Source organism: Geotalea toluenoxydans JCM 15764, assembly GCF_001311985.1.
Classification (GTDB): Bacteria; Desulfobacterota; Desulfuromonadia; order Geobacterales; family Geobacteraceae; genus Geotalea; species Geotalea toluenoxydans.
This window is the reverse complement of sequence record NZ_BBCJ01000015.1, coordinates 1-115,343: the sequence shown is the minus strand read 5'-3', so window position 1 is coordinate 115,343 and position 115,343 is coordinate 1. Positions and strand designations below refer to the sequence as shown.

The window sequence follows — 115,343 nt, the reverse complement described above, 5'->3', positions numbered from 1 at the left end:
ATTACCAGGTCAACGTGGAATATATGTACGCCCTGGCCGGTACCGGCCCTTCATCGGGCAAAGCGGTAATGATCTTCCGTTTCAGCGACAACGACCGGGCAATTGAGCTGATGCTGGACAACGGCATCAAGATCCTCGATTGGGAAGCATTCGGCATGGTGGAAAGTCCCCGCCCGGTCTAGCTTCCGCTTTATTCATCCAAGGAGTCACGCCATGAAGGATAACAATTCATATTCGCCAAAAAGATTCGCCGTCATCGGCGCCGGCCCCGTTGGGGCTATCGTTGCCGCTTTTCTGGCCAAGGGTGGATACGAGGTCACACTGTGTGACGTTGTGCCGAGCCTCCTGGAGCCGGCCTTGAACCCCGGTATTATCCTGGAAGGGGTTGATTCCCTGCAGGCCAGGGTTGCCAAGGTTACCACCAGCGTCGACGACATCGTCAACGACCCTCCCGATGTCATCTTCGTCACGGTCAAGGCCACGGCCATTCCCCTGATTGCCTCTGCTCTGGAAAATTTTGTCGCCGAAGGGCGCTACGTGGTCAGCTGGCAGAACGGGATCGACACCGAGCTGGATCTGGCCAAGCACCTTGGCAGACAATCGGTGATGCGGGCGGTGGTCAATTACGGCTGCGTACCTTTGAGCCCGGCCCATGTGCGGATAGCCTTCCATCACCGTCCCCATTTTCTCCAGGAGCTTGACCCCCAGTCCAGGGACGCGGCCATCGGTATCTGCAATGCCCTGACCGACTGCGGCCTAACCACCCATCACACCGACCGCATCACCGATATGGTCTGGCGCAAATCGGTCATGAACTCGTGCATGAATGCCATCTGCGCCGTTACCGGCAAAACCATGATCGAGATCATCATCGACCCGATCCTCTTCAACCTGGTCGACTCCCTGATCAAGGAGGGGGTTGCCGTGGCCAGAGCCAACGAATTCGTTCTAGGTTCAGACTTCTATCCTTACTGCATCAACTACATCAAGAACGCCGGCAACCATAAACCATCCATGCTTCAAGACATTGAGGCGGGGCGCAGGACCGAAGTCGACTACATCAATGGCAAGATTGTGGAATACGGCGCCCAGGCCGGCATGGCTACCCCCTACAACACCATGATCCGCGGACTGGTAAAGGCACTCGAATCAAGATAATTGAAAATGCCGACGAACCGCCTGGATAGGCAGTCGTGGCATCGGGAGAGAGCGACGAGCTACAGCGGCGAGCGGACACCCGCCGCATGTGGAACAGAGAGGCAACCGGCAATTCAAGCATGGTGCTCCTTTATACGGACGGCACCGCAAGGTCCGCAGCTGTAGCGACAGAGCAAACGGACGATGCCGCGACTGCCGTTCGTTGACAAATTCCCGGATGAACCTGACAGATCTACGAAGAAGGAGGTGTTGTGCTTTTAGAACCCAGGGGACAATCGGACGCAATTTTAACAGCGGGATGCAGGTAACAACAAGGAGGATGACGTGACGGAAATGAAAATCAATTGGGCAGCAGTAGCCAACCACCCGAAATTCGTGGAATTGCACCGGGCTAAGATGCGGTTTCTAGTGGGCTTGTGGCTGGTGGGCGCAGCCTCGTATTTCCTTGTTCTGATCGGTGCGATATCTGCACCCGGACTCTTCAACACCAGGATCATCGGCAGACTCAATTTCGGTTATCTGTTTTGCCTCTTTCAGTTCGTACTGGCTTGGGGCATCGCCATTTATTACACCCGCAAATCCAACAATGAATTTGACCCCCTTACCAAAGAGCTGGTGGATCTGATCACCAAGGAGGAAGGCCAATGAGAAATGTATTTCTTTCTGTTGTCTTCGCCCTCGCTTTCGGTTCACTGGCCCTTGCTGCAGAGTCCCCGGCAAGGTCCGGCGCTGGAACCGGAGCTGCGGTCTCTACCCAGGCTGCGCCGAGTGCTCTTGCGCCAGCCGCCCCCCTTGCCAATCCTGCTACTACGGCCTCCAAAGCCCCGGCCGCCATGCCGAAAAAGATGCAGACCAACCGTGGGTTCACCATCAGCATGTTCCTGCTGATTATCGCGGCTACGGCAGGGATTGTCGTCTGGGCTTCTAAAAGCACCAGTACTGCAGCCGATTACTATGCTGCCGGCGGAGGAATATCCGGCATGCAGAATGGCTGGGCCATTGCCGGAGACTTCCTCTCGGCGGCCACCTTCCTGGGGATTACCGGGCTCATGTCCCTCTTCGGCCCCGATGGCTTCATGTACTCGGTGGGGATCATCATCAGCTTCCTCACCATCCTGCTCATCATTGCCGAACCGTGCCGCAATGCCGGCAAGTATACCTTGGGAGACATCCTTGCCTTCCGCTCCTCATCGAAAACAGTTCGTGCCGTCGCGTCCCTCTCTGCCGTCGTCGTCTCCGTCTTCTATCTGCTGGGACAGATGGTCGGCGCCGGTAAACTGATGCAACTGCTGCTCGGCATCCCCTACAAGGCTTCCATTATCGGCGTCGGCGCCTGATCATTGTTTATGTGGCTCTGGGAGGAATGAAGGCCACCACCTGGGTACAGATCATAAAAGCCGCACTCCTCATGTTCACCGGTACCATCCTGAGCGGCGCCATACTCTGGAAATCCGGCTTTAACCTGCTGACATTCTTCGACAGCGTCGCCGCAAGCCAGGCCATTCAGGACCACGTGCGTGGGGTAATGAAGCATGCCACCGCCGAGCCCGGTTTCGATTATGGCCAGCGGTTCCTGGAGCTGGGACTGTTCTTCAAAAATCCTTTGGACCAGATATCCCTTGGCCTGGCCTGGATATTGGGCGCCGCCGGACTGCCCCATGTGATGATGCGCTTTTTTACCGTCCCCAACGCCAAGGAAGCACGGAAGAGCGTTGTCGTCTCCATGTTCCTCATCGGCGCATTCCTGATCATGGTTTCGTTCCTGGGGTTCGGCGCCGCTCTCTATGTGACACCCCAGCAGATAACCGCCCTGGACAAGGGGGGGAATATGGCGGGGCTGATGATCGCCCAGTATGTGGGTGGCGGCGCCGGAACCGTCGTCGGAGACCTGCTGCTGGCCTTTGTCTGTGCAGTGGCCTTCGCCACCATCCTGCAGTAGTCTCGGGGCTGGTTCTGGCCTCATCGGCGGCCATCGCCCATGACCTCTATGTGAATGTCATCAAAAGCGGCAAGGCAGACCAGCGGACGCAGATCAAGGTTGCCAGGTTCGCCTCCTTTTTTGTCGGCGCCATCGCCATCGTCCTCGGCATTGCCTGTGAAAATCTGAACATCGCCCAGCTGGTGGGCCTGGCCCTGGCCGTTGTCGCCTCTGCCAACTTTCCGGTCCTGCTCTTCGCCCTGTTCTGGAAACGTTTCAATTCCGCCGGCATTATCGCCGGTCTGGTGGTCGGCACTGTCGTCACTATCGCGGTATTGATGGTGTCGCCCAACATGACCTATCCGAAAAAGATCGCCGCCGATGCCCAGAAGATCGTTGTCACCCTGGAGAAAAAGCAGGCCGAGGGGGCAGTGCTGTCGGATAAGGATCTGAAAACGTTGGAAAAGGCGAAGGCAGATTACGAAAAGAACAAGGACGGCACGTCACTGGTGGGACTTGATGCACCGCTCTTCCCGCTGAAGAATCCGGGCATCGTTTCGGTGCCGATCGGCTTCCTGGTCACTATTGCTGCCACCCTGCTCTTCCGCAACAAGCGTGAGGAGGAGATGTTCGAAGAGCTCTTTGTCCGCCAGACGACCGGCTATGGGGTTGCAAAAGCAGCTAAGCACTGACCAGGTAGTGCTGACCTTAAAAAGGGCAGGATCGATTTAAGATCCTGCCCTATCCTTTTGCCAACCGCTTTAAACAACATATGACTATGAAACCTCTCTTCTTCCTGCCCCAATCATAGAGACGGTTTACAGAAAACGAACTCTTTTTAGTACATGAAGCCGAACAACCACAACGGCAGCTTATTCTTGAACCCAACCTCAATATCATCTGCCACCACGAAACTATCAATAACGCCGCCAATCTGCTTGAAGCCTTTTCCCTTACCACCGATTTCGAATGTGTACAGCCCCTTAACGACAAAGTCGCCTTGGCCGGACAACTCAACGGTGCTTTCGATTAATTGCGGATGAATGGTGCTGGAATTACGGACTTGATTGACAAAGAATAGTTCCCGTAACGTCCCGGCATTTACCTCGTTCGCAATGGCATACATCAGGTTGCTATTCTCCAGCAGGATCTTTTCCGGCTTCGTCAGAACTGCATAGCCTCTTCCCTGAGATCTCACCAGATTCAGCAACCGGGCATCCTGCAACTTCTCCAGGTACTCGTACAGGCGAGGGCGGGAGATCTCTGTGGCCTCAGCCAGCTTGGCAATATTGGGAACAAAGGGTACACCCGTTGTCAGAAGATACAGTAGTTTTTTAATCTTCGATACCTGCCGGGGTTCTATCCGGTTGACTAAAGGGAGATCAACCTCAAGGATATGGTTTATTACCTCACGGACCTTGAGCTTATAGAAAGATTCACCTTCCAGGAAGAACGGATAGTAGCCCCCCTGGAGATAGTTCCTGAATTCCCGAAGAGGCTTGATGTCTTTGCAGATAGTGCCGGCAATTTCCTGATGATTGAAAAGAATCTCCTCCAACGAATAAGCCGGGTAGTCTTTGCCGTGGACAAAGTTAGTATATTCCCGCAACGAGAGGCCATGCAGGTTGAAAATAATCGCACGGCGGGAGAGGTCAGCTTTCTGATTGGTAATCTGTAAAAGGCTTGATCCTGAGAAAACAACTCTCAGGTCCGGAAGAGAATCATAGATAGCCTTTACATGCCCAGACCAGTCGGGATACTTGTGGATCTCATCAACCAGCAGCACTTCTCCGCCAAGCTGATGGAACTCGCGAGCGAACTCGAATAGGTCATGGGCCTGGAAGAACGGACTATCAACGGAGATGTAGAGGCTCTGTCACTCGTACCATACCGCTCCCTGACATACTGGAGCATCAGGGTCGTCTTGCCGGTGCCCCGTGCTCCCAGGATGCCGATACAGCGTTCATTCCAGTCAATCCGGTCGTAGATATACCGTTTGGTCTGGCTTACCGACTCGATGAGCCTCTGCTGTTCACGGAAAAGGTTTTCCATACTGTTTCCTTGATTTTTGTAAATCCTATTTTACATAAATCCATTGAAAATGCAATGTATCTACTTTTATGGGTGCTATATGATGCCTTGCTGAGAAATGCTCCGTTCGGTCGTTGTCGTCGTCCTTTCACCCATCCACCCGGAACAATTCCTGATGCAAAACTTGCTCTAATGAACTTCTTGACACTATCGCTTCAGGGGGTGTATGAATGTGAGCAATTTTTATAAAACAAAGGGCGATGAACAGAGGTCCGGGCCGGAACCGCTGGAATAGAAATTAGCCGCGGCAAAATATCGTTGATTCTTCTAGAGGAGACCACATGTCAATTCTGTTCCGATGCATTATAAGATTTGTTCTCTTAACAGGTGTGATCACAGCCGCAGGTTGTTCTTGGCCTGGCATAAAAATAGGAGATGACAAATATCTCCTTTCGCCAACGCCGACCAGTGAGACAATCAAAAGCACCTCAAATCCAGGAGACATCCAGCGGAGATGAAATAAGAGTGAGGAGTTGGACAACCCTAGGAGTCTGTCTGACTTAGGGAATCGTAGCGAGAGGATAGCAGGTCGAGGACAGATTTACGGAAATTTGAAGACGAATAGTGGACCTATTGGTCGAAAATTTCCGGGAATATGGACCGTTCTGCTATTCTTGCAGCAGATTCATTCCTAAGTCCGACAGAGGTCTGACCCTTTTATCTCTTCCTGACCCTTTTATCTCTTCTAAACCATTAAATAATTGGAGTAGTACTCGTATGACAAAAAATCCTGATACCGTTTGTACCGAAGTTTACAATATCGCTAAAATAAATTTTAATTGTTCTATCGGCTGCAAAATAGCCGTTTACCTAGTCGGCATTGCGGGAGTCTTTTTTGCTGATTCCATCCCTGCGTTTTCTCCGCTGATAGCACCGATTTTGGTATTTCTACTAGTTGTCGGTTCCGAAGTATTTCAGTTCATCTCAGATAATTACAAGTCATCGGCTGAGGCATTGCGTCGAAAGCTAGATTTGTCGGATTCGTTTGGTTGGCAGGTATCAAAAAAGAGGTAGCTGAAATTCTCACTGGGGTACCGGAACGGCTTCAAAATAAATGGCAACTTAGAGATGATACCTATTTTTCCGATAACAGTGAATTTGGTGCTCAAAAAGCTATGAAAAACCTTGAAGAATCCTCGTGGTGGAGTAAACATCTCTCAAAAACTATGTTCACCATTTACTTCGTGATGATAATTGCCGTCAGTCTTTTGTCCCTTATGGCCTTGTTCGTCTCTTTGAATTCGAAAATAGATGCTGCATATATCCCGAAGGTATCAAAAATAGTTATGTCGTCAATAATGGTTTTGTTTTCAATTGGTTCACTCAAACTTATGATGGGATATTTAAAATTTCATCGGAAGGCTGAAACAATAGAAACAGCGGCAAAATTAAAACAGAAACATACTGACTTGTCTGAAATTGAAGCACTCAGGCTGTGGAACGAATACCACATTTCAAGGGCTTTCGTGCCACTCATCCCCGATAAAATATGGAAATTGAGGCAAAAACGTTTGAACGAACTATGGGATGCTGGTGCTGAATAGGGAGGGTAATTGTGGCAACAACGGTCGATTCTGCATTCAATTATTTCATGACAAATTTCGTAAACTTAGATAGAGACGAATCGACTTTGGCTAGGGCAAGTCATGATTGGCTGATTAACCAAATCCATGGCTTCGGTGGAAAGATTACCGATTTTCCAAAGCTTTATTCTGACATGGATATTGATTTTGGTTCTTTTGCGAGAAAAACTAAGATTCGTGAACTTGATGACATCGATTTGATAATTGTGTTAAGTGCTGAAGGAAGTTTATACGAAGAGACCTACTTTTCTGGCATTAAGATGAATGTGCCTTATACCGCTTCTACCTTGTTAAAATATTGCCACGATGGAACTAACACAATAAATTCCAAAAAGATTATTAACAAATTTGTCTCATCTCTGAGTACAGTTCCCAATTATGCTAAAGCCGAGGTCCACAGAAAACAAGAAGCAGCAACACTCGACCTGAAATCTTATGCATGGACTTTTGATATTGTCCCTGCCTTCTTCACAAAGCCTGATTATTTCAATAAAACTTATTATCTAATACCAGATGGTCTAGGTAATTGGAAGAAAACTGACCCTCGTATAGACAAAGACCGAGTGACACAAATAAATCAATTCCATGATGGAAACATTCTAAATGTTATTAGGGCAATAAAGTACTGGAACAAAAGACCTACTATGCCGTCGATGCCATCTTATCTACTAGAAAACATGATTCTTAACTACTACAATTCGAATATAAGTCCAAAAGCAAGTAAATATGTTGATTTAGAAATAGTTAATATTTTAAATCATATACACACCGCAGTATTTTTTGCTGTGAATGACCCGAAAGGTATCCAGGGAGACTTAAACACTATATCGGGAGATGATAAGCTTAAAATATCAACAAGAGCTTATCTTGATTTTACCAAAGCAATTGAAGCAAGAGAGTTCGAGCATAACAGCAATCATGAAGCTGCAATTAAGAAGTGGGGAGAAGTTTTCGGGCCGTTTTTCCCTTCCTTTGGCTAAAATATCTCTGAATGCTTCTTGGGGGCAGAAAAGGGGACGTTGTTTGCTGGGGGAAATTGGGGGGGAAATTGGGGACGGGGAAATTGCATCTGTCTATGGGGTCAAGTCTTGAAAAATCACTTTTTTCCGCAAAACTAAAATTTCAAGACTTAACCCCGGAAGGGAATTTTTAGCGTTGGGATGCTGCAACGACAAAGAAGACATAGGGAAATCACTGAAATGGACGTTTCTAAGAAAGTTAAAGAATACTTTGGTTCCGCACTCGCCGTCTACCTGATCATGTTCGCTCTGTACTACTTCACAGTTAAGAAGTACTTTTCTGGGCCATCGGAGAATATGGCTAAGTGCGGAGTCTTCGGGGATATGTTCGGAGGATTTAACGCGCTTTTCTCAGGGTTTGGATTCATCGCAGTCGCCGTTACAATTTATCTTCAGATTGAACAACATAAACGTGACAAAGAAGAGTCGCATCGTTACCAAGTGGAGAACACATTTTTCAATATGTTGAGCACCCTCAGAGAGATAGTACGCGACTCTTATTATGAACGCGAAGGGAGTGATGCAGCTGGTGATGAAATCAACGGGCCAGTGTACTTAAGGTTGGCAATCAAAATACTTAAAGGAAAGTACAAAATTGAGCTTTATAACAGACAAAAGGAATTACACGAGGCGGATAAGACTCTAAAAGCTCAGTATCAATTTGTAGATAAAATACCTTTGGCACCAGAAGTCAAGAGGGATGCCATTGTAAAAGTATATGAAGATTTTTACATAAAGCATGAACATAATTTAGGACACTATTTTCGGTACCTCTATAACATCTTCAAATACATAATAACTAGCTTTGAGGGGAGGCGTGATATAGCAGGTCAATACATTGGCTTAATTCAGGCTCAAATGTCCAATGATGAGCTTGGCCTGACCTTCTATAATGCAATATCTAAGCACAGCAAAAACTTACAACAACAAGATGTTTTCCGGCAGTGGCTGGATGATTTTGACTTCTTCGAAAATATAGATGAACGTTGCATCTTTGATGGCGCTTTCCTGGCGTTCTTCCCAAAAACTCACTTCAAGTACAAACTTCGCAAGGACGCAGAAGCCGGTGAAGCTGTCTAAACCTCCGAGAACGGCGGTTCTTCCTAACTCTTGGAGGGGGAAAAGGGAACAGGCTACTTTACCATCAGTTACATTAAAAACCAGACTGTCACCTTTTTGCCTTAGTATAACGGCCTGTCGTTGGATTGTACTGGATGCGAGAGTGGATTTATAGGGGGAATGATTTGAAATATAAGGGCAAGATACCTAGAGGACGGATCACTATATATGAGTCTATAACAATGATAATTTCAATTATAGCACTTGCTGTCTCCGGGATATCCGCCTACCTCCAGGCTCGTAAAACTGACAATATTGTTTTCCGTATTATTCCAGCTAAGTATGATGGTACTCAACAAGAGTTTCCTTTTGCTGCGGTGAATTTAGGCAATACGGCAGGAATGGTAACTTTGGAATCAATGATATTCCTTTACCCAGGATCAGACACGAAAGGCGATATTATTTTCCCGGTAAACAAAACAATAATCGTCAAACCTGGCGAAATGGAAAATTTTTCCGTTCTAAGTGAAGACCTTTTTAGGTATATACCCTCTGATAATCAAAAGAGGAAAATTCTAGTTAATTTAAGTCACCTAGATTCACATGGCATCTCCAGAAGCGGGAACTTCATTACTGGCTTTATTTCCATGTCTGGAGCTAAAAGGACCCTTTTTACCAAAAATGGCTACATGCCTATGAATGAACTGCGGAGGGATAAGGGTGGACATTATGTAATAATGGATGAAAATGCTATCTCTACCGGTAATCCAGAGATGGGTTTCGATAAAGTCTACCATAAGTCTGTTCAAAAAAAGGCGATAGAACCTCCTGTTATTGAACATTAGAATGGACAGAAAAGGGGACAGATTTATTTTCGGTTATCAATCTCAGCGTTGGTCAGGTATGGGTCAGGTATGGGGTCAGGATTGCAAACTTGCAAAGTTGAGGCAAGGGGTCATACCAATGGTGTCACATACCAATGGTGTCAAGCTTGCAATTATGCAATTAGCGTGATCCACGCCACCATCCTCTTACAACCGGGGAAAACTCGGGACACTCCCCGTATTCTGCCTAAAAATTGGGGGGGATATGGGGTCAGGATTGCAAACTTGAGGCAATGTTGTCCCATGGGGCGAACATAGAGCAAGGAAAAGGGGTCAGATTCATTTTTTGTTGTCAAAATGGAGGTTAATGAATCACGCCGCACACTTGTGTAGTGGGATCAGGGTCAAATGGGATTCCAGGTCAAGGCTTTGCATTTGGTGATTTGCAGGAACCTGGACCTAGGAACAAAAGAAGAAAAACAAGAAAGGTCCAGCTGGGTGTGAATTGATTATGCCAACATCTCTTCCCTTAAGAGCCTTTTCCCATGGATAATCGAAAGAAGAAGGGTCGCGTCTCCAAATTCCAAATTTGTGGTTTGGAGACGCGACCCCTAATAATTCCCTAATAATTCCCCGACCCCTAATAATTCCCCTTCAGCCATACCTATTCAGGACCGGCATAGCCAGTCCACATTACCACTCCCTTAGTGCGTGGGTTTCTACTTCACACTAAACTCATGGCTGTCAGCTTGGCATCTAACTATTCCTCTACCACAGTGTAATAAGCTTCAACTTTGAAACATTATCTGGATTTGTCGGATCATTCTCATAGATGATGCGGCGAATTTTCTGGTTATGTATCTTTGCATTGAGCAGCAGTTGGTAGGCGGCTTTCCCACCCTCTGTTGTCAAATCAACATAAACGACATTGTATGTAGTTGGTGTTTTAAATCCCTCTACCACGCCAAAATAGCCAATGTTCCCATTAGAATGGGTTCCGAGATCTCCCACTGTCTTGACAATATCGGATTCTTCGGTTGTCGTTGCGAAGGCCGCAGACACCGACGCGATCAAGGCAAAAAAGACTACTAACATTATTTTTTTCATTGCACCCTCCCTTTAATGGTATAGCTGACAACCATGAGTTATTGCATCGTCATAATTAATAGGCTTTATATTTATCAAAACGTAATCTGGATTACAACCTAAAAATGGCTCGTCAGCAAAAACTTGTGGGTAGTGTAAAGAATTTTTTCGCTTTTATCTTTGCAGAAGAAGAAAACAAGAAAAGGGGACAGATTTATTTTTTGTTGTCAAAATGGAGGGTTAAAGAATCACACCACACGTGTAGTGGGATCTGGGTCAAATGGGATTCCGGGTCAAGGCTTTGTATTAGGTGATTTGCAGGAACCTGGACCCAAAAGAAGAAAACAAGGAAGGACCAGTTGGGTGTGAATTGATTATGCCAATATCTCTTCCCTTAAGAGCCTTTTCCCATGGATAACAGCGATGATGAAAATTCCTGATTCTGCGGTGCGGTAGACGACCCGGTAAGGGTCGACGATGACTTCACGGAGATGAGAAGCGGGAAATTCAGGGAGAGGTCGCCCCGAGGTCGGAAAGGCATGTAGGCGGTCCACAGAGGCTATGATTTTCTCGACCTGATGCTGCGCATAAAAAGGAGAGTCGATCGCGATGTAATCGAAGATTTCTTCCAAGTCTGAAACCGATTTTTCAGACCAGATTACTGTCGCCATTTGCGCGTTAGCCTCTGTACAGCCTCTTCATGAGAGAGCACGCGACCTTCAGCAATGTCGGCCTCACCAGCCTCAATTTTTTCAAGGAGGTATAGTCGATACATAACTTCTTCCGTATCGACCTGCTCTGGAAGGTCTTCGAGAAAGGTTTCCAGTTTCGCTTTGGTGATGTTCATCGTGCCACCTCCGACAGTATAGCGTTTCTATTGGTATACCGTAATCTGTTACCTTAGTCACGCCGAAACTTGCACACAAGTACAAGAACAGCCGTGCGTAAAATGCCATTTTCAAGGTTAGGAAAAAAATAGGGACGGTGTTGCTGGTTTGTTAGCACCCAACGGCGAACCGGCAAACCACCGTTACGGCATCGCCAAAGCAGCGAAACATTAACAACTTTTCCGCAAAAAACAGGGGCAGGAATTTACCTTCAGTTCCTGCCCCGATCCTGTTGCTCTTTACTACTCTTGTTCACTTACGTTGCTGCAATTTCCAGTTTGAATTCCTTGACGAAACTTTCCAGCTTTAAGGAAAGGCTATTCAGCTCCACAGCCGATTGGGTGACCTGTTCCGCCGAAGTGGACGATTCCTTGGTCACTGAGGCTACCTGTTCCATATTTCTTGAGATCTCATCGGTGGTGGAGTTCATCTCTTCTATGGCTGCGGCAATTTGCTGAACCATGAGTTGGAGCTCGGAGGAGCTCCCCACAATATCGCTCAGAGCCGATCCTGCCTCGTTGGAAAGCCCCACCCCCGTTTGCACCTTTTCACTGGCCTCGCCCATGGATTCGACCGCTCTGTCAACCCCAGATTTTATTGAGGTGATCATGTCGCTGATCTCATTGGTGGCGTGACCGGTTCTCTCGGCCAGCTTTTTCACCTCATCGGCCACCACGGCAAAACCTCTGCCCGCCTCGCCCGCCCGGGCAGCCTCAATGGCGGCATTGAGTGCCAGCAGGTTGGTCTGATCGGCGATGTCGTTGATGACATTGATTATCTCCCCGATTTTTTCCGACTGGGAGCCCAGCTCTTTCAACAGATCGGCAGATCTCTGTACGGTCTTGGCAATTTCTTTCACTTCCACCACCGATTTATTGACAATGGCACTGCCTTTCTCCGCCGTTGCCACCATGGCCTTTGCCGATTCGGCAATGTTGTTGGTGTTTTTCGCTATATCCAGCGAAGCCTGGGACATCTCCTCCGAGGCGGTAGATACCTGGATGGTCTTTTCCACCTGGTCAGATGCGCCTCTGGACATCTGTTCGGCACTGGCGCTCAGATTGTGGCTGGCTGAGGCCACACTGGCCGCCGAATTCTTTACTTCCGAAAGCAGCTTTTTCCATTTATCCACCATTATCCGGAAAGCGGTCAGCTCCTCGCCGAATTCATCCTTCCGGTCTACTTCCACCTGAACGGTCAAATCCCCCTCTGCCAGAGTCTGGGCGATATCGATATTCCTCTTGATGGAGATGGTAATACTCCTGGTGAGGATCAGGGCTATGAGTATGCAGAGGACAATTGAGACTGCGCCGATGACGATGAACATGAAGCTCATATTTCTGTTGTTATGCAGGATATCGTCATATTTGGCCTGCACACCGGCTTCGTGATAGGTGATGAGCCCCTCGATCGCCTCCACCACTTTTATTGTGGCCTGAGTAACAGGGCCTTTATAGACCTCCAGCGCCTCATCGAACCGGTTCTCTTCAATTGCCTTGGCCACCCTCCCGCTGCCGCCTTTGCCCATTACTGTAGCCGCCTTCAGCTTGGCTATAAGGGCTTTTCCCTCCTTCTCCGTTTCCAGTTTTTCAAGCTTTCCCAGGGCGACCAGATAGTGCTTTCTCTGTTCCCCAACTTTTGCCATGCGGGATGGATTCTTCTCGGCTATGGCAAGCGTCTGTTCTTTATTCAGCGCCATTACGTCGGTCAGTATGGATTTTGCCAACATCGCCTTTCTGAAATTGATATTGGTAATTTCGTTCGCCATGGCACCAACGTGCTGCATATTCATATAACTGATCGTGCAGATTACCAATATGATGATGGTAAATATGGCATAGCCACAGGCCAGCCTTTTCCCGATTTTCACATTCTTGAGCTGCATACTCCCCCCTGTAGATGGTAGTGGCCAGCCTTACCCTAAATCAAGGCCGTTACGACGACTGCAAAAACATCTTATTTCCCTGGCCCAAAGGGTCCTTTTCACCATGACGCAACCGGTAATAATCCTCCGGTGTATTGATATTGGCGAAGGAGCAGAATTCGGGATCGAACCGAGCCACTTCCACCGCCGCCACCTCCCGCACCCTGACCTTGGGGAGCAGCGAGATAACCCGCTGCTCCCCCTTCTGCAAGAGCTCTTCCAGTGCCGGCAGGCAACCTCTGCCATAAATGGCGTGGAGGGGTTCATAGCCGCCCGCGCTCTTGGGCATGACCAGGTCCACACCCCGGTACTGCCGGGCCAGGTGCCGGATCAGTTCCGGGTTCAGATGGGGCATATCACAGGCAACTGTAAAGACCGCGTCGCCACTGCATTGGCTGAGTGCCCCATGAATGCCTGCCAGTACCCCTTTGCCGGGATAAAGATCAGGCACCTTCCGGCAGGGGAGGAATGAATACACCTGCGGCGTGTTGGTGACGACGATCACCTCCTCGAAGAGTCCGGCCAGGGTGCGGTAGATCCCTTCGATCATCCGCCCTCCACGGTGAAGGAGGAACGCCTTGTTGTTGTAGCCCATGCGGCTTGACTTCCCTCCCGCCAGGATGACCCCGGTTATGCCCGTAATCTTCCCTCGGGCAAGCCGGCCTGCTGTACTTATCTTGTGATGTCTGTGGGCATGCATGGCTCCTCCTCCAATGGAGATACTGATCAGGCTGCAGCTGAAAGCTTGCGCACCGAACACATCAGCGACTTGACGTCGGGATAACCGAGGATCTTTTCCCGGCAATCGGTGTCGGTGAGCAGATTGGCATTGGCCTCCCCCGACCAGCCATGGGGAACAAAGATGCAGCCTTCCGCCACCCGCTCGTCCAGGGCCACCTTCATCTTGATAGAGCCGCGGTTGGTCTCGATGAGGATATCGTCGCCGCTGGCCAGACCGTAGGTGGAGCCGGTCTTCAACCCCATTTCGGCTACGGGGTGAGGAGCCTCAGCCTTGAGCTCGTCTATGCTGCGGAATTGGCTGTGCACGTAGTAGTAGTTGCGGTGGCCGGTGGAAAGGATCAACGGATATTTTTTCAGGTACTTGGCATCGCTGTTCTTGGGGCTGCGCTCAGGCTCGATGTACTCCGGCAGTGGGTTGGCTCCCACCTGGGCCAGGGCATCGCTGTAGATCTCGATCTTGCCTGAGGGGGTGGCAAATATCCCGTCCTTTACCACGTACTTTTTCTCGCCGTAGTAAAGCCCTTCCGGCTGGTCGTTGAGCATCTGCTCGAAGGTAATGCCGGTCGGTCCCAGTTCGAACTGGATCAGTTCTTCTTCACTCTGCCAGGGGAACTTGTCGCCGATGCCGAGCCTCTTGGCCAACTCGGTGAAGACCTTCCATTCCGACCAGCTTTCGCCGATGGGTTCGATGCACTTCTTGCGCAGCATCAGATAGGGCAGACAGTGGCAAACGTTGTAAGTATAGGCCAGACCCCACTTTTCCAGGTGTGAACAAGCAGGCAGCACATAGTGGGCTTCCTGGGCAGTCTCGGTCATGAACATGTCATGGACCACCAGGAGATCCAGGCGGCGGAAGGCCTCGCGGAAGGCATTGGAATCGGCCATGGAAACCAACGGGTTACCGCCGACCACATAGAAAGCCTTCAGCTTGTCCGGGATCGCCTCCGGCACCATGGTGATGACGCCGTAGGGGCTCTTTCTCCCCCAGACCTCGATGAAGAGCGGGTACTCGTCCATACCCAGGGGGTCCCCCTCCACGTTGAGCCCCACATTGCCGAAGTGGGGGCGGGGGCTGATCACCCAGCCGCCGGGGACGTTGATATTGCCGGTGATGATCTGTAGCACGGAAAAGGCGCGGCTGTTCTGGGTGCCGCCGGCGGTCTGGTCCTGGGTGCAGGTCCCCTGGAAGATGGAAGCCCCCTTGGTGGTGGCGAAAAGCCGCGCCAGCTCTCGTATTTTGTCTGCTGGAACCCAGGTGATCTCCTCTGCCCATTCCGGGGTAAAGGGCTCCACATGGGGTACCAGCTTGTCGAAGCCGATGGTGAATTTGTCGACAAACTCATGGTCGACCAGGTCTTCCTTGACGATCACATGGAGCATGGCCATGGCCATGGCGCCATCGGTGCCGGGACGGATCTTCAGGTACATGTCCGCCTGATCCGCCAGTGGCGTTCGCCGGGGGTCGATGACCACCAGTTTTGAACCCTTGGCAAGATTCCGCTCCAGGGCCAGCTTCAGCGGGAAGTCGCTGGCATCGGGGTTATGTCCCCAGAGGATATAGAGCTTGGAATCCAGCTCTTCAGTGGGATACTTGCCGAAGGTGATCTGCCGGGTACGGATGCGCATGCGGTAGCAGATGCTTTCCACGGAGAAGAAATTGGGGGAGCCGAAAGCAGCCTTGAAGCGCTGGGTGAGCTGGGCCATCTCCAGGTTTTCGACGCCGATGGAACCGCTGAACACGCCAAGGACGCTGGGGCCGAACTCCTCTTTCAGCTTGAGCAGCTTGGCGGAGATCTCGTCCAGTGCCTGGTCCCATGATATTTCCACGAACTGCCCATCCACCTTTTTCAGAGGGGTCTTGATGCGGTTGGGGGAATAGACATGAGTCAGCGCCGCCTCACCCTTGGGGCAGAGCTGGTCGGAGTTGATCGGGTGCCCTGGCAGCCCTTCTACCTTTACCGCCTTGCCGTCTTCAATGGTAACGGTGGTGCCGCAGCTGTGATAACAGAGTGTACAGTCGGTTAATACCTGCTTTGATGAAGTCATAGGTGCTCCTTCTCTGGATAGTGTCGGCATCGGCAAGGGGTTCAGCTTGAGGTGATGCTTACCGGAGTAAGAGCAACGGTTATGCCAAATGATGTTTTATTTAACCAAAAGGTAAAGACACGGCAAAGTTAGTTGAATTTGCGGTGGTTTTCGGGGAAGACATGGGGGCAGGATCAAACGATGGTGCGTTCTTTGTCTTGGCAATTGTCCGGAATCCGGACACCTGTCTGTTTTCCGGACAAGACAGTTGGACAACTACTGGCCGTTGCCGAGCTTTTCGTAGAGCTTGGAGCGACTGATACCCAAGAGCCGCGCCGCTTTGGACTTGTTACCTCCGGCCTCCGCCAGGGCGGCCTGGATCGTCTCCATTTCCATGATTGCCAAGGTCTGGGTAGCCTTTGCCGTCATGCCGCCTGGGCGGCCAACGATCTCTTCGGGAAGGTCCTGCAGTTCGATCAGACCGCTTTCCCGATAATTCAACATCCGTTCGATAATGTTTTCCAGCTCTCTGATATTGCCGGGCCAACCGTAGCCGGTCAGCGCCTCCAGGGCGTCCTCGGCGATTCCCTCCACGCGCCGGGTCAGGAACTTGTTGTATTTTCTGATAAAGGTATCGGCAAGGAGCGGGATGTCGCTGCGCCGCTCCCGCAGGGGGGGAATCTTCAGCTCGACGACGTTGATGCGGAAATAGAGGTCCTCCCGGAATATCCCTTCCGCCACCATCCGCTTCAGGTCCCGGTTGGTGGCAGCGATGATACGCACATCCACCTTGCGGCCCTTGACGCCGCCGACCCGCTCGATCTCCTTGTCCTGGATAACCCGCAAAAGCTTGCTTTGCAGGGCCTGGGGCATGTCGCCGATTTCGTCCAGGAAGATCGTCCCCCCGTCGGCCAGCTCGAACTTCCCCGGCTTCCCCTGCCGGCGGGCACCGGTGAAGGCCCCGTCCTCGTAACCGAATAGCTCCGCTTCGGCAAGCTCGGCGGGGATGGCTGAGCAGTTGACCTTGATGAAGGGTTCCTTGCGGCGGTTGGAGGCATTGTGGATGGAATGGGCAAAGAGCTCCTTGCCGGTGCCGCTTTCGCCGGTGATGAGCACGGTGGAATTGCTCCTGCCCACCTGCAGCACCTGGGATTTCAGGGTGGCAATGCGTTCGTCCCGGCAGACGATGCTCCCCACGGTGTAGCTGGTGCCGTTCACCTTGTAGAGCTCGTCCTTGTAATAGTTGAGCTGCATGTTGATCCGGTTGATCTGCTGGACGATATCGGCCAGATTATCAAGATCCTCATATATCTTGACCACGACACCCTTGGTGTTACCCTCCTTTGTAATCGGCAGGGTGGACACCACACAGGGCTTGGCATTTATTTCCAGCACACTGAGCGGCATCTGGTTGTCGGACAGGGGAATGAACCTGTTGATATTCTCTCCGATAATATTGTCTTTCGCCTTGCCGATCTTGTTGCAGAAGCGGGCATTGACCAAGGTGATCATCCCCGCCTCATCCAGGACCGCCACCCCTTCGTAGGCGACCTCAAGGACCGTCTCCAGGGTCACTTTCAGCTCCTTGACCGTCTCCAGCTCATGGGCCACCCCCTCCACATCGGTCATATCCTGAACGACGAAGATGATCCCCTTGTTCTTCGTATGCTGGTATATGGGGACGGCGGTGGCAATGAGTTTCAGGGCGTTGTGCTCGATCTTGCGGGGAAGCATCCAGTTGCCGCTGGTGACGGGCGAAAAATCCCTTTCCAGCTCTTGCAGGTAGTCACCGATGTAGCGCCCGGTCTGCACCCCCCCGAGGATATTCTTGGCGTACTGGTTAGCCATGGTAACCATGCCCGTGTCGCTGGTGGCCAGGATGCCGGCCGGCACGTTCTCGATGACCCCGGACAGCTCCCGGAAAAGATAGTCGGTCCGATCCAGCAGCTCCAGGACGGTCCCCGCCTGGGTCGCGACGCCGATCGGCTCGTTGTCCCGGTTGACGACGATGGTCTGCCCCACCCGGCATGATTGCAGCCATTGGGAGAGCGCCTCAAGACTGTCATAGGTGGTGTCCTCGCAGGCGCTTACCACCTCCCGTATATAGTGTTTTTCAATGGTGGAATCGATATCGACGCTCTGCAAGAGGCAATCGTAGAGATGGGATTTGGAGAAATAGCCGATCAGCTTCCCCTGGTCGTCGACCACCGGTACCCCGTTCAGCCGGGATGCCTGGAGCAGCTCCACAGCTCTGCGTATGGTATCGCCGGGGCGAATCTGCACCCTTGTTGCCAGCATGATTTCACTGACCCGCATAAATCATTTCTCCTTCTCTGTGTTCGCGTCGATCGTCGCAGAACATAGTTATACCATGTATTCGTCAAGAAGATAAGGATTTACAAGCGGTTACTGTGCCGGATACCAAGATCGCCATAGATGTATATAAAGCTTTCAGGCATTTCCTGGGAAGCAGTCGTGGCATCGGGAGTGAGTGACGAGCCACAGCGGCGAGCGGACACCCGCCGCATGTTGAACGGAGGTGATCCGCCACTTCTGGCGTTCTGCCCCATTATATGGGCGGCACCGCAAGGTCCGCAGCTGTGGCGACAGAGCGAACGGACGATGTCGCGACTGCCGTTTATCTCCACTGAGCTTCCGAATGAAGCGTAAAAAAAGGCGGAACACTGTCGTGTCCCGCCACCACACCACAACAATGATGGAGCAACTCAGGAAATATAGGCCGCCAAAGCAATGGTCAGCAGCATGGTGTCCGCCGAATCGGAGCGGGAAGTGAGGACAATGGGCGCCTTCGCCCCCATGACCGCTGTGGCGATCCGCTGCTGGGTGTAGTAGACCAGGCATTTGCGCAAGGGGTTCGCCGAGAGCAGGTTCGGCATCATGATGATGTCCGCCTGACCGGCCACCTCCCCCTTGATCTTCTTGTATTTGGCCGACTCCACCGAAATGGCGTTGTCGAAGGCCAGAGGGCCCTCGATGAGGCATCCTTCTATCTGCCCCCGCTCGGCCATCTTGCTCAGGGCCGCCGCCTCTATGGTATCGGGCATGGCGGGATTGACCACCTCCACCGCCGAGATGACCGCCACCTTGGGCAGTTCGTTGCCCAACTTGTGGGCCAGACCGACGGCGTTTTCAATGATCTGCTTTTTCTCGTCCAGGGTCGGCGACACGTTGATGGCACAGTCGGTAATGAAACGGAAGCCCCCTCCCGGTGCATCGACGATCTTCTCGTAGATGGTGATCTCGCTGATGACCTTGTTGTCGTTCAAGCCCTTCTGCTTGTCGAGAATGGCCCGCATGAAGGTGGCGGTGGGGAGATTTCCCTTCATGATGGCGTTGGCGCTTCCCACCACCACCAGCCGCACCGCTTCCTCGGCCGCTTCCTTCTGGTCGGTAATGTTGATGATATTGATGAGGTTGGCATCGAAGCCAGCCTCCGCAGACATGGTCTTTATTTTTTCTTCATCTCCCACCAGGATAAAATCGGCGAGTTTTGCCTCAAGGGCCTGCTTTACCAGTTTCATCACCGTCGACCCCTCGGGACTGACGATGGCGATCTTCTTCCTCGGTTTTTCCTGTACGGCGGTAATGAGTTCGTCAAATGATTTCAGCATCTTTCCTCTCCTCTCAGTAAATTGAAAGCTGTTCGGTGCCCTTGAAATAGCGCATCGCGCCTGCAGCCAGGGCTGCCATTTCATTTTCCCCGGGATCCAGCCGGACTTGGGCGATGAAGGAAACCTTCCGTTTCAGGCTTTCTACCAATCGCTCCGAGTAGGCCAGGCTTCCGGTGAGGGCGATTGCATCCACCTGTCCTTCAAGAACAGCGGCGCAGGCGCCGATTTCCTTCGCCACCTGGTAGGCCATGGCCTCGAATACCTCGGCGGCAACGGCATCTCCCTCGGTTATGCGCTTTTCGATCTCCAGGCCGCTGGTGGTCCCCAGATAGGCCATAAGGCCCCCTCCCCCCTGAACGAGCCGCAAAACTTGCTCCAGGGAATATTCACCGCTGTAACAAAGCTTGACCAGATCCCCCGCCGGCAGTGTTCCGGCCCGCTCCGGCGAAAAAGGTCCGTCGCCGTCCAGGGCGTTGTTCACATCCACCACCTTGCCCCGGCGATGGGCGCCTACGGATATTCCCCCTCCCAGATGGGCAACGATCAGGTTCACATCTTCATATTTCCTTCCCAGCTGCGCAGCTATCTTTCTTGCCGTCGCCTTCTGGTTCAATGCATGAAAGCTGCTTTGCCTCCTGATCAGCGGGATTCCGGAATAGGTTGCAGAGACGCACAATTCATCCACCGTCGGCGGATCGACGGTGAGCGCCGGAATATTCAGCTTCTTCCCCAGCTGGTGGGCCACAATACCGCCGCACATATTGGGATGCTGGCCATATTTGCCGCTTTTCATGTCATCGATCATGGCCGGGCAGATTTCATAGATGCCGCCGGGAATCGGCTTCATGTTGCCCCCCCGGCTGGCGATGCCGTCCAGCTGCTCCAGCGCCACCTTTTTTTCGGCCAGCACGTCAAGAACCGTCCGTTCCCGCAATTCGTACTGGTCAATGATCCGTGGGTACTTTTTCAGCTCTTCTGCTGTATGGGGGACCGACTCGGTAAACAGCATATCTTCCGATTTGCTCACTGCTATCTTGGTCGACGTCGAACCCAGATTGATAACCAGTAAAGTTTTTTCCATCTTGAAGCCTCCGCATCACATCGGTTGATAAAGCCGGCATCAGAAGTACAGTGGTCAGCCGGCTGATTTACAAAATAATGTTTTGCAAAATATGATCCAGCCACTTCAACATGATGTTAAATGTTATCTTTTTGTTTTAAATTCAGCATGTTGTATTTATAAAACTATTCGTTTGACTATATTGTCATTTTATCATTTGGATAAAAAAAGATACGCACATGTAAAATTATGATCGATAAGGTAAAAAATTGAACGGGCTGCGGAGGCGAGATAAAACTAAGGCAATGGGTAAGGCAAAGCTAAAAGGCTTTATAACAGCTGTCATGACGGGTAAACGGGGAAAGCATGGAAAAAGGATAACTTCGTTTTATTATAATTTCAGCTATCCACAGGTGCAATCACGGTTTATCTTCCTCCTCAAGTCCGTATTCCTTGATACGGCGATCAAGGGTAGGCCGGGAAATACCGAGGATCTCCGCGGCACGCTTCTTTTCGTTGCGCACATAACAGAGCACGTTCTGGATATGTTCCCGCTCCACCTCGTGGAGGGGTTTCAGCAGCAGGGGAAAGCGTTCCTGGCTCTCGCAGCCCTCTTCCAGGTGCAGCGTTTCGGGCAAGAGCATGTTGCCATGGGAAAGGATGACGGCACGCCGCAGGGTATTTTCCAGCTCCCGCACGTTACCGGGCCAGGAGTGTTCCAGAATTTTGTTCATGGTTTCCTGGGGAATGATCTCCACCCCCTTGCCGGTCTCATGGTGCAGCTTTTCCAGAAGGAACTTGACCAGAATGGGAATATCCTCTTTCCGCTCCCTCAGGGGAGGGAGGTCTATGGAAACTACCTTGAGCCGGTAATAGAGATCATTACGGAACATGCCGCTTGCCACCAGAGTCGACAGATTCTTATTGGTAGCGGCAACTATGCGCACATCCGCCTTGATCGTCTCGATGCCGCCGACCCGCTCGAATTCCCTTTCCTGTATGAAACGGAGAAGCTTCACCTGTATTTCCGGACTGATTTCCGATATCTCGTCAAGAAACAGGGTCCCCCCCTGGGCCAGTTCGAACTTGCCGGGCTTGGTACGGATAGCACCGGTAAAAGCGCCTTTTTCGTGGCCGAACAGTTCGCTTTCCAGAATAGTCGGGGACAGGGCTGAACAGGCAACGGCGATAAACGGCCGATTGCGGAACTGGCTGTTGAAATGGATGGCGCGGGCAACCATCTCCTTGCCGGTGCCGCTCTCCCCCTGGATAAGAACTGTCGCCCTGGAGTCAGCCACGGCGCCGATGGTCTTATAGACCTCTTTCATGGCCCGGGTACGACCAACCATGATGTTCTGCTCGAAATGGGGGTCGAAGGAATCGCTGAAGGTGACACCGGTGCGGGACAGGGCGCTCATTTCGAAGATCTTGTCGATGACCTCGTCCAGGTGGTCCAGATCCACCGGTTTGCCCAGGTGATCGATGGCTCCCAGGCGAATGGCCTTGATGGCCGTCTGCATTTCATCGTAGGCGGTGATCATGATGATCGGCAGGAAGGGCTTCTTTTCCTTGACCAGGGTCAGCACCTCGAAACCGTCCATTCCGGTCAGGCGCAGGTCCAGCAGCATCAGATCGATGTTGTGCCCGATGGCGGTGTCCGCCAGGGCCAAGTCAACCGCATCGGCACCGTTGGCGGCCGTGACCACCCTGTAGCCAACCTCCGTAAGATGCAGCTCCAGTGTGCGGCGGATGGCTTTATCGTCATCGGCGATCAGAATCGTTTTCATTGGCTCATATCTCCTGTTCCTGCAGGTCCTTTCAGGGGCAGGGCCACGGTAAATGTGGCGCCCTGACCCGGCTGGCTCTCCACCGCTACCGACCCGCCGTGACGCAGAACGATGGTCTGTACTATGGAAAGGCCCAGTCCACCGCCGGAAGCTCTGGTGGTATAAAATGGATCGAAAAGCTGTTCCAGCTTGCCCTGGGGGATACCTCCCCCGGTGTCACTTACCGTGACCAAGGCCATTCCGTCTGCACTGCGGGCGAAGATGGTGAGATGCCTTTCTCCTGGCATTTCGTTCATAGCTTCCATGGCATTGAGAATCAGGTTCAGTAGTACCTGATGGATCTGCTCCGGATCACAAACAAGTTGAATGGGAGACTCGGTGCGGACCGTTGTCCTGATCAGCTGTTCCTCCAGGCGCTGGGACAACAGCTGCATCAGTCTGCTGATGATTTCCTTGAGCTCGGTATTTTGCAGGTTCAGGGATCTGGGACGGGCAAAGTCCATGACGTCCTTGAGCAGTCGGTTAAGCCGCTGGATCTCCCCATCGACGATGGCAAAATTCTCCCGCAAGGTACCAGCCAGGTCAATTTTTTTCCTGATCATCTGCATGTTCATCTGAATGGCCGACAGTGGGTTGCGGATCTCATGGGACAGACCAAGGGCAAGCTGCCCCACCGCCGCAACCTTCTTTGCCACCAGCAGTTCATCAAAAGTGGACTCCAGCCTGGTGTGTGCCTCACTGAGAGCGCGGGTGTGGTTTTGAACCTGAGCCGACAACACACGGTTCCAGTTGATGAGGAACCCCAGAAGCAAAGTCGCCACCCCCAAGACCGTGACCAGCAGTGTGTTGGCAAAAAGTTCCTGACGGTGAAGGAAAGTGGACAGCAGCTCTTCCACCTCGTGCTCGGGAGTGGATATGCCCAGTGCCCAGAGGCGGTTCTCTATACGGATGGGATGGTAGCTGCCGATCTTCCGTACCTGATGCTGGTAGGTGCCGGGATCCAGATAGTCATACCAGTCGCTTCCCGGCTGGCCATTTTCCATGGAAAGCAGAAGCTGATATAGCCGCGGCCAGCGCGGGAGGAAGGCTTCTTCAAAACTGAGACCAACCAAGCGTCCGCTGGGGCCGACGAGCATGGTCCTGTTGCTGATGTCAGCCAGCCATGCGTGGCCCTCTTTACCAATATGGATGGGCAGGATATGTTTTTTTGCCAGGACTTCAAAATCTATGGCGCAGATAACGACACCGAGGAATTTTTCGCCCGGGCCGTAAATCCCTTCCGCTACAATCAATGCTTTCTTCCCGCGCTGCATTCCCCCTTGCAGGCGGGCATAAGGAGACAGGTACATCTGTCCCGGCCGGCCCATTTCCCTGGCCCAGTGATAATAATCGCGCCAGGCGTAACTGCGCCCTATGGTATACGTGTCATAGGGTTCTATGGTGATTGCTATCCCCTTGCTGTCGAAGATCACCATCTCGATGACCGGAGTGTTGGCCAGGGAACTGTAGATTTTTTTCAGACTGCCCTTGACCTCCTCCACGCGGTGCCTGGTAACTGCTTTCCCTTCAAACAGATTGACCACCAGGTCAAGGTTGCGATGGTAGGTGGCGAACAGCTCTTCCAGGGTGTGGGAAGCCAGTTCGGCCATCAGGGATTGCTGGCGGTTGTACTGCTCGATGAAACGGACGCGCGCCTCGGCACGCACGTCCCGGTTCGCATGCTGAATCAGGAGCAGAGCGGCGACCGCCCCGATTGAGATTAAAAACAGGGCAACCGGCAGCTTATGTCTGCGAAGAATGCAATTCATATATTCTATAAATAGTCTTCCCGGGAGATTTACCCCATCGACCTCAAACAAGCCCGGTTGCTTGTTCGGAGGATTCCATTCAGCCGGCTGTTTCGGACTGCTTTACCCGCTGTTCGCGGGGAAGAGGGATTGCCGGCTCAGTAGGTTCATTTTCGCGGAGATTTCCCAATCTGTATGCAAGCTGGCGCCTGGTCAAACCAAGTTTTCTGGCAGCCGAAGCAAGGTTGCCACTGCTTTTAGCCACTGCGGTTTCAATGAGCATCGCCTCCACCTGGTCCAGTGTCATGACACCATTAAAAACCGCCTCACAAAGATCTTTGCCGTAATCCCAACCATTGGCCCCAAGGGAGCCGTTGTTATCAAGACCGATCTCCAGGCCTTGTTCTTCGCCGCTTGCCGAAAACATCTGTTCCAACTCGATGCGGGTGCCGCTTGGGGCGAGAATAACGCCACGTTCGATCATGTTCTGCATTTCACGGATGTTTCCCGGCCAGTGGTAGGCAAGAAGCGCCCGCTTGGCCTTATCGGTGAAGCCCCGCAGTTTTTTGCCGTGGATCGCCGAATACTTCTCCAGAAACCGTTTGGCCAGCAGCGGGATGTCCTCCTTACGCTCCCTGAGCGGAGGGATGTTGATCTGGAAAGCATTGAGGCGGTAATACAAATCGGAACGGAATCTGCCTTCCTTGACCAGCTGTCTCAGGTCCACGTTGGTAGCCGCCACCAGCCTCACATCGACCTTGCGGGTTTTGTGATCGCCAATCCGTTCGATTTCCCCTTCCTGCAGCACGCGCAAGAGCTTGGCCTGCGCCGAAAAAGGCAGGTCGCCGATTTCATCGAGAAACAGTGTGCCGCCGTTTGCCCGCTCGAAGCGGCCGGCACGGGCAGTCATGGCGCCGGTATAGGCACCCTTTTCCACTCCGAACAGCTCCGATTCCACCAGGTCGTGGGGAATGGCCGCACAGTTGATGGCAATGAAAGATTCTTTGCAGCGGGCACCGCTATTGTGCAAACTGCGAGCGAATACTTCCTTGCCGACACCGGTTTCTCCAAGGAGCAGCACCGTGATCTGGCTCTTGGCCGCCTGCTGGAGCAACTCATATGCGGTGCAAAAGATTTCTGAATTGCCGACGATGTCTGAGGGAAGCTTTTCCTTTTTGTTTATGGCCGAACGGAGTTGCACCACCTGGGTTTGCAGGTCCATCAACTGTTCGGCAATGGACTCCCGGTTGAAAAGACGCATGTAGTCGGTCGCATCTTCCCATTCATCAATCGGCTTGCCGATAATGCGGCAATTATTCTTTCCCATGCCGACACATTCAACTTCCTTATACAAGATCGGCCGCCCCATGAAGGCTGTGGAATAGCCGCAGGCATAACCGATCTGACTCCAGCAGACAGGCTCTCCATTGGTGCCGAAATGACGTTTGTGCCATTGGCCTTCCCACGAGTTTTCCCAAAGAAACTCGCCATAGAAGCTTCCCGCGGCACGATCGAATTCGACCTTTACCGGTGTCACTTTTACTTCCCCTTCCAGCATATGCAGCTTCGGGCCGGTCATGAACAGTTCCATGTCGCTTGCACCCTCGAAGCGGGTCCGGGCAAGTTCTGCATCGTGCATACCCGCCGCATAACCCATGCGGGTAAGCAATCCCTGTACGCGCTCCATACCCAGCGTTTCGATCAACTCCCTGCGGAGCGTAGCCTGCGCCTCGGCATGGACCAGGAGCATGCGATGTTCGTGGAGCCAGATGTGGCCGGACTCCATGCAGAAATGGACTCGTGCACGCAGGTCTCCGTCCTTTGACTTGCAGTCGGACTTGCCGGTACGCCGCTGCTTGGTCATAATTGTCACCTCTCCATCTGCCGGTAGCCGCCAGATACCATTCTTTTCAACATTATTTATAACATTGTCATACCAGCAACGTTTGGCAAAAGGTGCATGAAAACAGCATGCAGCCCGATATCACCCTGGACTGCAGATTCAATTCTCAACGGCAATAGGAGTTATATCTGCTAATTCGTAAAACATAGTTATAGTAACATTCGCTTTATTTTCATGCAAGGGACAAAACAATTGCTGCCGGCAAAATCGGATCCCTGTAGTTTATTGTTTATACAGTCCGGCCCAAAACTGACTCCCCTCTGATGCCACTGTTTATCGACCATTACCCACTTTTTTCCTTAATCTCCCCCAACTTTGTCACCGTCAGTGAAGTCGACAAAAATGTCCAACACCCCTGCTCGCCACCGGGAAAATTTACAAAATGGTCAACTGTCAACGGAAGGCCAAACAAGCAGGACCATTCACAAAAATGCCTCTGCAGATTAATTTATCGGCCTTATGAATCGTCCAATATCCTTATTAAACAAACAATTAGCCCAGGCAGCTCGTACAGCAGGACGATGCTTTCATTGTGACAAAACACTGTTTGGCATATTCGGTGCTCTTTTAACTGAAAATGCCTACCGGTACTCAGAGCTCATGAGGCAACACCTGATTTATAGAACGTTGGTTTGTGCATTATCAAATTTGTCGTTCCGAACCACTAAACTACACGACAACGGGGGGAGACACGCGATGAAGTTTCCAAAGCCACACGATGTGAAAGACATTCCCGGGACAGAAGGTTGGGAAAGGATGTATCCGTACCAGTACAAGTTCGTCACTGACGACCCGGAACGGAAAGCTTACGAAGAGCAGGCGTTCTGGTTCTATGACGGACTCCACTATCCGGAAGCGATCTATCCTTTCGACACCATCTGGGATGAGGCTTGGTACCTGGGGCTGTCCCAGTACAACAACCGCATCTTTCAGGTGCCGCCGGTGCGCGGCGTCGACCATCGGATCATCAACGGCTACGTCTATATTTCGCCGGTGCCGGTCATGGACCCGGAGGAAATCGGCAAGCGTGTCCCGAACTTCATGGAGCGCGCCGGCTACTACTACAAGAATTGGGCTGAGCTGGAAGCCAAGTGGGAAGTAAAGATGAAGGCGATTATCAAGGAAATCGAGGAACTGCCGATCCCCCGCCTCCCTGATCTGGAGGATCTCAGCGTGGTAACCGACGGGGTCGGCGAATCCAAGGGCTTTCACCTGCTCAAGGCCTATGACGAGCTGATCAATCTCGGTATCCAGTGCTGGCAGTACCACTTTGAGTTCCTCAACCTGGCTATGCCGCTTATGTCTTCTTCCTGGATTTCGTGCAGAAGCTTTTCCCGAGCATTCCGTTGCAACGGGTCACCCAGATGATTGCCGGTGTCGACGTGCTCATGTACCGGTCCGATGATGAATTGAAGAAGCTGGCGAAGAAAGCCGTCCAGCTGGGGATTGACCAGATCCTGACTTCGCGCACGGAGTGGACGGATGCCGAGGCGGAGCTGAAGAAAAACCCGAAGGGAAAGGAATGGCTCGCGGCCCTGGAAGAAGCCCGTTATCCATGGTTCCACGTCTCCACCGGCACCGGCTGGTCGCACAGTGACAAATCATGGAACGACGACCTGAATATTCCCCTGTCCGGGATCGCCACCTACATTAGTCAGCTCAGGCAGGGCCTGGACATCGAACGGCCGGTGGAAAAGGTGCGTGCCGAGCGGGACCGGATCACCGCCGAGTACCGCGACCTCATCACCTCCGACGAGGACCGCAAGACCTTCGATGACCTGCTAGGCACGGCCAAGACCGTCTTCCCCTATGTGGAGAACCACCTCTTCTACGTGGAGCACTGGTTCCATACCGTCTTCTGGAAAAAGATGCGGGAAGTGGCCGCTATCATGAAGGACCACGGCATGATCGAGGATGTGGAAGATGTGTGGTATATGCGCCGCGACGAGATCAAGCAGGGACTATGGGACATGGTCACCGCCTGGGCAACCGGAGTCAAGCCACGCGGCACCGCGGTGTGGCCGAAGGAAATTGCCTGGCGGAAGGGGGTAATGCAGAAATTCCAGGAGTGGAGTCCACCGCCGGCCATCGGCACAGCTCCGGAAGTGATAAAGGAGCCTTTCACCATCGTACTGTGGGGGGTGACCAACTCGTCTATCAGCGATTGGTCCGAGGTGCAGGACGCCACCGATCCTGACAGCATCACCGCCTTGAAAGGATTCGCCGGCAGCCCCGGCATTGTGGAAGGCAAGGCCCGTGTCTGTCGCAATGCGGATGATATTCGCCTGTTGCAGGAGGGGGAAATCCTGGTTGCTCCAACCACTTCGCCTTCCTGGGCGCCGGCCTTTGCCAAAATCAAGGCCGCGGTTACCGATGTGGGGGGTGTCATGAGCCACGCGGCAATAGTCTGTCGTGAATACGGCTTGCCGGCGGTGGTCGGTACCGGGCTCGGGACGAAAATCATCAAGACCGGCATGATGCTCCGGGTCGATGGTTCCACCGGCCTCGTCACTATCGATCGCTGAGTTATTTCGAGGAAAGGAGATTTGATGATGACTAACACGGCGAAAGTAAATATGGGGAAGTCTGGGAATACGACAAACAAGGACCTGCCCATGGTCTGCTGGTTGGAGGAATGCAAGAAGGATTCGGTACCGCTGGTCGGCGGCAAATGCTCTTCCCTCGGCGAGCTGATCAATGCCGGAGTGCGTGTGCCTCCCGGCTTTGCACTCACCACCGAGGGCTATCGCCGCTTCATGGCCGATGCAGGCATAGATCAGGAGGTGCAATCCCGGTTGGCCGGTATCGACTCCCAGGACATGGATGCACTGGAGAATGCCAGCGCCGGGATTCGCGAAATGATCGAGGCCCAGCCGTTCTCCACGGAAATTGAAGATCTGGTGGCGGAGAAATACCGCAAGCTGGCAGTACGCAGCTGCTTGCCCGCGGTACCGGTGGCAGTACGCTCCAGCGCCACAGCCGAAGACCTGCCGGGGGCCAGTTTCGCCGGCCAGCAGGATACCTATCTCTGGGTGCGCGGGGCGGACGAGGTTCTGCACAACATGCGCCGCTGCATATCCAGCCTCTATACGGGGCGGGCCATTGCCTACCGGATCAACCAAGGGTACGCGGACGAGCAGGTGGCCATTAGCGTCGGCGTGCAGAAAATGGCCAACTCTTTTACCGCAGGGGTGATGTTCACCCTGCACCCGGGCAACGGCGACCGTTCTGTGATTGTCATCGACTCCAACTACGGCTTCGGCGAATCGGTTGTTTCAGGGGAAGTGACCCCCGACAACTTCGTCGTCAACAAGATCACCCTGGATATCCTGGAGCGGACCATCTCCCAGAAGGACATCTATTACACCGTCGACCAGAAGACCCAGGTATCCCGAGCCATAGAGGTGCCCTTCGAACGGCAGAAGGTCCAGTCGCTCATGGACGACGAAATCACCGAGCTGGCCCGGATGGGCAAGCTGATCGAAAAGCATTATGGCCGCCCCATGGACATCGAATGGGCAGTGGACAAGGACCTGCCCTTCGGCGGCAACATCTTCATTCTGCAGGCGCGACCGGAAACGGTCTGGAGCCAGAAACAGCAACCACCAGGCGCCGTCAAGGGAGGCGCTTCGGCCATGGATTACATATTGGCCAGCATGCTCGAAGGAAAACGCCTGACCTGAGAAAACACTATGGGAAGCCATTAGCTTTCAAAAACCAAGAACAGGAGGAAGTATGAGCACAAATCCAAAGGTAAAACCCATCAATGACATCCGCAGTTACATCGCAGCCCTGGAAGCCCACGGGGTCATGCATCGCGTCAAGGCCGAAGTGGACTGGAAATTCGAACTCGCCCACGTATCCAAGGTGAACGAAGAGCAAAAGGGTCCGGCATTGCTCTATGAGAATGTCAAAGGGCACACTATCCCGGTCTTCACCAGTGCCTTCACCACCCCCGAACGCATCGCCATCTGTCTGGAGCAGGACCCGTCCCTTACCATGTGTCAGCTTTCCCGGAAATGGATGGAGCTGACCACCAAGCAGATGATCAAGCCTACCTTCGTTAAAAATCCGCCGGTAATGGAAAACATCATTCCGGAAGATGCGGTCGATCTGGAAAATTTCCCCGCGCCCTGGTTCTATCCCGATGACGGCGGCCGTTTCTTCGGCACCTCCGGTTACCTGGTGACCCAGGACCCTGATACCGGCTGGACTAACCTTGGCACCTATCGTTCGCAGATTTTGGGCAAGAACATCCTTGGCTCACAGATCATCAGCGGCAAGCACGGCGATTTCCACATGAAGAAGTACCAGGAACGGGGCGAGAAGATGCCCGTCGCTTACGTGGTGGGGGGCGATCCGATACTGTTCCTGGCCAGCTCAACCCTGGTCAGCGCCCAGACGGATGAGTATGACGTGGGGGGCGCGCTGCGCGGCCGCCCGATCGAAGTTTTCAAATCGGATCTTACCGGACTGACCCTGCCGGCCAACGCCGAGATCATCGTCGAAGGGTGGATGGACCCGGAGGAACTGATGGAGGAAGGGCCGTTCGGCGAATACACCGGCTATTACTCGGGCAACAAGATGAAGGATTATCCGAAACCGGTGATCCGCGTGAAACGGATCATCCATCGCACCAAGCCGATCTTCTGGTCAACCACGGTCGGCAAGCCGATCAATGACACCCACATGGTCCAATCCATCAACCGCACGGCTACGCTGTGGCACGATCTGGAAACCATGAAGGTGCCGGGAATCCAGAGCGTCTACTTTCCGGCTGCGGCCACCGGTCGTTTCTGGGTCATCGCCTCCGTAAAGCAGATGTATCCGGGGCACTCCAACCACGTGGCCGATGCCATCAACGGCAGCACCACCGGCCATTACGGCGTCAAGGGGATCATCATCGTCGACCATGATATCGCCGCCGACGACATGGACCGTGTCTGGTGGGCGCTGGCCACCCGCTTTGATCCGAAGCGCTCAGTTCAGGTCATCACTCGCGGCCGCTCGACCCCGCTCGATCCGGGCCTGCCCATCGAGGCGCGCGATGTGGTCAGCCGCATCATCATGGATGCCACCACCCCCTACGAGTGGAAAAACAAGCCGAACGAGATCTTCATGGACCGGGCGGTGCTGCAGAAGGTTTCCGACCGCTGGAACGAGTATGGCTTCAGCGGGGTGAGCCCAGTGGCCGAAATGATCCCGCGTCTCACCCGGCCCGAAGTGAAGAAAAAGTAACCATGCAGCGGCAGGCGGCTCCGAGGGGGCTGCTTGCCCATGATTCCCACACCCCCCTCAATCCCCCCTATTTCATAGGGGGGAAGCGTTGAAACTGGCTGCCAGTCTCATACCAAGGAGGTTCATCAACATGGCCCAGAAAAAGGGTATCGTCATCATCTGTAACCTTGATACTCGGGGTGAGGATATTATCTTCGTCAAACACCTGATCGAGCAGCGGGGGCATAAGGCCTATTTCCTCGACTTCAGCATGGAAGAACCACCGCCGTTCAAAGGGGACATCACCTGCGAGGAGGTCGCCCAACGCGGCGGCATGACCATTGAAGCGGTGCGGGAATGCTATCGCTCCGATCGGGACCGTGCCATGGAAAACCAGATCAGGGGCGCCAGCGCCATCGTTGGTGACATGCTTAAGGCAGGAAAAGTCCAGGGAGTTTTTGGCGTTGGCGGAGGAACCTCTTCCCTGGTCGGTACCAGTGTCATGAAAGGTGTGCCCTTTGGCATTCCCAAGCTTATGGCATCCCCCATGGCGGCGCATCCGGTCTACGTTGGCAAATACGTTGGTACCCACGACATAACCATGCACCACACGGTGCTGGACATCGTCAAAATGAACCCGCTGCTCAAGGCCCAGATCACCAACGCCGTCGGCGCCATCTGCGGCATGGTGGAGATGACCCAGGGGACCGACATCCAGTTCGACAAGCCCTGCGTTGCCATTTCCTCGTTCGGCTTCGGTGAAATGGCAGTACAGGCCTCATTGGACATGCTGAACGAGGCCGGTTTTACCCCTATCGTCTGCCACGCCCAGGGCAAGGGGGACAAAGCCATGGAGGATATGATCCGCGCCGGCGCCTTCCACGGGGTACTGGACATCTGCACCGGCGGCATCGTCGAAAACCTCTTCAAGGGCAACCGGGACCCCGGCCCCGACCGGCTGATGGCCGCCGTGGAAACCGGAATTCCCATGGTGCTCGCCCCATGCGGCCTGGACATTCTGTCCTATGGCGGCCGTGCCGATATGCTTGAGAAGACGAAGAACCGGCCCCAGTATGTGCAGGACTCACTGAGGGTTCAGGTGCGTACAACCGCCGAGGAACTGCGCCAGGCCGCCGACGTCATTGCCGATCGCCTCAACCAGGCCCGGGGCGAGTGGACTTTCCTCATTCCACTGAAAGGCTGGTCATCCCAGGACATGGAAGGCCGCATCATCTTCGACCCCATCGCCGACGCCGTCTTTGTCGCCCGACTGAAGGAGAAAGTCGCCGAACCCCACCGGATCAAAGAGGTGGATCTGCACCTTTATACATCCGAATTTGCCCGAGCTGCCGTCGATGAATTCGTACGACTGTATGAAGGATCGCCGGCAAGGGCAGTGGCCCAGTGAGCAAACCCTGCTCAAAAGGAGAGTGTGCAATGATAGTGCGCAATTGGATGCAAAACGATCCCTTGACGATTCCCAGCGACATGCTGGCGTCGGAAGCAAAGCGGGTGCTTATCGACAATAACCTGAATTCGCTGCTGGTGGTGGATAATGGACAGCTGCGCGGCCTCGTGACACGCCACAACATGATGCGCATGGGGCACTATGTGACGCGTACCCAGAATCCGGATGAAGTCAGCTTTTTCATCAACCGGCTCAGGGTCAGGGACATCATGGTCCGCAATCCGGCAACGGTCAATGCGGACGACACCATGGAGCATTGCCTGGATTATGGCAAGAAGCTGCGGGTAGCCCAGTTTCCGGTTATCGAAAATGGCGTGGTGGTGGGGATCATCTCCGCCACCGAAATCTTCCAGCTGGCCGCCCATCTGTGCCGCAGCCTGGAAGCAGGAACCCTCGGAAAAGCACCGCGGCGCCAGGTTTCAGTCCAGGCGTCGCAATAGGAATTGCCGGATTGCCAGACCCAGCCGGTAATTCATGCAAAAAGGAGCAATATCATGAGCCTTCCATTGGTAGTGGCAATCACCGGCGCAACAGGCGTGATCTACGGGGTGGAGATGCTGAGCGTGCTGAAAGGCCTGGGGCAGGAAACCCATCTCATCGTCAGTGACGCGGCGGCCAAGAATCTGGAGATCGAAACCTCGTACACACTTGAGGATGTCAAATCGCTGGCCGACGTGGTCTACGACAACAACGACATCGGCGCCTCGGTAGCCAGCGGTTCCTTCCGCACCCGGGGCATGATCGTCGCCCCCTGCACGGTAAAAACCCTTTCTTCCATCGCCAACTCCTTCACCTATAACCTGGTAGTGCGGGCCGCCGACGTCACCCTCAAGGAGCGGCGACCGCTGGTGCTGATGGTGCGTGAAACTCCATTGCACAAGGGACACCTGGATCTCATGTCGCGGGCTGCCGATTGCGGGGCAATACTACTGCCGCCGATGCCGGCATTCTACCACAAGCCCGAGTCGATCATGGACATCATCCACCAGAGCATCGGCAAGGCCCTGGACCAGGTGGGCATCGAGCATGACCTTTTCAAGCGCTGGAGCGGGCATGACCGAAAGGAACAACTGAGGGAAACACTGCGGATCGCCACGTGAGACCGCTCTGCAGATACCCGTGACGCAATATTTAACAGGCGCAATATCAATCAAGAGGACTACAATGATGGCATCAGCATATAAACACGTCTTCCACATGCTCAGATTTCTTGCCCTATTTTCCCTGCTGTACGCCGGCCCGTGCTGGGCAGGAGGTGGACAGCACTACCCCAATGGAGTCGAAGACTTTGCCGTGGGGGCACTTCCTCCCCCCGGTGTATATCTGGTCAACTACCTGATCCTGGCCCAGAAAAGCAGCCTCAGGGACAATTCGGGGAACGGCCTGCCCGCCAATTTCAAGGCCGACGTGGTGGCCGAGGTACCACGCCTCATCTACGTAAGCCTTATAAAGTGTTGGGAGCCAGTTGGGGTGCCCAGGCCTTCATTCCCTTTTACAGTGCCGACATCAAGAGTGACTCGGCAGCCATCCCCCCACTCAATTTTGATTCCAGGGACAAGGGGATTGGCGATATCATCTTCAGCCCCCTGGTCCTCGGCTGGCACTTCAGTCCGGAGCTCCACGCGGTTTTTGCCCTGGATATGTGGGCGCCCACCGGCAATTATGATAAGGATCGGCCTGCCACCACCCTCCTCTCCAAAAACATCTGGACTTTCGAACCGGTTCTGGCCGTCTCTTACCTGAAGGAGGGTTTGGACATCTCTGCCAAGCTCATGTACGACTTCAACACCAGAAACAGCGACACGAGCACTGATCCTGGACAGGAGTTCCACATGGATTGGGCATTGGGCTATGGCCTGAAGAACGGCCTGACTGGCGGCCTGGTCGGTTACAACTACTGGCAGACCACCGAAGATGAAGTGAACGGTGTCTCGAAAACCAGCGATAAAAGCCGGGTCGGAGGGATAGCGTCGGGATCAAATATTGGCCCAAACAGGGGCCATTCACCATGACCCTCAAGCAGTACTGGGAGTATGGCGCCCGCAACATTGCCACCGGCAATCAGACCCAATTCAAGATTTCCTATGCCTTTTAGGCAACTGCCTTTGGGAAAGGATCCGTCAGACCGGTTTGAACCACTTTCCCCCTCAAAAATCCATTTGAGGGGGAACCCTTACTCAGCAGCCGTTGTCGCCATTACAGATCACGGGTGAGTGCATGGTAAAACTACCGATCTACGAAAAAATCTACGCCTTGGCCAAGCCGTATCTGAATACCCGCAAGAACGACATCCACGTGGAGATTTCCCATGGTTTTGCCTGGCGGTTGCTTGAGGATGAACCAGGTGACCCTGAGGTTGTCATACCGGCTATCCTCTGTCATGACCTGGGGTGGATAAAGCTCACGGAAGAGCTGCAACTAAAGGCGTTCGGCCCCGGTTTCGATCCGGATCTGCGAAGGATTCACGAAGTGGAAGGGGTAAAACTGGCGAGGGGTATCTTAAACCGCCTGGACTATAATCCGCAAAAGACCATGGAGATTCTCCATATTATCGACGGTCATGATTCCCGCCTGCAGGCGATTTCAGACAGCGACAAGATCGTGAAGGATGCAGACAAGCTTTTCCGCTGCACGGCAACCGGCCTGGCAATAGACATGGAACGGTTCCGCCAGGAGAAGGGTCCATATACGCAATGGATCACGGCGCAGATTGACAGCTGGTTTTTCACCGAAACAGGCGCCCGCCTGGCTTGGGCAGAGTTGAGACTGGCCGGGTTTTCTCCCTGAACCGGGACGGGCTGCATTGCACGTGGAAGCTCCTGTGGTCCATTTTGGTCGAAACTGTCAAGAAGGGCACCTATTTCTTCCCCTGGCTTTTTCTCGTCTAAACAATTTTGAAGATGATCATGGTGACGTCGTCAGTACGCTTGAAAAGCATCAACTCCTGCAGCACCGCCCCCATAATCTCTTTTGGATGCAGGCCGCAATGGCTCTCGATAACGCGGCAGAGCCGATCAGTGCCGAATTGTTCACCCTTTGCGTTCTCCGCCTCGATGACGCCGTCGGTATAAAGAACGAGAATATCCCCCGGCTCCAGCACCGTCTCCTTTTCATCGAAACAGACGTTCTTTTTAACCCCCATGACCAGACCATCGGCATCAAGATCGATAAATGCCCGCTGTCCGCAGCGATAGATAAAGGGATGATTGTGTCCGGCATTGGCGTAGGCCAGGGTGGATCTCTGGGTGTCTATCCGCACATAGAACATGCTGATGAGCAACTCTGTCCGCGAAAGGTCGTCGTAGAGCAGCTCATTTACCGCCGTGAGAAGGTCCCGTGGAGACCGGCTGAGATTCACCTTGGCGTGAAGCACGCTGCGCGTGACGCTCATCAACAGCGAAGACCCGATACTGTGCCCTGTGACATCGGCGATAACGGCATCGACAATGTCCTCATCAAGGGCAAAAAAATCATAGTAATCGCCCCCCACCTGCGCTGCAGGAATACAGCAGCAGGTCATGAGCATACCCGGAAGTGACGACGGCACTCGGGGAGGAAGGATTGCTGGATCTGTTTCGCTATGTCCAGCTCCCTGTTTATCATGGCGTTTTCCATCATGGCGGCCGCGGCCTTCTTCTGTTCGGTGATGTCCCGGCCGATGGTCGATACGGCTATCACCTTGCCCTGGGCATCCCTGACCGGCGAATAGGTAACGGACATGTTGATCATTGCCCCATCTTTCCTTCTGCTGACGATCTCGAAATGTTCTATATGCTCCCCCTGCCTGACCCGGTCATGGACATGGAGAAGCTGGGCTGCATTTTCGGGAGGGACAAGCATGGTAACCGGTTGGCCGCGAACTTCGCTCTCGGAATAACCAAAGATCTTTGCGGCGCCCTTGTTCCAACTGGTGATGATGCCATCCACCGTTTTGCCGATCACGGCATCGTCGGAAGCTTCGACGATGCCTGCCAGCCGCTCGTTCTTTTCCTCGGCAAGCCTGCGGTTCGTAATGTCGGAAAAGCTGCCGCGCACCCCCAGGTATTCTTCATTGTCGGCGAAAACCGGGAGACAGATATGATGGACCCAGCGAATATCTCCGTCCGGGCGTACCATGCGGAGCTCCACATCGCTCAAAGCCTTGGTTTTTGCAATGTCGTGACGATGATTGAGCCACATTTGGCGGTCATCCGGATGTAAAATCCTGATCAACAAATCGGCATCGGCGATGAATTCCTCGGCACGATGACCGCTGATGCGCAGGCAGGAAGGAGATGTGTAGAGAAACCGACCGTCGGGAGCCAGCCAGAACTCCCAGTTGTAGGTATTGTCGGCAACGATCCGGTACTTCATCGCAACATCCCGCAAGGCCTGCTCCGCCCGCCTCCGCTCAGAGATATCCCGCCCCTCGGGAACGAGCAGCACCACGTTCCCCTTGTGGTCCTTGACCGGTTTCAGGGAAAAATCCACAAAAATCATTTGACCATCGCCGGTCATATGGGTCGTTTCGAAGCGGACGAACTCACCGCGAGCCGCATCCCCGACGGCCTTGCGCAAACGTTCCTGCTCAATGGAAGAATGGGCCCACCAAGGGGTTTCCCAGAAGAGCTTGCCGATCACCTCCGATTCATGGCCAGTGATGGAACGGTGTGCAGTCTTGTTGATCTTGATCAACGTTCCGTCCGGCTTCAGAAGCCCCATCAGCTGGAAAGCCTCGTCGAAAACGACCTGCAGCAGGGCAAAGCTCTGCTGTGACGTCTCATCTTCAAGGCGGTGTTTGCTTCCGATCCTTTTCAAAAAATCGTCGAGGATTTTCCTTCCCATTGGCCAGCATCCTTATTTCCCACGGAGGGTGGTAAAGTCTTTATATCTCTTTTCCCGGTCCTCCTAGCATGGGACAAGAGTATACCGCTTTTTATTAGAAGTCGCTAGAGAATCTGAGTCTTTCTCCTTTCCCTCCTCAACCAATCCTGATCCATTCGACCTTCCATTGATGTCATTTGCCGACACACCGTCGCTGGCAACATAAATTTAAAAAATATTGACACCGATTCACAGAAATGATAGCAATGCCGGAAATTATTCGAAAGATAGACGATAATACTTAACCATTTGCAAGAATGGGGCGGAAAGCCTATAGGGTCTCACTGAGACAGCCGGGTTGCCGAAATATCACAGGATATTCGGTCCCGGCTTTTTTTGTAGTCCAAACATTTGTTGAAAGGTGTCTCATTTAGCCCATGTGCCGAACATTTGACCTGTCATTCTCATCCAATTTCCCGCTTCGCCTGATGGCCCTCTGCCTGGTCATCCTATCCCTCAATGGATGCGTTGCCATGCAAAGGGCACCGGATGAGCCATTGCCTTACTACCCGGACCAATCTTCCGTCCCGGCAAAGGAGATTGAAAAGACCAGGTTTCGCGTTGCACGGGGCGACGAAGTCATTGGCCGGCTAGGTATCGTGAAGCTCGAAAAGGGGGATACCCTGCCGGATGTGGCACGGCACTTCAGCCTGGGAGTCACGGCAATCAGCGCCGCCAATCCGGGGGTGGACATATGGGTGCCCAAGGAAGGGGAGCAGGTAATTCTGCCGCTGCGTTTCACCCTGCCCGATGCCTCCCGCAAAGGCATCGTCGTCAACCTGGCCACCATGAGGCTCTTCACTATAAGGGGGATAACAACGCACTGGTGGTGACAACCTACCCGGTTGGGATCGGGACCAAGGAGCGGCCCACTCCCATGGGTCAGATGTTCGTGCAGCGCAAGGTAAGCCGGCCGACCTGGTATGTGCCTGCTTCAATAGCAGAGGATCATCGCAAAAAAGGGGATCCTCTGCCCGCCGGGTTCCGCCCGGCCCCCTCAACCCCCTGGGAGAATGCGCGCTCTATTTGAGTAAACCCAGTTACCTGATTCACGGCACCAATAAACCGGCCAGCATCGGTCTTAATGCATCCAATGGCTGCCTGAGACTCTATCCGGAAAACGTGAAGATGCTCTACGATGACACCCCGCTAAAGACACCGGTTGTCATTGTCAACCAGCCCTACCTCATCGGTCAGGATAATGGCGTCCTTTACCTGGAAGCCCATAAGCCCCAGGAAGGCTCGGGCGCCCTTGAATTGGAAAGGATCTATGCGAAACTGAAAGCCATGGAAAAGAAAGGGGCACGCACCCTTGACTGGAAAAAAATCAAGAATGTACAGGTCGAGGCCCGGGGGATCCCCATTCCCATCGAGATGAGTCAAGGGGATGGAGAGGAGGCTGAGAAGCCGATAGAGGTTGAACATCCGGTAAAATTGTATGGCAAGCCGGAAGTCCCTGAACTGAAATCGGACGCGTGGTATGTCCTGGCTGCTAAAATGCGGGATGAAATCGAAGCTCTGCGAATTGCCGCCATTATCAATCACCAGGGTCCGCCAATCCCGGCACGGGTGTTATCGAAGAGCGATGGCCACCGGGTAATCGCCGGCCCTTTTGACGATATCAATGCCGCCAAAGATGCGGTCAAACGCTTGAAAATAGATTTGGAGATCGACGGCATATTGATCGAACCTGAGAAGAAGATATAGTCGCCCCTTTCCGGGGTGGGGAGATATGGGAGCTTTACGCGTTCCCTCTTTTTGCAGAGGGAAATTCAAAAAAAAAGGAGGAGTTAGCAATGAAGAAAAGTCTTTTGGTTATCGTAATAGGGCTTGCTTTTGCCGCGTTGACGGGATGTGCAACAACCGGTGAACTGGAGAAAGTGCAGGCCCAGGAACAGTTGACCGGGGCAAAAGCTGATCAGCCATTCGAGATGCACAAGCTGCCAAGGCGGCAGCCGATGCCGCCAAGCTGCAGGCCGATGCTGCTGCAGCCCGCGTCGAAAATGCATTAAAATTGGCAGAGGAAAGGGAAAAGGCAGCTGCGGAGAGAGAAAAGGCCGCAGATGAAAAGGCGGCGAAAGCTGAAGCTATTTTCCAGAAATCCATGAGGAAGTAAGGTCTACGGATAATGCAATTGGCAGGGTCGCAAAGCCCTGCCAATTCTTTATCTACAATTTTAGAGGTCTGGCCAGTGCAAATGGGTGAGAGTGTCAAATCAAAGAGGGGCCGCAGACTATGTCATTTCTGTATCTGCATGGTAATTGCCCTTATCTGCGGATGCAGTCATTTCAGTGAAGAATATAAAGCCAGGCCGACCTTCGAAGAAGCGAACAAACTATTCAGCCAGGGCAGTTACCACTCCGCCCTCTCCAAGTACAAGCAGATCAAGGAACAACATCCCACCATGGGGGACAGGGTTCTGTTCGAGATGGGCGTTATTCATGGGCATCCGCAGAATGAGCAGAAAGATTATGAAAAAGCCCTGGAATGCTTTAAGAAACTCGTAAGGGATTATCCTGGCAGTGGCTACCGGCAGGACAGTGAGATGATGATATTTTATATCAACAATGTCACACTCAAGGACGGGGCGATTGCGGCACAGCAGCAACAGAACGAGACACTCCGGCACGAGGCTGCAACGCTCCGGCACGAGGTGAAAGGCAAGGAGTCCGAGATTGCCCTGCTGCAGAAAAAGATCGAAGGGCTGGAACAGAAAATCTCCGCCCTGACGATTCAGAAGGTGACTGCAGACAGGATTCTGATAGAAAAAAAACAGCGGCGTTTGACCTTGTTCTCCAAGGGCGAGGTGCTCAAAACCTACCGGATAGCCCTGGGGGGAAATCCAGACGGCCCGAAAGAAAGGCAGGGAGATAACAGGACCCCGGAAGGAACCTACTTCATCGATTCAAGAAACAGGGACAGCCGCTATCACTTTGCTCTCCATATTTCCTATCCAAATGAGCGGGACAAAAGGCGGGCAAAAGAACTGGGTGTTGCTCCGGGAGGAAACATCATGATCCACGGCCTCAAGAATGGTTTCTCCTATGTTGGCGATCTGCACACCAAGGCCGATTGGACCAAGGGATGTATTGCCGTAACCGACGAAGAAATAGCGGAAATTGCCAAGCAGTGCCAAACGGTACAGTTGTGGAAATACGGCCATAGACGGTCTTTTTCAGGCATCAACACTTTTCCTCATCCTTGGCCGAACCTGCGGGCCGACCCTTCAAAAGGACCACCGTCCAAGCCTTCGAAGGCAAACGGATTCAATACTTGATTTCGCCATAAAAGATTGCGATCTACCGGGCTCAAAGCTGCCTCATCGCAGACCTTTGACCAATTTCCCTCAATGCAATCAATCTGCCGTTCCACAATTTCGAGAGCCTCTTCTTCGTTAAGCAGGAAATGGGGAGCGGCCTCCAGGCAAGTGATTATACGGCTTGAGCTGTTATTACCCACTATCTGCATGGCTTGTGAGGCGATTCGCCCGTGTCTGGGCTGCGGACAGATGTCATATGCCGGGGTAAGCTTCAGCATGCGGCCGTCCCAAAAGGCAGCGTGGTTACGGGCGTGATCGTCGGTGTTGCCCATAAGGATGTTGAAGACAATGCGGGAGAAAAGTTCTCGAAGTGTTCCCGGTGCGTCTGTAAATTTTTCCCGCACCAGATTCGCCAAATCATGATAGCTGGCATACCTCGCCATCATCTCGTCCAGCTGCAGCATTGTAAGTGCAGAAACAATCCCCTTTCGCTGCCACTCAGCACCTTTTGGGATGCGATCGAAGCGGGCAACCATCAGCACATCTTTTCCGGCGGCCTTTGAAAGCGAAACAGGGGCTACTTTCAAACCTGCTATGGCAGCTAATCTCATGGCAATGAACTCGGCCTTAACGACCGAGTACACATCAGTGGAAGTCGAAAATTTGGCGATATATTTATGAGAATTGCTTTCAACCAGGGCTTTGGGCCGAGCACCGCCGATAGAGGTGCCGTGCTGCAGAGCCTGAGCGAGCTCCTGCGTCAGAGGTATTCCTCTTTCTATCAGCTCCGCGGCTTCGACTAGCTCCTCAAGAAGCGCGCCAGTGGCCTGCCTCGGTTCATAGTGCGTTGGAGAAAGCTGGAAATCCAGCGCACCGATCCGCTCTGATCCCGATTCGATCAGGTAAGTCAATTCATCAATGGTGCCGGGATCCATATGCGCGGCTTTTGTCCCGAACCTCCTGTTCAGAATTACTCTTCGCCCCCAAGCATCAGGGCTGCATCTCTCAAACAGCCCGGTATGCTGAGACCAGGGAGCAGGGGGATCAGTCCTTGGCGGAGCGGTAATTCTGTATCATAAATAGGGATAGCATTATCTCGGCTGAGGTAGCTGCGACCATAGTTAAAGATGTAGGTCGTTCCATGGGCCGTCAGTTTTCCTGCAACGACGGGTTTGGTCTCACCAGGAAGCCAGATCCACACATACAGCTCTTTGGGGCTTTGGTCAGAAGTCATCATCTACTGCCCTCGTTGAAGAGCGGACCCGGCTAGGTAGAACCGCGAGTTTGTCGTTAACCCGGCCAAGGTGCAGAGCGAGAGTAGCACGATCGTCCATATCGAACAATTTCACCCCCACAAGGACAGCCAACTCAAAAAAAAGACCGATAGCGCACCGTGGGTCTCCCCGTTCGATCCTTTGCAAGGTCCGTCTACTAATACCCGCACGTCCCGCCAGATCGTCCTCTGACATTTTGCGCTCTCTTCTGTTCAGCTTGATTAACTTGCCGAGAAGTTCCGTTGCATCTTGAGTTGCAGGGAGAAAAGTTCTGTTCTGTGGAGAAGGCATCATCTCACCATTGGATACTATAGTAATCATTAAGTGCTTTATGAATACTATAGTAATCATTTTTATAAAGCTGTCAAGAAGGTACTTTTTTGACGGAAAAGGCTTGCCCGATGGCCTTCGAAACTAAACTAGCCGCTTAACTTCGTGTCTCTTTGAGAATCAAACATATCTATTACGTTAGGAACAGCGTACAGTGAACCTTGACCCACCTTCCGAAAGCGTTTCTCTTAGTCATTTCGAAGCCTCTCCATTCCGGTCCTCACCAGCCACTTCTCAGTCTTTCCTCTGGAACAATCCGTACAGTTCCTTTCCGAGCTTACCGTTCAGTGAATCCTTCATTGGCCGAATGCTTGGACTGCAGGTGCAAAGGAACATATTGTGGATGCTGGCGTTATCATTTGTTATTTCGCAAAACAGGACGAATCCAGGAACGCTCTCCGGCAATTAGGACGACAGGGTTTCCGCCGTACCGCCCTCATACATAAAGGGAAAGATGGGGACATTCGCCTGACGGACCCCTTCGTCTGGCGCCGTGCCGTCGGGGCGATACTGGTGAGCCTTCTGTTCGGCGTTACCGGAGGTGTCGGCTCTTTCCTCCTGCACTGGTTGCAGTTGATTCCCGCCGGTAATATTTCTACCCCCCTGACCATCATCCTGACGAGTGCCTCCATCGGTGCAGTGGCCGGACTGGTTTGGTTACGGCGCTCCCGCTACGGCATAGATCATAAAATCATAAGCGATCATGCCCGCTGGCTCGTCCCGGGAGAGTCGGTGCTGATTCTCCAGGCACCAGTCGATTCTTTACAGCATCCCGTGGCTATGCTGCGGAAAACAAGTGAAATACCACCGGCCCTGTTCGCCATGCACCCAAAGAGGGAGCGACGGGGCGAGGCGCGGCGCCCTGCGGCAAAGCTGTCTCCGACACAGATTCAGGAACATGCCCGGCGTCATGCCGGTGAGCAGCAAGTGGACCCGAGCCCGCAGCACACTACCGAGCTGCTCAAGCGTATCAAGCAGTCCCGTCAATGGGTCCGTCAGGTTTGCAAGGATCTCACCGCAGCGAGCCGCCTGGAGCAGAAAGCAACTCCGGCCGCCGATTGGATCTTGGATAACGAGTACATACTCGAAGGAAACGCCCGCGATGTTCTGCTGAACCTGCCCCGCAGCTTTTATCAGCTGCTGCCTACGCTGTCGTCAGATCCGTATCGTGGCTTGCCCTGCATATACGGCCTTGCCAAGGATCTCGTTTCCCATACGGAGCAGCGTCTGGACCGGGAAAATATCCAGGCATTCATTGAGGCCCATCAATCGGTACGCACGCTGACCATCGGCGAACTCTGGGCAATTCCGCAGATGCTGCGCATCGCCTTGATCGAAAGCATCCAGAGCCTTGCAGTCACCGCCCTGGCAGACTTGCACGAACGTCAGCTTGCGGACTTCTGGGCCAATCGGTTGATCGCCGCCAATCGTCGCGACACTAACCAACTCTTCGCGCTCCTGGCGGAACTTGCTGCTACCGTGCCACACCCGACCCCCTATTTCGGTGCCCAACTGGTTGGCCTGCTCTATGACGAAGCGGCAGCCTTGGCGCCGGTGCAGAGCTGGCTGGAGCGCACGCTGAAAACGTCCCTGCAGGACCTCCATCAGCGTGAGCAGAACCGGCAAACCAGTGAGCAGTTGTCCTGCGGCAACGCCTTCACCAGTCTGCGCCAGCTTGCCCTTTTGGACTGGCGGGAGATCTTTGAGAAGCTGAGTAAAGTTGAGTCGATACTGCGCCGCGATCCTGCCGGGATTTACGCGGGGATGGATTTCATGACACGTGACCGCTGCCGGCGCACGGTCGAAGAGCTGGCCCGTCGCGCAGCCATGAGCGAGGAAGAGGTTGCGGAACGGGTCGTTAAGCTGGCGACAGTGGCTCCGCATGAAGGGGCGACCGATGATCGGCTCCACCACGTGGGCACCTGGTTGACGGGTGCGGGACGGGCTGAGCTGGCCCGGCTGCTCCCCTGCCGAGAAGCACTTCACTATCGCACCCTGGAATGGGTCTATCGCCACCATGCTGCCGTCTACGCCCTGGGCATCGTTGGTTTCTCCACTCTGTTTCTCTCACCGATCGCCGTCTTTGGCCTGACCGGCGTATCAACCGTCATCAGCCTGGGGCTGGTGCTGCTCCTTTTGATCCCGGTCAGCCAACTGGCCATCGAGGTCGTCAACTACCTGGTCACACGACTTCTCCCTCCCCGGACCCTGCCCAAGATGGATTTTGCGGATTCGGGGATTCCCGACGCTTTCCGCACCCTGGTGGTCGTGCCGATGATGCTGACCAACGGTGAGACGGTACGCGCCGAGGTGGAGAAGCTGGAGATCCGTTATCTGGCCAACAAGGAAGCAAACCTGCTCTTCAGCCTCTTCACGGACTACACCGATTCAGTGACGCTTTCCCATGAAGACGACAGGGAGCTCCTGCAGACGGCCAGGACCTGCCTGGAAGCTCTCAACCAGCGTCATGGGGGCAATCGTTTTTTCCTCTTTCATCGGGAACGGACCTGGACTGAGTCAGAACAAAAATTCATCGGCTGGGAGCGCAAACGGGGGAAGCTGGAGGAACTGAACCGCCTGATCGACGGTACGCGGCCGGATGGCGCTCTGCCTCTGGTCTATGTTGGCGATGCGGATCATCTCACCGACGTGCGCTTCATCATTACCCTGGACAGCGACACGCAGCTGCCGCACGCAGCGGCCCGCCGGATGGTGGAAACGCTGGCTCACCCCCTCAATCAGCCGCGATTCGATGCCGCGGGAAACATCGTGGCCGGCTACACGATCATCCAGCCGCGGGTGAGCCCGTCCCTGCCAAGCACCAGTGTCTCCACCTTCAGCCGGCTCTTTGCCGATGCAGTGGGTATCGACCCTTACACCCAGGCGGTTTCCGATGTCTATCAGGACCTGAGCGGGGAAGGGTCATACCATGGCAAGGGGATCTACGACGTGCGCGCCTTCAGCCGGTTGCTGTCGGGGCGGTTTCCCGAAGAGTGGGTCCTAAGCCATGACCTGATCGAAGGTGCCCATGTGCGGGTTGGATTGGCCAGCGATATCGAGCTGTTCGACGAGTTCCCCCAAGGCTACCAGAGCTACAGCAGTCGGGCCCATCGCTGGATTCGTGGTGACTGGCAGATCGCCGGCTGGATTTTCCCCCGTGTGCCCCAGGCCAAGGGCGGACGGGGGGCAAACCCCCTTTCTCTGCTGAATCGCTGGAAGATTCTCGACAACCTGCGCCGAAGCCTTTTGCCGGCCTTGAGCCTCTGCTTGTTGAATGCCTCCTGGCTAGCTTCCCCGAGAATAGGCGCCATCGCCACCCTGGTTGTGGGCATGCAGCTTCTCTTTCACCCGCTGGCACAGCCCTTTACCATGGCCACCACCCGCAAGGGGTTAAAGTACTTTGACCTGTCAAAGGTGATGCACGATTTACTACGGGCGACCGCCGATGCTGCGCTACTGCCCCACCAGGCAGCCGTGGCCCTGGATGCCATTGCCCGGGTCTGGTACCGCCGCCTGATCTCCCGGCGCGGGCTGCTGGAATGGACAGCCCAGGCTACCCACTGGAAGGCCTCCCGCCGCCAGCCGGTTTTCATTGCCAGTCTGACCTTGGGCAGCCTCTTCAGTGGCGCTGCTGGATGGGCGATCTGGCAGGCCATGCCCGAGAGCCTGCCCCTGGCACTCCCCTGGCTTGGGCTATGGTTTTTCTCGCCGCTGCTTGGCTGGCTCCTGAACCTTCGCCCGGCTGAGCGCCAGGAAGACTGTCCCCTGCCGGAAAAGGATCGCCATTTCCTCAGGCAGGTCGCCCGCCGAACCTGGCGTTATTTCTCAACATTTGTCAGCGAGGAAACATCATGGCTGCCCCCCGACAACTACCAGGTCTCCCATCTCAATCACCTGGCCATGCGTACCAGCCCCACCAACATCGGCCTGTGGATGACCAGCGCCTTGGGCGCCCATGATTGCGGCTACCTCACCATCAACCAGGTTATCGAGTCACTGACCCGCACCATGAAAACCATTGGCCGTCTGGAACTCCATCAGGGTCACCTCCTGAACTGGTACGATATCCAGACTTTGGCCCCCCTCGAACCGCGCTACGTTTCAGGCGTCGACAGCGGCAACCTGCTTGGTGCCCTGGTGGCTCTGGAACAAGGGCTTGACGAGCTGGTGAATGGACCGGTTCTGGATGGCAAGGCCTTTGCCGGCTTTTACGATACCGGCAGCATCCTCAAGCAGGTGGCAGGCACGGAGCGGCTTGGTGGCTTCGATATCCGGATCCTCGACACGCTCTTGAGCCAGTGGCAATCTCCATCCGATCACCTGGGTGAAGCACTGGGCCTGCTGCGGGAAATGGAGGCCAGTTTCAGGGTCTCTCCGGTGCCAAAAGGTGCGGCCTCCTGGGCCGGTGAGATGGAGGAACAGGTGGCAGCGTGGCTGACGATCGCCAATCGCTATCTTAACTGGGCGGAAATTCTTGCCGAGAAGACGGAACTGGAACTGGCCCCGCTGGGCCAGCCGGCTCTTCTCGCCATCCGTCAGGACTTGTCCAAAGCGCCGCCCCTCTTTGACCTTGCCCACGGCCTGGTGGATTCAATCCGGATTCTGAAAGCCGTTCAGGCAGAGTCCCCCCAAGCTGCAGAGCACCTCGCTCCCTGGATCAACCGGATCATCGAGGCATTTGCTACCTCCCAGTGGCTGGCGGGGGAAACACTGGCAGTGGCTGAGCAGCTGCGCACAGACGTCCGCAAACTGTCTGCCGGCATGGACATGGGATTCCTCTATGACCCGAAGCGAAAACTGTTCGCCATCGGCTATAACGTCTCTTCAAACCGTCTCGACGTCTCCAGCTACGACCTCCTGGCCAGTGAGGCCCGGCTTGGCAGTTTCGTCGCTATCACCCGGGAGGATGTTCCACTGGAACATTGGTTCTCCATGAGCCGCCCCTACGGCGCCATCGGTCGGCAACGGGTGCTGCTCAGCTGGACCGGGACCATGTTTGAATATCTGATGCCGCTCCTGTTCCAGCACTCCTACGGCAACTCCCTTCTTGACAAGGCTGCCAAAGAAGCGGTTTCCGTTCAGATTGCCTATGGCCGCACCCATGGTGTGCCGTGGGGCATCTCCGAGTCTGGCTTTGCCGATCTGGACCTGAACAAGAACTATCAGTACAAGGCATTCGGTGTTCCGTCTCTTGGCTTAAAGCGGGGACTCGAGGACAAGCTGGTCGTCGCTCCCTATGCCACGCTGCTGGCGCTGAATGTAGCCCCGGACGAGACGGTGAAAAATCTGCATAAACTGACCGGGTTAGGCATGCTCGGGGAGTACGGCTACTACGAAGCATGGATTTCAGCCGGCAACCCCAGCGGGACGCCGGCAGCCAGACCCTAAAGCGAGGGGTGATCATCGAAGCTATATGGCCCACCACCAGGGGATGGCGTTCCTGGCTTTGACCAACTTCCTCCATGGCAATCCGTTCCCGCGCCGCTTTCATAGCGAGCCCCGTGTGCGTGCCTTCGAGGCCCTTCTTCAAGAGCGCATCCCTATCTTGCCGCCATTGCACCTGATCTCGACGCGGCCAAATGAGCCGGAGCTTTTGGGTGAAGATCTGATCGCGCCGGCAGGCAGCACCTTTACCACGCCCCATACGAACACGCCGAAGAGTCTTCTACTCTCCAACGGTCGCTACGGTCTGATGATTACCAACAGCGGTGGCGGCTACAGTCAGTGGGGAAACCAGGAACTCACCCGCTGGCGGTCGGATCAGACCCGTGATGGGTTCGGTACCTTTTGCTACATCCATGAGGCCGACCAGGATCGCCTCTGGTCTACGGCCTGGCATCCGGTGGGAAGCAAGCCGGATGGCTATACCGTGGACTTTTCACTGGACCGGGCCATATTCCGGCGCACCGATTACGGAATCCATACGGAAACAGAAGTCGTCGTCTCACCGGAAGACGATGTGGAAATCCGTCGGATCACCCTGGTAAACCGCTCTGCCCGCGCCCGCCACCTGAACCTGACCAGCTATATCGAACTCTCCATGGCACCCCACAACGCAGACCGGCAGCACCCGGCCTTCAACAAGCTCTTCATCCAGACCGAAGCAGTGCCTGGCCATCAAGCGCTCCTGGCCTACCGGCGATCGCGGAGCGAGAACGACCCCCCCCTTTATGTGGCCCACCGCTTGACCTTCGAGCAGGCCGGAGATGACTCCTTCACGGAAAACAAGTGGCAGTTCGAAACCGACCGGAGACGGTTCATCGGCCGCGGCCGAACCCTGGCCAATCCCATGGGGGCCGTGCAGGAGCTCGGCAAAAGCCAGGGGTTTGTGCTCGATCCGGTTCTCAGCTTGCAACAGAGTCTTACCCTGGAACCGGGGGGGCGTGCCCGTATTTTACTGGTGCTCGCTGCCGGGGCAACCCGCGACCAGGTGCTGCTGCAGATGGACAAATACAGCGACCCCCACGCCACCCAACGGGCCATGGATTTTGCCTGGAATTCGGCGCAGCAGGAGTTGCAGATGCTTCGCCTTCAGCCTGACGAAGCGCGCCGTTTCCAGCAACTGGCAAGTCACCTGCTCTTTACCAATTCCCTGCTGCGGGCTCCAGCCGAACGCCTGGAGGAAAACCGCAAAGGGCAATCGGGATTGTGGCCCTACGCCATCTCGGGTGACCTGCCCATGACTCTGATTACCATTGGCGAGGTGCGGGAGATCAGCCTGATCCGCCAGATGCTCCAGGCCCACACCTATTGGCGGATGCACGGCTTGTCCACCGACCTGGTGATTCTCAATGAGGAGGCCGGGAGTTACGAACGGCCACTCCATGAACGACTGGAACAGCTGATCCAGGCACACAGCCTCTCCGCAGCCTCTGATCGGCCGGGCAGCATCTTTTTGAAGAACGCCGCACAGATCCCGGAGGAAGACCTGAAACTGCTGAAGGCGGCAGCCAGTGTGGTGCTGGTGGCTGCCCGTGGCACGCTGCCCCAGCAATTGGGGGTTCAGGTCGAAATCCCTGAACTTGTGGAACAACTGATTCGCAGAGCCTCTCCCCGTGACCCTTCGGCGCCGCTCCCGTTCATGGAGTTGCATTACTTCAACAGCCTGGGCGGGTTTACCCAGGACGGCCGCGAGTACGTGATCTATCTCGGCCCCGACACCAATACACCCGCTCCATGGGTGAACATCATCGCCAATCCTGCCTTCGGCACCATGGTCAGCGAAACGGGGTCCGGCTTCACCTGGTGTGGCAACAGTCAGCGCAACCGTCTTACCGGTTGGTCCAACGACCCGGTGCTGGACCCCACAACAGAGGCCCTATATCTGCGCGACGAAGAGAGCGGCATCTTCTGGTCACCGACCGCCGCACCCGTCCGTGAGGAAAGTGCTTACCGGGCTCGGCATGGCGCCGGCTACACCGTCTTCGAACATAACAGTAACGGGATTGAGCAGGAGCTGACGGTTTTCGTCCCGGTGGATGAGGCCGGGGGAGAGCCGGTAAAACTGCAGCGACTGGTGCTCACCAATGCCTCCGACCGCAGGCGCAGGCTTTCGGTCACCTACTATGTGGAGCTAACCCTGGGCGAAAACAGGGAAAACCCGCAAATGCATGTGATGACCAACTGGGACGATGAGGCCAAGGCCCTGCTGGCGCGTAACCACTATCATCCCGAATACGGGGAGCGAGTCACCTTCGTGGCAATCACTCCCCAGCCAGAGTCCTATGGCGGCGATCGTAGTGCCTTCATCGGACGCAATCGATCATTGATGGATCCGGCTGCCATGGGACAGGCCCGGTTGTCGCAACGGACCGGAGCCGGCCTCGATCCGTGCGCCGCACTCCAGGTGACACTGGAATTGGCGCCTGGAGAGCGACGTGAGGTCAGCTGCATGATGGGCCAAGCCGAATCGGTTGCCCAGGCCCGGACTCTGGTGCTCCGCTTTCGGCAGGATGGGGCACTGGAGGAGGCGCTCGATCAGGCGAAGGCCTGGTGGGATCGCCTGCTCGGCACCATCGAAGTGCATACACCCGAGCTTGCCGCAGACCTCCTGATCAACCGCTGGCTCCAGTACCAGTCCTTAAGCTGCCGCATCTGGGGACGCTCAGCCTTTTACCAGTCAGGGGGGGCTTTCGGCTTTCGTGACCAGTTGCAGGACGTCATGGCCTTCCTCCATGCCCGCCCCGAACTGGCACGGGATCAGATCCTTCTGGCGGCGACCCGTCAGTTCAAGGAGGGGGATGTCCAGCATTGGTGGCATGAACCTGCCGGCGCCGGCATTCGCTCGCGTATTTCCGACGACCTCCTCTGGCTTCCCTATGTGGTCGCCCACTACGTTCGTACCACCGGCGATACGGAGATCCTTCTGGCTGAGGTGCCTTTCCTCAATGCCCCAACGCTGGCAGACGATCTGCACGAGGTATTCTCCACACCCGAGGTCACTTCTGAACGGGCAACACTCTTCGAACACTGCCGGCGAGCGGTCGCCCGGGGGCTGACGGTAGGCCCGCACGGGCTGCCCCTGATGGGGACCGGAGACTGGAACGACGGCATGAATCTGGTTGGGGCCGAGGGTAAAGGTGAGAGCGTCTGGCTCGCCTGGTTCCTTTGTGACTGTCTGCAGGGGATGGCCGAACTGTCCACACTCCTGCACGAGCCGGAGCTGAGCCGGACCTATGAAAATGACCGGTACGCCCTTATCCAATGGGTCGAGCAGGCTGGTTGGGACGGTGAGTGGTATCTGCGAGGAACCTTCGACGACGGCACCCCTCTCGGGTCCGCGGCCAATAGGGAGGCACGGATCGATTCTCTGCCCCAGTCGTGGGCGTGGCTGTCTGGCGCCGCTGATCCAAAGCGTGCGGAGCAGGCCCTGGAATCGGCCTGGCACCATCTTGTCCTCAGGGATGAGAGGCTGGTGCTGCTCTTCCAGCCCCCATTCGACAGATCGGAACCATCGCCGGGCTACATCAAGGGCTATCCACCAGGGGTGCGGGAAAACGGCGGTCAGTATACCCATGCCGCTCTCTGGATGGCCATGGCCATGGCCCGCAAAGGGGACGGGGAGCGGGCGGTGCAGCTTTTGCGCATGCTCAATCCCATCGAGCACGCCCGGGATGCCGAAGCGGTCTGGCGCTACGGGGTTGAACCTTACGTAGTTGCCGCCGACGTCTACCGGCTGCCTGGACGGGTGGGGCAAGGTGGCTGGTCCTGGTATACCGGTTCGGCAGCCTGGATGTATCGGGCCTGGATTGAAGAGGTCCTGGGTTTACAGGTGAAGAACGGGCAGATGCGGGTTAATCCGGTCATCCCGCTAACGTGGGAAGCTTCAGCCTTCGCTATCGCCACGGCGAAACGGTCTATGCCATCCATGTCGAGAATCCGGACGGCTGCCAGCAAGGTGTAGCCTGGGTTGAAATGGATGGTCAGCGCGTTCCCGATGGCGTGATCACTTTGGAGCGGGGGCTGGTGAAACATCAGGTTGTTGTCCGGATGGGGGCGCCAGAGGGATTGTCGTCGACGCCGAAAGATGCATGCTTAACACGGTAATTAAAAAAGAATCACCGACTTCACTACTAACTCTCTGGTGAGAGTTTTGGTGAAAGGCGGGGGTGGAACTAACGGCTACCCTCTCCCCTTTGTGCACGCCCTTGAGCGCTTCCATGGGAGTAATCCGACTGACGCAACGTCACTGGCAGCATGAAAATATCGCCGGCTATCCCTGATGTAGGGGCAGCCGGCGACCATTGGTTGCTCCCGATAGGCAGAAGGGGTTCAGGCAGATTCGACTATGGTGGACAGCTGTAAATGGGAGGAAATCAGGCGGTCCGGGTAGTGGGACGACAAGGTGGCGCTGTCGCCGGCCCCGGTGAGCACACCTACTGCATAGACACCGGCGGCGCGGCTGGCCATGATGTCGATGGGCGCATCACCAACGTACAGAGCGTCAGCAGGTGGGACGTTGAGCATCCCGAGGCATTTCAGAATCCCCTCAGGGTCAGGCTTTCTCGTGGGCACATCGGGGCCGAGCACGACGGCGTCGAACCTGTCCAAGAGGCCATCCGGCCGCAGCAGTTCCAGCACCTCCTGCCGTGCACCGCTGACGATGCCGAGCTTGATGCCGAGAGCCTTCAGGGCATCGAGAGTCTGCATGACCCCGTCAAAGAGTTTCCCCTGCTCCCGCAGGATTTGTGGCCACTCCTGGTAAGCCTTGGCGGCTATGGCTTTGACTACCGCATCCACATCACTGCGGTCCTTGGGCACGGCGCCTCGCCAGAAACTGGTACCGTTGGCAAGCGCCGTTCGCACTTGCTCCTCCGTCACCTGAAGGCCGAAGGGTGCGGCCGCGACCTGCGCCACCTGGATATATGCCTCGACCGAATCGACCAGTGTGCCGTCCAGGTCGAATAATACCGCTTTGACGGCAAGGGGGCGGCACAACTCCACACTGAGCTGCGCTGCCGGAGCCAGGGCAAGATGCCTGCGGATCGGCAGCGCTGCGACCAGTTCCACCTTGTTGTGTGGATAGTCAGCAACTTCGGGCAACAGCACCGCGGCCGGGATACGCCCCATCACCTGCACCGGATAGCAGCGCGCCCGGCAGAAGCCGGTATCGGGCGCTCCAGGGAATGGCCAGGCATGTCCTGCCACTGTCGCCAGCGAGCCAGATTACTGTCATCATCAAGGGTCAGGTTGAGAGTGCCGGGAAAGGGATCGATGCCGACGGTATCCATGAGCCGGCAACGCACCCAGTCAAGCCGGGTAAAAGCCGCACCCCGCCCCAGCCCGTCGGCCAGGCGTCCTTCAAGCACCATCATTGCCTCCGGATTTCCCCCCGCTATCCGGCAGGCCTAAGGCAAGTTCGTCCCGGTGGCCCAGCCCAAGGGAATTGTCGATAAAATAAAGGCGGTGGGGCACCACCTTGTACCAGCTCACTTTGGCCATGGCTTGGACAATGGCTGCCGGAGCCTTTGCCAGCAAGCCGACCAGGGGAAATTTCTCTCCGTAGAGGCTGCGGGCTTTTTCTTCTTCCGCACCGGAAATCTTGCCGGCTATGCCCTGGATCTGCACCCCTTTGATTGCCAGCCAATCCACCTGGTTCTCCTGGATAGTCACGGCAACGCGCGGATTGTCCGTCAGGTCGAGACAGTGCCGGCTGGTGGGCGAAGACAGAAAGTAAAGGGTGTAGCCGTCGTTAGCATAGAAGACCGCCGCCCCCCAAGGGCCGTCATGGCCGCAGGTGGCCAGGTTTGCAACGTGATGATCCCGCAGGTACCGCTCTACCCGTGTTCCCAGAACATCTTTCACTGCTGACCACCTGCCGCCATTTCTGCGGTTTGCGGCACAGCCACACCTGCACCACTCATGTCGTTTTCCTGCAGGCGCTTCAACCGGTAAGCCAGCTGCGGCCTGGTCACACCAAGCGTCCTGGCTGCCGCGGAAAGGTTGCCGTTGGCCTTCTTCACCGCTGCTCGATAAGGGCTGCCTCAGCCTGATCCAATGTCATGCTGCCGCTCAATACCTCTTCCTGGAGATTCTTTTCGTTTGCAGTATGGTCGATACCGATACTGCCGTTGCTGTTAAGTGCGAACTCAAGCCCCAACGCTTCCTCGCTGCTCCCGGAGAACATCTGTTCCAGTTCGATTCGGCTGCCGTTAGGGGCCAGGATCACCCCCCGCTCGACCATATTCATAAGTTCCCGGATATTGCCCGGCCATGGATAGGCCAACAGCGCCCGCATGGCCTTGTCGGTGAAGCCGTTGATCTTCTTCCCATGAACGGCTGAATATTTTTCCAGGTAGCGGTTGGCAATGAGGGGGATATCCTCCTTTCGTTTGCGCAACGGCGGGATTTCTATCTGGAAGGCATTGAGCCGGTAGTAGAGGTCGGAGCGGAATTTCCCTTCCTTGACCATCTGTTTCAGGTCAACATTGGTAGCCGCCACCAGCCGCACGTCGATCTTCCGCACCTTGTCGTCACCCAGCCGCTCGATTTCCCCTTCCTGCAGGACACGCAGGAGTTTTGCCTGTGCCGAGAGGGGCAGATCGCCGATTTCGTCGAGGAAGAGCGTCCCCTCATGGGCCCGCTCAAAACGGCCGGGACGGGCCGTCAGTGCGCCGGTGTAGGCACCCTTCTCTACGCCGAACAATTCCGACTCCACCAGGTCCTGAGGAATCGCAGCGCAGTTGATGGCAATGAAAGACTCGTTGCGGCGGGCTCCCCGGTTGTGCAGGGCGCGGGCGAACACTTCTTTTCCCGACCCTGTCTCCCCCAGGAGCAGCACGGTAATCTGCGTAGCGGCGGCCTGTTGGCACAAATCATAGGCAGCTCGGAAGGCGGGAGAGTTGCCGATGATATCCGAGGGGATTTTCTCTTTTTCCCCTATTGCCGAGCGCAGCTGCACCACCTGGGTCTGCAAATCGATGAGCTGTTCGGCGATGGATTCCTTGTTGAAGAAACGGCTGTAATCGGCGGAATCTTCCCATTCTTCAAGCGGTTTGCCGATGATGCGGCAATGGCTCTCCCCCATACCGGAACACTCCACCTCCTTGTAAAGGATCGGACGCCCCATGAAGGCGGAAGCATAGGCACAGGCATAGCCGACCTGGCTCCAGCAGACCGGCTCGGAGTAGTTTCCATAGTAGTGTCTGTGCCATTCACTTTCCCAGGAATATTCCCAGATGATGTCGGCATAAAAACTCCCGGCATTGCGGTCGTATTCCAGCGAGATGATGGTGGAGCGGGCGATTCCCTCCAGCATGTGCAGTTCCGGACCAGCCATGAATGCTTCCACATCGCCGTCGCTCCCGGGACGGGTACGGGCCAGTTCAAAGTCACGCATCCCTGCCGCATAGCCCATGCGGGTCAAAAGCCCCCGCGCCCGGTCCATGCCGAGTGTATCGATCAATTCCCGTCGCAGCGAGGCCTGGGCTTCAGCATGAACGAGAAGCATGCGATGTTCATGCAGCCAAATCTGGCCGGTTTCGGCACAAAAACGCAAACGCGCACGCAGGTCACCGGTATTGGCGTCGCTGACAGTTCTGGTTTTGCCGCTTTGCTTGTACATAGCTCATCCTATAACTATGTTTTTGAAATATCAGAAAACGCTCTGGCAGGGGGCCTATAGTACCGCAGGCCGGTACATTAACCTGATTTTTTGTCAAGTACGGCTGTTATATTTAAAGTAACATTGTTATATTACATTGCCAACCAGCTGCTTGCAAGGGAGAAAAATTTACGAGGCCAAGGCAACGGTTTACCACGGGAACCAGCCTGGTTTTACCAATTGGTAAATAAACATTGCCCCTTCATCAGCATAATTCACCAAATGATCAAAAATTTTTTCATCCATCCCCCATTTGCCAGAGACCATCTGCCGCCCCTTTCCCCTCTTTTAGATAAGTAAGCCTAATATTTTCAGCTCGTTATCGCATTATCAAAAATAATACAACACTGTTTTGGCATATGCCGTGCTTTTATAACAATAAACTCGCAAAGGTTTGATCAAATCGACAAAATTACAAGAACGATGTTTTAATAAATTAAATGGAACTTTGCAAAACAATCAATAGAACGAGGTGAAGCATGGGAATTGTCGAAAAGCATTCCAGTTACAGATGGCTTGTGTTGTTGGCGGGATGCCTGGCCATCTGCACGATTTACATGGACATGATTGCCTACGCCCCAATACTGGGAGAGATAGCAAAAAAACTCAATATTGAAATGGGCGCCGCCACCAATCTCATGATGGGTTTTGTCTTATCCGTGGCCTGCGTTCTCATTTGGGGCGGGGTTGTCTGCGACAAATTCGGCATCACTACAGCCCTTGTCCTTGGTCTTTTGTGCTCAACCCTGCCGACGGCAATCATTCCATGGATAGGCGGCAATTATGTTGCGGTGATGATGGCCCGGCTTGTTCAAGGGGCATCGGTTGGATTTGTCTTCGCCACCATCGGGCCGATTCTTGCCCTCTGGTTTCATCCCAGGGAACATGGAATGGCCAGCGGTCTGCTGATCGGCTCAATCTCCCTGGGCTGTGCAATCGGTGTTTTTGCATCACCAGCGGTACTCGGGATGACAGGAAGCTGGGAAAAAACCATCTTCACCCTGGGAATTCCCGGTTGGGCGGCAATCCTTCTCGCTATCATTGCCACCCGGAAAAATCCTCCACAGATCAGCGCTGAAGAGGCCATCGCCTCCTCCGACAAAACCCCCGCCTCAATGAGTTTTATGGGTGCCCTTGCCTGCCCCATTACCTGGCTCGGCTCCTTGATCGTTTTCTGCAACGCCTGGGCGATGTATGGCCTTTACAACCTGGTTCCCCCTTACCTGGCGGCCGATGCCCCGATGGGACTCGGACTCGGGGCTGCCATGTCCGGCAAGCTCTCCATTGCCGTCACCATCATCGGGCTGTTCGCCACCATTTTCGGCGGTCTTTTTTTCGACAAGGTGGCCAAGGGAAATTCGCGACTGGCTGCGATCATCGGTTTTCTCATCTCCGCCTGCGTCATCGTCATTCTCCTGCCGGCGGTCTCCAAAAGCATCACAGTCCTGGCACTCTGCCTTCTCGTTGTCGGCTGGGGCATTCCCTTCATGGGACCATCGATCAGCGCATTCATCGCCATGAACTATCCCCCCAGCATTGTCGGCAGGATGATCGGCTGGTGGTTCGGCTTCGGCACCTTCGGCGGCGCGGCGGGCCTCTACCTGGGTGGCATGAGCATCAGCAAATCAGGCAATTTCTATCTGGCGATCGGCATGATCTCCATAGCGTCCATGATCGGCGTTTTGCTGTCCCTGTTTTTGAAAAGAACCCTGAAACCGACAGCCGCGTAGCTCCAGGTAAGAGTAGAGGAGGAGAAGAACATGGGAAACCTCAACGGCAAGTATCAGGTAAAGATTCTGGGGATCGAGGATTATCAGGCCTTGACGGCATGTCAAAGCGCCTGCCCCTTGGGAACCGATACCAAAAGGTACGTCAGAGCCATTACCGAAGGTGATTACGAGAAGGCCTTCCTCATTGCCCGGCAGACCAACCCCCTGGTCTCTGTCTGCAGCAGGGTCTGCACTGCTCCATGCGAAAAGAACTGTCGGAAACGAGCAGAGGGAAGCCCGGTGGATATCCGGGCATTGAAGCGTTTTGCCTGCGACCAGCATGGCGTGGCAGCACCCGGTGCAGTCGCCGAACGGCTCGACGAGTTCTCCCGGCGGGATGAATGGATGAGCGACCGAACCGGCAACAACATCCTAACCATGTCAAGGTGGCTGCAGAAGGCCAAGGAGAAAATGGGGGACACGAAGCTTTCTCCGCGGGTGGCCATCGTCGGCTCCGGTCCGGCAGGCCTGTCGGCTGCCCATGACCTGGCCCTGCTCGGCTACCGGGTGACGATTTTCGAGGCCGCCCCGCAACCCGGCGGCCAGTTGATGACCGGCATCCCCGGTTTCCGCCTGCCCAAGGAGATCGTCATGGAGGAGATCGAGGCGATCCTGAAGCTTGGGGTGGAGCTGAGGCTGAACAGCCCCATCGGCAGGGGCGTATCCCTGGCCGACCTCCGGCAACAGGGCTTTGATTCGATCTTCATCACCATCGGCCTCCAGGACCCCCTGAAGCTTGCCCTTGAAGGCTCTGAATTAAAGGGTGTCTATACCGGTATCGATTATGTGCGTGACCATGAGCATATGGCCGTGGGGAAGAACTGCGTGGTCATCGGCGGCGGCGGGGTGGCCATCGACTGTGCCCAGCATGCATTGCGCCAGGGGGCGGCACAAGTGGCCATCGCCTGCCTGGAATCATGGGAAACAATGCCTGCCAGCCTTTCGGACAAGGAAGATGCCCAGGAAGAGGGAATCAGCTTTTATCCGTCCCTGGGACCGCAACGGGTGGTGGGACAAGAGGGGCGCGCGGCCGGGGTGGAGTTTCTAAAGGTAAGCTCGGTATTCGATGCCGAAGGCAAGTTCAATCCCACCTTTGTTCCGGACAGCACGACCATCCTTCTGGCCGACACGGTAATCCTGGCGGTGGGACAGTCCTCCACCCTTCCCTCCCTCTCCGGCATGGAGGGTCTGGAGCTGACGCCAAACGGCCTGATCCGGGCCAATGACGACCTGTCGACCAATCTGCCCGGGGTCTTTGCCGGGGGAGATGACCGCTGGCGTTTCGGCAGGAATGCCACCGATGCCATTGCCGACGGCCAGAAGGCGGCTCGCGCCATCCACGGTTACCTGAGCGGCAAAGATCTGCAGGTAAGAAAGAAAGCATACATGCGGGCGGTGGCGCCGGATTTTCAGAATACCCGCTGCGAGACCATCGCCCAGGTCAAGGTGCCGAAACGGGAAGCGGGCGAACGGATCAGGTCCCAGGAAGAGATCACCCTCGGCTTTGCCGAAGAGCAGGCACGACAGCAGGCTGCCCGATGCCGGCAGTGCAATATCCAGACGGTCTTTGACCGCTCCCGCTGCCTCCGTTGCGGGACCTGTGTCGATACCTGTGTCAATGGGGCGTTGAGGCTGGTCCGGCTGGCGGATATTCAGGGGGACGGCAATCTGGAGAAGCTGACCGACGCCTGGAGAAGTCATCCGGCAAGAAGGGGATGACGGCCATCATCAAGGACGACAGCCGCTGTGCCAGCTGCGGCATGTGCGCCCGCCGCTGTCCCGGAGGGGCGATAACCATGGCCGAGTTTTACTGTCAAGAGGAATGGGAATAAACGGTTTCATACAACTCCCCCCATGGGGATTTTAGCGGGAGAAGATCATGAGCGAATCGACCTATAGCATTATGGACTCTATCAAGCACCTGCCGAAAAACATCAAGGAATCCTTCGTCCGGCGTGAAGCGGGAACCCCGGAGCAGGAACAGGCCGCCAACGTATTCGGCAACGTCTTCCTCCATCTTCATCCGGTAAGGGTGCATGTGAACGCCCTGCGCCCCGGTTATACCCTTGGGCTCGGTTGATCTCCTTTTACCTTTTTCTCATTCTGGTCCTTTCCGGAATCCTGGTGATGTTCTATTACACCCCGTCCACTGAGCTCGCCTACCAGAACATGAAGGACCTGGAATACGTGGTCTCCTTCGGCGTGATATTGCGAAATGTGCACCGCTGGTCCGCCCATGCCATGGTCGCCCTGGCCTTCCTGCACATGTGCCGGGTCTTTTACACCGGCGCCTACAAGGCTCCCCGTGAGTTCAACTGGGTGATCGGCGTCTGCCTGCTGATCGTGACGCTCTTCCTGAGTTTCACCGGCTACCTGCTTCCCTGGGACCAACTGGCCTTCTGGCTGTTACCGTCGGCTCGAACATCGCCTCCTACATGCCCTGGATCGGCGACAAGGTTCGCTTCCTCATGCTGGGTGGCAATGAGGTCGGACAGATGGCGCTCTTGCGATTTTACGTACTTCATGTTGCGGTGCTGCCCCTGATTGCGGCGGTGCTGGTGGGGGTTCATTTCTGGAGGATTCGCAAGGATGGAGGGTTGTCCCGTCCACCGAGCCAGCTTGAAGACTAGCGAAAGAACTGAGGAGGCAAACCATGCAAGCAGTTAAAAAAGAAGAGATTTTCCCAAAAGATACCAATAAGACCTATTCCCTGATGGCAATTGTGGAAGGAGAGTCCTTCCACGTGGAAAGAGGCCCCGAAGATACGGTGCAGACCTGGCCCCACCTGATGGTGCGCGAGCTTCTGCTCTTCCTGGTGGTGTTGGTCGTCATTCTCGGCGTCTCGCTGCTCTTCAACGCCCCCCTTGAAGAAGCGGCCAATCCGCTGCACTCGACCAACCCGGCCAAGGCGCCCTGGTATTTCGTCGGTATCCAGGAATTGGTCAGCTATTCGGCCTTTCTCGGCGGGATTGTGGTGCCCATCGGCATTGTCTTGGGGCTGTTGCTGCTGCCCTATCTGGACAGGAATCCCAAGGGTACCGGTGTCTGGTTCTCCCGGGATCGCAAACTGGCCAACCTTTTATTTACCGTTTTTGTCGTTGCCATGGTCGTTCTGATCATCATCGGCCAGTACGTCCGGGGACCGAACTGGGTTATGCACTGGCCCTGGTCGTAATGGCAGGTTGAAACTACCATCCCCTTTAAAGGAGAACTGATATGGAATTGGGAAACAGCTCAAATGTTACGATTCTACCCCTTAAAGCCTCGGACGAGGCGGTTGACGAGAATCGCAGGGGCTTTGTCAAAAAACTTACCTTAACAACGCTGGTGCTGGGGATCGGTGGATCTGTTCTCCAGCTGGGCCGCTTCTTCAAGCCCAATGTGCTGTATGAACCATCGAGAACCTTCAAGGTCGGCGAGTTGAACAAGTTTCCCTTCGGCAGCCGAACGGTCATCGAGGGACGAGGCATTGAGATAGTCAGGGAAAAGGATGGCGTCCACGCCGTTTCCCTGGTCTGCACCCATCTGGGATGCCTGTTGAAACCTGTATTGAACGATTCGGAGGTGGGCTATGCCTGCCCCTGTCACGGCTCCACCTTTGCTCTCAAGGGGGAGGTCCTAGGGGGACCCGCACCCAAGGATCTTCCCTGGTACGAAGTGTATATGGATAACACAGGAACTCTCGTGGTGGATACGTCCAAGGTGAACCAGAAACGGACCAAACTCGTAGTCTGAGGACGGAGGATAGAATGGAAAAGGCAGTCTTACGCAAACTCACCTTACTCTGTGTCATCTGCGGATTTGCAGCAATTGCCCTCTTGGGGGTAACTGCCTTCCGCGATGGAAAGAGGGAATGGAAGGATTATCAGGCTGAATACAAGGAACTGCTCCTGAAAAAGATGAACCGGGAGCGCAACCCCTCTTTCTATGACCGGATTGCCGGCATGGAGCCGGAGGTCAAGCAGGTCGTTATCGACGAGTGGAAGACGACCGACCGGTGCATGAGCTGCCACATGGGCATCGACGATCCCCTCTTTGCCGATGCGGCTCTCCCCCTCAGGACCCACCCTTATCCGGAGCTGCTCAAGAACCATCCGGTGGAAAAGTACGGCTGCACCATCTGTCATGGCGGGCAGGGGCTGGCGACAACCTATGATGGCGCCTCCCACAGAACCATTGCCAATTGGCCGTTCCCCATGGTGCCCAAGGAGCTGATGCAGTCACGCTGCGGCTACTGTCACAAGGATTTCGAGGCCATCGGCGCAGACAAGCTGATCAAGGGACGGGAACTCTACAAGGAAATGCATTGCGCCGGTTGTCACCAGATCGACGGACAGGGGGGCGCCATAGGCCCCGACCTGAGCAACTTTGCCGACAAGGACCCCAGCAACTTCTCCTTCGAGAACCTTGAAGGGAAGCACTCGAAACAGATCTGGGTCATCGAGCACTTCAAAGACCCGCAGAAGGTCAGCCCCGGTTCCCCCATGCGCACCTATGCCATGAACAACCAGCAGATAGAGTGGCTGTCCAGCTATGTACTCAGCCTCAACCAGCGAAATCTGCAGCGACAGTACACCCCCGAGGTGAAGGCGGACTTTGTTGCCCCCAAGGTGGACATCACCCTCCCCGAAGCCGAGTTATCCGGTTCTTCGGAGAATGAAGAGAGCAGCGAGTAGCTCTGCCGATCCTTGGCACTGGGAAGACCTTACAAAGAGGAGTGAGCGAAATGAACGGAAAAAATTTGGCCCTGATAAACAGGTTAAGCGCATTGACGAAATCTTTTGCTGCGCAAAAAACGCAGAAAACAATTTCTAATTTACTAATCATCATAGTGGCGATGTTGGTCGGCATGTTGCCGGGAAAAGCCGCCCAGGCACAGGAGCCGCCGAAAATGCCCTACGTCTTTGGCATGTACTGCTTCATGTGCCACAAGGAAGGGGTGCAGATCGGCCCGATGGGGATGTTCGATATGCTGTCCAAAACCGGCAACCCACTGCACGAGCAATTCATCCGGAACAATGTGCGGTTCGGCATTAAGGCCATGCCGGCCTTCCGACTGTCGGAAGTGAGTCCAAAGGAGCTTGACGGCATCGTTAAGTACCTGAAAGAGCTGGCAGCTTATCGCAAGAGCCATCCCAACTATAAGCCGCACCGGTACAGGAAGGAGGGTCAAAGAAATGATCAACCAGAGCAGAAGAGGATTTTTCAAGACCGTTTTCACCGCCGGGGCGGCCCTGGCAGCCTCCACCATGGGTAGTCAGACCCATGTCGCCGAAGCCGTAAACACAGGTCAAATCAAAGGTATCTGCCTTTACGTCCCCAGCCTGGGCAAAGCGAGCGAATTCGTGGAAGAGATGAACAGAAATGCCCCCGGCGAATGGACGGCCCGCCCGCTACCGGGAGAAATGATGGACTGCTATCTGGAAACGAAGAACATTTATGAAGAGGCCAGGGGCAATGCCAATACCTTTGTCGGGGTGGTTGACCCGGCGACCTTCGCCATTGTCCACGAGGCGATCGCCGACAGCGGCGGCAGCTTCCACTACGTTAAATACGAAGAACGGAATCGGGTGACCTTTTCCGCACAGATGTAATCCGATTTGCGAGGAGGTAGAAGATGAGTCGTTTCGTTGCGCTTCCCCAGGGAGTGTCAGAAGCAACATTCGCTAAAGCAATCCAGGAATATCGCGCACTATTGGGCGAGGGAAGGGTCCGCACCGACCCGGCTTCCCTGCAGTCCTATATGAAGATCATGATTCCGGAAACTGAAGAACTGCATAAACCTTCTGCGGCCATGTACCCGAAAACGGTCAAAGAGATTCAGGCCATTGTCGCCATCGCCAACAAGTACAAGACACCCCTTTGGACCGTCAGCACCGGTAAGAACATGGGCTATGGATCTTCTGCACCGGCGACCCGGGGCCAGATCGTACTCGACCTGAAAACCATGAAGAAGATCATTCATGTGGATGAAGAGTTGGGATACTGCCTGGTGGAGCCGGGGGTGACCTACTACGACCTGCAGCAGCACTTCAAGAAACACAAGATGAATCTGTGGGTCGATGTTCCGGCCCCCTCGGCCATGGCCAGCCCCATGGGCAACACGGCCGACCGCGGGGTGGGCTACACCCCCTACGGCGAACACTTCCTCTTCTCCTGCGGCATGGAGGTAGTCCTGGCCAATGGCGATGTCATCCGCACCGGCACCGGCGGGGTCCCCAACTCCACCAGCTGGCAGGCCAACAAGTGGGGCTATGGCCCCTATGTGGACGGCATCTTTACCCAGTCCAACTACGGCATCCTCACCAAGCTCGGGGTGTGCTGATGAAAGGTCCTCCTCCAGGGGGCTATTTCCCATTCCTCATGAAGTTCCCCAAGGTGGAGATGCTGGCCGACATCATCAAGACCCTGATGCCGCTCCGCCTGGCCCAGATCATCCCCAATGCCTGCATCGTCGTCAATGCCGGCTGGGAAGCGGCTGGTTACTTCACCTATGACAAAAACGGCAAGGGAACCAACCGGGAAACGTTCTACAAGGGGAAAGACAGCCTGCCCCCCAAAGTGTTCCAGCAGATCATGGACAAGTATGACGTGGGGGCCTGGAACTTCTATGCCGCCGTCTACGGATCGCCGGAGCAGGTCGCCCTTAATTGGAAGTATGTTTCCGGGGCCTTCAAGGCCAAGTTTGGCAACCAGGTCAGGATTATTACCGAGAAGGAAGCCAAGGACGACCCGATCTTCGAATACCGCCGGCAGCTGATGATGGGGGGAAGCACCCTTCAGGAGTTCGGTCTCTATAACTGGCGAGGGGGTGGTGGTTCCATGTGGTTCGCCCCGGTGGCGGCAGCCAGGCCATCGGAATGCGACAGGCAGATGAGGCTGGCCACCGAAGTTCTGAACAAGTACGGCTTCGACTATGTCTCGGAGTTCATCGTCGGCTGGCGCGACATGCACCATATTATCGACCTTCTCTATGATCGTACCGACAGAGAAGAAATGGACAAGGCCTACAGGTGCTTCGATGAGCTCCTGACCGTCTTCACCAATAACGGCTGGGGCACCTACCGAACCAATACCGCCTTCATGGACAAGGTTTCCCATTCCTACGGGCCGGGGATGCGCGACATTCATTACCGGTTGAAAAGGGCGCTTGATCCCAACAATATTCTGGCGCCAGGCAAATCGGGAATAGATCTTAACCCCCACAATCCCGGCTATTCCTTCAACGAGGGAGTTAACTGGGGCAGACCACTTGATGTCCCGTAACCGGGAATCGGGAGCAATGACAGAGGCCGAAATCGGCCACTGTCGGCAAAGCCCAGCCGGCGCCCTTGCCGGAGAAACAGACGCTTAAAGTCGAGGAGGCATCCACATGAGCAGCTTTATTGCACTTCCCCAGGGATTGAAAGAAGAAACATTCGCCAGAGCCATCAGGGAGTATCGCTCTCTTCTGGGGGAAAACAAGGTCCGGACCGATCAGGCTTCCCTGCAGCCCTATATGAGGACCACCATCGCCGAAAACGGGACGTCCCGTAAACCTTCCGCGGTGATTTACCCATCTGCGCCAGACGATATTCAGCGAATCGTCAAGATTGCCAACAAGTTCAAAACGCCGCTCTGGACCTATTACGGCGGCGAGAACGAAGGCTATGGCGGCGCAACCCCGGCAACGAACGGCCAGATCGTTCTCGATCTCAAGAACATGAAAAAGGTAATCGAGGTCGACAAGGAACTGGGCTACTGCCTGGTGGAACCGGGGGTAACCTACGGGGAGCTGCAGCAGTACCTGAAGAATAACAAAATCGACCTCTGGCTCGATGCCCCGGCCTCTGCCGCGGGGATGAGCGTCGTCGGCAACATTCTGGAGCGCGGCGCCGGCTACACTCCCTATAGTGAAGATTTCCTCTTCTCCTGTGGAATGGAAGTGGTGCTTGCCGATGGCAACCTGTTCCGGACCGGCATGGGAGGGATTCCCAAATCGACCAGCTGGCAGGTGTTCAAATGGGGATTTGGTCCCTATGTTGATGGGCTCTTCTCCCAGGGGAATAACGGCATCGTCACCAAGCTCGGCACCTGGCTGATGGGGGCGCCTCCTCCCGGAGGGTACATGCCATTCTGCATCAAATTCCCAAAGGTGGAGATGATCAGCGAGATCATCAAACCCCTCATGTTTCTGCGTGAAACCCAGATCGTGCCCAATGCCGCTGCACTGGTCAATGCCGGCTGGGAAGCGGCAACCGTCTTCAGTACCAATGGGAAAAGTAACGGCAGCTTCGTGAGAAACGGCGGAGGCCCGGTTCCCACTAAAAAGCTCATGGACAGCTACAAGGTCGGTGCCTGGAACCTTTACGGCGCCGTCTACGGCTCTCCCGAGCAGGTGGCGCTGAACTGGATGTATGTATCCGGCACCTTCAAGCAGGCCTTCGGCAACAAGATTCAGATCATTACCGAAAAGGAGGCCAAGGGGGACCCGGTCTTCAAATATCGGAAACAGCTGATGATGGGTGGCGTTACTCAGCAGAACCCCCTTGACAAATGGCGCGCCGGCGGCGGTTCAATGCTCTTCTGCCCCACTGCAGCGGCCCGCCCGGCCGAATGCGCACAGCAGGTCAAGGTGGCCACCGAAATCATCAACCGGCACGGCTTCGATTATCTCAGCGAGTTCAGCTTCTTCTGGCGCGATGCACGCCACGTCATGGACTTACGTTTCAACAACGCCGATCCGGCTGAATCAAAGCGTGCCTATAAGTGCTATGACGAGTTGGTGGGATCCTTCATCAAGCATGGCTGGGCGATTAACCGCACCAACACCGCTTTCATGAACAAGGTTTCCGATTCCTACGGTCCGGCCATAGCCAGGCTCAACCGCACCATCAAAAAGGCACTGGATCCGAACAACATCCTGGCACCGGGCAAATCCGGCATCACTTTAGGCTGATTTCTTTCAATAGCAGTTACAGGAGGCTCACATGAAGCTGGTAAAAGGTTTGGTTTTTGTTTGCTTGGCAACGCTCGTTCTGGTCCAGCCGGCCTGGGCATTCAATTCAAGTTCTTTCAACGGTACGGCTGACTTCTACGCTGGCGCCGCCCCCCCTCCGGGGCTGCACCTCATCGACTACAACGTCTATATGGACATAAGAAAAGTGGAAAACAAGGGACAGGGATTAACGGACGGAGCCGGAACGCTTACCGCCATCGCCTTCCGACCGATCTACGTGATGGAAAAGGGACTTCTCGGCGGCAACCTTCTGTTCCACTCCATCATTCCCCTGCTGTCAATGGAGGCTAACGTAACCGCACAGACACCGGGCGGCCCGATCACCGTACAAGGGCATGACGGCGGCCTGGGAGATATCTACTTCGGTATAGGCAATGCCTGGCACACTCCGGTCTGGCACTGGCTGACGGTACTGGACGTCATTACCCCCACCGGACATTTCGATCCTAACAAGCCCATGAATGTCGGCAATAATGCCTTCGTCATCGAACCGGTGGTAGCCGTAACCGGTCTCTTTGCCAACGGTTTCGAAACCAGCGCCAAGCTCATGTACTCCATTCCCACCAAGAACAGCGACTACATAGAACCTGGAACCGGCCTGAAGGGGTATCAGACGGGGCAGGCAATACATATGGACTACAACGTCAACTACGCCCTGACCAAGGATTTTAAACTAGGCGTCACCGGCTGGATCTGGCAGGGGCTGGAAAGCGACGAGATCGGCGGCGTTAAACGCCATGACACCAAGGACTTCGAGTTCTCCATGGGCCCGGCCATGCGCTACCAGAACGGCAAGTTCGGCCTCGTGGGCAAATACGTGGTGCCGATTTCCGCCGAAAACCGCATCGAAGCGAACCAGCTCTGGATCGACCTGATTTACTCCTTCTGAGAATACAGAACCGGGCGCCCAATTTTACAAACGCAATCAAGCGAGGGAGAACATGACAACGGACAAGAAAATACTGATTGTTAATCCTGGTTCCACTTCAACCAAAATCGGCGTTTTCACCCAGGGGAAAATGGTCATCAACCAATCGGTGAAACATGACGATGCCGAGTTGCGAAAATTTCCCACCATCTGGGACCAGTATGATTTCCGCCGGGACGCCATCTTCAAGGTTCTGCAGGACAACGATCTATCCATGGGGGAAATGGACGCCATCGCCTGTCGGGGTGGCAATGTGAGACCCCTTCCCGGCGGCATCTACCGGATCTGTCCTAAAATGATCGAGGACATGAAGAGCGGCATCTACGGCGGTCACCCCATCAATGTCGGGGGGCTGGTCGCCTTCGACCTGGGAAACCAGTTCAACATTCCGGTGCTCACTGCCGACCCCCCCATGACCGATGAGCTCTGTACCTCGGCCAGGTACAGCGGCATTCCCCAGATCAGCAGGCAGAGCAGCTTCCATGCCCTGAACCAGAAGGCAACCGCCCGGAAAATTGCCGCCGAGCTGGGTAAAAAATATGAGGAGACCAACCTCGTCGTCGCCCATCTGGGTGGTGGCATTTCGGTGGGCGCCCATCGCCGGGGGAAGATCATCGATGTCAACAATGCCCTCGACGGTGACGGCCCGTTTTCGCCGGAGCGGGCAGGATCGCTCCCCGCCGGCGATTTGGTCAAGCTCTGCTTCAGCGGCGAGTACAGCAAAAAAGAAGTGCTGAAACTGCTCACCGGGGGCGGGGGCCTCTTCGCCTATCTGGGGACCACCGATGCCCAGGAGATCGAGCGGCGGATTGCCGCGGGAGATCAGAAGGCAGCCCAGGTCTACGAGGCAATGATCTACCAGGTGGCCAAGGAGATCGGCGCCTGCGCCGCGGTACTTGAAGGGGAAGTAGACGCCATCGCCCTGACCGGAAGCTTGGTGTATTCAAAGATGCTGCTGAACAGCCTGCAGAAAAAAATCTCATTCATTGCTCCCGTTCTTCTCAATCCGGGCGAAAACGAGATGGAAGCCCTGGCCGATGCAGCCATGAGGTACTTCAACAACGAAGAGGCACTGTCCATCTATAAGCAGGACCGGGCGGCGTAACTGGTTTACGCCCTCCCCCAGCCCCTCCTTTAGGGAGGGGTGATCCAGTTCCCTCTCCCCTTGTGGACCCACAGGGCCTGAAGGAGAGGGTTAGGGAGAGGGGGAAATGAATGACCAATAACTTGTAGACACAAATTTTATAAAGGAGAAATCATCATGGGAAGATTAACAGGAAAAGTCGCCATCATCACCGGTGGTGCACAGGGAATCGGCGCTGCATATGCGGTAGGCCTGGCCAAGGAAGGGGCCAAGATCGTCATTGCCGATGTCCTTGATGGGGCAAAGGCAGTAGAGGCCGTCAAAAAGGCAGGCAGCGACGCCATTTACGTCAAAACCGATGTCAGCAACCAGGAGCAATGCGACGCCATGGCCAAGGCGGCCGTGGATAAGTTCGGCTCCCTGGACATCCTCCTCAACAACGCCGCCATCTTCGGCAGCATCGTCCTCAAGCCCTTCACCGAATGTACCGCCCAGGAATTCATGAAGGTCCTGGAAATCAACGTTCTCGGCCAGTTCAACTGCATGAAGGCGGTATTCCCCCACATGAAGGCCAAGGGGGGCAAGATCATCAACATCGGCTCTTCATCCATCAATGAAGGTGTGCCAGGCATGCCCCATTACGTGGCATCCAAGGGAGCCATCATGGCCCTGACCCGCTCAATGGCCCGTGAAATGGGTGATTACAAGATCAACGTCAATACCATTGCCCCCGGTTTCACCCATTCCGATGGCGGCAATAACTTCGACAAGAACAAGAAGCTGGATCTGCCGCCACTGGAAGAGCTGCAACTCCAGGCCCGCTGCCTGAAGCGGGAAGCGGTGCCCGAGGACCTGGTCGGCCTGGCGCTATTCCTCGCCAGCGACGACAGCGCCTTCATCACCGGCCAGATGATCGTCCACGACGGCGGCTTGTCATTCCACTAGGAGTCTGTCGGTAAAGGGAGAAGAACCATGAACAAAATCCTCCGTGTAGATATGAGTAATCTCAGTACCAGCATAGAAGCCGTTCCACCGGAATGGGCCGGTCTCGGCGGCCGTGCCCTGACATCCACCATTGTTGCCAAGGAGGTCATCCCCACCTGTCACGCACTGGGGGCAAACAACAAGCTGGTCTTTGCCCCCGGACTGTTGAGCGGCACCACTGCCGCTAACAGCGGGCGCTTTTCCGCAGGCGCCAAAAGCCCCCTCACCGGCACCATCAAGGAAAGCAATGCCGGAGGGTTGGCAGCCCAGATGTTCGCCCGCCTGGGGATCAAGGCGCTGATCATTGAAGGTCTGCCCAAAGGGAACAACTGGCACAGCCTGCATGTCAACAAGGATGGAGTATCCATCGGCGAAGAGACGGAGCTGATCGGCAAGGGGAATTTTGCCGTCGTCGAAACCCTGGAAAAGAGGCTCGGCAAGAAAACAGGGGTCATCACCATCGGCCCGGCCGGCGAGATGAAGATGCTGGCCGCCAATATCTCGGTGAAGGACTCGGACAGCAAGCTGCGCAGCCACGGCCGCGGCGGCCTTGGAGCGGTAATGGGCTCGAAGAGGATCAAGTTCATCTCCATCGACGACAGCGGTGCCCCCGGCATAAAACTGGCCAATCAGGAAAAATTCACCGCCGCTGCCAGGGTCTTTGCCAAGGCCATCCTCGAACACCCAGGGACCGGCCAGGGGCTGCCCACCTTCGGCACCGCGGAAATGGTCAACATCGTCAACGAGGCAGGGGGGCTCCCGACCCGCAACTTTACCTATGGTCGTTACGAGGGAAACGAAAAGATCTCCGGCGAGACTTTGCGTGAAACCATCATCGAGCGTGGCGGCAAACCGAAGCATGGCTGCCAGCCTGGCTGCATCATCCAATGCTCCCAGGTCTACAACGATAAGCAGGGCAATTACGTCACCTCCGGCTTCGAGTATGAGACCATTGAAACCCTGGGAGCCAACGCCGGTCTTGGCGATCTTGACCAGATTGCGACTGCCGACAGTATCATGGACGACATCGGCGTTGATTCCATCGAGACCTCTATCGCCTTCGGCGTAGCCATGGAGCAGGAGTGCTCCCTTTCGGCGACGGTGAAGGGGTACTCCGCATCCTGAAGGAAGATATCGGTAAAGGGACACCCCTCGGCCGGATCATTGGCAGCGGCGCCGGTCATGTGGGCAAGGTATACGGCGTCACCCGGGTACCGGTGGTGAAAAACCAGGCCATTCCTGCCTATGACCCCCGATCCATCAAAGGCATCGGCATCACCTATGCTACCAGCACCATGGGTGCAGACCACACGATGGCTATGCAGTCGCCACCAATCTGATGGGTGTCGGTGGAGGCATTGTCGATCCCTTGAAGAAGGATGGTCAAGTTGAGTTGTCCCGTCACCTGCAGATCGTCACCGTCATGCTCGACTCCATCGGCCTCTGCCTGTTCATAGGTTTTCCCGCAGCAGATATTCCCACCTGCGTCCCGGCTTTGATCGACATGCTCAATGCCCGCTTCGGCCTGGAGCTTACCCCCGACTGGATTGGCGGCCTGGGGGTCAATACCTTGAAGACCGAGCGTGCCTTCAATCTGGCGGCCGGTTTCACCAATAAGGATGATCGGCTGCCGGAGTTCTTCAGGGAACCGCTTCCACCCCACAATGCCGTGTGGGATTTCACCGATGAGGAAATCGACGCGTTCTGGAATTTCTAGGAGACTGTCGGACTTAGGGATCGAAGCGAGAGAATGGAAAATCGAGGACGGATATTTGGAAATTTGAGAGCGAATAGTGGACCTATTTGTCGAAAATTTACGGAGATCCGGACCGATTTGCCATTTTCGCAGCCGATTCATTCTAAGTCCGACAGACTCCTAAATCGGGATGGAAAGGGGCTGCCCAATGAACATAACCGTAAAATTGTTCGCCACATTCCGCTTCGGACGTTTTGCCGCAGCAACAAGGCAATACCCACCAAGCACGCAGATCAGCGAGATTATCGATGAACTGCAGATACCGGTTTCTGAAATCAGCATGATCATGCTCAACGGCAGACATGCCGATCCCGATCAACGGCTGAGGGATGGTGACAGTCTTGCCCTCTTTCCTTTGGTGGCAGGAGGCTGACATGGACGAGTTGCGCCAATTCCTAGCAGAGCGGGCGGAAAATGGTCTTATCTCCTGGGCCAGCCAGGTTGCCGCTGCCGAACGCTTCCATACCACCCTTGCCCAGGTGGAAGAAACGGCATTGCTCCAGGAGATTCTTCCCGCCCGCTACCAGCGCAATCGTCAGGCGATCAACATTGCCCAGCAACTGACACTTTTCCAAGGGGTGGTGGCAGTGGCTGGCTGTGGAGGGCTTGGCGGCTATATCATCGAGGAGCTGGCGCGGCTCGGGGTTGGCACTATAGTCGCCATCGATCCGGATGTGTTCGAAGAACACAATCTGAACCGCCAACTGCTCTCCAGCCCAGCCAGGCTGGGAGAGGCAAAGGTTGAGTCAGCTGCAGCGCGGGTGGCCGAAATCAACCCGGCGGTGGCATTGGTCCCGGTACAGATTGCTTATGCACCAAAAAATGCCGCCCAGCTTTTCCAGGGTGTCCAGGTGGTGGTGGATGCACTGGATTCGGTTTCGACCAGGCTGGCTTTGTCCGACAGCTGTGACAGCTTGGGGCTTCCACTGGTGCATGGCGCCATCGGCGGCTGGTTCGGCCAAGTCGTCACCCAGTTTCCCGGAGACGGAACAATCCGGCAGCTGTACAGCCGCTGGGTGGAAGGCAAGGGCCTTGAGCAGCGGCTGGGTAATCCATCCTTTACCCCGGCGCTGGTGGCCAGCATAGAGGTAGCGGAAGTCTGCAAGATTCTCCTTGGCGCCGGCAACACCCTGCGTAACAGGAAACTCAGCATCAATCTTTTGGACATGGAATTCGAAGAGATCAGGCTTGACGGTCAGGACAAGGCAGTAGGCCAGTAAAAGTTCCATAGCGACCTACTCATGACGTTTTTCAACAACCTGCTAAAGGAGCGCAAATTATGTTCGGATTCGGCATGCCGGAACTCATCATCATCCTGGTCATCATGCTGGTCGCCTTCGGACCGGCAAAACTCCCCCAACTGGTTCGGCACTGGTGGAGCAATCAGGAATTTCAAGAAGGGCTCTGAAGAGCCGGTTGCATTGTCTGGCAATGGTAAACCTGAGAATGAGAAAGAGCTTCATCCCTCTAGCAAGGGCAAAAAACATATAATCCGGGAAACACTGTTTTATTTCCCATTGACAAAAAACCACACCGGAGATATCTTGTATGCAAGAGGAATTAACCAGGATGATCTCCTACCGGGACAACATAGTTTTTCTATTTGCCAAAGCCCATCAGCGCGCCCAGGGAACCCTGAAGGGACGACTGCAGACATTTGCCCTCACTCCCATGCAGTGCCTTTTCATGGAGGCACTCTGGGAGGAGGACGGACTTTCCGTCGGCGAGATCGGTCGGCGCATCTCCCTTGATACCGCCACCCTGGCCGGCATCCTTGACCGGCTGGTGACGTCGGGCTGGGTGAGAAGAGAGGCCGATGCACAGGATGGGCGGGTGGCAAGGGTTTACCTGACTGAAAAGGGAACTGCCGCCATCGGCCAACTGGCGGCAGCCATGGAACAGACCAACGACGAACTGCTGAAGGGCTTTTCACCGGAGGAAAGGCTTCTCCTGAAGCGGTTTCTCAAGGATTTCAGGGAATGACCACCGTCCATTTTTTTTGAAGAAATAGCTTGTATGCAAGATAACAATGACAAGGGTCCGACAAAAGTTGTGGAAGACCCGACAGCCTGAGGAGATGAACCATGTACATGCCCGATTTTGCATATCATGCCCCCCAAAACCTTGATGAGGCCTGCACGCTCCTGGCAGAGCTTGGCAGCAAAGCCATCGTTCTGGCGGGAGGAACCGATGTCCTGCACAAGATGAAGGTTGGAAAACTGGCTCCGGAGAACCTGGTCTCCCTCAAACACCTTGACGACCTGCGTACCATTCGCCATGAACCGGGCCGCGGCATCGTCATAGGGGCACTGACCAGCCACAATGCCATCTACACCTCGAAGCTTCTCCAGGAACGTTTTCTGTCGCTTCCCATGGCTGCCCACACCATGGCCTCCAACCAGATCTGCAACATGGGGACAGTGGGGGGCAACATCGTCAATGGCGTCCCTTCTGCCGACCTGCCGCCAATCCTCATTGCTCTTAATGCTTCTATCCGCTTGGTTTCCGTCAAAGGGGAACGAACCATGCCCCTGGAGGATTTCTTCCATGGTGCGGCCGAGACAGTGATTGCGCCGGGAGAACTCCTTGCCGACATCACTATCCCGGACCAGCCCACCACCGGCAGCACCTACATGAAGTTCGCTTGCGCCGCTCCGGCGCTTGGCCGTTGTGGGGGTTGCCGTCTCGGTCAGGGTTGCAGGAGACACCCTGGAGGACGCACGGGTCGTCCTGGCCTCTGCAGCTCCTACCGTCATGCGGGCCAAGGGAGCGGAAGACTTCCTGCGGGGCAAAAAAATAAACGACGACCTGTTGGCTGAAGCCGGGGAAAAGGCTGCGGCAGAAAGCCGCCCACGGGACAGCATCCGCGGCTCTGCCGAATACCGGCGTAACCTGGTTGGCGTACTGACGAAACGGGCACTGCGCAAGGCTATTGACGAAGGCCACGTGTGAGGAGGAATGATATGCAGCAAGTGATAACGGACAAAGACGGGGTGCAGCGCTACCTGATCACCCTGAACGTAAATGGAGACGCCAAGACCGTGCTGGTAAAGGGCAACGCCATCCTGACCAATGTGCTGCGCGACCAGCTGGACCTGACCGGCACCAAGAAGGGGTGCGAACTGGGAGACTGCGGCTCCTGCACGGTCCTTCTTGACGGCAAGCCGGTTGATTCCTGCCTGATGCTGGCAGTGGAGGTGGACGGCCGGGAGATCACCACCATCGAAGGTGTCGCCGCCAATGGCAAACTGGACGCCATCCAGGAATCGATGATCAATCATGCTGCCGTGCAGTGCGGTTACTGCACCCCCGGCATGGTCCTGTCGGCCAAGGCGCTCTTGACCCGTAACCCGCACCCTACGGAAACTGAGGTAAGGGAGGCCATCGCCGGCAATCTCTGCCGCTGCACCGGCTACGTCCATATCGTGGAAGCGGTTCTGGCCGCCTCCCAGGGGCGGACAGCGCCGGGAGACCACTGACTAAAAGTCCCCCTTTAACAAAGGGGGATTCAGGGGGATTTGTCTTTAGTTGCGACAGGAAATCCCCCCCAGCCCCCCTTTTCTAAAGGGGGGAGCTCTTGCGGAAGGTCGATCAACAGATTAAGGAGACTCCAGATGAACGACAACCATAAAGTAATCGGCCGCAGCGTGCCGCGCATCGACGGCCCCGATAAGGTTACCGGTGGCGCCAAGTACACCGGCGATCTGAAATTCCCCAACATGCTTTACGGCAAAATCCTCACCAGCCCCTACGCCCACGCCCGGATCGTCTCCATCGACACCTCGGCTGCCGAGGCGCTGCCGGGGGTCAAGGCGGTCATCACCCATAAGGACGTGCCGGAGCTGAAGTACGGCCTGAGCCCGGCCCGCTGGGACGAGAACATCTTCTGCATCGACAAGGTCCGTTTCGTCGGCGATAAGGTGGCGGCAGTAGCCTGCGTGGACGAAGAGACCTGCTACAAGGCCATGAAGCTCATCAAGGTTGAATACGAGGAGCTGCCGGCAGTGCTGGATTTCCGCCATGCCATGGATGAGGGGCAGCCCCTGGTCCACGAAGAGTACGAACGGAACATCAATACCGAGATCCACCAGGAGTTCGGCGACGTGGAAAAAGCCCTGGCAGAGGCCCACCATGTGCGGACCGACACCTTTGTCGGCCAGCGCACCTACCAGACACCCATCGAGCCCCACTCATCCATTTCCATGTGGGAGGGGGAAAAGCTGACCATCTATGCCAGTACCCAGTCTCCCCACTACTTCCAGTACTACATCGCCCGGGAATTCGGCATGCCCATGGGTGATGTAAGGATCATCAAGCCCTACCTGGGGGGAGGGTTCGGCGGTAAGCTGGAGCCGACCGGCCTGGAGTTCGCCGGGGCAGTGCTTGCCAAACGGACCGGCCGGCCGGTGCGGACCTTCTATGACCGGGCCGAGATGTTCGCCCACAACCGGGGGCGGCACGCACAGTACATGGAGATCACCACCGGGGTGGACAAGGACGGCAAGATCCTTGCCGCCAAGGCCAACTTCATCATGGACGGGGGCGCCTATACCAGCCTGGGCATCGCCAGCGCCTACTACGCCGGAGCATTGCTCCCCATGACCTATGAGTTCGACAATTACCAGTTCGATATGTTCCGGGTCTATACCAACCTCCCTGCCTGCGGCGCCCAGCGAGGCCACGGGGCTCCCCAGCCCAAGTATGCCTTCGAAAGTCATTTGGATAATGTGGCCGCCGACCTGGGAATAGATCCCATGGATATCCGCATCCGCAATGCCCGGCGTGCCGACACGGTTACCCCCAACGATTTCCAGGTCAACTCCTGCAAAATGCGCGAGTGCCTGGAGCGGGCCAGGGAAATCTCCGGCTGGGATGAGAAAAAGAAAACCCTTCCCCACGGCCGCGGCATCGGCGTCGCCACCGGCAGTTTCGTCACCGGCGCCGGCTATCCCATCTACCGCACCGACCTCCCCCACGCCGCCGCTTTCATCAAGGTCCATGAAGACGGCACGGCAGCGACGCTCTACACCGGCTCCGTTGACATCGGTCAGGGGTCCGATACCATTCTCTGTCAGATGGCTGCCGAAGCCATGGGTTATCGCTACGAGCAGATGAAGATCGTCGCCGCCGATACGGAGATCACGCCACTGGATTTCGGCGCCTATGCCAGCCGCCAGACTTACATGTCCGGCGCCGCCGTCAAGCAGGCCGGGGAAGAGGTCAAAAAACAGCTCTTGGAGATGGCTTCGACCATGCTTTCGCTCCCCGCCGATGACCTGGAATGCGAGGAAGGAGTTATCTTCTCAAAATCCCGCCCTGGGAAAACCGTTACCTTCGAGGAGACGGCCCGCAGACACTTCGTCCTCAAGGGACCGCTTTTGGGCCGGGGCGCCTACACGCCTCCCAAGCTGGGGGGCAGCTTCAAGGGGGCTGCGGTGGGCACCTCCCCAGCCTACAGCTTCGGCGCCCAGGTGGGCGAGGTTTCCATCGACAAGGAAACGGGAGAAATCAGCGTCGTCGGCATCTGGGACGTGCATGATTGCGGCAAGGTCATCAATCCGCGCCTGCTCCACGGCCAGGTCCATGGCGCCCTCTACATGGGAATGGGGGAATCGGTCTGGGAGGAGGTCCTCTTTGACGACAAGGGACGGATCAAGAATGCCGAGCTGGCCAACTACCGGCTTTTGACCGCCATGGACATGCCCCCCATCCAGTCGGAGGTTGTCGACAGCATCGAACCGACCGGGCCGTGGGGGGTGAAGGAAATCGGCGAAGGCTCGACAAACCCGACCCTTGGAATGTTCTCCAATGCCATCTTCGACGCCATGGGGGTACGGGTCAACAGCCTTCCCCTCACCTACGAGAAGGTATGGCGTGCGCTGAAGGAAAAAAGGGAACGGGAAGAGGCAAAGGCATAATGATCAAACGCCCTCCCCCCTGCCCCCTCCCATAAAGGAGGGGGAGAAGAGTTTTACAAGGAGTCAGCCATGTGGGACTGGATCGGCAAACTGGATGAACTGCGGCGCAGCAATCAACTTGCGGTGCTGGTGACGGTGACCAAGAGCAGCGGCTCGACGCCGCGCAAGGGAGGGGCGAAGATGATCGTTCTTCCCGACGGCACCTTTTACGGCACCGTGGGAGGCGGCACCCCCGAGTACTACGCCCTTGAGGACGCTCGCAAGTGCTTTGACAGCATGCAGGGGGGCAACAGCAGCGTTCCACTGAAAGCGAGAGGCGAGTTTCCCGCCTGCGGCGGCACCATGGAGTACCATATGGAACTGATCAATGACAATCCGGTCCTTTACGTCTTCGGCGCCGGCCACATCGGCCAATCACTCGCCCATGTCCTTGAGGGAACCCCCTTCCGCGTCCACCTCATCGATGAGCGGGACGAATGGATCAACTCCCCGACCCTCCCCGGCAGTGTCATCCGCCATCAGTGCCACTACAGCGATTTTATCGCCAAAGCCAACTGGTGCGACAAACGCTCTTTCGTCACTATCATGACCTATAGCGGCACCATGGACCAGCAGGTGCTGGAAGAGGTGCTGCCCCATCCGACACGGTATGCGGGGATGGTGGGAAGCAAATCAAAATGGGCCGGCATCAAGAAAAACCTGGAGGCTAAGGGGCTGGATCTCTCAGCAGTTCGCTGCCCCATCGGCCACGACAACGGCGGCAACTCCCCCCGGGAGATCGCCATCAGCATCGCCAGTCAGCTCCTTGCCACCTATTACGGCCGGGAGTAAGGTCATGAAAGCGCTGAAGGAACGGATGATCATCATGAAGGGGGCCGGGGAAATGGCCAGCGGCATTGCCTGCCGTCTTCACCGCTCAGGATTCCGCCGCCTGCTCATGCTGGAAACTTCTTTTCCCCTGGCGGTACGCCGGGAGGTCTCTTTCTGCGAAGCTGTCCACGACGGGCAGAAGGCGGTGGAAGGGATTGAAGCGGTACAGATTGAAGACGGCGCAGGGCTTGCTCAGACCTGGGAACAGGGAATGATCGCCGTCATGGTCGATCCGAAAGGAGACACGGTGCGTCGCCTGCAGCCCGACATCCTCATCGACGCACCATTGCCAAGCGCAATCTGGCACAGCCATTACCGATGCTCCGCTGGTGATCGCCCTCGGTCCCGGCTTTACCGCCGGCACCGATTGCCATGTGGTGGTGGAAACCAACCGGGGGCATAACCTTGGACGATTGATTGCAGCGGGCCAGGCGGAGGCCAATACCGGCATACCTGGCAATATCGGCGGTTTTACCAGCGAGCGGGTGCTCCGTGCCAAGCTGATGGCCCCTTCACCACCGATAGGAAGATCGGCGACCAGGTAGCCAAAGGTGACGTCATCGGCCAGGTCGGCACCGAGGCAGTTACTACCTCCATCGACGGCATCCTGCGCGGCCTGATCCGCCCCGGCTCCCAGGTTACCACCGGCCTCAAGATCGGCGATATCGATCCTCGGGGCGATGCGGCCTATTGCCATACGGTTTCCGAGAAAGCCAGGGCGCTGGGGGGATCGGTCCTGGAGGCGATCCTCGCCGTTTACAACAGGTAAGCCTATGAAATCCTTTGCCGAAATAGTGGGGATCGGACCGAACGGCGTAGTGAGCATCGTCGGCGCCGGAGGCAAAACGAGCCTGATGTTTCACCTGGCCAGGCAGCTGGCCTACTCCGGCAAACGGGTTCTGACTACGACCACCACCAAGATTCTCATTCCTTCCACCGAGCAGTCGGAAACGCTCCTCATCGACCAGGACCCGCAGGTCATCCTCCGCCAGGCCAAAGCCCATCAGGCTGCGGGAATGCACGTTTCGGCGGCAGCCGCCTATCTCCCCCAGACCGATAAGCTGAAGGGATTCCCACCCGAGGCGATCCACACTTTTGAAGATTCAGGACTGTTCGACTGGGTGGTTGTGGAAGCGGACGGCGCCGCCCGTAAGGCGCTCAAGGCGCCGGCGGTCCATGAACCGGTAATCCCGGAAAACACCTCCATCGTCGTGGCTTTGGCCGGGTTGGAGGTCCTCGGCAGGCCCCTGGGAGAAGAAATGGTCTTTCGCTCGGAACTGGCAGGGAAGCTGATGCAGCTTTCGCCAGGTGAAACAATCACCGTTCCCGCCCTGGCCCGACTTCTCGCCCATCCTTCCGGTGCCTTCAAGGGGGCTCCGCCCCAGGCACGGCGCTTCATCTTCCTCAACAAGGCTGATACCCCCGAACTGGAGGAGAAAGGAGCTGCCGTCGCTCTCCATCTCAATGGAGCTTCACCCTCCGTCGCCGAGGCGGTCATGGTCGGTCAGCTTCAGGAAGGCATCAATGTGCACCGTGTCTACGTTGGAGGAAGCCAATGACAAGATATGCCAGGCTGATCAACAAGTCCCAGGTGCAAGGCGCCCTAGACCAGAGGAGTGAGGCGCACCTATGAGTACGCCGCAACGACGAATGGTAAGGGCAACGCGGCAGATTGGGCTTTTTCATCAGCCTGAGCCCAAGGTGGCCGGCATCGTTCTCGCCGCCGGCAGCAGCCGCCGCATGGGTCAACCGAAACAGCTTCTCCCCTTCCGGGGCCGGACCGTCATCGAACGGGTGGTGGAAAATGCCCTGACTTCAAGCCTGCAGAGGGTGATCGTCGTGCTCGGCCATGAAGCCGAGCGCATCAAACCGCTTCTGGAAGAAAGTAATGTCACCACCGTTATCAATAGTGCCTACGAGACGGGACAGAGTTCGTCACTGAAAGCAGGACTGAATGCGATTCCGGCGAGTTTCGACGCCGCCCTCTTTCTCCTTGGCGATCAACCCCTCGTCACCGCCGAGACCATCGACCTGATCCTCGCCTCCTTTGCCGAATCCCGCCCCCCCATAGTCATTCCCACCTTTGACGGCCAGCGGGGCAACCCGGTTCTTTTCAGCCGGGAAACCTTTCCCCTTATGGACACATTGATCGGCGACTGCGGCGCCAGGACACTCTTTCAGGAATATGCCGGAAGAATCCGCAGCATCGAAGTCCAAACGCCGGCCATTCTCATGGATCTGGATACGGAAGAGGACTATCGCCGCCTGCTGGCAAGGCTTTAATGGGTTACCGGTGTTAATGCAAAAATTTGCCAGGTTGCCGTGGTTTCGGGAGAGAGTGACCGAGCCGCAGCGGCGAGCGGACACCCGCCTGACGGAGAACGAAGCCGATGGTCATGCAAAAGCCTGTTTAGAGAGTTAGAGCAAAAGAAGGCGCAAGGTCCGCAGCTGGGGCGACAGAACGAACGGACGAAGCCACGGCAACCTCACCCAACTGCCCACCAATTCACCTTATAATCCCAGAATTCTCGCCGCATTACCCCCCAGAATATTGGCCGCCCCTTCGCAGGAGATGGGGAGTTCTCCAATAGCCTTCATATTGCCGCTCAGGGAGGGTACCGCCGGCCAGTCGCTGCCGAAGATGATCTTGTCCGTGTTGCGGGCGAATTCGGGAAAGTAGGTGGTCAGTTTAGCCGGAGGGAGACCCGATATTTCCATGTAGAGATTAGCGTGGAGCTTGGAGAGGAAAAAAGCCCGGTCGTACCAGAAGCCGCGCCCGGCATGGGCCATGACCAGGTTCAACGACGGGAAATCCCCGGCCACGTCGTCCAGGTGGAGAGGATCGCCGTACTTCATGCGCGAGCCCGCGAACACCGATGAGCCGGTATGGATGAGCACCGGAATGCCCAGATCCTCGGCCGCCCGGTAGAGGGGATACATTCTGGTGTCGTTGAGATAGTAATGCTGATAGGTGGGATAGAGCTTGATGCCTCGAAAGCCCTCTGTTTCCACTTTGCGGTGCAGCTCCGCCCCTAGATCGGTATAGAGGTGGGGATTGAGGTCGCAGAAGGGAATCAGGCGTTTTCTTCCGGCGCAGAACTCCCGCACCTGCTTGTTGGTGCAGACGCCGGTAGTGACGTAGCTCAACTCGGCAAGGATGCAGGCATAATCGATCCCTTCCGCCGAGAGCAGTTCCTCGAACGCCCCCGGGTCGCTGTAGCGACGGATGAATGCCTCGTAACCTTCGGGATGCTGGCGGCTCATCCATTCCGTCACCCACGGCTTGTGGTAGGTGTACAGGGAAAGATGAACATGGAAATCGATGCGTTTTCGTGTCTTCTCTGACATAGCACCCCCTAAAAACAAGGTTCTTCAGACATTTCCGGGGAAGACAGTCGTGGCATCGGGAGAGAGCGACGAGCTACAGGAGCGGACACCCGCCGCATGTGAACGGAGGCAACCCACCAATTCACGCATCGTGTATCATTATGCGGGCGGCATTGCAAGGTCCGCAGCTGTGGCGACAGAGCGAACGGACGATGTCGCGACTGTCTTTTATTTCACAGAATTCCCGGCTGTAGCATAAACAAGGGGCGTGATATTCCACGCCCCTATGGTTCAAAAGTCAGTTCAACATAGGATCTTACACCCGCTCGAACACCGTAGCGATTCCCTGACCGACACCGATGCAGAGGGAAACGATGCCGTAACGGGCATTGCGGCGCTTCATCTCATGCACCAGGGTGGCCGTGATGCGTGCGCCGGTGGAGCCAAGGGGGTGGCCGATGGCGATAGAGCACCGTTGACGTTGACCTTGGCCGGATCGATCCCAAGCTCCTTGATGCAGGGAATGGACTGGGCGGCAAAGGCCTCATTCAGCTCGAATAAATCGATGTCTTCGATCTTCAGATTGGCCCTTTTCAGGACTTTCTGGATCGCCGGGATGGGGCCGAGACCCATATAGGAGGGGTCGCAACCGGCAACGGCACTGGCAACGACTCGCGCCAGAGGCTTGTAACCCAGCTTCTTGGCGGTTTCGGCTTCCATAAGCAGGAGTGCTGCAGCCCCGTCATTGATACCGCTGGAATTGCCGGCAGTTACGGTGCCATCCTTTTTGAAGGCAGCGGGAAGCTTGGCCAGCTGCTCAATGGTCACGTCGTTTCCGCGGGGAAACTCGTCACGGCTGACGATTATCGGGTCCCCCTTTTTCTGGGGAATGACAACTGGTACTATCTCATCATTGAATTTACCGGCTGCATCGGCAGCTGCCCATTTTTTCTGGGTATCCAGGGCAAATTCATCCTGCTCCTGGCGGGTCAGACCGTAGCGCACCGCCACGTTCTCTGCGGTTTCCCCCATCCCTTCCTTGGCATAGGGCTCGGTCATCTTGGGATTGGTGAAACGCCAGCCGATTACCGTGTCGAAAACTTTTACGTCTCTGGAAAAAGGTGACTCGGATTTGGCCATGACAAAGGGGGCGCGGGTCATGGACTCGGTGCCGCCGGCGATGAAAACATCCCCCTCCCCCACCTTGATGGCCTGGGCAGCGCTGTTGATGGCGTTGAGCCGGAAGCGCAGAGGCGGTTGATGGTTTGCCCGGCAGCCGAATAAGGGAGGCCGGCCAAAAGCGCAGCCATCCGCCCCACGTTGCGGTTGTCTTCACCGGCCTGGTTGGTGCAGCCCAGCACCACATCCTCTATCAGGTTGGGATCGATCTTGGTCCGCTTGACCAGCTCGGCAATACAATGTGCGGCCAAATCATCCGAGCGGACATTTTTCAGGGCGCCGCCCCATTTACCCACCGGCGTTCTTACTGCATCGACTATTACTGCTTCACGCATTGGTGCCTCCATAAATTGTGCAAGATTGATTTTCCGAGCATCTTCCACCCCCCTGCTCGCCGTGCTCGCTTCCCCCCTACAGGGTAGGGGGGACAAAGGGGGGTCCTACCCCGGCATGTTGCTGAATGGATCAAATATACTGTCCGCCGTCAACCTTGATGCACTCACCGGTAATGTGCCGCGACTTCTCCGAGCAGAGGAAGGTGACCAGCCAGGCCACTTCTTCCGGCTTGCCCATGCGGCCGAGGACGATGTCGGCCAGGGATTTCTGCTTCACATCTTCCGGCAGGGCTGCCATCATTTCTGTCTCGATGAGGCCCGGGGCGATGGCGTTGCAGTTGACGTTGGATTTTGCCAGTTCGCGGGCAAGGGCCTTGGTCAAGCCGATGATGCCGGCTTTGGCAGCAGAGTAGTTGGTCTGACCGAATTTGCCGCGCATACCGTTGATGGAGGTGACGTTGACGATCTTGCCGCTCCCCTGGTCTTTCATCACGGGGGCAACGGCGCGACAGTAGTTGAAATACCCCTTCAGGTTGATGGCAAGGCATTCGTCCCACTGCTCTTCGGTCATTTTCCAAATAACGGCGTCACGGTTGACCCCGGCGTTGTTGACCAGGATATCGACGCTGCCCAACTCGGCGACGACCTTGTCCACCATGGCCTGGGCATCCTTGAAGCTGGCCACGTCGGCCTGGACGGCGATAGCTTCTGTCCCATTTTCTGGATTTCGGCACAGATGGCGTTGGCCTCTTCGCTGTGCTTGCGGTAGTTGATGGCCACGTTGGCGCCGTTCTTTGCCAGATCCAGCGCGATGGCACTGCCGATTCCCAGACTGGCGCCGGTTACGATTGCATTTTTCCCCTTCAGATCCATTTGCTCCTCCGTTTATGATTGTTGATTTTATGTATTGTTTTCTTCCTGCTTAACGATCCTGCCAGACTGCCGGCCGTTTTTCCACGAACGCCTTCAATCCTTCCACTGCATCATGGGTGGACATCAGTTCCACCAGGTACATCTTTTCCACGGCGGCCAGCTTGGCCCTGATCCGCTGCATGGCATCTCCCCTGGCGGCCCGCACGGCAAAGCGCAGGTGCTGGCACTGACTGAAGCCAGGTTCTTGTCAAAATAATCCAGCGCCGCCTTGTCGGGATCTTCGGCAATGGCAGTCACCAAGCCGATGCGCAGTGCCTCTTCGGCGGTGATGCTGCGTCCGGAAAACAGCAGGTCTTCTGCCTGGGCCTGGCCGATCCGTTCCGGCAACAGACAGGAAGCGGCGGGGGCAAATACTGCCAGTTTGATCTCCGGCTGGCCCATCATGGCGCCGGGGGCGGCGAAGAGCAGATGGCCGGCGGCGGCAACTTCAAGTCCACCCCCCAGACACTGGCCATTTATGGCAACCAGCACCGGCACCGGGCTCTCCACCAGCTGCAGTATCAGGGCGTGCAGGCTTTTCAGCATCTGGGCGCAACAATCGCATATGCTCATCGACACTGGCGCCGAAGCTGAAATGGGGTCCTTCCGCCGACAGGAGCACCGCCCGGAGCTTCGGCTTCGGCAGATGTTCGGTAAGGGCTGACTGCAGTGCTGCTATCATGGCGGCATCGACAATATTGGCCTTGGGTCTGGCCAGAGTCAACCGGAGCAGCATGCCATCCCGCTCCAGGGATACTTTCAGTGGGCTTTCACTCATCTTCATCTCCTCCCTTTATCTTTCCGATCTTTTTGCGTTTTGCAGCACAGTCACCTGAATTTTGTTCACTTTTTGGGAACGAGGATTGCCCGCCTGGTCAGCTTATGGGCATGGGCCTCGGCAAACACCTCGTTAATCTGGTCAAGGGGATGCTTTTCGATAAAGGGAGCGAGGGCTATTCGTTTATCCAGGACCAGGTCCAGGGCAGCCGGATAAAGCTCGGTCAGACATCCCCAGTTGCCCAGTGCCCTGGCATGGAAGGCCATCAGGTTGGAAAGACGCAGCTCGATCTTGTTCATGGTAAAACCGACCACCGACAGGGTCGCGCCGAAGGTCAAAAGGCCGAAGGCGGTGTCCTGTCCGGGGGTGGTCCCGGAACATTCAAAGATTTTCCAGCAGGTTGCGGGCAGCCCCTTTTCCTTGACGAAGGCCTGAATTGCTTTTTTCAGATCTTTGCCCTGCACCTCGCGGGAATTGATGGTCAGCGCCGCACCGTATTTTGCCATATTGTCCAGCTTGGCCTGATCCACGTCGATGGCGATAACCGTTGCCCCGAAGGCGTTGGCCACCTGCACTGCATAGCTCCCGACCCCGCCGATACCGATAACGATGGCAAGATCCCCCTTGGCAACTTCGGCCTGTACTACCGCCTGGTACGGGGTGGTAACGGCATCGGCGACGACGGAGATATCCGCCAGCTCGAAGCCCGCTGCGGTCAGCTTCTTTTCATCCACCGGGCACAATCCGCGAGCCGGCACCTTGATGTGGGAGCAAAGCCACCCTGGATGTCATTGCCCGGCATGAGCTGCTGCCGGCAGATGGTGCCATGTCCGGAAAGGCATAGATCGCATGTCCCGCAAGATGACTGCCGGTATCAGGACAGCCTTGCCTTGCCACTCTTCCGCCCCTGCACCGGCAGCGACAACGCGGCCGCTAATCTCGTGGCCCAGAGCCAGCGGCGCAGGATGGTTGAAGCGAACACCGTCGTAATAATAACCCAGGTCGGTGTGGCAGACGCCGCAACCTGCCACCTCCACCACCACTTCCCCGGCTGCAGGGGGAAAGGGATTGAATTCCGATCTCACCAGGGGCTCCCCCACGGCGGTCATGGACCAGCGATAGCCTACTTCGGACATGTTGCTCCTTTGATTTCCATTTCTTATATTTTTAGAGTAAACGAGTACCGCAATACTAATTTAAGGGTGCAATCGACCCCAGCCTGCTATCCCTGGAGTTTTGCCGTCAGGGCCGGAGCGAACTGCAGCACGTCGGCCACAACCAGCACATCTGCCACCTCGCCGATGGGTGCATCTTTGTCTTTGTTGATGGCGACGATGAAATCGGATTTCTTCATCCCTGCCAGGTGCTGTATGGCGCCGCTGATGCCGCAGGCCACATAGAGTTTCGGACTGACCGTCTGCCCAGTCGTACCCACCTGGTGGCTGTGCTCAACCCATCCCGCATCGACCACCGGCCGGCTCGCGCCGAGCTCTCCGCCGAAGGCCTTGGCCAGTGCGGCAATAACCGGAATATTGTCTTTCTTGCCGACACCGCGGCCGGCGCTGACGATGATCTCAGCCTTGGTAAGATCCACATCTTTCGCCTCGGCAGGCTCATAGCCGAGGAATTCCACATCAGGGCTCCGGCCACGTCAAGAGCCACCACTGCCGGCGTTCCTTGCTCCCCCTGAAAGGAGAAAGCACCTGCCTGCAAGGTCACGACAGCTTTGCCTGCTGCAGGTTTGACTGTGCGGCGCATCTTGGCATTGCAGCAGCCCACTTCCAGGCTGCCGTCATTGAGCCCGATCACTTCTGAGATCTGGGCTGCCTTGAGCTTGGCCGCCACGCGGGGAGCCAGGTCCCAGCCGTAGGAAGAATGGGCAAAGACAATGTAGTCGGGGTCTTCCTTTTTCACTGCTTCCAGTATCAGGTCCCGGTGCAGACCCGGATTGTATTCGCCGTATTTGGCCACATCCGCCAGATGAAGTGTGCCGTTGCAACGTGGAACATTGGCGGCATCGCCGACCAATGCCATGGAAACATCGGCCCCCAGCTTGCCGGCAAAGGCAACCAGTTCGTAAATATTGTCCTGAAGCTTCCCTTCCCTGTATTCACCAACGAGCAATGCTTTCATGGTTATCTCCTATCTCAAAACCGAAGTTTTGTCTTTGAGTATGCTGATCAGTCTGTCACTAAGATCCGCCACATCCCCTTCGAGAACGATGCCACCACCTTTTTTGGCCGGTGGGTAGAAGCTGGCGGTAACCGACAACGGCTGCTCGGTGAGCACATCTGCTACTCCTATGGCCTCTATCTCTTTCTTCTTTGCCTTCATTATGTTGGGCAGGGTCGGGTAACGTGGAATATTGAGACCCAGCTGGCAAGTCACCAGCGCCGGCACTTTCAGGCGGACAACCCCCTTGACTCCCCCCTCCAGCTCACGCTTCGCCTTGACTGCCCCGTCGGCATATTCGAAACCGACCAGGGTGGTTGCGCAGGCATGACCCAGGAGTTCGGCAACGGTGACCCCCACTTGGGCGGAGCACGATCCTGTGACTGGAAGCCGGTAAAGATGAGGTCGAAATTCTTGCCCTTGGCATAGGCGGCGATGATCGAGGCAACCTGCCACGGATCTTTCTTGTGTACATCAGGATCCTGGATATGGACGCCCCGGTCGCACCCCATTGCCAACGCCTTCTTGATCGCCTCCTGGACCCGGTCCGGACCGATGGAAAGTACGGTCAATTCGGAACTGTCACCCAGCTGCTCCCTCAACTGCACAGCCTGCTCAACGGCATATTCGTCATACTCGTTGATGCGGAAGGCAAGGTCCGCATCGGAAAACCAGTCGCCGCTGCTGTTGACCTTGAAACGTGATTCCATATCCGGAACCTGTTTGATACATACCAAAATTTTCATGTAATCCTCCCCTTGGTACTCTTTTCTAGAATCTCTGTTTCTCTATTTTTCTCCAGCAATCAGTGGATATTTCTTAATTATGTATATTGGTACCATAATACCTATTATGATGCAAGTAAAAAATCAAACGTTGTTACAAAGAATTTTTGTTTTGATCTGCTTTTTGCTTTTCGCCCCCTTCCCGGAAGAAGGGGGGTATAGAAGGGTAACTTAAGGGGGAGCTTGCCGGAAATGGTACTTGCTTGGGTAGGAGCTACTGGATGGGCTGCGCGGGACTTTATCCGGCGAAGACCTTTCGCAACAGTTCGGTTGTGCGGGCAGCAGGATTGGAACGAATCTTCTTCTCTTCCTCGCCGAGCATGGTAAAGAGCCCATCCACCGCCTTTGCCGTAACATATTGGTCCAGGTCGAAACTGGTGGGTGAAGTAAAGGGCAGCGACCGATAGGTGGCCATCATGGATTTATAGGTGCGAGTCGCCCCCACATCGGTGAGACTCTTGGCCACGGACGGCTTGAAGGCATCGCTGATCCTGGTAGCGGTCTTGGCTCTGAAATATTCGGTTGCCGCAGTGTCCCCCCCTTTGAGAATCTGGCGGGCGTCGGCAAAGGTCATCTCCCGGATGGCAACGACGAAATATTCCACCGCCACCGGCGCCGCCTTTTCCGCCGCCCGGTTCATGCTGAGAACAAACTCATCCACCTGGCGCTGAAAGCCGACTTTGCCAAGCAGTTCCGCCACGTTGCGCATCTTTTCCGGCATCAGCACCTTGATGACCTGGTTGCCGAAATAACCGTTCTGCCTGGATACGACCCCTACCGCCCGCTCGGTACCGACCGACAAGGCCTCCTTCAGTCCTTTGATGATCGTACCGTCATCGAGAATGCCCTGATTCAGGGTCAGGCCGCTCAGGCCAAAATCACGGGCAACATTCCCCAGCATCAGATCCTGACAGGCGGCGAGCAGCATTAGCGACGCGGCCAGGGCAAAGATGGTTATCACCTTCATGGAACCCTCCAAGGGCAGCTTTTTGATCTGCAAAAGTATGAACCTTCCGGGGGAGAGATGCAAGTGGCTGAGTACTTAAACGGGGCAACTAAGGAGCAATAAAGCCTATAGCGGAGAATTTACGAAATGGTCAGGGCAGGCGCCGTTGTCGGTTGACCCCGTTATTTTTTTAATAGGCGCATATGGGACTTTTTGCGGGAAACAGGCCATCTGAGATTGATGGCGCCAAGCACTTCGGCCCACCCCGCAATGAGTTTATAAAGTTGCCCTTTGTCACTGTATACCTGGTCGTAGAAAATGTTCTCCATAATATGCATTCTTTCAAGTGGCGTCTTCCCTTTTTGCAGCTTTGCGTCAATAGTCCATTGCATCTGCCGGAGTTTGAGCGTTTGCTCCGGAGTCCCGCCGATACAGGCCTGTCTGATAGCGCCGGCAGCCATCTCATCAAAAAGATCAGGATTTTTTCGGTATAGTTCCACCAATTCAGTTGGCGTATAAGAGCTAAATCCCAGCTTGGATTCGGAATCCATGACGCTCTCCCTCCTCCCCTTTTGGACTGTATGCACAAATACATCGTGGGTCGTAAGGCTTCCTGTCTAAGCCATAATAGCACCCAGGCAAGTGACTCAGGAAGGTGCATTCTTAGGCTGCTCGTAATATGGCAGCGTTTCCAACAGAACGTTGCTTTTAATATTATCCCTGATTTTTTTCTTTTGCCAATAACACGAGCAGGGCAAGGAGGGTAAGCGTCAGGGAATGGTTGACACTCTTTCTGCCATAGCCCGTGCACTGGATGCACCTCTGGATTTTGTGACGGGGATAGTGAGGGCAAATCTTGGCTGGGATGTTTAGGTCGTCCAGCACGTCTCTCTTTCTTCAATACATTGCCCTGTGTCTCATGATGTGATACAAGACATAATCATCTCATTTTGTGAAGCGGTTATTGAGGCGAAATGAATTACTACATCTGGCAGCATAAAAAATGGCCACGGCTGACCTGGGACTCGGAAAGGCTCATTGTCCCTCTGGCGAATGCCGTCTGCGGCAGGGCAGGCTTTTCAGCAAAGTGGCAGGGCTCGGCTTCAATCTCGATCCCCAGGCCCAGGCGGAAATTCTGGTGGAGGAAACACTTAAGACCTCTGCCATCGAAGGAGAACTCCTCGATGCCCGTTCCGTCCGCTCTTCTGTGGCGCGACGACTCGGTCTCCCGTCGGCAGGCATGCCGGTAGACCGCCGCATCGACGATCTTGTTGCAGTGCTTCTCGACGCCACGCTGAATTTCGACCAGCCGTTGACTCGGGACCGGCTATGGGGGTGGCAGGCCGCCCTTTTCCCGTCGGGCTATTCCGGCATGCACCGGATCAAGGTGGGCGGCTGGCGAGAAGGCGCCGAACCGATGCGGGTAATTTCAGGGCCGGTTGGGAGGGAGACAATACATTTCCAGGCGCCGCCTTCAGACCGACTTGAGTTGGAAATGAAGCATTTACTCTCATGGTGGGATGAGAGCAACGGCAGGGTTGAAGGAATCATTCGTGCCGCTGTCGTCCACTTCTGGTTTGTTACCATTCACCCATTCGACGACGGTAACGGCCGCATTGCCCGTGCCCTGACCGACATGGCACTGGCCCAGGACGACAAGCAGCGGGTGCGTTACTATAGTCTTTCCGCCCAGATCATGGCCGAGCGGGAAGGGTATTACGACATCCTGGAACGATCGCAAAAGGGAGGATGCGACATTACCGGCTGGCTGGAATGGTTTCTGGCCTGCTTCGCCAGGGCTCTGGAGCGCTCGGACGAGATCCTCAACGGGGTCTTTTCCAAGTCGGCATTTTGGAGGCTCCATGCCCAGGATTCCCTGACGGAACGCCAGAAAAAGGTCATCAATCGGATGTTGGATGAAGGCCCCGGTGGGTTTGAGGGGGGCATGACGACCCAGAAATATGCATCCATGGCCCACTGCAGCCGGGCTACTGCGTTCCGAGAATTGGATCAATTGAGTCAGTTGGGGATACTCCAGCGAGTGGGGCAGGGGCGAGGCGTGCGGTATGAGCTAAAGCTTGGGTAGAAGTCACGAGTTTAATTGACGGGGAATTAAGTATTTGTCCCCGGAATTCTCCTAGACTATCCGGAAGAGGCACGGCAGCGAGCAGGGCAGAGGCGCTGGCGGCCTGGGAAGAATATCAACTGACAGGCATCAGCGTCCCGGCAGATAAGATCGACAAGATGTTCTCCGATGCAGCGAAGCATGCTAAGGCTGCTCGGAAGAGGCACCGCAAGTGAACAGGGGAAAACCGGGGAGTGTCCCTAGTTTTCCGAACCAAATAAAAACGCCGCTAAGCTCTTTACTACAAAGCTTCACGGCGTTTTTTCATAACATGCAAAGGCTAGGGCTCAGGCCTTCAAATATGAAGAATTTCAATCCAGTCCCAGTTCCTGCAGCTTTGCTTTCCCCGGCTTGGTCGTTTCAGGATCCCATCCCCGATCCTCATAGTACCGTGTCAGCATCTCTTCGAACTTGTTCCGGTCAAGCACCGCCCCCTTCTTCGCCCCGATGGTGAAGGCATCCTCGAAAAAGCGATCGGGTAGGCGATCATCTTCACGGCGAAAGCCTCGCGGTAATTGAACATCTTTTCCAGGTTGAAAATTCGTTCGCCAGTTTTCTCAAAGGCCTCTTTATCGTATTCACGGCCGGTGATGGCGCTGAGCAGGGCAAGCATCGGCTCCTCCAGTGCCGGCTCGAAGGTGGGGAACAGGCACAGGCCGATCGAATCGATCATGGCCCGCCTGTGCTGCATGGCAATGTTGTCTCCGCTCATATGGCAAGCACCCCGCGCGGCGGTGGCGTAGGAAAGCCCTCTCGGCTGATTGGCCTGGATATTGTGCGCGGCCAGCTCCAGCCCCTTGACCTGAATGGCAAACTTTTCACTCCCTTTGCCGATGTGCCAGGAAAGTGCCCGCACACCTTCGGCGGCCAAGCTCCCACCCCGTCCTTGGCGGCGATCTTCTCGATCATTGCAGGGTGGCATCGACACTCCCCCATTTGAGATCGATCCCGTCCAGGAAACCCCGGTCGATCAACCCTTTCTCATAGGCTTCCATGAGAAAACCGATGACGTTTCCGGTGGAGATCTGGTCCAGGCCCAGGTCGTCGATGGTGTAGATCGCTTTCAAGAGCCCCGGCATATCCGATATGAGCAAGTTCGAGCCGAGCATGACGCCGGTTTCGTACTCCGGACCGTCATGGACAATGCCGCCGTACTTACCCTTCGTCATCCCGCTTTTCTTGCAGGCCAGCGGGCAGCAGTAACAGGCGATGTCCTTTACCCAGATATCGCGCCGTGCCGCGTCGCCACCGATCTTATGGGCCTCCAGGAAGGTACCTTCCCGGTAGTTCCGCACTGCCTCGGTCCCGGCATTGCTGTTGGCGACGATGGCCCGTGCAGTTCCCTGTTCAGCCCAGGACTTGGCATAAGCAGAGCCGTAGAGGGCTGACCGGGCTTTTTCCAGGGCGGCAAGAAACCGCGTATGGTCGGCAACGCCGGGCTGCCCGGACCCTTTCACCGCGATGGCCTTCAGATTCTTGGAACCCATGACGCAGCCCATGCCACCCCGCCCTGCCGCCCGCCCCGCGGTATGGAGGATGCTGGAATAGGGAACGAGATTTTCCCCGGCCGGACCGATGTAGACGGTCTTGAACCGCCGGTCTCCCAACTCGGTCAGGATCGCCTTGTCGAAGGCATCCGTTCTCATCCCCTTGAATTTCTTGCCTTCCCGGATTTCCACCTTGTCGTCGTCGATGACCAGGTAGGACAGTTCCTTTGCCTTGCCGGTAACAACGATGCCGTCATAGCCGGCAAACCTGATTTCCGGACCGAAAAATCCCCCCATGTTGGAGTAGGAAACGGTCGAGGCGTGGGGGTAAGCTGATTTCACAGGGGATGTTATGGGGGATTTTGTTACCACGCAGGTTCTGGACGAAGAAGGGACCGGCAGCCCCGAAAACGGCCCCGGCATGAACATGAGAGGGTTCTCCGGAGAAAGGGGGTCGACCCCTGGCTTCTTCAACCGGTCCCAGAGGATCTTCATGCCCAGCCCCTGCCCGCCGACGAATTTGTCCAGGTCCTCCGAGGGGACGGCAAGCTTTTCGATCTTTCCCGTAGAAAGGTCCACATTCAGTATTATGCTGTGATATCTAGCTTTCTGCTCATTTTGCTCCTCCGAACCCAGCCGTCCCATACCAGTTCTTCGCCAGTTCAGCCGCTATTTTTTCCGGCCCGAGGCCGTAGAATTTCCTGTCACGGCGCACCTCCACATAAGACAGCGCCCCAAAGGGGCACCGCTTGACGCATTGGGGATCACCGCCGCAAAGGGTGCACATCCGCTCCGGCTTGCCCGTTGCCGGGTTGGGCTGATCACCCCGGTTCTCTGGGCGGCGCACGCCTTGGCGCAACTGCGGCAACCGAGGCAGCGCCCGGCATCGTTGCGGATGCCGCGCGTCTTGTCATCCCGGTAGAGAGCGCGCCGGCCGGTCTTGGCGTCGGGCTCCACCGGACAGGCCTTGACGCAGGGGTTATCGGCGCACATGGCGCAGACGCTGGGGACATCCACATCCGGATTGAAGCTGTGGACCCGGATATTGGCAAAGTGGGGATTACCTAAACCGGGAAGTTCCCTGCCATCAAGGGACACAGGCCGGTTCTTGGCAGAACAGGCTGTCTCACAGGTCCGGCAGCCGGTGCATTTGGTGTAGTCCACCAGCACCATTTTCAGCTCCGGGTCTCCCGAAAGAGCCCACGCCAAGCCATTGATGCCGAATTGGCCCAGGAGGACCAGCGCCCCTCCCCCCATCCCGACCCCTTTTATGAAATCCCGGCGGGTGAGGATCACCGGTCCATTAGGACGGTGCGTTTCCTTTTGTTCATCATCCATTTCAGCCTCCCTGACTGGTCTTTGTGAGACCACTCTGCTACGCCTTTTTTCCCATCTCATACGCCTGTGTCATCGCCGGAGTACTTTTGATGTCCCCGATGGACCAGGTACCGGTATATTTTTAAAGGGATATCAGTGCCTCGACTGTTGAACCCCTATCCTGCTATCCGCCGACTGAGAGCTTGGCTCAAACCGTTGCCCGCTTACTCTTTCCCATAAATACTCCTCCCTTGCCTTTCGTTTACTGGGTTTTTAATGACGCCATATCAATGGAGAAACGATACTTCACGTCCGACTTTACCAGCCGCTCATAGGCTTCATTGATCTTCTGGATGGGGATAACTTCCACATCAGAGGTGATGTTGCGTTCTCCGCAGAAATCAAGCATCTCCTGGGTTTCCTTGATGCCGCCGATGAGCGAACCGGAAATGCTTTTACGGCCGAACAATAGTGCAAAAGCAGAGACTTGGAGCGGTGTCTCCGGTGCGCCGACGAGGGTGATGTTGCCTTCGAGGCCAAGCATAGTGATATAGGCATTGATGTCGTGCTCAGCGGCGATGGTGTCGAGGATAAAATTAAAGGTGCCTGCATGCTGCTTCATCTGTGCCGGATCGGTGGAAAGGATCACCTCATGGGCGCCCAGGCGCAGAGCGTCCTCCTTTTTCTTCAGGGAGGTGGTGAAGACGACCACGTGGGCGCCAAAGGCACGGGCGAATTTTACCCCCATGTGTCCCAAGCCGCCAAGGCCGACGATACCCACCTTCTTACCCTTGATGTCCCCCCAACGGCGAATCGGCGAGTAGGTGGTGATCCCGGCGCAAAGTAGTGGCGCCACCCCGGCAAGGTCAAGGTTTGCAGGAACACGCAGCACGAAATGTTCATCGACAACGATGCTTTCAGAGTAGCCGCCATAGGTGACGGGGGCAGTACCGTGCTTGTCCGGAGAGTTGTAGGTAAAGATTGCACCACGACAGAACTGCTCCAGATCAGTCTTGCAGTTGGGGCAGGTATGGTCCGAATCCACCAGACACCCGACCCCTACCAGGTCGCCAGGCTTAAATCTGCTGACCGCTGCGCCGACCTTGGTTACCTTGCCGACGATCTCATGCCCCGGCACGCAGGGGTAGGCGGTGGGCATGACGCTGTGCCATTCGTCACGGACCGTATGGAGATCGGAGTGGCAGATGCCGCAGAAAAGAATTTCGATCTGCACGTCCCGTTCGGTGGTCTCCCGGCGCATGATGGTATTCGAGGCAAAGGGTGCTGTGGCACTGGTTACTGAATATGCTTTTGCTTTGTACATGGTAGTATCTCCTTTGTTTGATTTTTGCTGCGGGTGCCCCAGAGCCGATACTTCCAGATCATTTTTCCCTAATGCACGCTATTGCATTGTTTCTCCTCCCGTTCAGTGCCTTTTGATGATTATAACCTACTCCAGGAAGAACACAGACAGATAGACCGATCCTGCTCATTTCTTGCCTGATTTTCCGATAGGCCATAAAATTATTGTAAATTGGCGATGAAGTCAGATAACCTCAGAACCAGGAATCAAGGGTAAAAAATGGTCGTCACACTGGATATTAAGGAAGAAACCATGGAACGTGCACTGGAAGCTTTGGCAACAAGTATTGCCCGATTGACCGAAGAAGGGGAACAGCATATAACCGCAATCCCCGGTTTGTCACTCTATCGACGGGAGGAACGGACCGAGCCCATGACCGGCATGTACGAGCCGAGCATCTGCCTGGTAGCCAGGGGGCCAAGCGGGTGCTGCTCGGTGATGAGGCGTTTGTCTACGATGCATACCACTACCTGATCACTTCCGTGCATCTACCACGGTTGTGCAGATTGTCGAGGCGAACCGGGAAAAACCTTACCTGGGGCTTAAATTGAAGCTCGATCAGCGGGAAATGTCACAACTGATGGCGGACAGCAATCTTCCCGCGCCACGTGTCCAGCAGTCGAGTCGTGGAATGGCCACCGGCGTGATGACGCTGGCGCTCGTCACCGCTTTTCATCGATTGATCGGCCTGCTTGACGATCAGCAGGATATTCCGATCCTGGCGCCGATCATTCAAAAGGAAATCATCTACCGCCTGCTGGTGGGAGATCAGGGGACGCGCCTGCGCCAGATCGCATCGGCGGGCAGCCAGAGCCATCAGATAGCTCGAGCGATCGATTGGTTGAAAACCAACTTTACCCAGCCGCTGCGCGTCGAAGAACTGGCTGAGCAGGCCCGCATGAGCAGTTCCACCTTTCATCACCATTTCAGGTCGATGACCGCACTCAGTCCATTACAGTACCAAAAACAACTGCGCCTGCAGGAAGCAAGGCGGCTAATGTTGGCAGAACGCATGGATGCCGCAAACGCAGCGTTTCAGGTCGGCTACGAGAGCCCTTCCCAGTTCAGCCGTGAATACAACCGCCTGTTTGGGGCACCGCCGTTACGGGATATAATCAACTTGCGTCAAATGGCTGCTGCTGAATAGGTCCGATTCGAGTCTGGTGATATGCAGCAAAATCAGGCAGGATTTGTGAAAAAAATAGATTAAATCGGCTTATTGCACTCCCCTAACACCAGCAGTCTTGTAACAATGTCAGTACTTACACGTTACCGTCACAGGCAGTGATATATTTTTTAACCGTCCGCCGATCCAGCTTCGTGTGGCGAGCAACTTCTTCATATGTACCATAGCGGCTGTAGAGCATACTGCAGTATTGGGCCAACAAGGATTCAGCATCTAATCTTCCCTCTTTTATGCCCTCTACGAAAAAATCGGATGATTTTTTACGGATTGTCCATTGTCCAACCGCTGGCAGCGCCCGGTGATGATTATCCGCTTCACCGCCTGCTCCAGCTCCCGCACATTTCCCGGCCAAATATATTCGGGTCCCAGATCCCGCTCCAGGACTTTTTTCACCAACTGCTGTTCCCGTGGTGTCACATTACCCGCCAGTCTGGCAAGGATGCTGGCCAGAAGCAGGTCAAGCTCGTGCGGCGATTCCTGCAGACGCTGCCTGAGCGGGGGAAGGACGACCACGTCCGAGCAAAGGCGGTAATAGAAATCGTCGCGAAATTTCCCCTCCCGGCGCAGCTCTTCCAGCGGCCTGTTGGTGGCTGCCACGACCCTGCCGCTGAAACGCTTCCTTTCATGGCTGCCGACCGGGGAGAAGGAACGCTCCTGCAACACCTGAAGCAGTTTTATCTGCACGTGCAAGCTGACGTCGCCGATTTCGTCGAGGAAGATGACGCCGTGGGGAGCACAGCGGCTGAAAAGCCCCTCGTAATTGTCCATGGCGCCGGTAAAGGCCCCTTTGCGATGGCCGAAGAGTTCCGATTCCAGCACCCCTTCGGAAAACTGGGAGAGGTTGATGGCGACGAAATTGCGGGTGAAACTTTCAGCAAAACAATTGCGGGTGGCGTCGAAAGGAATGAATCCGGAACGGCCGATGGCCGAGGCGGCAGCCCCCTTGCCGGTGCCGGTGTCTCCCAAAAGGAGCACGGAAAAGTCCTCCATCCGGTCCCAGAACCTGCTTTCGAACCAGCGGATATCATGGGTGAACACGCAGTTCCACAGGTGCTTGCGCAAGGTGCGCATGGAAGGGGAGTTGCCGACCAGGCCGTTCTTGATGAAATAGAAGGCGCGCCGGAGCTGGTAAAAGACAGCCAGAAAACGAAGCGCTTCTTGATCGGCGAAGCCGAAATCATGGAGCTCGCCGAGTACGGTCCGGGCGAAGGGGACCGGACAGGAGCTGTCGCCGCTTTTCAGCTGGTTTTGGGTCAGGCGATCGAAGTCTTCCAGATGGCGGTGAAAGAGATGAAAGAGCACTACAATGCGGAAGGCTTCACGATCCTCTCCTTCCCAATGCCTGAGGTTTGCAGCATCTTTCTCCTTTAACGCCGTTATCCGCTGCCTGATCTGGCCAACTACAGCCGCCAGAAGCTTCTCTGGCGAAATCCCGGCTTTCACGCCACCAATCAGGGCATCCAGCTCATCCCTCTTTTCACCAAAGGGGTTGGCAAAGGCAGCCTTGGCCACCGTTTCAAAAAAAACCCGGTCTTCCCGACTTATTTTAATTTTCTTATTCATGCATGCAATGTATAAAGTACCAGCAAAAAATGTCAAGTTTTGAAAATGTGGCTGGAGGTTTCTTCTCTGGTACTGGCGCAAAAAGAAGACTGGCAGCGGCTTCATTCACTTGGCACACCCCCTGCTTCAGTCCGGCAATTACAAACAGGTTGTTGAAAAACGTCATGAGGAGGTCGCTATGCAAGGCTCAAGCGAGCGAGGAGACGAGTCGTACCCTCTGTACGTTGAGTTTCCGAGCGAGCGGCAACGTAGCAGAGCGACCCTTTAGGCCCCGCGGGTCCGCAATAGTTTTTCAACAACCTGCTGATGCCATGACCGAGGTGCTGTTATGCAACAATCAATCATCGATATCCATTGTCACGCTGCCGGGATCGGCGCCGGCAACAGCGGCTGTTTCATCTCCCCCGCCATGCGTCGCAGCTTCAAATTTCATATTTATTTGCGGGCATTCGGCGTTTCGGAACGGGAACTGCTGGCTCACGGGGACCACCTGATAGTCGAGCGGCTCTCCGCGCTCCTGACCAGGGCGGAAAGGGTGCAACAAGCTGTAGTGCTGGCACTGGACGGGGTTATTGACCAGAATGGACTACTGGACATGGCTCGCACGGAAGCGTTCATTCCCAATGAATTCATTGCCAGTGCCGCCAGCCATCATGACAACATCCTCTTCGGGGCCAGCATCAACCCCTACCGGCACGATGCCATCGAGCGGCTCCACCAGGCAGTGGCACAAGGGGCTGTGCTTCTGAAGTGGCTACCTTCCATTCAGGGAATAGATCCCGCCGATGAACGGCTGGTTCCCTTCTACGAGTGCCTGCGGGATCAGGGGCTGCCGCTTCTTACCCACACCGGCGAAGAGGAATCCTTTACCCATAAGCAGGACCACCTGGGGGATCCCGAGCGGCTACGGCTGCCCCTTCGCCTGGGTGTGACCGTTATCGCGGCCCACGCTGCCAGCAACGGCAAGAATGAGGGCGAAGCAACTTTCAACGTTTCCTGCACCTCTGCGCCGAGTTTCCCAACCTTTATGCCGATGTTTCCGCCCTTACCCAGCTTAACCGGCTTAACCATCTCCCCAGACTCCTCAAACACCGGGAGCTGCATGGCCGTCTGCTCTATGGCACCGACATGCCCCTGCTCCAAACACTCATCGTCACCCCCCTGGCATTTGCCTATCGCCTGTCACCACGGAAGCTATTGGCCATTGCACGTATCAGCAACCCATGGGATCAGGATGTGGCACTTAAAGAAGCCCTGGGGCTACCGGAACATGTTTTTACCAGAGCCGCCCATATCCTGCGGCTGCCTGTAACCAGCTTTTAATTTCTCACCCGGAGATCGCCATGAACGCCCACAAAAAAAGACATTCTCTCCTCTGGCTCAACACCACCCAGTTCCTCGGTGCTCTCAACGATAACATCCTCAAACTGCTGATCATCTTTTTCCTCATCGGCAGCCAGGGGGTTGCCAAGGCGGGCATCATTACTGCCTGCGTCGGCGCCGCCTTCGTCCTTCCCTTTCTACTCTTTTCCGCTCCTGCCGGTTGCCTGGCCGACCGTCTGCACAAATCCCGGCTGATCAAACTGGTCAAGGCCGTCGAGGTGGCGGTAACGCTTCTGGCAGTGGTGGCCTTTGCTTTAAGATTGAATGGGGGCTCTATCTCGTCATCTTCCTCATGGCAACCCACAGTGCCTTTTTTGCCCCTGCCAAATACGGAGTGATCCCTGAGATAGCCTCCCGGGACGACCTATCCCGGTCAATGGCCTGATCGAGTCCTTCACCTACCTGGCCATCATCGTCGGCACAGCGCTGGCATCTGTGCTGGCCCAGGCTGCAGGCGGGCGTTTCTGGATTGCAGCACTGGTCTGCCTGGTGGTTGCCATCGTTGGTCTGATCTCGGCCACGCGCCTGGAAACCACCAGCCAGGCCGATGAGCAGAGGAAAGTGGCCCTGTTGCCGACGGAGATCCTGCGCACCGTGCTTGCCGTCCGCCACGACCGGGACCTGATGCTGGCCATCATCGGCCTCGCCTACTTCATGTTTGTCGGCGCTTTCGCCCAACTCAACCTGATTGCCTTTGGCATGCAGCAGCTGGGCTTAAGCGAAGCCGGCAGCGGCTATCTCTTTCTTGCGGCCGCCCTCGGCATCGGCGGCGGATCGCTTTTGGCAGCAAAACTTTCCGGCCGTGATGTGGAATTCGGCATCGTCCCCATCGGAGCCATCGGCCTGACCGCCGCAGCCATCCTTCTCCATGCGCTCCCCTCCACCATCCTCTCCTGTGTCGTCCTCCTCGTTCTGTTCGGCATAAGCGCCGGCCTCTTCAGTCTGCCGTTGCAGACCTTCATCCAGTTCCGCGCCGAACCGGCCAAACGGGGAGAGGTACTTGCCGCCTCAAGTTTCATCAACTGGGTCGGCATCCTCCTCGCCTCCGCCCTCACCTGGGCCTTCAGCGGCCCACTGCAACTCTCGGCTGCACAGGGATTCAGCCTGATCGGCATCATGACGCTGGTGCTTACCATCTTCACCCTCTGGCTCCTCCCCGATTTTCTGCTCCGTTTCATCGGGGTTGTCACCATGCGCATCTTTTACCGGCTGCGGATCATCGGCGCCGAAAATGTCCCGGTGGAAGGTCCGGCACTCCTCATCCCCAACCATGTCACCTGGGTCGATGCCCTGCTGTTGTCGGCCACCAATCAAAGGCGCATCCGGTTCATCATGGAACGGCGTATCTACAACACACCGATTTTACGGTACCTCTTCCGGCTGATGGGGGTGATCCCCGTTTCCTCCAAAGACGGCAAGAAAGAAATGGTGGAGTTCATCAAGAGAGCAAGAGCCGCCCTGGACGACGGCTACATGGTCTGCATCTTCGCCGAGGGTGCACTGACCCGCAATGGCATGCTGCGGGAATTCCGGGGTGGTTTTGAGAGGATCATCAAAGACAGCGGTTATCCAGTCATTCCAGTCTACATCGGCGGTGCCTGGGGCAGCATCTTAAGCTATGCCCATGGCAAGCTTCTTTCCCGTCCTCCAGCCCTGGCCCCATATTCGGTGTCGATCCTCTTCGGCCAACCGATGCCCGCCACCAGCACGGCCCTTGAGGTGCGGCAGGCGGTAATGGAATTGTCCTGCGACTACTTCAATTCCCGCAAGGTCGAACGCCAACCATTGGCTGCCGGCTTCATCCGTACCGCCAGACAGAATTGGCAGCGCCGCGCGATTGCGGATACTTCCGGCAAAATACTGAGCTATGGCGAGACCCTCGTCGGAGCTTTGGCCCTGGCCGGTAAGCTGGAGAAGATTCTTGCTTCGTCCCCCTTTGACAAAGGGGGATCGAGGGGGATTTCGGCAGATTACGTCGGGCTATTGCTCCCCCCATCGGCGGGTGGAGTGCTGGCCAACCTTTCCCTTTCACTGCTTGGGCGGGTGCCGGTCAATCTCAACTACACCGCCGCCGAAGCCTCCCTTCGTTCCGCCATCAGCCAATGTGGCATCACTACGGTTATTACCTCCCGCTCCTTTCTGGAAAAGGTGCCTACCCTCCCGAAGATGGATGGCATGATCTTCCTGGAAGACATTCTGCCGACCATCACCAAGAGGGATAAATTGCTGGGGCTGGTCCGGGGACGGCTGCTGCCGGCCAGTTTCCTGCGCAACCGTGATGGCTTCCACCCTGACCATGCGGCAACGGTGATCTTCTCCTCCGGCAGCACCGGCGAGCCCAAAGGAGTGGTGCTCACCCACCACAACATCATGTCAAATATCGAAGCACTGCGCATGGTCTTCCGGGTCACCCTCAACGACAACATCTGCTCGGCCCTCCCCTTTTTCCATTCCCTGGGCTTTACTGGCACTTTATGGCTGCCGCTGGTCAGCGGCTTTTCCGCTGCTTACCATCAATCCCATGGATGGGGAGAAAATCGCCCAGGTGGTCCGGGAACATCGCTCCTCCCTACTCATTGCTACCCCCACGTTTCTACTCGCATATCTGCGCCGGGCAAAGAAGGAGGACTTTGCTCCCTGCGCCTGGTTATAACCGGTGCGGAGAAGCTGAAAACAAAGGTGGCCGATTCCTTCGAAGAACGGTTCGGCATTCGCCCCCTGGAGGGATACGGGGCCACGGAACTGTCGCCGGTCATCACCCTCAGTCTGCCTAATGTCAAGATCGATGGCGTCGCCCAGCACGGCTCCAAGGAAGGGAGCGTCGGTCACCCCATACCCGGTGTCGCCATCCGGGTCGTCGATCCGGATACCAGCACAATGCTGCAGCCGGGAGAACCGGGACTGATCCTGGTCAAGGGGCCGAACGTCATGCACGGCTATCTTGGGCAGCCGGAGAAGACCGCCCAGGTGGTCAAGGACGGTTGGTATGTGACCGGTGACATCGGCATCATGGACGACGACGGTTTTATCCGCATCACCGACCGCATGAGCCGCTTCAGCAAGATCGGCGGCGAGATGGTGCCCCATGGCGTGGTCGAGGACGAACTGCACAACCGCCTCGGGCAAAGCCAGGTATTGGCGGTAACCGCCATCCCCGACGAGAAGAAGGGGGAGAAGCTGGTGGTGATATATGCCAAGGATGCGGCAGATGGAGAAACCCTGCACCGGCTGCTGGCTGAGAGCAACATCCCCAACCTGTGGAAACCGGGGCGCGACTGCTATGTGCCGGTGGAGAGCCTGCCGATCCTCGGCAGCGGCAAGCTGGATCTGAAGGGGTTGAAGGAGATAGCGCAGGCAGCGCTGGCTTAGATCTTTATGGGTATTTATGGGTGGATTTGCGGGTACAGACAGCTTTAAATGAAATCCTTGTGACAATCGTTGTCGTTAAGGGTATAAATGTTCCGATTGTGATGAACACCAGTTCACGCGCGCATGCGCGTGAACTGGTCAATACCAAGTTAGATGATAAAAGGGAAACCACATGCACATTAAGGTCAATGTAAAATACAGATTCCTCGTAAAAACCGTCTTCATTTTAGTGCCTGCAATTAGCATTGTCTCTGCTGCCTTCACACTCCCTATTAAAGTCACTGTCCCACTGGCCATAGTCCTGGTACTAATCCCATTAATTCTTGATAGATTCGTATTCCTTTACGGCGCATTCCTAGTGATGCCACTTCCTACACCTGACATGGAACGCTTCATGATCGGCACCTGCTGGTACACTGATGATCCACATACCTTTGAAGGACTGGGTATAGGCCTTGTTTATAAGTATGAAAGTGCAGCTAGAGACGCGTACCAGATGCTGAAGGCATGGAATTACGGAAGACTTAAAGATGAAGATGGAAACATCAACATTTCCATCATACGAGAAGGAGAAGGCAAGTTTAGTGTTATCTTTTACCCCGGCGAAAGGGAGCAAAGCTTAATGTCTGTAAAGGAAAATGCTGAAAGAGATCTTGGAAAAAACTCTGAAGTAAATCTAAAAGTATTTAAATATTATATTCAAACATGTGTTGACTATAAGAATGAGCCGTTCAAACTTGCAGCAATAGAGGCTGCTGGAAGACAACAGTGGCTGAGGCTAAATGCACATTTTATCAATGAGAATGAACTTGTAGCTTACGCAAAGAAGGATTTTAGACTAAGAAAGGTCAAGGTGCTAGATCGGAAAACCAGCACCTTGGGACCGATTGAAAAAATGCTTCCTTGGGGAGATCCGTCTGTCAATTATACTGAAGACGTGACCGCTATGACAGACCGTGTTAATCAAAATATAAATGAGCAGAATAAAGAGATCCTAGCTAAATATTCAGCAGCATCTAACCACGGCGCAGACACTGACGCGGCGTGAAACTGCCGCGCTGGTCACGCCGCAGCACGTTGTCCGAGGAAATTATGGCCACTGATATAGAAAAGATGATGTGCTGGGGAAGATATCTCTATTGGACAAACCTCGGTAAGGAGCGATTTGACGCGTTGCTTGAGTCATATGCATCACCAGATGAAATTCCCAGCGGTGAGTATTTCGCCCATTCTTCGCAATGGTTCGCTTCATTATATGTCGTGATAGAAGCTGGGGTGAGCTCAAGCTGCAAGACGCAGCCATAGAGAAACTTCTCTCTGAGTTTGATGCGCTACAAAGCCTTCTGAGACGATATAGAAACGGAGTCTTCCATTTCCAGCCTAACCTCCTGGACAAGCGTTTCACAGAGTTGGCGAAGTCAACCTACAACTGGACACGATGGATACGGGTTTTACACGATGAGTTCGTCAGGTATTTCTCCGACTGGCTCGCCGGCTTAAGTATAGATCCTGATGAAAGCAGAGAGATTAAGGAATCTATAAAGGCCAGCATCGGTTGGATTCCAGATGAGACTTTAACAGACAAAATAAGGAACCTTCAAACCCTAGTAATAGAATCAGAGGCCCTGCTGGCGGGAGCCAGTGATGATAGTCTAGCCGGAAAAGAGCTACAAGAGGCCATAGAGAAAGTTAAAGATCAGATTGCAAAATCGACTTCAGAATACGAAGCCATGATCGACAAGCATGTAAGGGAAATGAAAGGACCGTGAGGGAAACAATTGGGGAAACAATTGGGGTCAAGCTTGACATTTGGATATTTAAGGCCAGAACGGCAAAGAGATCAAATACGGAAAAGATGGGGATTGCAAACTTGCAAACCTACGGCAGCCAGCCCAACTTTACAACTTTGCAAGCCTGAAATCGTCCTATATTTCGTTGGGTTTTTCGTGATGCTCTAACCGGCACGTAACCTACTTTTGTGTTCAGTTGTCTGCGATGTTTTATTTTTCACTTTTCTGGACGTTTTTTCTCTAACTAATCTCAATTCCAATCGACATCCAAGAGCGTGAGCGTATTTTTTCAACGTCGCTATTGATGGCGAATGTTTCCCTCTCCCAGATTCAAGGCGGGCGACAGCAGATTGAGTTGTGCCGATACGTTCTGCAATTTCAGCTTGTGTAACACCCGCTGCTGCACGGGCCTTGAGAAATTCGTCGAGGAATTGAAACTCTTCGTTCAGTCGATCATATTCATCTTTTACATCTGCTCGCTCAAGTGCGCGGGCTTTAAGTTCTTTGTGAGTTAGCATTTTTGAACTCCTTCATTCTTCGCCGAGCTGTGTCAAGTTCTCTTGGCGGGGTCTTGTCTGTTTTCTTGGTGAATTGGTGTAAGATCACGATTTTTCTGCCAATCATTGTACAGTAGAAAACCCGAGCAATTCCTTCTGCGGATTTCAGACGCAATTCAAATAAACCTTCACCCATTGCGCGGGTATGAGGCATGCCAAGATCAGGGCCGTGGACTTCCATCCTGTCGGCGTATCGGAGATAGCGGCCAAGAAAGCCAGCTGGCATGGCAAGGATTCTTGCACTGAATCGTTATAGTAGGTGATTGTCCAAGTCATGACAGGAGCATAGCGTATTTGCTATAAATTGTCCCTTATTTTCTTTTGTTGTCCAATACATAAGTTAGGCAACGTAATTGAGTAGGCCTCCTTGTCTCCACTGCGCAATGTCGAACAGGAACGGTAGGTGCACATGTGCCGCAACTTTCCGGATGCCTGCTGATCCTGGCCAGAAAACGCGGCCGGCTCTCCATCTCAAATGAGGTGACGCTGTTGACCATCAACCCCAGTTGCCTCAGATTAATCTTGGCTGTGTTGCGCCAGTCATCGTCACTTTCGGCCAACATTTAATGCCCAACAATATACATTTAATGCACATCTTAACCTTCCACCTCCACTTCACCACCATCTTCCCAATCACATAACCTCAACAAAAACAAGCAACTACCCCTCATAAAACCTCCTGGCATCCTCCCTGCTATACCCCGATTATCAATTAGCACTACAGGGAGGAAATCATGGAAACATTCATCATCAAGCTCGCCGTCGCCGTTCTCCCGTTAATCGCCCTCATCGGCACCATCACCATCACCTTTACCCTTCACAGGCGAATCATCGCCCACCGGCCCCTGTCCTATCACCGCACCCGCCGTTCGATGCAAAGAGCGCTGGCTGTCGGCACGATGCTGCGCTAAGCAAAGGAGCGAATCATGTCTCTCATTTATGCATTGATCGGAGCTGTCGCCGGCGGCATGCTGGACCGTTTTCCCGGGGTGATTTTCGGCGCCTGTGCCGGCTGGCTGCTGGGCAACCTGGCAGAACTGCAGGAACGTTTTTCCTCCCTGGAAAAGGAGGTCGCCTGGTTGCGGCAGCGTGTCGCCCGACAAGCCAAGGAAGCCAACACACCCCAGGCACAAGCAGTAGCGCCTAACCCATTCGATATCATGACAAAACCGGCCGAGGAAGCGCCTGCCCCGCCACCACCCGTCGAATCCGACAGGCCTGCTTTAGCCAGTGGATTCCGGGTTGAAACGTCTGCTCCGCCCTTACGGCCCCAACCTATCCGGGAGGCTCCAGCCAACCCGGAGGCATCGCCTGTCGTCGATGCCATCACCAGTTTCTTTACCGGTGGCAACCTGCTGGTGAAGTCGGGCATCATTATCCTCTTTTTCGGCGTCTCCTTCCTGGTCAAATATGCAGCAGAGCATGGCCACGTCCCTATCCAGCTCCGCCTTGCCGCCACCGCCTTCGGCGGCATTGTCCTTCTGGCCACCGGCTGGCGTTTGCGGCAAAAACGGGCTGAGTATGCCCTGGCGCTGCAAGGTGGAGGGATCGGCATCCTCTTCTTGACCACCTACGCCGCCTTCCGTCTCTTCGCCTTGCTTTCCCCCACCTCCTCCTTCATTCTGCTGGTGGCCATCTCCGGCCTCTGTGGCGCACTTGCCGTCCTGCAGAGTTCCCGCACCCTGGCCCTGTTCGGCATTTCCGGAGGCTTCATCGCACCGCTCTTGGCATCCATCGGTAACGGCAATCCTGCCTTTCTGTTCGGCTACTATGCCGTCTTGAACGCAGGGATCGTCGGCATCGCCTGGTATCGCTCCTGGCGCGCCTTAACCTGGCGGGATTTTTATACACCTTCCTCCTCGGCACCATCTGGGCGCCCAATTCTATCGCCCTTCCCATTTCGCCACGGTGGAACCGTTCCTCATCCTCTTCTTCCTCATCTATGTGGGAATTGCCGTCCTCTTCGCCTTCCGTCAGCCGCCGGAGCTTAAAGGAATCGTCGACGGCACCCTGGTCTTCGGCACTCCCATCGCCGCCTTTGCCTTGCAGGCCGGGCTGGTGCATGCCTTCCGCCATGGTCTCGCCTGGAGTGCCCTGGCTGCGGGATTTCTCTACCTGGCCATGTTCATGGCCTTGCGTGAGGATGACCGACTGCAAACCCTGGCCGAGGCCTTTCTCGCCTTCGGCACCGTCTTCGTCACCCTTGCCGTACCCCTCGCCTTCGACGGCCGCTGGACTTCGGCAGCCTGGGCCGTGGAAGGAGCTGCTCTGATTTGGGCCGGCTTACGTCAGAGACGCCAACTGGCACGTGGACTTGGCATTTTGCTCCAGTTTGGCGGCGGTATCGCTTCATCACCGACCTCCCCTCCCCCATAAACCAGCTGCCAGTATTGAACAGCCTTTACCTGGGGTGCATCCTCATCAGCCTGGCCGCCCTGAGCAGCGCCTGGTTCATCCACCACAAAACATGGGCAGAGGAGTGGGAACTGACCCTTGGACACGTTCTTTCCTACTGGGGCCTCATCTGGTGGTTCGGCAGCGGGTTGCACGAACACCACGTTCATGTGGCCGAAGATCTTGTCTATGGCGTCAGCTTGATCTTCGTCACCGCCTCCTGCCTTACCAGTCATATTCTGCAGCGACGCCTCGGCTGGTCGGATCTGAGCTGGCCTCCCCTGCTGCTTCTGCCGGCCATGGTCTGCTTTCTCCTGCCGGAAATGCCGCATCATCCGCTGGCCCAAGGGGGCTGGTTTGCCTGGCCGGCTGCCTTCACCGTCCATTGGTGGCTTTTATATCAGCGGGAAGATGAAATGCCCACCCTTTATCGAAGCCTTCTCCATGGGGGAACCGTGTGGTTTATGACTTTTCTGGCCACCTGGGAACTTGGCTGGCAGGTGCATTTTTTCCTCGGCTCCACCGGCAGCTGGCTCACCATCAGCCGCGGCATCGTCGCCATCACCATGCTCTTTGCCATTTTGTCGGTGAACCTGCCTGTCTGGCCATGGCGCAAGCATGAAGAGCTATATCTGGGAATTGTTGCGGTTCCCCTGGCTGCAGCTGTACTATTCTGGACAGTGCTCGTTTCGTTGGGAAACACCGGCGATGCATGGCCTTTTCCATGGCTACCACTTTTCAACCCACTGGACCTGGCCATTGCCGGGGCTTTGGCCGCACTTGGCCTCTGGATTGCCCGTCTGCAAAAGCTTCCTGGCCTGTGCGAGTTCGTCAGTGTAAACAGGCAGGTAGTGCAGTGGCTTGGCGCGGCTGTTTTTTAGTCTGGCTCAATTCTATGCTGGCTCGGGCACTGCACCATTGGGGTGGCGTCACTTTTACACCCGAAGCCATCTTCCGTTCCGGTCTTGCCCAAACATCCTTTGCCATCTTCTGGAGTCTGCTGGCACTCTGCGCCATGGTTCTTGCCACCTGCCGAGACCTTCGCAAAGTCTGGCTGGCCGGCGCCGGACTCCTCGGCTGCGTCATCATAAAACTTTTCCTGGTGGATCTGGCCGGGCACGGCACCATTGAACGGATAGTCTCATTCGTCGCTGTCGGGCTGCTGCTCCTGGTTATCGGCTGGTTTTCGCCGGTTCCGCCGAAGAAATAACCGGCTAAGCCATAAATTGCGCCAGGTTAGCAGGTTTCCACCAACACCCGACGATGAGACGATTATATTTGTCTAAGATAATGGAAATTAATAGAAAGTCCATTAAGGGTTATGGTAATGGAAGACATATTAGCTCAGGAGGGCATATGGAAATCGATTCTTCCCCATTCAACCGTTGCAATGTCTGCTTCCGTTCAATGGCTTTAGCGATGTTGACTGTCATGCTTCTTGTCGGGCTGTCAGCAGCCGCTCCTGCTGAGCAAACAGCGACCCCGCCATCAACAAATTCGCCCCTTACCTCCCTCCACCAAGGAATGCACCTTTCCGAGCATCTTTACAATCTTCCCGGCCTAAGCAACGTTGGGCGGGTAGCGCCTGGGGTGTTTCGTGGCGCACAGCCTGCAGTGTATGGCTATGCCGCTTTGAAGAAAATGGGCGTCAAAACGGTCATAGACCTGCGTACCACAGAAAATGAAAAGGCCATGGTGGAAGCTGCTGGGATGAAGGCCATTGCCATGCCCATCACCATGTCCCGTGAGGGACTGAAGGAAAAGGTCGATCGGGTAATTGCCCTGATGGTCGACCCGGCAAATCAGCCTGTTTTTGTCCATTGCCGTCATGGCCAGGACCGGACCGGGATCGTTGTGGCCGCCTACCGGATGAAGGTGGACAAATGGTCCCTGCCTGACGCGGAAACCGAGATGCAGGCCTTCGGCTTCAACGATATCTGGGTCAACTTCAAGAAATTTATTCGCCAGTACCCCACTGAATAACATCCTGCTGAAGGAGATACTGCATGAAACCCATAATCGCTCCTGTTGCCATACTGCTTGTGTTTGCCCTGGGGCTGCCCGCCGCTGCCGTCCCCACCACCATCGGCGAACTTGTCAAAGCCAACACCACCGAAGGAATAACAAGTGGCTGTGCCGGCCATCTCGTCCGCAACCATGGCGCCACCAATGCCTCCGTTGAAAAAACAATACAGGAGGAACTCAACGATTTCCGTTTCCTGGCAGAACGGGCGCTGATGCTGCGGGCCGAGACAATAAAAGTGGGCAATGGCATCAAGAACAAGCAGGAACAGGGCAAGCCCCTGACCGGCGAAGACCTGGACCTGCTCAACCAGGGCATTGTCGAACACCTTGCCCTGCGCAAGGAACTACTCGCCGTAGCCGAGTCACACGAGTGCTGGCTGGACGGATCGGAAAAAGATCTGGCACAGCTTGGCATTACGCCTGAAGCGCGCCTCAAGGGGATCATGCTTTCCCTCTCCTCGGCCCTGGTCCTCTACGATAATTATCTGCTGGCCATCTCCCTCTTCGAGGGGGACAGCAAGCTGCGGCGGCTCCTCAACGAGCGGGATCCGGGCTATGCCGTAAACAGCGCTGCCCTGGCCAAGGTTACCCTTCATTACGATTCGGTGGCCAACCGGCAACGGGTGCGCAAGGCCATCAAGTTTTACGAAAAAGAATCGGTCAGGCTCAACCGTTCAATGGCAAAAAGCTCTGAAATCGAATATGTCTCTGCCCTGATCCAGCAGAGCCCCTCCTATACCATGGTTCGCAAGTGGTCCCCCCTCTACGTCATCGGAAGAAAGCTCGGCTTTTTCGGCGCCGTCACCACCGACACGTTATCCTCCTTCGAACGCGGCGGCATGAACCTGTTCAGCATGTTTTTCGGCAATGCGGTCGGATTGGTGGAAACACGCAAGGGCAAACTTTACGGCAAATCGGAGATGCTGAAAGAGGTCAAGGCAACCCTGAAGGCAGGAGACATCCTGCTGGAAAAGACCCCTTTTCGCCTTACCGACAAGTTGATCCCCGGCTATTGGGGTCACGCGGCGGTCTGGGTCGGCACGGAGTCCGAGCTGAAGGGCCTGGGAATCTGGGACAACCCCGTAGTGGCAAAGTATCACGACCAGATCCGCCAAGGCCGGCTGGTGGTGGAGGCGCTCCGTTCCGGGGTGGAGATGAATACCCTGGACCACTTCTTCAACATCGACAGCTTCGGCGCCCTGCGCAAGCCTGAATTGACCAGGGAAAATCGGGCCAGAACGGTCATTCAGACCCTGCGCCAGGTGGGGAAACCATACGATTTCAATTTCGATGTGGAGTCCAAGGAGCGAGTCTACTGCTCCAAGCTGGTCTATCTCAGTTACAGCGGCGTAGAGTGGCCCACCAAACGCTCCCTGGGACGGACCACCTTCACTCCTGACGATGTTGCCATGAAGGCAGCCAAAGATGGCGCTCTCCAGTTGGTAACTTTTTACCATGACGGAACCCGAGTGAATAAAACACCGCTGGCGCGGATGACCGAATTAATGGGGGTCAAAACGGTGAAACAGGCAAATCTGGGGATGTGAAGATGAACACTTTCGTTAAAGCAGTCCTTGTAATCTGCCTGTTTGTTATTCCTATTGGAGCACATGCAAAGCAAGGCTCTCTGCCCGAAACCGTAGCACCCCTCCTTGTCGGTCATCCCGGCAAATCTGGAGCCTACGTGCTGGAAAAAGGGGAGGAGGCCCTCCTGGCAAGGGCTTGGCTAGCAGATCACTCGACAAAAAGCATCCACATCCAGTACTTCATCTGGAGTACTGACAATATCGGCATCCTGGCCAGCGAAGCACTTCTGCGGGCAGCCGACCGCGGGGTAAAGGTGCGGGTGCTGGTGGACGACCTGCTCATTGACGCACCCCCCGAAACCATGCTGGCCCTGGCCCTGCACCCGAACATCGATATCCGCATCTACAATCCCAAGCTGACCGTCGGCACCTCGAAGTTGAAGCGGGTTGGCAATGTCCTTACCGGCTTCCGCACCATCAACCAGCGCATGCACGACAAGACCGCCCTATTCGATGGTATGGTCGGCATTACCGGCGGACGCAACATGGCCGATGAATACTTCGACTATGATCACCGCTACAATTTCCGCGACCGCGATATTCTGGTCCTTGGGCCGGCGCTAGCCATATGGAAAAGAGCTTCGACCGGTTCTGGGAAAGTCGGCAGGCGGTTCCGGTGGAAAAACTGTTGGCCAAGGAACTGAAAAAGCTGACGCCCGAGCGAGTCGAAACAATCTATGCAAACATGCATGCCTATGCCGGCAAAGCTGAAAACTTCGCTCCGGAGGTACGCATGGCGCTGGAGAACCTGCCCCAGCGATTCAGCAGCCTGATCGAGAAACTAAGCTGGAACGACGTCCGATTCATCTCCGATCTGCCAGGCAAGAACACCGCACGGCGGCGGCTGGACGGAGGAGGGGAGAGCACCGCCGTCCTTGCCAGGTGCTGCAGGGGGCACAGAAGAGCGTTACCATCCAGTCTCCCTATCTGGTAATGACCAAGGATGCCCTGGCCCTGTTCCGGGACATGGTCAGGCGGGGGATTGAAGTGAGGATCTGCACCAATTCCCTCGCCTCAACCGACAATCTCCAGGCCTTCAGCGGCTACCAAAAACAGCGGCAAACCCTGCTCAAAAGCGGTATCAAGATCTATGAATTCAAGCCCGACCCTGCCCACAAACGGGATCTTATCGAACGCTACAAGAAGCTGGAAAAGGGGGCGCCGATCTTTGCCATCCATGCCAAAACCATGGTCGTCGACAGCAAGACCCTTTTTGTCGGTACCTTCAACTTCGACCCCCGTTCCATGAATCTGAATACGGAAGTAGGAGTTCTGATCGACGATCCCCTCCTGGCAAGGCAGGTCGAGAAAAGCATCGAGCGGGACATGGAGCCAGGAAACAGCTGGAATGCCGCCACCGATAAACCCGACCGCTTCGCCCCCGCGGCAAAGAGGCGGAAGGTCAAGCTCTGGAAGGCACTGCCGATGACCGCAATATTATAGGCGATCTGCCTGATTGGAGTGAACATTCATGCCAAGCGATTTCACCCACGCCAAGGACTTGATCGCAGGTGCTCAATGGACAAAGCGCCACGGAACTGTCCCAGCGCCTTGAACCCTCCTGGGACGCACCCGCTGCCAAGGTATCAAGCGGTGCCCATATCACCCCTGAGATCGTCGAGCGCCGTTGGAAGCGCCTCCCCCTGCCCCCTGAAGTCCGCGAGCCGCTGCTCCCCCCGGAAGACCTGCCGAACATCACCACCTATCAGCACAATATCGAGAACTTCATCGGCATTGCCAAGGTACCGCTTGGCTTGGCCGGCCCGCTGCGCGTCAACGGCCTATTTGCCAAGGGTGACTATTACCTGCCCCTGGCTACGACCGAAGCTGCCCTGGTCGCGTCCTACCATCGTGGCGCCTGCCTGCTTTCCCAGGCGGGAGGCTGCTCCGCCATGCTCCTTGCCGAGGGAGTCAGCCGCTCCCCCGGCTTCGCCTTTGCGACCGCCAGGGATGCCGGCCTCTTTGTCGCCTGGCTGACGGAAAATCTGGACGCAATCCGGCAGGCAGCCGAAGCAACCACCCACCATGGGCAGCTTTCCGACCTGCGTATCACCATCGAAGGCAATCATGTCTATCTGCTGCTGGACTTTTACACCGGTGACGCCTCAGGGCAGAACATGGCCACCATCGCCACCGAAGCAGCCTGTCGGCTCATTATCGAGCGTACCCCGGTCCAGCCGGAATACTTTTTTGTGGAGGCCAACATGTCCGGCGACAAAAAGGCCAGCGCCCAATCCTTCCTCAGCGTGCGCGGAAAAAAGGTCACCGCCGAAGCGGTCATTCCTGCCGAGCTGGTGGAGCAAATGCTCCATACCTCCCCGGCAAAGATGGTCGATTACTGGCGCATGTCGGCTATGGGCGGGGTTCTTTCGGGGACCATCGGCGTGCAGGGACATTATGCCAATGGCCTGGCCGCTTTATACCTAGCCTGCGGCCAGGATATCGCCTGTATCGCCGAATCTGCGTCGGCATCACCCGCTTCGAGGTAAAGGGCAATGGCTCCCTCTATGCCGCCGTGACCCTGCCCAATCTGATGGTAGGCACCGTAGGGGGAGGAACCGGTCTGCCGACCCAGCGGGCATGCCTTGAGATTCTGGGACTTCACGGCCAGGGAAAAGCCCGGGCCCTGGCAGAGGTCTGTGCCGGCCTTGCCCTGGCTGGAGAACTGTCCATCATCGGCGCCCTGGCCGCTGGTGAATTCACCCGCGCTCACCGGAAGCTGGCTCGCGGCAAAGAGCACACGGAATGAGAGGTACCTGGTGACCAATCGCTGGTGGATCTATCAAAAAGAGCGCTTTCCCATCTTCGCCCATGGGCCGCTGATTCTTGCCTTCAGCCTGTCGGCCATGGGCTATTCGGCCCTTCTGCGCGGGGAATCGAGCCTGCGGCCGGCGGCAGCACTGGTGGCATTCGTCACCGCCCTGCTGTTTTTCCTGCAGCTGCGCATTGCCGACGAGTTCAAGGATGCCGAAGACGACGCCCGCTGGCGAGCTTACCGCCCGGTACCCCGCGGCCTGGTCACCCTGGGGGAACTGGGTTGGATCGGGCTCGGCGCCGGATTGATCCAGCTGGCCGGGTCCCTCTGGCTGCGGCCGCTGCAGGCACTGATGCTGGTGGTCGCCTGGAGCTACCTGGCCTGATGAGCAAGGAATTCTTCATTCATGGCTGGCTGAAACGGCACCCAATCATTTACATGCTCTCCCACATGGTCATCATGCCCGTTTTCGACATCTATGCCACCGCCTGCGACTGGCTGATGGCGGGGGCAGCTCCGCCGCGGGGCTGATCTGGTTCTTGGGCGTCAGCTATCTGAACGGCATTGTCATCGAAGTCGGCCGCAAGATCCGCTCGCCCCAGGACGAGGAAGAGGGGGTTGAAACCTATTCTTTCCTCTGGGGACGAAGCCGGGCGCTATTGGCCTGGCTCGGGGCCATGTCTCTGACCGCAGTCTGTGCCTGGCGCGGTGCGCTGTTGATCGGTTTTGCCGTTCCGGTAAGCCTGCTCCTGCTTTTGCTGCTCTCCGGCGCCGCCCTGCTGGCGATTACCTTCCATGCCGCCCCCCTTCCCGGCCGCGGCAAGCGCATTGAGCTCTTTTCCGGCATCTGGACCCTGCTCATGTACCTCAGCCTGGGAGCCGTGCCACTGCTGATTCAACATTTTCAGGGAAATCTGCCATGAACAGCATCCTCCGTAGCGAAAAGGAATCTCGCGCCTCTTTGGGGGGCAAGGCAGGGGCCCTGGCCGACCTGCAGTCAGCCCGCCTCCAGGTTCCCCCCTGGTTTGTCGTTGCCCCCGAGGCCTTTCCAGCCAGTCTGACAGCCGGGCAAAGGGGGGATATTGCATCGGGTGTTCCGGAGCGGATCCAGGGGGTGCTTGAACAGTTGACCGTGGGAGAGCAACTGCTGCAGGAACTTGCCGCTGCGCTGGCCGAGCTCTGTCCCAACGGCGAGTTGGTAGCGGTCCGCTCTTCGGCGCTGGATGAGGATGGCAGCGAGCATTCCTTTGCCGGTCAGCTGGATTCGTTCCTCTTTGTTTCGCCTGGGGAGGTGCCGGGCAAAGTGGTTGACGTCTGGCGTTCGGGATTCAGCCCGCGGGTGCTGGCCTATCGCCGGGAGAGGGGACTTTCGCCGCTGCCCGCTCCACCGGCAGTGCTGATACAGCGGGTGGTGACGGCAGATGTGGCCGGAGTGGCCTTCAGTGCCGATCCGGTCAGCGGCCAACGTGGCGTCGCCGTGATCAGCGGGGTCTATGGACTGGGCACGGCTCTGGTTTCGGGGGAATGTGACGCCGACACCTGGCGGGTTGATCGGGTCGGGACCATCATCGAGGAACTGATTGCCCACAAGGGCATCGCCCATCGCGCCGACCCCGGCAGTCAGGAAGGGGTGACGGGCGTAGCGGTTGCGCCGGAGCTTGCCGGTCGCGCCTGCCTGACTCCGGGCCAGGTCCGCTCCGTGGCG

At 55.7% G+C, this 115,343-nt stretch carries 105 protein-coding genes, 15 pseudogenes and 1 riboswitch (1 of these 121 running past the window's edge); of the genes and pseudogenes, 77 read left to right on the top strand and 43 right to left on the bottom strand.

Going from position 1 to position 115,343, the window contains the following annotated elements; genetic code table 11:
• The 5 genes and pseudogenes from JCM15764_RS11545 to JCM15764_RS11530 form a co-directional block, all read left to right on the top strand.
• Positions 1-182 carry the end of an ACT domain-containing protein gene (locus JCM15764_RS11545; protein ID WP_054695814.1) on the top strand. Its footprint begins 277 nt before the window's first position, so only the last 182 of its 459 coding nucleotides appear in the window; the start codon falls outside the window, past its left edge; the stop codon is at positions 180-182.
• A 31-nt stretch (positions 183-213) separates the two neighbouring features.
• Positions 214-1,158 carry a ketopantoate reductase family protein gene (locus JCM15764_RS11540; RefSeq protein ID WP_054695811.1) on the top strand — a complete coding sequence of 315 codons (945 nt, stop codon included), beginning with the start codon at positions 214-216 and terminating at the stop codon, positions 1,156-1,158.
• Positions 1,159-1,193: 35 nt separating this feature from the next.
• Positions 1,194-1,364 (top strand): hypothetical protein, encoded by a 171-nt coding sequence (locus JCM15764_RS23185; RefSeq protein WP_243688819.1) that lies wholly within the window; start codon positions 1,194-1,196, stop codon positions 1,362-1,364.
• Positions 1,365-1,491: 127 nt separating this feature from the next.
• Positions 1,492-1,806, top strand: coding sequence for a DUF485 domain-containing protein (locus tag JCM15764_RS11535; protein ID WP_439645290.1), 315 nt, complete (start codon positions 1,492-1,494; stop codon positions 1,804-1,806).
• Positions 1,803-3,768: pseudogene (locus JCM15764_RS11530) on the top strand (solute symporter family protein). Before JCM15764_RS11535 ends, JCM15764_RS11530 begins: the two are co-directional and overlap by 4 nt.
• A 146-nt stretch (positions 3,769-3,914) precedes the next feature.
• On the opposite strand, the gene JCM15764_RS11525 reads toward JCM15764_RS11530, so the two are convergent.
• Entirely contained in the window at positions 3,915-4,940 is a 1,026-nt protein-coding gene (locus JCM15764_RS11525; RefSeq protein WP_243688826.1) for an AAA family ATPase, read from the bottom strand.
• A gap of 1,216 nt (positions 4,941-6,156) precedes the next feature.
• On the opposite strand from JCM15764_RS11525, the gene JCM15764_RS11515 reads away from it, so the two are divergent.
• From JCM15764_RS11515 to JCM15764_RS11500, 4 genes are all read left to right on the top strand, one after another.
• The gene (locus JCM15764_RS11515) at positions 6,157-6,711 is read left to right on the top strand and encodes a hypothetical protein (protein WP_054695798.1); all 555 of its coding nucleotides are present in this window, start codon (positions 6,157-6,159) and stop codon (positions 6,709-6,711) included.
• An 11-nt stretch (positions 6,712-6,722) separates the two neighbouring features.
• Entirely contained in the window at positions 6,723-7,730 is a 1,008-nt protein-coding gene (locus JCM15764_RS11510; RefSeq protein ID WP_054695795.1) for a hypothetical protein, read from the top strand.
• Between the two features lie 219 nt (positions 7,731-7,949).
• Complete coding sequence (locus tag JCM15764_RS11505) at positions 7,950-8,849, top strand: putative phage abortive infection protein (RefSeq protein ID WP_054695792.1); 900 nt, start codon at positions 7,950-7,952, stop codon at positions 8,847-8,849.
• Between the two features lie 164 nt (positions 8,850-9,013).
• Positions 9,014-9,673, top strand: coding sequence for a hypothetical protein (locus tag JCM15764_RS11500; protein WP_054695789.1), 660 nt, complete (start codon positions 9,014-9,016; stop codon positions 9,671-9,673).
• Between the two features lie 747 nt (positions 9,674-10,420).
• Here the strand turns inward: JCM15764_RS11500 and JCM15764_RS11495 are convergent.
• From JCM15764_RS11495 to JCM15764_RS11440, 13 genes are all read right to left on the bottom strand, one after another.
• Positions 10,421-10,759, bottom strand: a complete 339-nt coding sequence (locus JCM15764_RS11495; protein ID WP_054695786.1) for a hypothetical protein — start codon at positions 10,757-10,759, stop codon at positions 10,421-10,423.
• Positions 10,760-11,112: 353 nt separating this feature from the next.
• Positions 11,113-11,409: a type II toxin-antitoxin system RelE/ParE family toxin gene (locus JCM15764_RS11490; protein ID WP_054695782.1), complete on the bottom strand. Its 297-nt coding sequence runs from the start codon at positions 11,407-11,409 to the stop codon at positions 11,113-11,115.
• Positions 11,397-11,585, bottom strand: a complete 189-nt coding sequence (locus JCM15764_RS11485) for a hypothetical protein (protein ID WP_054695780.1) — start codon at positions 11,583-11,585, stop codon at positions 11,397-11,399. Before JCM15764_RS11485 ends, JCM15764_RS11490 begins: the two co-directional genes overlap by 13 nt.
• Positions 11,586-11,881: 296 nt before the next feature.
• On the bottom strand, positions 11,882-13,510 hold the full coding sequence (locus tag JCM15764_RS11480; protein ID WP_054695777.1) for a methyl-accepting chemotaxis protein: 1,629 nt from the start codon (positions 13,508-13,510) through the stop codon (positions 11,882-11,884).
• Between the two features lie 49 nt (positions 13,511-13,559).
• Positions 13,560-14,249 (bottom strand): molybdenum cofactor guanylyltransferase, encoded by a 690-nt coding sequence (gene mobA / locus JCM15764_RS11475; RefSeq protein ID WP_054695774.1) that lies wholly within the window; start codon positions 14,247-14,249, stop codon positions 13,560-13,562.
• Positions 14,250-14,275: 26 nt separating this feature from the next.
• The gene (locus tag JCM15764_RS11470) at positions 14,276-16,336 is read right to left on the bottom strand and encodes a molybdopterin-containing oxidoreductase family protein (protein WP_054695770.1); all 2,061 of its coding nucleotides are present in this window, start codon (positions 16,334-16,336) and stop codon (positions 14,276-14,278) included.
• Between the two features lie 255 nt (positions 16,337-16,591).
• Entirely contained in the window at positions 16,592-18,631 is a 2,040-nt protein-coding gene (locus tag JCM15764_RS11465; RefSeq protein ID WP_054695767.1) for a sigma 54-interacting transcriptional regulator, read from the bottom strand.
• Positions 18,632-18,711: 80 nt separating this feature from the next.
• Positions 18,712-18,963 (bottom strand): hypothetical protein, encoded by a 252-nt coding sequence (locus JCM15764_RS23180; RefSeq protein ID WP_243688818.1) that lies wholly within the window; start codon positions 18,961-18,963, stop codon positions 18,712-18,714.
• 78 nt (positions 18,964-19,041) lie between these two features.
• Positions 19,042-19,947, bottom strand: a complete 906-nt coding sequence (locus JCM15764_RS11460) for a bifunctional enoyl-CoA hydratase/phosphate acetyltransferase (protein ID WP_054695763.1) — start codon at positions 19,945-19,947, stop codon at positions 19,042-19,044.
• Between the two features lie 13 nt (positions 19,948-19,960).
• Positions 19,961-21,028, bottom strand: coding sequence for a butyrate kinase (gene buk, locus JCM15764_RS11455; protein ID WP_054695760.1), 1,068 nt, complete (start codon positions 21,026-21,028; stop codon positions 19,961-19,963).
• 398 nt (positions 21,029-21,426) lie between these two features.
• Complete coding sequence (locus JCM15764_RS11450; protein ID WP_054695756.1) at positions 21,427-22,794, bottom strand: sigma-54-dependent transcriptional regulator; 1,368 nt, start codon at positions 22,792-22,794, stop codon at positions 21,427-21,429.
• On the bottom strand, positions 22,791-24,602 hold the full coding sequence (locus JCM15764_RS11445; protein ID WP_054695753.1) for a sensor histidine kinase: 1,812 nt from the start codon (positions 24,600-24,602) through the stop codon (positions 22,791-22,793). The genes JCM15764_RS11450 and JCM15764_RS11445 overlap by 4 nt, the downstream gene beginning before the upstream one ends.
• Positions 24,603-24,681: 79 nt before the next feature.
• On the bottom strand, positions 24,682-26,445 hold the full coding sequence (locus JCM15764_RS11440; protein WP_054695749.1) for a sigma-54-dependent Fis family transcriptional regulator: 1,764 nt from the start codon (positions 26,443-26,445) through the stop codon (positions 24,682-24,684).
• A 735-nt stretch (positions 26,446-27,180) separates the two neighbouring features.
• Here JCM15764_RS11440 and JCM15764_RS29715 point away from each other — a divergent pair.
• The 9 genes from JCM15764_RS29715 (at position 27,181) to JCM15764_RS11400 (ending at position 35,956) form a co-directional block, all read left to right on the top strand.
• The gene (locus JCM15764_RS29715) at positions 27,181-27,852 is read left to right on the top strand and encodes a hypothetical protein (protein ID WP_243688817.1); all 672 of its coding nucleotides are present in this window, start codon (positions 27,181-27,183) and stop codon (positions 27,850-27,852) included.
• Entirely contained in the window at positions 27,804-29,009 is a 1,206-nt protein-coding gene (locus tag JCM15764_RS11435) for a PEP-utilizing enzyme (RefSeq protein WP_243688816.1), read from the top strand. The genes JCM15764_RS29715 and JCM15764_RS11435 overlap by 49 nt, the downstream gene beginning before the upstream one ends.
• Before the next feature lie 24 nt (positions 29,010-29,033).
• Positions 29,034-30,167, top strand: a complete 1,134-nt coding sequence (locus tag JCM15764_RS11430; protein ID WP_243688815.1) for a PEP/pyruvate-binding domain-containing protein — start codon at positions 29,034-29,036, stop codon at positions 30,165-30,167.
• Between the two features lie 52 nt (positions 30,168-30,219).
• Positions 30,220-31,722, top strand: coding sequence for a phenylphosphate carboxylase subunit beta (ppcB, locus tag JCM15764_RS11425; protein ID WP_054695745.1), 1,503 nt, complete (start codon positions 30,220-30,222; stop codon positions 31,720-31,722).
• An 88-nt stretch (positions 31,723-31,810) separates the two neighbouring features.
• Positions 31,811-33,109, top strand: coding sequence for a Tm-1-like ATP-binding domain-containing protein (locus JCM15764_RS11420; protein WP_243688814.1), 1,299 nt, complete (start codon positions 31,811-31,813; stop codon positions 33,107-33,109).
• A gap of 29 nt (positions 33,110-33,138) precedes the next feature.
• Entirely contained in the window at positions 33,139-33,609 is a 471-nt protein-coding gene (locus JCM15764_RS11415; RefSeq protein WP_054695740.1) for a CBS domain-containing protein, read from the top strand.
• Between the two features lie 54 nt (positions 33,610-33,663).
• A complete protein-coding gene (locus tag JCM15764_RS11410; RefSeq protein WP_054695737.1) occupies positions 33,664-34,269 on the top strand; it encodes a UbiX family flavin prenyltransferase in 606 nt (201 codons plus the stop codon).
• A gap of 351 nt (positions 34,270-34,620) precedes the next feature.
• Complete coding sequence (locus JCM15764_RS23170; RefSeq protein ID WP_243688813.1) at positions 34,621-35,181, top strand: SphA family protein; 561 nt, start codon at positions 34,621-34,623, stop codon at positions 35,179-35,181.
• Between the two features lie 205 nt (positions 35,182-35,386).
• On the top strand, positions 35,387-35,956 hold the full coding sequence (locus JCM15764_RS11400) for an HD domain-containing protein (protein ID WP_054695733.1): 570 nt from the start codon (positions 35,387-35,389) through the stop codon (positions 35,954-35,956).
• A gap of 97 nt (positions 35,957-36,053) precedes the next feature.
• Here JCM15764_RS11400 and JCM15764_RS11395 read toward each other — a convergent pair whose 3' ends face one another.
• Complete coding sequence (locus tag JCM15764_RS11395) at positions 36,054-36,689, bottom strand: PP2C family protein-serine/threonine phosphatase (RefSeq protein WP_054695729.1); 636 nt, start codon at positions 36,687-36,689, stop codon at positions 36,054-36,056.
• Positions 36,686-37,993 (bottom strand): PAS domain-containing protein, encoded by a 1,308-nt coding sequence (locus JCM15764_RS11390; protein WP_054695726.1) that lies wholly within the window; start codon positions 37,991-37,993, stop codon positions 36,686-36,688. The genes JCM15764_RS11395 and JCM15764_RS11390 overlap by 4 nt, the downstream gene beginning before the upstream one ends.
• A 268-nt stretch (positions 37,994-38,261) precedes the next feature.
• A riboswitch (cyclic di-GMP riboswitch) is annotated at positions 38,262-38,338 on the top strand.
• Between the two features lie 167 nt (positions 38,339-38,505).
• Here JCM15764_RS11390 and JCM15764_RS29710 point away from each other — a divergent pair.
• The 6 genes from JCM15764_RS29710 (at position 38,506) to JCM15764_RS11375 (ending at position 41,309) form a co-directional block, all read left to right on the top strand.
• Entirely contained in the window at positions 38,506-38,865 is a 360-nt protein-coding gene (locus JCM15764_RS29710; protein WP_279384402.1) for a L,D-transpeptidase family protein, read from the top strand.
• Positions 38,859-39,062 (top strand): L,D-transpeptidase family protein, encoded by a 204-nt coding sequence (locus JCM15764_RS29705; protein ID WP_279384401.1) that lies wholly within the window; start codon positions 38,859-38,861, stop codon positions 39,060-39,062. The genes JCM15764_RS29710 and JCM15764_RS29705 overlap by 7 nt, the downstream gene beginning before the upstream one ends.
• Complete coding sequence (locus tag JCM15764_RS29700) at positions 39,059-39,739, top strand: SPOR domain-containing protein (RefSeq protein ID WP_279384400.1); 681 nt, start codon at positions 39,059-39,061, stop codon at positions 39,737-39,739. Before JCM15764_RS29705 ends, JCM15764_RS29700 begins: the two co-directional genes overlap by 4 nt.
• Before the next feature lie 89 nt (positions 39,740-39,828).
• Entirely contained in the window at positions 39,829-40,044 is a 216-nt protein-coding gene (locus JCM15764_RS11380; protein ID WP_279384399.1) for a hypothetical protein, read from the top strand.
• On the top strand, positions 39,957-40,148 hold the full coding sequence (locus JCM15764_RS26640; RefSeq protein ID WP_369412299.1) for an alanine-zipper protein: 192 nt from the start codon (positions 39,957-39,959) through the stop codon (positions 40,146-40,148). Before JCM15764_RS11380 ends, JCM15764_RS26640 begins: the two co-directional genes overlap by 88 nt.
• 138 nt (positions 40,149-40,286) lie before the next feature.
• The gene (locus tag JCM15764_RS11375; RefSeq protein WP_279384398.1) at positions 40,287-41,309 is read left to right on the top strand and encodes a L,D-transpeptidase family protein; all 1,023 of its coding nucleotides are present in this window, start codon (positions 40,287-40,289) and stop codon (positions 41,307-41,309) included.
• Here the strand turns inward: JCM15764_RS11375 and JCM15764_RS11370 are convergent.
• The 3 genes from JCM15764_RS11370 to JCM15764_RS11365 are packed head-to-tail and all read right to left on the bottom strand — an operon-like array spanning position 41,228 to position 42,856.
• Complete coding sequence (locus JCM15764_RS11370; RefSeq protein ID WP_243688812.1) at positions 41,228-42,226, bottom strand: type II toxin-antitoxin system HipA family toxin; 999 nt, start codon at positions 42,224-42,226, stop codon at positions 41,228-41,230. The genes JCM15764_RS11375 and JCM15764_RS11370 overlap by 82 nt on opposite strands.
• Positions 42,227-42,261: 35 nt before the next feature.
• Positions 42,262-42,528 carry a hypothetical protein gene (locus JCM15764_RS29695; RefSeq protein WP_243688811.1) on the bottom strand — a complete coding sequence of 89 codons (267 nt, stop codon included), beginning with the start codon at positions 42,526-42,528 and terminating at the stop codon, positions 42,262-42,264.
• Positions 42,515-42,856 carry a helix-turn-helix transcriptional regulator gene (locus JCM15764_RS11365; RefSeq protein WP_054695829.1) on the bottom strand — a complete coding sequence of 114 codons (342 nt, stop codon included), beginning with the start codon at positions 42,854-42,856 and terminating at the stop codon, positions 42,515-42,517. The genes JCM15764_RS29695 and JCM15764_RS11365 overlap by 14 nt, the downstream gene beginning before the upstream one ends.
• Before the next feature lie 378 nt (positions 42,857-43,234).
• On the opposite strand from JCM15764_RS11365, the gene JCM15764_RS11360 reads away from it, so the two are divergent.
• Both JCM15764_RS11360 and JCM15764_RS23160 read left to right on the top strand, forming a co-directional pair.
• Positions 43,235-48,283 carry a glucoamylase family protein gene (locus JCM15764_RS11360; RefSeq protein ID WP_243688809.1) on the top strand — a complete coding sequence of 1,683 codons (5,049 nt, stop codon included), beginning with the start codon at positions 43,235-43,237 and terminating at the stop codon, positions 48,281-48,283.
• 25 nt (positions 48,284-48,308) lie between these two features.
• Positions 48,309-52,298 carry a GH36-type glycosyl hydrolase domain-containing protein gene (locus tag JCM15764_RS23160; RefSeq protein ID WP_243688808.1) on the top strand — a complete coding sequence of 1,330 codons (3,990 nt, stop codon included), beginning with the start codon at positions 48,309-48,311 and terminating at the stop codon, positions 52,296-52,298.
• Between the two features lie 368 nt (positions 52,299-52,666).
• Here JCM15764_RS23160 and JCM15764_RS11355 read toward each other — a convergent pair whose 3' ends face one another.
• The 4 genes and pseudogenes from JCM15764_RS11355 to JCM15764_RS11340 all read right to left on the bottom strand — a co-directional run bounded on the left by JCM15764_RS11355 (position 52,667) and on the right by JCM15764_RS11340 (position 55,958).
• Complete coding sequence (locus JCM15764_RS11355) at positions 52,667-53,338, bottom strand: HAD family hydrolase (RefSeq protein ID WP_243688825.1); 672 nt, start codon at positions 53,336-53,338, stop codon at positions 52,667-52,669.
• Between the two features lie 54 nt (positions 53,339-53,392).
• Positions 53,393-53,625: pseudogene (locus tag JCM15764_RS11350) on the bottom strand (DUF120 domain-containing protein); the annotation flags it as partial.
• 70 nt (positions 53,626-53,695) lie between these two features.
• Positions 53,696-54,199: a pyridoxamine 5'-phosphate oxidase family protein gene (locus JCM15764_RS11345; protein WP_054695720.1), complete on the bottom strand. Its 504-nt coding sequence runs from the start codon at positions 54,197-54,199 to the stop codon at positions 53,696-53,698.
• Positions 54,196-55,958, bottom strand: a pseudogene (locus JCM15764_RS11340) (sigma 54-interacting transcriptional regulator). Before JCM15764_RS11340 ends, JCM15764_RS11345 begins: the two are co-directional and overlap by 4 nt.
• 518 nt (positions 55,959-56,476) lie before the next feature.
• On the opposite strand from JCM15764_RS11340, the gene JCM15764_RS11335 reads away from it, so the two are divergent.
• The 26 genes and pseudogenes from JCM15764_RS11335 (at position 56,477) to JCM15764_RS11230 (ending at position 78,265) form a co-directional block, all read left to right on the top strand.
• Entirely contained in the window at positions 56,477-57,727 is a 1,251-nt protein-coding gene (locus tag JCM15764_RS11335; protein WP_054695717.1) for an MFS transporter, read from the top strand.
• Positions 57,728-57,757: 30 nt separating this feature from the next.
• Positions 57,758-59,485, top strand: a complete 1,728-nt coding sequence (locus JCM15764_RS11330) for an FAD-dependent oxidoreductase (protein WP_243688807.1) — start codon at positions 57,758-57,760, stop codon at positions 59,483-59,485.
• On the top strand, positions 59,482-59,598 hold the full coding sequence (locus tag JCM15764_RS23155) for a 4Fe-4S binding protein (RefSeq protein WP_243688806.1): 117 nt from the start codon (positions 59,482-59,484) through the stop codon (positions 59,596-59,598). The genes JCM15764_RS11330 and JCM15764_RS23155 overlap by 4 nt, the downstream gene beginning before the upstream one ends.
• Before the next feature lie 47 nt (positions 59,599-59,645).
• Positions 59,646-59,846, top strand: a complete 201-nt coding sequence (locus JCM15764_RS29690) for a hypothetical protein (protein ID WP_243688805.1) — start codon at positions 59,646-59,648, stop codon at positions 59,844-59,846.
• A gap of 47 nt (positions 59,847-59,893) precedes the next feature.
• Positions 59,894-60,396, top strand: a pseudogene (locus tag JCM15764_RS28285) (cytochrome b N-terminal domain-containing protein).
• Positions 60,397-60,419: 23 nt separating this feature from the next.
• Positions 60,420-60,941, top strand: coding sequence for a cytochrome b family protein (locus tag JCM15764_RS11320; protein ID WP_054695714.1), 522 nt, complete (start codon positions 60,420-60,422; stop codon positions 60,939-60,941).
• 41 nt (positions 60,942-60,982) lie between these two features.
• A complete protein-coding gene (locus tag JCM15764_RS11315; RefSeq protein WP_054695711.1) occupies positions 60,983-61,501 on the top strand; it encodes a QcrA and Rieske domain-containing protein in 519 nt (172 codons plus the stop codon).
• A gap of 14 nt (positions 61,502-61,515) precedes the next feature.
• A complete protein-coding gene (locus JCM15764_RS11310; protein WP_054695709.1) occupies positions 61,516-62,442 on the top strand; it encodes a c-type cytochrome in 927 nt (308 codons plus the stop codon).
• Between the two features lie 215 nt (positions 62,443-62,657).
• The gene (locus JCM15764_RS23135; protein WP_243688803.1) at positions 62,658-63,023 is read left to right on the top strand and encodes a c-type cytochrome; all 366 of its coding nucleotides are present in this window, start codon (positions 62,658-62,660) and stop codon (positions 63,021-63,023) included.
• The gene (locus tag JCM15764_RS11300) at positions 63,016-63,360 is read left to right on the top strand and encodes a twin-arginine translocation pathway signal protein (RefSeq protein WP_243688802.1); all 345 of its coding nucleotides are present in this window, start codon (positions 63,016-63,018) and stop codon (positions 63,358-63,360) included. Before JCM15764_RS23135 ends, JCM15764_RS11300 begins: the two co-directional genes overlap by 8 nt.
• 23 nt (positions 63,361-63,383) lie before the next feature.
• Entirely contained in the window at positions 63,384-64,091 is a 708-nt protein-coding gene (locus JCM15764_RS29685) for an FAD-binding oxidoreductase (RefSeq protein ID WP_243688801.1), read from the top strand.
• Positions 64,091-65,032 carry an FAD-linked oxidase C-terminal domain-containing protein gene (locus JCM15764_RS29680; protein ID WP_243688800.1) on the top strand — a complete coding sequence of 314 codons (942 nt, stop codon included), beginning with the start codon at positions 64,091-64,093 and terminating at the stop codon, positions 65,030-65,032. The genes JCM15764_RS29685 and JCM15764_RS29680 overlap by 1 nt, the downstream gene beginning before the upstream one ends.
• Positions 65,033-65,138: 106 nt before the next feature.
• Positions 65,139-66,704 carry an FAD-binding oxidoreductase gene (locus JCM15764_RS11290; RefSeq protein ID WP_054695703.1) on the top strand — a complete coding sequence of 522 codons (1,566 nt, stop codon included), beginning with the start codon at positions 65,139-65,141 and terminating at the stop codon, positions 66,702-66,704.
• Between the two features lie 31 nt (positions 66,705-66,735).
• Complete coding sequence (locus JCM15764_RS11285) at positions 66,736-67,653, top strand: SphA family protein (RefSeq protein WP_054695700.1); 918 nt, start codon at positions 66,736-66,738, stop codon at positions 67,651-67,653.
• Positions 67,654-67,705: 52 nt separating this feature from the next.
• Positions 67,706-68,797 carry a butyrate kinase gene (gene buk, locus JCM15764_RS11280; protein WP_054695697.1) on the top strand — a complete coding sequence of 364 codons (1,092 nt, stop codon included), beginning with the start codon at positions 67,706-67,708 and terminating at the stop codon, positions 68,795-68,797.
• Between the two features lie 156 nt (positions 68,798-68,953).
• Entirely contained in the window at positions 68,954-69,721 is a 768-nt protein-coding gene (locus tag JCM15764_RS11275; protein ID WP_054695693.1) for an SDR family NAD(P)-dependent oxidoreductase, read from the top strand.
• A gap of 27 nt (positions 69,722-69,748) precedes the next feature.
• Positions 69,749-71,477, top strand: a pseudogene (locus JCM15764_RS11270) (aldehyde ferredoxin oxidoreductase C-terminal domain-containing protein).
• A 187-nt stretch (positions 71,478-71,664) separates the two neighbouring features.
• Entirely contained in the window at positions 71,665-71,889 is a 225-nt protein-coding gene (locus JCM15764_RS11265; protein ID WP_054695686.1) for a MoaD/ThiS family protein, read from the top strand.
• Between the two features lies 1 nt (position 71,890).
• Complete coding sequence (locus JCM15764_RS11260) at positions 71,891-72,736, top strand: HesA/MoeB/ThiF family protein (protein ID WP_054695685.1); 846 nt, start codon at positions 71,891-71,893, stop codon at positions 72,734-72,736.
• 59 nt (positions 72,737-72,795) lie between these two features.
• Positions 72,796-72,964 (top strand): annotated as a pseudogene (locus tag JCM15764_RS11255) (twin-arginine translocase TatA/TatE family subunit); the annotation flags it as partial.
• A 100-nt stretch (positions 72,965-73,064) separates the two neighbouring features.
• A complete protein-coding gene (locus JCM15764_RS11250) occupies positions 73,065-73,499 on the top strand; it encodes a MarR family winged helix-turn-helix transcriptional regulator (RefSeq protein WP_243688799.1) in 435 nt (144 codons plus the stop codon).
• Between the two features lie 101 nt (positions 73,500-73,600).
• Positions 73,601-74,335 carry an FAD binding domain-containing protein gene (locus JCM15764_RS11245; RefSeq protein ID WP_243688798.1) on the top strand — a complete coding sequence of 245 codons (735 nt, stop codon included), beginning with the start codon at positions 73,601-73,603 and terminating at the stop codon, positions 74,333-74,335.
• Positions 74,226-74,468, top strand: a complete 243-nt coding sequence (locus tag JCM15764_RS23120) for an FAD binding domain-containing protein (protein WP_243688824.1) — start codon at positions 74,226-74,228, stop codon at positions 74,466-74,468. The genes JCM15764_RS11245 and JCM15764_RS23120 overlap by 110 nt, the downstream gene beginning before the upstream one ends.
• Positions 74,469-74,479: 11 nt before the next feature.
• A complete protein-coding gene (locus tag JCM15764_RS11240) occupies positions 74,480-74,995 on the top strand; it encodes a (2Fe-2S)-binding protein (protein WP_054695675.1) in 516 nt (171 codons plus the stop codon).
• Positions 74,996-75,130: 135 nt separating this feature from the next.
• The gene (hcrA, locus tag JCM15764_RS11235) at positions 75,131-77,434 is read left to right on the top strand and encodes a 4-hydroxybenzoyl-CoA reductase subunit alpha (protein WP_054695672.1); all 2,304 of its coding nucleotides are present in this window, start codon (positions 75,131-75,133) and stop codon (positions 77,432-77,434) included.
• Positions 77,435-77,503: 69 nt separating this feature from the next.
• Positions 77,504-78,265 carry an XdhC family protein gene (locus tag JCM15764_RS11230; protein ID WP_054695669.1) on the top strand — a complete coding sequence of 254 codons (762 nt, stop codon included), beginning with the start codon at positions 77,504-77,506 and terminating at the stop codon, positions 78,263-78,265.
• A gap of 85 nt (positions 78,266-78,350) precedes the next feature.
• Here JCM15764_RS11230 and JCM15764_RS11225 read toward each other — a convergent pair whose 3' ends face one another.
• The gene (locus JCM15764_RS11225) at positions 78,351-79,001 is read right to left on the bottom strand and encodes a hypothetical protein (protein ID WP_054695667.1); all 651 of its coding nucleotides are present in this window, start codon (positions 78,999-79,001) and stop codon (positions 78,351-78,353) included.
• A 76-nt stretch (positions 79,002-79,077) separates the two neighbouring features.
• Between JCM15764_RS11225 and yqeC the strand changes: the two genes are divergently transcribed.
• Together yqeC and mocA are read left to right on the top strand one after the other, a co-directional pair.
• Entirely contained in the window at positions 79,078-79,863 is a 786-nt protein-coding gene (gene yqeC / locus JCM15764_RS11220; RefSeq protein WP_054695664.1) for a selenium cofactor biosynthesis protein YqeC, read from the top strand.
• Between the two features lie 70 nt (positions 79,864-79,933).
• Positions 79,934-80,587 carry a molybdenum cofactor cytidylyltransferase gene (gene mocA, locus JCM15764_RS11215; RefSeq protein ID WP_243688797.1) on the top strand — a complete coding sequence of 218 codons (654 nt, stop codon included), beginning with the start codon at positions 79,934-79,936 and terminating at the stop codon, positions 80,585-80,587.
• Positions 80,588-80,815: 228 nt separating this feature from the next.
• Here mocA and JCM15764_RS11210 read toward each other — a convergent pair whose 3' ends face one another.
• The 12 genes and pseudogenes from JCM15764_RS11210 to JCM15764_RS11170 form a co-directional block, all read right to left on the bottom strand.
• Entirely contained in the window at positions 80,816-81,652 is an 837-nt protein-coding gene (locus JCM15764_RS11210) for an amidohydrolase family protein (protein WP_054695659.1), read from the bottom strand.
• A 295-nt stretch (positions 81,653-81,947) separates the two neighbouring features.
• A complete protein-coding gene (locus JCM15764_RS29675; RefSeq protein WP_279384394.1) occupies positions 81,948-82,043 on the bottom strand; it encodes a hypothetical protein in 96 nt (31 codons plus the stop codon).
• Positions 82,031-83,145: pseudogene (locus JCM15764_RS11205) on the bottom strand (thiolase family protein). Before JCM15764_RS11205 ends, JCM15764_RS29675 begins: the two are co-directional and overlap by 13 nt.
• A gap of 130 nt (positions 83,146-83,275) precedes the next feature.
• Positions 83,276-84,018: pseudogene (gene fabG / locus JCM15764_RS11200) on the bottom strand (3-oxoacyl-[acyl-carrier-protein] reductase).
• Between the two features lie 123 nt (positions 84,019-84,141).
• Entirely contained in the window at positions 84,142-84,555 is a 414-nt protein-coding gene (locus JCM15764_RS29670) for an enoyl-CoA hydratase-related protein (protein ID WP_243688796.1), read from the bottom strand.
• Positions 84,506-84,835, bottom strand: a complete 330-nt coding sequence (locus tag JCM15764_RS29665; protein WP_243688795.1) for a Clp protease/crotonase-like domain-containing protein — start codon at positions 84,833-84,835, stop codon at positions 84,506-84,508. Before JCM15764_RS29665 ends, JCM15764_RS29670 begins: the two co-directional genes overlap by 50 nt.
• Before the next feature lie 65 nt (positions 84,836-84,900).
• Positions 84,901-85,602 (bottom strand): annotated as a pseudogene (gene had, locus JCM15764_RS23105) (6-hydroxycyclohex-1-ene-1-carbonyl-CoA dehydrogenase); the annotation flags it as partial.
• Between the two features lie 21 nt (positions 85,603-85,623).
• The gene (locus JCM15764_RS29660; protein ID WP_439645289.1) at positions 85,624-85,971 is read right to left on the bottom strand and encodes an alcohol dehydrogenase catalytic domain-containing protein; all 348 of its coding nucleotides are present in this window, start codon (positions 85,969-85,971) and stop codon (positions 85,624-85,626) included.
• 86 nt (positions 85,972-86,057) lie between these two features.
• Positions 86,058-86,968 (bottom strand): annotated as a pseudogene (locus tag JCM15764_RS11185) (electron transfer flavoprotein subunit alpha/FixB family protein).
• 9 nt (positions 86,969-86,977) lie between these two features.
• Positions 86,978-87,753 (bottom strand): annotated as a pseudogene (locus tag JCM15764_RS11180) (electron transfer flavoprotein subunit beta/FixA family protein).
• A 277-nt stretch (positions 87,754-88,030) separates the two neighbouring features.
• Positions 88,031-88,759: a DUF4197 domain-containing protein gene (locus JCM15764_RS11175; RefSeq protein WP_054695823.1), complete on the bottom strand. Its 729-nt coding sequence runs from the start codon at positions 88,757-88,759 to the stop codon at positions 88,031-88,033.
• A 161-nt stretch (positions 88,760-88,920) separates the two neighbouring features.
• Positions 88,921-89,289, bottom strand: coding sequence for a DUF3135 domain-containing protein (locus tag JCM15764_RS11170; RefSeq protein ID WP_054695654.1), 369 nt, complete (start codon positions 89,287-89,289; stop codon positions 88,921-88,923).
• Positions 89,290-89,712: 423 nt separating this feature from the next.
• On the opposite strand from JCM15764_RS11170, the pseudogene JCM15764_RS28270 reads away from it, so the two are divergent.
• A pseudogene (locus JCM15764_RS28270) lies at positions 89,713-89,906 on the top strand (DUF4172 domain-containing protein); the annotation flags it as partial.
• A 72-nt stretch (positions 89,907-89,978) separates the two neighbouring features.
• Entirely contained in the window at positions 89,979-90,824 is an 846-nt protein-coding gene (locus JCM15764_RS11165) for a Fic family protein (protein WP_369412298.1), read from the top strand.
• A gap of 350 nt (positions 90,825-91,174) precedes the next feature.
• Here the strand turns inward: JCM15764_RS11165 and JCM15764_RS26620 are convergent.
• The 4 genes and pseudogenes from JCM15764_RS26620 to JCM15764_RS11150 form a co-directional block, all read right to left on the bottom strand.
• Positions 91,175-91,785: pseudogene (locus JCM15764_RS26620) on the bottom strand (aldehyde ferredoxin oxidoreductase C-terminal domain-containing protein).
• On the bottom strand, positions 91,769-92,995 hold the full coding sequence (locus tag JCM15764_RS11160) for an aldehyde ferredoxin oxidoreductase N-terminal domain-containing protein (RefSeq protein WP_279384393.1): 1,227 nt from the start codon (positions 92,993-92,995) through the stop codon (positions 91,769-91,771). Before JCM15764_RS11160 ends, JCM15764_RS26620 begins: the two are co-directional and overlap by 17 nt.
• 24 nt (positions 92,996-93,019) lie before the next feature.
• Positions 93,020-93,688: a twin-arginine translocation signal domain-containing protein gene (locus tag JCM15764_RS11155; protein WP_243688792.1), complete on the bottom strand. Its 669-nt coding sequence runs from the start codon at positions 93,686-93,688 to the stop codon at positions 93,020-93,022.
• A 241-nt stretch (positions 93,689-93,929) separates the two neighbouring features.
• Positions 93,930-94,991, bottom strand: coding sequence for an NAD(P)-dependent alcohol dehydrogenase (locus JCM15764_RS11150; RefSeq protein WP_054695650.1), 1,062 nt, complete (start codon positions 94,989-94,991; stop codon positions 93,930-93,932).
• A 291-nt stretch (positions 94,992-95,282) separates the two neighbouring features.
• On the opposite strand from JCM15764_RS11150, the pseudogene JCM15764_RS26615 reads away from it, so the two are divergent.
• Positions 95,283-96,177 (top strand): annotated as a pseudogene (locus JCM15764_RS26615) (AraC family transcriptional regulator).
• A gap of 276 nt (positions 96,178-96,453) precedes the next feature.
• On the opposite strand, the gene JCM15764_RS11140 reads toward JCM15764_RS26615, so the two are convergent.
• Positions 96,454-97,779, bottom strand: coding sequence for a sigma 54-interacting transcriptional regulator (locus JCM15764_RS11140; protein WP_279384392.1), 1,326 nt, complete (start codon positions 97,777-97,779; stop codon positions 96,454-96,456).
• A 328-nt stretch (positions 97,780-98,107) separates the two neighbouring features.
• Here JCM15764_RS11140 and JCM15764_RS11135 point away from each other — a divergent pair, with 328 nt between their 5' ends.
• From JCM15764_RS11135 to JCM15764_RS11120, 5 genes are all read left to right on the top strand, one after another.
• Entirely contained in the window at positions 98,108-99,091 is a 984-nt protein-coding gene (locus tag JCM15764_RS11135; protein WP_439645288.1) for an amidohydrolase family protein, read from the top strand.
• Between the two features lie 31 nt (positions 99,092-99,122).
• On the top strand, positions 99,123-99,500 hold the full coding sequence (locus JCM15764_RS23080; protein ID WP_243688791.1) for an MFS transporter: 378 nt from the start codon (positions 99,123-99,125) through the stop codon (positions 99,498-99,500).
• A 28-nt stretch (positions 99,501-99,528) separates the two neighbouring features.
• Positions 99,529-102,531 carry an acyl-[ACP]--phospholipid O-acyltransferase gene (locus JCM15764_RS11130; RefSeq protein ID WP_369412297.1) on the top strand — a complete coding sequence of 1,001 codons (3,003 nt, stop codon included), beginning with the start codon at positions 99,529-99,531 and terminating at the stop codon, positions 102,529-102,531.
• Between the two features lie 172 nt (positions 102,532-102,703).
• Positions 102,704-103,579, top strand: coding sequence for a hypothetical protein (locus tag JCM15764_RS11125; protein ID WP_054695648.1), 876 nt, complete (start codon positions 102,704-102,706; stop codon positions 103,577-103,579).
• A 190-nt stretch (positions 103,580-103,769) separates the two neighbouring features.
• Positions 103,770-104,300 (top strand): hypothetical protein, encoded by a 531-nt coding sequence (locus tag JCM15764_RS11120; protein ID WP_054695645.1) that lies wholly within the window; start codon positions 103,770-103,772, stop codon positions 104,298-104,300.
• Positions 104,301-104,485: 185 nt separating this feature from the next.
• Here JCM15764_RS11120 and JCM15764_RS11115 read toward each other — a convergent pair whose 3' ends face one another.
• Complete coding sequence (locus JCM15764_RS11115) at positions 104,486-104,839, bottom strand: helix-turn-helix domain-containing protein (protein WP_054695640.1); 354 nt, start codon at positions 104,837-104,839, stop codon at positions 104,486-104,488.
• On the bottom strand, positions 104,817-105,059 hold the full coding sequence (locus JCM15764_RS23075) for a type II toxin-antitoxin system RelE/ParE family toxin (protein ID WP_243688789.1): 243 nt from the start codon (positions 105,057-105,059) through the stop codon (positions 104,817-104,819). Before JCM15764_RS23075 ends, JCM15764_RS11115 begins: the two co-directional genes overlap by 23 nt.
• Before the next feature lie 553 nt (positions 105,060-105,612).
• On the opposite strand from JCM15764_RS23075, the gene JCM15764_RS23070 reads away from it, so the two are divergent.
• The 15 genes and pseudogenes from JCM15764_RS23070 to JCM15764_RS11065 form a co-directional block, all read left to right on the top strand.
• Complete coding sequence (locus JCM15764_RS23070; RefSeq protein WP_243688788.1) at positions 105,613-105,789, top strand: hypothetical protein; 177 nt, start codon at positions 105,613-105,615, stop codon at positions 105,787-105,789.
• Positions 105,790-105,804: 15 nt separating this feature from the next.
• Positions 105,805-106,869 (top strand): DUF2339 domain-containing protein, encoded by a 1,065-nt coding sequence (locus JCM15764_RS11110; RefSeq protein WP_054695637.1) that lies wholly within the window; start codon positions 105,805-105,807, stop codon positions 106,867-106,869.
• Positions 106,787-107,254: a DUF2339 domain-containing protein gene (locus JCM15764_RS11105; protein WP_243688787.1), complete on the top strand. Its 468-nt coding sequence runs from the start codon at positions 106,787-106,789 to the stop codon at positions 107,252-107,254. The genes JCM15764_RS11110 and JCM15764_RS11105 overlap by 83 nt, the downstream gene beginning before the upstream one ends.
• Before the next feature lie 14 nt (positions 107,255-107,268).
• Positions 107,269-108,153, top strand: coding sequence for a DUF2339 domain-containing protein (locus JCM15764_RS26610; protein ID WP_054695630.1), 885 nt, complete (start codon positions 107,269-107,271; stop codon positions 108,151-108,153).
• A gap of 14 nt (positions 108,154-108,167) precedes the next feature.
• Positions 108,168-108,482 (top strand): DUF2339 domain-containing protein, encoded by a 315-nt coding sequence (locus JCM15764_RS26605; protein ID WP_054695627.1) that lies wholly within the window; start codon positions 108,168-108,170, stop codon positions 108,480-108,482.
• A 146-nt stretch (positions 108,483-108,628) separates the two neighbouring features.
• Entirely contained in the window at positions 108,629-109,255 is a 627-nt protein-coding gene (locus tag JCM15764_RS11090) for a protein tyrosine phosphatase family protein (protein ID WP_243688786.1), read from the top strand.
• Positions 109,256-109,278: 23 nt separating this feature from the next.
• Positions 109,279-110,844: a YiiX/YebB-like N1pC/P60 family cysteine hydrolase gene (locus JCM15764_RS11085; protein WP_054695623.1), complete on the top strand. Its 1,566-nt coding sequence runs from the start codon at positions 109,279-109,281 to the stop codon at positions 110,842-110,844.
• Between the two features lie 2 nt (positions 110,845-110,846).
• Positions 110,847-111,527 carry a phospholipase D-like domain-containing protein gene (locus JCM15764_RS23060; protein ID WP_243688785.1) on the top strand — a complete coding sequence of 227 codons (681 nt, stop codon included), beginning with the start codon at positions 110,847-110,849 and terminating at the stop codon, positions 111,525-111,527.
• Entirely contained in the window at positions 111,500-111,817 is a 318-nt protein-coding gene (locus JCM15764_RS23055) for a hypothetical protein (protein WP_243688784.1), read from the top strand. The genes JCM15764_RS23060 and JCM15764_RS23055 overlap by 28 nt, the downstream gene beginning before the upstream one ends.
• Positions 111,766-112,326, top strand: a complete 561-nt coding sequence (locus JCM15764_RS23050; RefSeq protein ID WP_243688783.1) for a phospholipase D-like domain-containing protein — start codon at positions 111,766-111,768, stop codon at positions 112,324-112,326. The genes JCM15764_RS23055 and JCM15764_RS23050 overlap by 52 nt, the downstream gene beginning before the upstream one ends.
• Positions 112,327-112,394: 68 nt before the next feature.
• Positions 112,395-113,632: pseudogene (locus JCM15764_RS11075) on the top strand (hydroxymethylglutaryl-CoA reductase).
• A 10-nt stretch (positions 113,633-113,642) separates the two neighbouring features.
• Entirely contained in the window at positions 113,643-114,023 is a 381-nt protein-coding gene (locus JCM15764_RS23040) for a UbiA prenyltransferase family protein (protein ID WP_243688780.1), read from the top strand.
• Positions 114,023-114,169: a hypothetical protein gene (locus JCM15764_RS23035; RefSeq protein ID WP_243688779.1), complete on the top strand. Its 147-nt coding sequence runs from the start codon at positions 114,023-114,025 to the stop codon at positions 114,167-114,169. Before JCM15764_RS23040 ends, JCM15764_RS23035 begins: the two co-directional genes overlap by 1 nt.
• An 8-nt stretch (positions 114,170-114,177) precedes the next feature.
• Positions 114,178-114,561: a hypothetical protein gene (locus JCM15764_RS23030; RefSeq protein WP_243688778.1), complete on the top strand. Its 384-nt coding sequence runs from the start codon at positions 114,178-114,180 to the stop codon at positions 114,559-114,561.
• Positions 114,558-115,343, top strand: a 786-nt coding sequence (locus tag JCM15764_RS11065) for a PEP/pyruvate-binding domain-containing protein (protein ID WP_279384391.1), incomplete at its 3' end; no start/stop codon positions are given. The genes JCM15764_RS23030 and JCM15764_RS11065, both read left to right, overlap by 4 nt.

What these genes read in the sequence shown, in the direction of transcription:
- JCM15764_RS11540 (WP_054695811.1), top strand. Translation starts at nt 214, where the DNA reads ATGAAGGATAACAATTCATATTCGCCAAAAAGATTCGCCGTCATCGGC.
- JCM15764_RS11535 (WP_439645290.1), top strand. Translation starts at nt 1,492, where the DNA reads ATGAAAATCAATTGGGCAGCAGTAGCCAACCACCCGAAATTCGTGGAA.
- JCM15764_RS11505 (WP_054695792.1), top strand. Translation starts at nt 7,950, where the DNA reads ATGGACGTTTCTAAGAAAGTTAAAGAATACTTTGGTTCCGCACTCGCC.
- JCM15764_RS11495 (WP_054695786.1), bottom strand. Translation starts at nt 10,759, where the DNA reads ATGAAAAAAATAATGTTAGTAGTCTTTTTTGCCTTGATCGCGTCGGTG.
- JCM15764_RS11490 (WP_054695782.1), bottom strand. Translation starts at nt 11,409, where the DNA reads ATGGCGACAGTAATCTGGTCTGAAAAATCGGTTTCAGACTTGGAAGAA.
- JCM15764_RS11485 (WP_054695780.1), bottom strand. Translation starts at nt 11,585, where the DNA reads ATGAACATCACCAAAGCGAAACTGGAAACCTTTCTCGAAGACCTTCCA.
- JCM15764_RS11480 (WP_054695777.1), bottom strand. Translation starts at nt 13,510, where the DNA reads ATGCAGCTCAAGAATGTGAAAATCGGGAAAAGGCTGGCCTGTGGCTAT.
- mobA (WP_054695774.1), bottom strand. Translation starts at nt 14,249, where the DNA reads ATGCATGCCCACAGACATCACAAGATAAGTACAGCAGGCCGGCTTGCC.
- JCM15764_RS11470 (WP_054695770.1), bottom strand. Translation starts at nt 16,336, where the DNA reads ATGACTTCATCAAAGCAGGTATTAACCGACTGTACACTCTGTTATCAC.
- JCM15764_RS11465 (WP_054695767.1), bottom strand. Translation starts at nt 18,631, where the DNA reads ATGCGGGTCAGTGAAATCATGCTGGCAACAAGGGTGCAGATTCGCCCC.
- JCM15764_RS11460 (WP_054695763.1), bottom strand. Translation starts at nt 19,947, where the DNA reads ATGCTGAAATCATTTGACGAACTCATTACCGCCGTACAGGAAAAACCG.
- buk (WP_054695760.1), bottom strand. Translation starts at nt 21,028, where the DNA reads ATGGAAAAAACTTTACTGGTTATCAATCTGGGTTCGACGTCGACCAAG.
- JCM15764_RS11450 (WP_054695756.1), bottom strand. Translation starts at nt 22,794, where the DNA reads ATGAAAACGATTCTGATCGCCGATGACGATAAAGCCATCCGCCGCACA.
- JCM15764_RS11445 (WP_054695753.1), bottom strand. Translation starts at nt 24,602, where the DNA reads ATGAATTGCATTCTTCGCAGACATAAGCTGCCGGTTGCCCTGTTTTTA.
- JCM15764_RS11440 (WP_054695749.1), bottom strand. Translation starts at nt 26,445, where the DNA reads ATGACCAAGCAGCGGCGTACCGGCAAGTCCGACTGCAAGTCAAAGGAC.
- JCM15764_RS29715 (WP_243688817.1), top strand. Translation starts at nt 27,181, where the DNA reads ATGAAGTTTCCAAAGCCACACGATGTGAAAGACATTCCCGGGACAGAA.
- JCM15764_RS11430 (WP_243688815.1), top strand. Translation starts at nt 29,034, where the DNA reads ATGATGACTAACACGGCGAAAGTAAATATGGGGAAGTCTGGGAATACG.
- ppcB (WP_054695745.1), top strand. Translation starts at nt 30,220, where the DNA reads ATGAGCACAAATCCAAAGGTAAAACCCATCAATGACATCCGCAGTTAC.
- JCM15764_RS11415 (WP_054695740.1), top strand. Translation starts at nt 33,139, where the DNA reads ATGATAGTGCGCAATTGGATGCAAAACGATCCCTTGACGATTCCCAGC.
- JCM15764_RS11410 (WP_054695737.1), top strand. Translation starts at nt 33,664, where the DNA reads ATGAGCCTTCCATTGGTAGTGGCAATCACCGGCGCAACAGGCGTGATC.
- JCM15764_RS11400 (WP_054695733.1), top strand. Translation starts at nt 35,387, where the DNA reads ATGGTAAAACTACCGATCTACGAAAAAATCTACGCCTTGGCCAAGCCG.
- JCM15764_RS11395 (WP_054695729.1), bottom strand. Translation starts at nt 36,689, where the DNA reads ATGACCTGCTGCTGTATTCCTGCAGCGCAGGTGGGGGGCGATTACTAT.
- JCM15764_RS11390 (WP_054695726.1), bottom strand. Translation starts at nt 37,993, where the DNA reads ATGGGAAGGAAAATCCTCGACGATTTTTTGAAAAGGATCGGAAGCAAA.
- JCM15764_RS29710 (WP_279384402.1), top strand. Translation starts at nt 38,506, where the DNA reads ATGCAAAGGGCACCGGATGAGCCATTGCCTTACTACCCGGACCAATCT.
- JCM15764_RS11380 (WP_279384399.1), top strand. Translation starts at nt 39,829, where the DNA reads ATGAAGAAAAGTCTTTTGGTTATCGTAATAGGGCTTGCTTTTGCCGCG.
- JCM15764_RS11375 (WP_279384398.1), top strand. Translation starts at nt 40,287, where the DNA reads ATGGTAATTGCCCTTATCTGCGGATGCAGTCATTTCAGTGAAGAATAT.
- JCM15764_RS11370 (WP_243688812.1), bottom strand. Translation starts at nt 42,226, where the DNA reads ATGGATCCCGGCACCATTGATGAATTGACTTACCTGATCGAATCGGGA.
- JCM15764_RS29695 (WP_243688811.1), bottom strand. Translation starts at nt 42,528, where the DNA reads ATGATGACTTCTGACCAAAGCCCCAAAGAGCTGTATGTGTGGATCTGG.
- JCM15764_RS11365 (WP_054695829.1), bottom strand. Translation starts at nt 42,856, where the DNA reads ATGCCTTCTCCACAGAACAGAACTTTTCTCCCTGCAACTCAAGATGCA.
- JCM15764_RS23160 (WP_243688808.1), top strand. Translation starts at nt 48,309, where the DNA reads ATGGCCCACCACCAGGGGATGGCGTTCCTGGCTTTGACCAACTTCCTC.
- JCM15764_RS11335 (WP_054695717.1), top strand. Translation starts at nt 56,477, where the DNA reads ATGGGAATTGTCGAAAAGCATTCCAGTTACAGATGGCTTGTGTTGTTG.
- JCM15764_RS11330 (WP_243688807.1), top strand. Translation starts at nt 57,758, where the DNA reads ATGGGAAACCTCAACGGCAAGTATCAGGTAAAGATTCTGGGGATCGAG.
- JCM15764_RS23155 (WP_243688806.1), top strand. Translation starts at nt 59,482, where the DNA reads ATGACGGCCATCATCAAGGACGACAGCCGCTGTGCCAGCTGCGGCATG.
- JCM15764_RS29690 (WP_243688805.1), top strand. Translation starts at nt 59,646, where the DNA reads ATGAGCGAATCGACCTATAGCATTATGGACTCTATCAAGCACCTGCCG.
- JCM15764_RS11320 (WP_054695714.1), top strand. Translation starts at nt 60,420, where the DNA reads ATGCAAGCAGTTAAAAAAGAAGAGATTTTCCCAAAAGATACCAATAAG.
- JCM15764_RS11315 (WP_054695711.1), top strand. Translation starts at nt 60,983, where the DNA reads ATGGAATTGGGAAACAGCTCAAATGTTACGATTCTACCCCTTAAAGCC.
- JCM15764_RS11310 (WP_054695709.1), top strand. Translation starts at nt 61,516, where the DNA reads ATGGAAAAGGCAGTCTTACGCAAACTCACCTTACTCTGTGTCATCTGC.
- JCM15764_RS23135 (WP_243688803.1), top strand. Translation starts at nt 62,658, where the DNA reads ATGCCCTACGTCTTTGGCATGTACTGCTTCATGTGCCACAAGGAAGGG.
- JCM15764_RS11300 (WP_243688802.1), top strand. Translation starts at nt 63,016, where the DNA reads ATGGGTAGTCAGACCCATGTCGCCGAAGCCGTAAACACAGGTCAAATC.
- JCM15764_RS29685 (WP_243688801.1), top strand. Translation starts at nt 63,384, where the DNA reads ATGAGTCGTTTCGTTGCGCTTCCCCAGGGAGTGTCAGAAGCAACATTC.
- JCM15764_RS29680 (WP_243688800.1), top strand. Translation starts at nt 64,091, where the DNA reads ATGAAAGGTCCTCCTCCAGGGGGCTATTTCCCATTCCTCATGAAGTTC.
- JCM15764_RS11290 (WP_054695703.1), top strand. Translation starts at nt 65,139, where the DNA reads ATGAGCAGCTTTATTGCACTTCCCCAGGGATTGAAAGAAGAAACATTC.
- JCM15764_RS11285 (WP_054695700.1), top strand. Translation starts at nt 66,736, where the DNA reads ATGAAGCTGGTAAAAGGTTTGGTTTTTGTTTGCTTGGCAACGCTCGTT.
- buk (WP_054695697.1), top strand. Translation starts at nt 67,706, where the DNA reads ATGACAACGGACAAGAAAATACTGATTGTTAATCCTGGTTCCACTTCA.
- JCM15764_RS11275 (WP_054695693.1), top strand. Translation starts at nt 68,954, where the DNA reads ATGGGAAGATTAACAGGAAAAGTCGCCATCATCACCGGTGGTGCACAG.
- JCM15764_RS11265 (WP_054695686.1), top strand. Translation starts at nt 71,665, where the DNA reads ATGAACATAACCGTAAAATTGTTCGCCACATTCCGCTTCGGACGTTTT.
- JCM15764_RS11260 (WP_054695685.1), top strand. Translation starts at nt 71,891, where the DNA reads ATGGACGAGTTGCGCCAATTCCTAGCAGAGCGGGCGGAAAATGGTCTT.
- JCM15764_RS11250 (WP_243688799.1), top strand. Translation starts at nt 73,065, where the DNA reads ATGCAAGAGGAATTAACCAGGATGATCTCCTACCGGGACAACATAGTT.
- JCM15764_RS11245 (WP_243688798.1), top strand. Translation starts at nt 73,601, where the DNA reads ATGTACATGCCCGATTTTGCATATCATGCCCCCCAAAACCTTGATGAG.
- JCM15764_RS11240 (WP_054695675.1), top strand. Translation starts at nt 74,480, where the DNA reads ATGCAGCAAGTGATAACGGACAAAGACGGGGTGCAGCGCTACCTGATC.
- hcrA (WP_054695672.1), top strand. Translation starts at nt 75,131, where the DNA reads ATGAACGACAACCATAAAGTAATCGGCCGCAGCGTGCCGCGCATCGAC.
- JCM15764_RS11230 (WP_054695669.1), top strand. Translation starts at nt 77,504, where the DNA reads ATGTGGGACTGGATCGGCAAACTGGATGAACTGCGGCGCAGCAATCAA.
- JCM15764_RS11225 (WP_054695667.1), bottom strand. Translation starts at nt 79,001, where the DNA reads ATGGCAATAGGCCGCATCGCCCCGAGGATCGATATCGCCGATCTTGAG.
- yqeC (WP_054695664.1), top strand. Translation starts at nt 79,078, where the DNA reads ATGAAATCCTTTGCCGAAATAGTGGGGATCGGACCGAACGGCGTAGTG.
- mocA (WP_243688797.1), top strand. Translation starts at nt 79,934, where the DNA reads ATGAGTACGCCGCAACGACGAATGGTAAGGGCAACGCGGCAGATTGGG.
- JCM15764_RS11210 (WP_054695659.1), bottom strand. Translation starts at nt 81,652, where the DNA reads ATGTCAGAGAAGACACGAAAACGCATCGATTTCCATGTTCATCTTTCC.
- JCM15764_RS29665 (WP_243688795.1), bottom strand. Translation starts at nt 84,835, where the DNA reads ATGAGTGAAAGCCCACTGAAAGTATCCCTGGAGCGGGATGGCATGCTG.
- JCM15764_RS29660 (WP_439645289.1), bottom strand. Translation starts at nt 85,971, where the DNA reads ATGTCCGAAGTAGGCTATCGCTGGTCCATGACCGCCGTGGGGGAGCCC.
- JCM15764_RS11175 (WP_054695823.1), bottom strand. Translation starts at nt 88,759, where the DNA reads ATGAAGGTGATAACCATCTTTGCCCTGGCCGCGTCGCTAATGCTGCTC.
- JCM15764_RS11170 (WP_054695654.1), bottom strand. Translation starts at nt 89,289, where the DNA reads ATGGATTCCGAATCCAAGCTGGGATTTAGCTCTTATACGCCAACTGAA.
- JCM15764_RS11165 (WP_369412298.1), top strand. Translation starts at nt 89,979, where the DNA reads ATGCCGGTAGACCGCCGCATCGACGATCTTGTTGCAGTGCTTCTCGAC.
- JCM15764_RS11160 (WP_279384393.1), bottom strand. Translation starts at nt 92,995, where the DNA reads ATGGGACGGCTGGGTTCGGAGGAGCAAAATGAGCAGAAAGCTAGATAT.
- JCM15764_RS11155 (WP_243688792.1), bottom strand. Translation starts at nt 93,688, where the DNA reads ATGGATGATGAACAAAAGGAAACGCACCGTCCTAATGGACCGGTGATC.
- JCM15764_RS11150 (WP_054695650.1), bottom strand. Translation starts at nt 94,991, where the DNA reads ATGTACAAAGCAAAAGCATATTCAGTAACCAGTGCCACAGCACCCTTT.
- JCM15764_RS11140 (WP_279384392.1), bottom strand. Translation starts at nt 97,779, where the DNA reads ATGAATAAGAAAATTAAAATAAGTCGGGAAGACCGGGTTTTTTTTGAA.
- JCM15764_RS11135 (WP_439645288.1), top strand. Translation starts at nt 98,108, where the DNA reads ATGCAACAATCAATCATCGATATCCATTGTCACGCTGCCGGGATCGGC.
- JCM15764_RS23080 (WP_243688791.1), top strand. Translation starts at nt 99,123, where the DNA reads ATGAACGCCCACAAAAAAAGACATTCTCTCCTCTGGCTCAACACCACC.
- JCM15764_RS11125 (WP_054695648.1), top strand. Translation starts at nt 102,704, where the DNA reads ATGCACATTAAGGTCAATGTAAAATACAGATTCCTCGTAAAAACCGTC.
- JCM15764_RS11120 (WP_054695645.1), top strand. Translation starts at nt 103,770, where the DNA reads ATGGTTCGCTTCATTATATGTCGTGATAGAAGCTGGGGTGAGCTCAAG.
- JCM15764_RS11115 (WP_054695640.1), bottom strand. Translation starts at nt 104,839, where the DNA reads ATGCTAACTCACAAAGAACTTAAAGCCCGCGCACTTGAGCGAGCAGAT.
- JCM15764_RS23075 (WP_243688789.1), bottom strand. Translation starts at nt 105,059, where the DNA reads ATGGAAGTCCACGGCCCTGATCTTGGCATGCCTCATACCCGCGCAATG.
- JCM15764_RS23070 (WP_243688788.1), top strand. Translation starts at nt 105,613, where the DNA reads ATGGAAACATTCATCATCAAGCTCGCCGTCGCCGTTCTCCCGTTAATC.
- JCM15764_RS11110 (WP_054695637.1), top strand. Translation starts at nt 105,805, where the DNA reads ATGTCTCTCATTTATGCATTGATCGGAGCTGTCGCCGGCGGCATGCTG.
- JCM15764_RS26605 (WP_054695627.1), top strand. Translation starts at nt 108,168, where the DNA reads ATGCTGGCTCGGGCACTGCACCATTGGGGTGGCGTCACTTTTACACCC.
- JCM15764_RS11090 (WP_243688786.1), top strand. Translation starts at nt 108,629, where the DNA reads ATGGAAATCGATTCTTCCCCATTCAACCGTTGCAATGTCTGCTTCCGT.
- JCM15764_RS11085 (WP_054695623.1), top strand. Translation starts at nt 109,279, where the DNA reads ATGAAACCCATAATCGCTCCTGTTGCCATACTGCTTGTGTTTGCCCTG.
- JCM15764_RS23060 (WP_243688785.1), top strand. Translation starts at nt 110,847, where the DNA reads ATGAACACTTTCGTTAAAGCAGTCCTTGTAATCTGCCTGTTTGTTATT.
- JCM15764_RS23035 (WP_243688779.1), top strand. Translation starts at nt 114,023, where the DNA reads ATGAGCAAGGAATTCTTCATTCATGGCTGGCTGAAACGGCACCCAATC.